At 44.0% G+C, this 115,343-nt stretch carries 105 protein-coding genes and 1 tRNA gene (2 of these 106 only partly in view); 25 read left to right on the plus strand and 81 right to left on the minus strand.

Features of this window, described 5'->3' with window-relative positions:
• The 3 genes from SWOO_RS22440 to SWOO_RS22450 form a co-directional block, all read left to right on the plus strand.
• Positions 1-993 carry the 3' portion of a glycoside hydrolase family 17 protein gene (locus tag SWOO_RS22440; RefSeq protein WP_229377263.1) on the plus strand. The gene continues 12 nt to the left of window position 1, outside the view, so the window shows 993 of its 1,005 coding nt (coding positions 13-1,005); its start codon lies beyond the left edge, outside the window; the stop codon is at positions 991-993.
• Between the two features lie 71 nt (positions 994-1,064).
• Positions 1,065-2,198 (plus strand): sensor histidine kinase, encoded by a 1,134-nt coding sequence (locus tag SWOO_RS22445; RefSeq protein WP_012326959.1) that lies wholly within the window; start codon positions 1,065-1,067, stop codon positions 2,196-2,198.
• Positions 2,199-2,225: 27 nt separating this feature from the next.
• Entirely contained in the window at positions 2,226-3,047 is an 822-nt protein-coding gene (locus SWOO_RS22450) for a LytR/AlgR family response regulator transcription factor (protein WP_012326960.1), read from the plus strand.
• A gap of 110 nt (positions 3,048-3,157) precedes the next feature.
• Here the strand turns inward: SWOO_RS22450 and SWOO_RS22455 are convergent, their stop codons facing one another.
• The 6 genes from SWOO_RS22455 to pmbA all read right to left on the minus strand — a co-directional run bounded on the left by SWOO_RS22455 (position 3,158) and on the right by pmbA (position 10,192).
• Positions 3,158-4,249, minus strand: a complete 1,092-nt coding sequence (locus SWOO_RS22455; RefSeq protein ID WP_012326961.1) for a hypothetical protein — start codon at positions 4,247-4,249, stop codon at positions 3,158-3,160.
• A 143-nt stretch (positions 4,250-4,392) separates the two neighbouring features.
• Entirely contained in the window at positions 4,393-5,649 is a 1,257-nt protein-coding gene (arsJ, locus tag SWOO_RS22460) for an organoarsenical effux MFS transporter ArsJ (protein WP_012326962.1), read from the minus strand.
• A 246-nt stretch (positions 5,650-5,895) separates the two neighbouring features.
• The gene (locus SWOO_RS22465) at positions 5,896-6,906 is read right to left on the minus strand and encodes an ArsJ-associated glyceraldehyde-3-phosphate dehydrogenase (RefSeq protein WP_012326963.1); all 1,011 of its coding nucleotides are present in this window, start codon (positions 6,904-6,906) and stop codon (positions 5,896-5,898) included.
• 96 nt (positions 6,907-7,002) lie between these two features.
• On the minus strand, positions 7,003-8,067 hold the full coding sequence (gene arsB, locus SWOO_RS22470) for an ACR3 family arsenite efflux transporter (RefSeq protein WP_012326964.1): 1,065 nt from the start codon (positions 8,065-8,067) through the stop codon (positions 7,003-7,005).
• Between the two features lie 79 nt (positions 8,068-8,146).
• Positions 8,147-8,494 (minus strand): metalloregulator ArsR/SmtB family transcription factor, encoded by a 348-nt coding sequence (locus SWOO_RS22475; RefSeq protein WP_012326965.1) that lies wholly within the window; start codon positions 8,492-8,494, stop codon positions 8,147-8,149.
• A 357-nt stretch (positions 8,495-8,851) separates the two neighbouring features.
• Complete coding sequence (gene pmbA, locus SWOO_RS22480) at positions 8,852-10,192, minus strand: metalloprotease PmbA (RefSeq protein ID WP_012326966.1); 1,341 nt, start codon at positions 10,190-10,192, stop codon at positions 8,852-8,854.
• Positions 10,193-10,443: 251 nt separating this feature from the next.
• Between pmbA and yjgA the strand changes: the two genes are divergently transcribed.
• Positions 10,444-10,983: a ribosome biogenesis factor YjgA gene (yjgA, locus tag SWOO_RS22485; RefSeq protein WP_012326967.1), complete on the plus strand. Its 540-nt coding sequence runs from the start codon at positions 10,444-10,446 to the stop codon at positions 10,981-10,983.
• A gap of 82 nt (positions 10,984-11,065) precedes the next feature.
• On the plus strand, positions 11,066-13,597 hold the full coding sequence (locus SWOO_RS22490) for an autotransporter outer membrane beta-barrel domain-containing protein (protein WP_012326968.1): 2,532 nt from the start codon (positions 11,066-11,068) through the stop codon (positions 13,595-13,597).
• Between the two features lie 106 nt (positions 13,598-13,703).
• Here the strand turns inward: SWOO_RS22490 and SWOO_RS22495 are convergent, their stop codons facing one another.
• From SWOO_RS22495 to SWOO_RS22665, 35 genes are all read right to left on the minus strand, one after another.
• Positions 13,704-14,840, minus strand: a complete 1,137-nt coding sequence (locus SWOO_RS22495; RefSeq protein ID WP_041418367.1) for an ABC transporter permease — start codon at positions 14,838-14,840, stop codon at positions 13,704-13,706.
• 14 nt (positions 14,841-14,854) lie between these two features.
• Positions 14,855-16,009, minus strand: coding sequence for an ABC transporter permease (locus SWOO_RS22500; protein ID WP_012326970.1), 1,155 nt, complete (start codon positions 16,007-16,009; stop codon positions 14,855-14,857).
• A gap of 14 nt (positions 16,010-16,023) precedes the next feature.
• Positions 16,024-16,995, minus strand: a complete 972-nt coding sequence (locus tag SWOO_RS22505; protein ID WP_012326971.1) for an HlyD family secretion protein — start codon at positions 16,993-16,995, stop codon at positions 16,024-16,026.
• The gene (locus tag SWOO_RS22510) at positions 16,995-18,392 is read right to left on the minus strand and encodes a TolC family protein (protein ID WP_012326972.1); all 1,398 of its coding nucleotides are present in this window, start codon (positions 18,390-18,392) and stop codon (positions 16,995-16,997) included. The genes SWOO_RS22505 and SWOO_RS22510 overlap by 1 nt, the downstream gene beginning before the upstream one ends.
• 219 nt (positions 18,393-18,611) lie before the next feature.
• Positions 18,612-20,060: a metalloprotease TldD gene (tldD, locus tag SWOO_RS22515; protein ID WP_012326973.1), complete on the minus strand. Its 1,449-nt coding sequence runs from the start codon at positions 20,058-20,060 to the stop codon at positions 18,612-18,614.
• Positions 20,061-20,143: 83 nt separating this feature from the next.
• Positions 20,144-20,989 carry a carbon-nitrogen hydrolase family protein gene (locus SWOO_RS22520; protein ID WP_041417834.1) on the minus strand — a complete coding sequence of 282 codons (846 nt, stop codon included), beginning with the start codon at positions 20,987-20,989 and terminating at the stop codon, positions 20,144-20,146.
• Entirely contained in the window at positions 20,913-25,091 is a 4,179-nt protein-coding gene (locus tag SWOO_RS22525) for a YhdP family protein (RefSeq protein WP_012326975.1), read from the minus strand. Before SWOO_RS22525 ends, SWOO_RS22520 begins: the two co-directional genes overlap by 77 nt.
• On the minus strand, positions 25,091-26,593 hold the full coding sequence (gene rng / locus SWOO_RS22530; protein ID WP_012326976.1) for a ribonuclease G: 1,503 nt from the start codon (positions 26,591-26,593) through the stop codon (positions 25,091-25,093). The genes SWOO_RS22525 and rng overlap by 1 nt, the downstream gene beginning before the upstream one ends.
• An 87-nt stretch (positions 26,594-26,680) precedes the next feature.
• On the minus strand, positions 26,681-27,298 hold the full coding sequence (locus SWOO_RS22535; protein WP_012326977.1) for a Maf family protein: 618 nt from the start codon (positions 27,296-27,298) through the stop codon (positions 26,681-26,683).
• A gap of 1 nt (position 27,299) precedes the next feature.
• The gene (mreD, locus tag SWOO_RS22540; protein WP_012326978.1) at positions 27,300-27,788 is read right to left on the minus strand and encodes a rod shape-determining protein MreD; all 489 of its coding nucleotides are present in this window, start codon (positions 27,786-27,788) and stop codon (positions 27,300-27,302) included.
• Positions 27,785-28,681 carry a rod shape-determining protein MreC gene (gene mreC, locus SWOO_RS22545; protein WP_012326979.1) on the minus strand — a complete coding sequence of 299 codons (897 nt, stop codon included), beginning with the start codon at positions 28,679-28,681 and terminating at the stop codon, positions 27,785-27,787. The genes mreD and mreC overlap by 4 nt, the downstream gene beginning before the upstream one ends.
• 91 nt (positions 28,682-28,772) lie before the next feature.
• Positions 28,773-29,822, minus strand: a complete 1,050-nt coding sequence (locus SWOO_RS22550; protein WP_012326980.1) for a rod shape-determining protein — start codon at positions 29,820-29,822, stop codon at positions 28,773-28,775.
• Between the two features lie 242 nt (positions 29,823-30,064).
• Complete coding sequence (locus SWOO_RS22555; RefSeq protein WP_012326981.1) at positions 30,065-34,456, minus strand: DUF6701 domain-containing protein; 4,392 nt, start codon at positions 34,454-34,456, stop codon at positions 30,065-30,067.
• On the minus strand, positions 34,449-34,952 hold the full coding sequence (locus tag SWOO_RS22560; protein WP_012326982.1) for a hypothetical protein: 504 nt from the start codon (positions 34,950-34,952) through the stop codon (positions 34,449-34,451). The genes SWOO_RS22555 and SWOO_RS22560 overlap by 8 nt, the downstream gene beginning before the upstream one ends.
• Entirely contained in the window at positions 34,942-35,775 is an 834-nt protein-coding gene (locus SWOO_RS22565; protein WP_012326983.1) for a PilW family protein, read from the minus strand. Before SWOO_RS22565 ends, SWOO_RS22560 begins: the two co-directional genes overlap by 11 nt.
• Positions 35,775-36,329: a type II secretion system protein gene (locus SWOO_RS22570; RefSeq protein WP_012326984.1), complete on the minus strand. Its 555-nt coding sequence runs from the start codon at positions 36,327-36,329 to the stop codon at positions 35,775-35,777. Before SWOO_RS22570 ends, SWOO_RS22565 begins: the two co-directional genes overlap by 1 nt.
• A complete protein-coding gene (locus tag SWOO_RS22575) occupies positions 36,319-36,783 on the minus strand; it encodes a pilus assembly FimT family protein (RefSeq protein ID WP_012326985.1) in 465 nt (154 codons plus the stop codon). The genes SWOO_RS22570 and SWOO_RS22575 overlap by 11 nt, the downstream gene beginning before the upstream one ends.
• A 189-nt stretch (positions 36,784-36,972) precedes the next feature.
• Entirely contained in the window at positions 36,973-37,485 is a 513-nt protein-coding gene (locus SWOO_RS22580) for a type II secretion system protein (protein WP_012326986.1), read from the minus strand.
• 263 nt (positions 37,486-37,748) lie between these two features.
• Positions 37,749-38,249: a type II secretion system protein gene (locus SWOO_RS22585; RefSeq protein WP_012326987.1), complete on the minus strand. Its 501-nt coding sequence runs from the start codon at positions 38,247-38,249 to the stop codon at positions 37,749-37,751.
• A 5-nt stretch (positions 38,250-38,254) separates the two neighbouring features.
• Complete coding sequence (locus SWOO_RS22590) at positions 38,255-38,782, minus strand: type II secretion system protein (RefSeq protein ID WP_012326988.1); 528 nt, start codon at positions 38,780-38,782, stop codon at positions 38,255-38,257.
• A 233-nt stretch (positions 38,783-39,015) separates the two neighbouring features.
• Entirely contained in the window at positions 39,016-39,675 is a 660-nt protein-coding gene (locus SWOO_RS22595) for a type IV pilin protein (protein WP_012326989.1), read from the minus strand.
• 70 nt (positions 39,676-39,745) lie between these two features.
• Positions 39,746-40,252 carry a hypothetical protein gene (locus SWOO_RS22600; protein ID WP_041417835.1) on the minus strand — a complete coding sequence of 169 codons (507 nt, stop codon included), beginning with the start codon at positions 40,250-40,252 and terminating at the stop codon, positions 39,746-39,748.
• A 35-nt stretch (positions 40,253-40,287) separates the two neighbouring features.
• Positions 40,288-41,508, minus strand: coding sequence for a type II secretion system F family protein (locus tag SWOO_RS22605; protein ID WP_012326991.1), 1,221 nt, complete (start codon positions 41,506-41,508; stop codon positions 40,288-40,290).
• Positions 41,509-41,574: 66 nt separating this feature from the next.
• Positions 41,575-43,332 (minus strand): GspE/PulE family protein, encoded by a 1,758-nt coding sequence (locus SWOO_RS22610; RefSeq protein WP_012326992.1) that lies wholly within the window; start codon positions 43,330-43,332, stop codon positions 41,575-41,577.
• Positions 43,329-44,522, minus strand: a complete 1,194-nt coding sequence (locus SWOO_RS22615) for a tetratricopeptide repeat protein (RefSeq protein ID WP_012326993.1) — start codon at positions 44,520-44,522, stop codon at positions 43,329-43,331. The genes SWOO_RS22610 and SWOO_RS22615 overlap by 4 nt, the downstream gene beginning before the upstream one ends.
• Entirely contained in the window at positions 44,519-45,427 is a 909-nt protein-coding gene (locus tag SWOO_RS22620) for an ExeA family protein (protein WP_012326994.1), read from the minus strand. Before SWOO_RS22620 ends, SWOO_RS22615 begins: the two co-directional genes overlap by 4 nt.
• Before the next feature lie 3 nt (positions 45,428-45,430).
• Entirely contained in the window at positions 45,431-47,119 is a 1,689-nt protein-coding gene (gene mshL, locus SWOO_RS22625; protein WP_012326995.1) for a pilus (MSHA type) biogenesis protein MshL, read from the minus strand.
• Entirely contained in the window at positions 47,106-47,456 is a 351-nt protein-coding gene (locus tag SWOO_RS22630; protein WP_012326996.1) for a hypothetical protein, read from the minus strand. The genes mshL and SWOO_RS22630 overlap by 14 nt, the downstream gene beginning before the upstream one ends.
• Positions 47,437-48,093, minus strand: a complete 657-nt coding sequence (locus SWOO_RS22635) for a hypothetical protein (RefSeq protein WP_012326997.1) — start codon at positions 48,091-48,093, stop codon at positions 47,437-47,439. Before SWOO_RS22635 ends, SWOO_RS22630 begins: the two co-directional genes overlap by 20 nt.
• Positions 48,090-48,692 (minus strand): PilN domain-containing protein, encoded by a 603-nt coding sequence (locus SWOO_RS22640; RefSeq protein ID WP_012326998.1) that lies wholly within the window; start codon positions 48,690-48,692, stop codon positions 48,090-48,092. The genes SWOO_RS22635 and SWOO_RS22640 overlap by 4 nt, the downstream gene beginning before the upstream one ends.
• A complete protein-coding gene (locus SWOO_RS22645; protein ID WP_041417836.1) occupies positions 48,689-49,606 on the minus strand; it encodes a hypothetical protein in 918 nt (305 codons plus the stop codon). The genes SWOO_RS22640 and SWOO_RS22645 overlap by 4 nt, the downstream gene beginning before the upstream one ends.
• Positions 49,607-49,951: 345 nt before the next feature.
• Positions 49,952-51,865 carry an RNase E specificity factor CsrD gene (csrD, locus tag SWOO_RS22650; RefSeq protein ID WP_012327000.1) on the minus strand — a complete coding sequence of 638 codons (1,914 nt, stop codon included), beginning with the start codon at positions 51,863-51,865 and terminating at the stop codon, positions 49,952-49,954.
• Between the two features lie 266 nt (positions 51,866-52,131).
• Positions 52,132-53,379 (minus strand): malic enzyme-like NAD(P)-binding protein, encoded by a 1,248-nt coding sequence (locus tag SWOO_RS22655; protein WP_012327001.1) that lies wholly within the window; start codon positions 53,377-53,379, stop codon positions 52,132-52,134.
• A gap of 496 nt (positions 53,380-53,875) precedes the next feature.
• On the minus strand, positions 53,876-54,088 hold the full coding sequence (gene rpmE / locus SWOO_RS22660; protein ID WP_012327002.1) for a 50S ribosomal protein L31: 213 nt from the start codon (positions 54,086-54,088) through the stop codon (positions 53,876-53,878).
• A gap of 189 nt (positions 54,089-54,277) precedes the next feature.
• A complete protein-coding gene (locus tag SWOO_RS22665) occupies positions 54,278-54,997 on the minus strand; it encodes a LysM peptidoglycan-binding domain-containing protein (protein ID WP_012327003.1) in 720 nt (239 codons plus the stop codon).
• Positions 54,998-55,155: 158 nt separating this feature from the next.
• On the opposite strand from SWOO_RS22665, the gene priA reads away from it, so the two are divergent.
• From priA to SWOO_RS22695, 6 genes are all read left to right on the plus strand, one after another.
• On the plus strand, positions 55,156-57,351 hold the full coding sequence (gene priA / locus SWOO_RS22670) for a primosomal protein N' (RefSeq protein ID WP_012327004.1): 2,196 nt from the start codon (positions 55,156-55,158) through the stop codon (positions 57,349-57,351).
• 182 nt (positions 57,352-57,533) lie between these two features.
• Positions 57,534-59,279, plus strand: coding sequence for an arginine--tRNA ligase (gene argS / locus SWOO_RS22675; protein ID WP_012327005.1), 1,746 nt, complete (start codon positions 57,534-57,536; stop codon positions 59,277-59,279).
• A 105-nt stretch (positions 59,280-59,384) separates the two neighbouring features.
• Entirely contained in the window at positions 59,385-59,957 is a 573-nt protein-coding gene (locus SWOO_RS22680) for an SPOR domain-containing protein (RefSeq protein ID WP_012327006.1), read from the plus strand.
• A gap of 188 nt (positions 59,958-60,145) precedes the next feature.
• Positions 60,146-60,670, plus strand: a complete 525-nt coding sequence (gene hslV / locus SWOO_RS22685) for an ATP-dependent protease subunit HslV (protein WP_012327007.1) — start codon at positions 60,146-60,148, stop codon at positions 60,668-60,670.
• Between the two features lie 57 nt (positions 60,671-60,727).
• Positions 60,728-62,053, plus strand: coding sequence for an ATP-dependent protease ATPase subunit HslU (gene hslU, locus SWOO_RS22690; protein WP_012327008.1), 1,326 nt, complete (start codon positions 60,728-60,730; stop codon positions 62,051-62,053).
• Positions 62,054-62,412: 359 nt separating this feature from the next.
• Positions 62,413-62,808 (plus strand): gamma-butyrobetaine hydroxylase-like domain-containing protein, encoded by a 396-nt coding sequence (locus SWOO_RS22695; RefSeq protein WP_012327009.1) that lies wholly within the window; start codon positions 62,413-62,415, stop codon positions 62,806-62,808.
• A 125-nt stretch (positions 62,809-62,933) separates the two neighbouring features.
• Here the strand turns inward: SWOO_RS22695 and SWOO_RS26155 are convergent, their stop codons facing one another.
• A complete protein-coding gene (locus SWOO_RS26155) occupies positions 62,934-63,104 on the minus strand; it encodes a hypothetical protein (RefSeq protein WP_012327010.1) in 171 nt (56 codons plus the stop codon).
• 80 nt (positions 63,105-63,184) lie between these two features.
• On the opposite strand from SWOO_RS26155, the gene SWOO_RS22700 reads away from it, so the two are divergent.
• On the plus strand, positions 63,185-63,655 hold the full coding sequence (locus SWOO_RS22700; protein ID WP_012327011.1) for a DUF3859 domain-containing protein: 471 nt from the start codon (positions 63,185-63,187) through the stop codon (positions 63,653-63,655).
• 84 nt (positions 63,656-63,739) lie between these two features.
• On the opposite strand, the gene SWOO_RS22705 is transcribed toward SWOO_RS22700, so the two are convergent.
• Together SWOO_RS22705 and tyrP are read right to left on the minus strand one after the other, a co-directional pair.
• Positions 63,740-63,830: transfer RNA gene (locus SWOO_RS22705), tRNA-Ser, on the minus strand.
• Between the two features lie 153 nt (positions 63,831-63,983).
• The gene (gene tyrP / locus SWOO_RS22710; protein ID WP_012327012.1) at positions 63,984-65,186 is read right to left on the minus strand and encodes a tyrosine transporter TyrP; all 1,203 of its coding nucleotides are present in this window, start codon (positions 65,184-65,186) and stop codon (positions 63,984-63,986) included.
• 407 nt (positions 65,187-65,593) lie between these two features.
• Between tyrP and SWOO_RS22715 the strand changes: the two genes are divergently transcribed.
• Together SWOO_RS22715 and SWOO_RS22720 are read left to right on the plus strand one after the other, a co-directional pair.
• Positions 65,594-66,103 carry a TlpA family protein disulfide reductase gene (locus SWOO_RS22715; RefSeq protein WP_012327013.1) on the plus strand — a complete coding sequence of 170 codons (510 nt, stop codon included), beginning with the start codon at positions 65,594-65,596 and terminating at the stop codon, positions 66,101-66,103.
• 85 nt (positions 66,104-66,188) lie between these two features.
• A complete protein-coding gene (locus tag SWOO_RS22720; RefSeq protein WP_012327014.1) occupies positions 66,189-66,617 on the plus strand; it encodes a hypothetical protein in 429 nt (142 codons plus the stop codon).
• Between the two features lie 6 nt (positions 66,618-66,623).
• Here SWOO_RS22720 and SWOO_RS22725 read toward each other — a convergent pair whose 3' ends face one another.
• Positions 66,624-66,848 (minus strand): hypothetical protein, encoded by a 225-nt coding sequence (locus SWOO_RS22725; protein ID WP_012327015.1) that lies wholly within the window; start codon positions 66,846-66,848, stop codon positions 66,624-66,626.
• A 95-nt stretch (positions 66,849-66,943) separates the two neighbouring features.
• Positions 66,944-68,410 (minus strand): aminotransferase-like domain-containing protein, encoded by a 1,467-nt coding sequence (locus tag SWOO_RS22730; protein WP_229377264.1) that lies wholly within the window; start codon positions 68,408-68,410, stop codon positions 66,944-66,946.
• A gap of 72 nt (positions 68,411-68,482) precedes the next feature.
• Between SWOO_RS22730 and SWOO_RS22735 the strand changes: the two genes are divergently transcribed.
• The 3 genes from SWOO_RS22735 to SWOO_RS22745 all read left to right on the plus strand — a co-directional run bounded on the left by SWOO_RS22735 (position 68,483) and on the right by SWOO_RS22745 (position 71,739).
• Positions 68,483-69,010, plus strand: coding sequence for a GNAT family N-acetyltransferase (locus SWOO_RS22735; protein ID WP_012327017.1), 528 nt, complete (start codon positions 68,483-68,485; stop codon positions 69,008-69,010).
• Complete coding sequence (locus tag SWOO_RS22740) at positions 69,007-69,600, plus strand: GNAT family N-acetyltransferase (RefSeq protein WP_012327018.1); 594 nt, start codon at positions 69,007-69,009, stop codon at positions 69,598-69,600. Before SWOO_RS22735 ends, SWOO_RS22740 begins: the two co-directional genes overlap by 4 nt.
• 174 nt (positions 69,601-69,774) lie before the next feature.
• On the plus strand, positions 69,775-71,739 hold the full coding sequence (locus SWOO_RS22745; RefSeq protein ID WP_012327019.1) for a methyl-accepting chemotaxis protein: 1,965 nt from the start codon (positions 69,775-69,777) through the stop codon (positions 71,737-71,739).
• Positions 71,740-71,927: 188 nt separating this feature from the next.
• Here SWOO_RS22745 and SWOO_RS22750 read toward each other — a convergent pair whose 3' ends face one another.
• The 3 genes from SWOO_RS22750 to SWOO_RS22760 form a co-directional block, all read right to left on the minus strand.
• The gene (locus SWOO_RS22750) at positions 71,928-72,149 is read right to left on the minus strand and encodes a hypothetical protein (RefSeq protein WP_195742829.1); all 222 of its coding nucleotides are present in this window, start codon (positions 72,147-72,149) and stop codon (positions 71,928-71,930) included.
• 68 nt (positions 72,150-72,217) lie between these two features.
• Entirely contained in the window at positions 72,218-73,192 is a 975-nt protein-coding gene (locus SWOO_RS22755; RefSeq protein WP_012327020.1) for a chemotaxis protein, read from the minus strand.
• Positions 73,193-73,393: 201 nt separating this feature from the next.
• On the minus strand, positions 73,394-73,897 hold the full coding sequence (locus SWOO_RS22760; protein WP_012327021.1) for a hypothetical protein: 504 nt from the start codon (positions 73,895-73,897) through the stop codon (positions 73,394-73,396).
• A 490-nt stretch (positions 73,898-74,387) separates the two neighbouring features.
• Here SWOO_RS22760 and ubiD point away from each other — a divergent pair, with 490 nt between their 5' ends.
• Both ubiD and fre read left to right on the plus strand, forming a co-directional pair.
• Complete coding sequence (gene ubiD / locus SWOO_RS22765; protein ID WP_012327022.1) at positions 74,388-75,869, plus strand: 4-hydroxy-3-polyprenylbenzoate decarboxylase; 1,482 nt, start codon at positions 74,388-74,390, stop codon at positions 75,867-75,869.
• A gap of 53 nt (positions 75,870-75,922) precedes the next feature.
• Positions 75,923-76,633: an NAD(P)H-flavin reductase gene (fre, locus tag SWOO_RS22770; protein WP_012327023.1), complete on the plus strand. Its 711-nt coding sequence runs from the start codon at positions 75,923-75,925 to the stop codon at positions 76,631-76,633.
• Positions 76,634-76,849: 216 nt separating this feature from the next.
• Here fre and SWOO_RS22775 read toward each other — a convergent pair whose 3' ends face one another.
• The 11 genes from SWOO_RS22775 to SWOO_RS22825 all read right to left on the minus strand — a co-directional run bounded on the left by SWOO_RS22775 (position 76,850) and on the right by SWOO_RS22825 (position 88,126).
• Positions 76,850-78,160, minus strand: a complete 1,311-nt coding sequence (locus SWOO_RS22775; RefSeq protein ID WP_012327024.1) for a winged helix-turn-helix domain-containing protein — start codon at positions 78,158-78,160, stop codon at positions 76,850-76,852.
• Between the two features lie 267 nt (positions 78,161-78,427).
• Positions 78,428-79,276 (minus strand): ABC transporter permease, encoded by an 849-nt coding sequence (locus SWOO_RS22780; protein ID WP_012327025.1) that lies wholly within the window; start codon positions 79,274-79,276, stop codon positions 78,428-78,430.
• Positions 79,269-80,252, minus strand: a complete 984-nt coding sequence (locus SWOO_RS22785; RefSeq protein WP_012327026.1) for an ABC transporter ATP-binding protein — start codon at positions 80,250-80,252, stop codon at positions 79,269-79,271. Before SWOO_RS22785 ends, SWOO_RS22780 begins: the two co-directional genes overlap by 8 nt.
• Positions 80,242-81,585: a nitrous oxide reductase family maturation protein NosD gene (gene nosD, locus SWOO_RS22790; protein ID WP_012327027.1), complete on the minus strand. Its 1,344-nt coding sequence runs from the start codon at positions 81,583-81,585 to the stop codon at positions 80,242-80,244. The genes SWOO_RS22785 and nosD (SWOO_RS22790) overlap by 11 nt, the downstream gene beginning before the upstream one ends.
• 2 nt (positions 81,586-81,587) lie before the next feature.
• A complete protein-coding gene (locus SWOO_RS22795; RefSeq protein WP_012327028.1) occupies positions 81,588-82,076 on the minus strand; it encodes a nitrous oxide reductase accessory protein NosL in 489 nt (162 codons plus the stop codon).
• A gap of 157 nt (positions 82,077-82,233) precedes the next feature.
• Positions 82,234-83,181, minus strand: coding sequence for an NrfD/PsrC family molybdoenzyme membrane anchor subunit (gene nrfD, locus SWOO_RS22800; RefSeq protein ID WP_012327029.1), 948 nt, complete (start codon positions 83,179-83,181; stop codon positions 82,234-82,236).
• Between the two features lie 2 nt (positions 83,182-83,183).
• On the minus strand, positions 83,184-83,894 hold the full coding sequence (locus SWOO_RS22805; protein ID WP_041418377.1) for a 4Fe-4S dicluster domain-containing protein: 711 nt from the start codon (positions 83,892-83,894) through the stop codon (positions 83,184-83,186).
• Between the two features lie 82 nt (positions 83,895-83,976).
• Entirely contained in the window at positions 83,977-84,681 is a 705-nt protein-coding gene (locus tag SWOO_RS22810) for a tetratricopeptide repeat protein (RefSeq protein ID WP_012327031.1), read from the minus strand.
• 41 nt (positions 84,682-84,722) lie between these two features.
• The gene (locus SWOO_RS22815) at positions 84,723-85,514 is read right to left on the minus strand and encodes an FKBP-type peptidyl-prolyl cis-trans isomerase (protein ID WP_012327032.1); all 792 of its coding nucleotides are present in this window, start codon (positions 85,512-85,514) and stop codon (positions 84,723-84,725) included.
• Between the two features lie 82 nt (positions 85,515-85,596).
• Positions 85,597-86,025: a rhodanese-like domain-containing protein gene (locus SWOO_RS22820; protein ID WP_041418378.1), complete on the minus strand. Its 429-nt coding sequence runs from the start codon at positions 86,023-86,025 to the stop codon at positions 85,597-85,599.
• A gap of 70 nt (positions 86,026-86,095) precedes the next feature.
• Positions 86,096-88,126, minus strand: coding sequence for a cytochrome c3 family protein (locus SWOO_RS22825; protein WP_012327034.1), 2,031 nt, complete (start codon positions 88,124-88,126; stop codon positions 86,096-86,098).
• A gap of 286 nt (positions 88,127-88,412) precedes the next feature.
• On the opposite strand from SWOO_RS22825, the gene SWOO_RS22830 reads away from it, so the two are divergent.
• Complete coding sequence (locus SWOO_RS22830; protein WP_012327035.1) at positions 88,413-88,625, plus strand: hypothetical protein; 213 nt, start codon at positions 88,413-88,415, stop codon at positions 88,623-88,625.
• Between the two features lie 169 nt (positions 88,626-88,794).
• Here the strand turns inward: SWOO_RS22830 and SWOO_RS22835 are convergent, their stop codons facing one another.
• Both SWOO_RS22835 and SWOO_RS22840 read right to left on the minus strand, forming a co-directional pair.
• Positions 88,795-89,823 (minus strand): methionine synthase, encoded by a 1,029-nt coding sequence (locus SWOO_RS22835; protein WP_012327036.1) that lies wholly within the window; start codon positions 89,821-89,823, stop codon positions 88,795-88,797.
• 28 nt (positions 89,824-89,851) lie between these two features.
• On the minus strand, positions 89,852-90,829 hold the full coding sequence (locus SWOO_RS22840; RefSeq protein WP_012327037.1) for a DUF1852 domain-containing protein: 978 nt from the start codon (positions 90,827-90,829) through the stop codon (positions 89,852-89,854).
• 306 nt (positions 90,830-91,135) lie between these two features.
• Between SWOO_RS22840 and SWOO_RS22845 the strand changes: the two genes are divergently transcribed.
• Positions 91,136-91,948: a sulfite exporter TauE/SafE family protein gene (locus SWOO_RS22845; protein WP_012327038.1), complete on the plus strand. Its 813-nt coding sequence runs from the start codon at positions 91,136-91,138 to the stop codon at positions 91,946-91,948.
• 135 nt (positions 91,949-92,083) lie between these two features.
• Here SWOO_RS22845 and SWOO_RS26160 read toward each other — a convergent pair whose 3' ends face one another.
• The 17 genes from SWOO_RS26160 to SWOO_RS22930 all read right to left on the minus strand — a co-directional run bounded on the left by SWOO_RS26160 (position 92,084) and on the right by SWOO_RS22930 (position 109,111).
• Positions 92,084-92,254: a DUF6435 family protein gene (locus tag SWOO_RS26160; protein ID WP_012327039.1), complete on the minus strand. Its 171-nt coding sequence runs from the start codon at positions 92,252-92,254 to the stop codon at positions 92,084-92,086.
• 463 nt (positions 92,255-92,717) lie between these two features.
• Entirely contained in the window at positions 92,718-93,143 is a 426-nt protein-coding gene (locus tag SWOO_RS22850; RefSeq protein ID WP_012327040.1) for a hypothetical protein, read from the minus strand.
• A 112-nt stretch (positions 93,144-93,255) separates the two neighbouring features.
• Positions 93,256-93,681: a GNAT family N-acetyltransferase gene (locus SWOO_RS22855; RefSeq protein ID WP_229377265.1), complete on the minus strand. Its 426-nt coding sequence runs from the start codon at positions 93,679-93,681 to the stop codon at positions 93,256-93,258.
• 519 nt (positions 93,682-94,200) lie between these two features.
• A complete protein-coding gene (locus SWOO_RS22860) occupies positions 94,201-94,953 on the minus strand; it encodes a transposase (protein ID WP_195742831.1) in 753 nt (250 codons plus the stop codon).
• A 225-nt stretch (positions 94,954-95,178) separates the two neighbouring features.
• A complete protein-coding gene (locus tag SWOO_RS22865) occupies positions 95,179-96,156 on the minus strand; it encodes a hypothetical protein (RefSeq protein WP_012327042.1) in 978 nt (325 codons plus the stop codon).
• A 508-nt stretch (positions 96,157-96,664) separates the two neighbouring features.
• Entirely contained in the window at positions 96,665-97,240 is a 576-nt protein-coding gene (locus tag SWOO_RS22875) for a hypothetical protein (RefSeq protein ID WP_012327043.1), read from the minus strand.
• A 598-nt stretch (positions 97,241-97,838) separates the two neighbouring features.
• Positions 97,839-99,122, minus strand: coding sequence for a winged helix-turn-helix domain-containing protein (locus SWOO_RS22880; RefSeq protein ID WP_012327044.1), 1,284 nt, complete (start codon positions 99,120-99,122; stop codon positions 97,839-97,841).
• Between the two features lie 221 nt (positions 99,123-99,343).
• Entirely contained in the window at positions 99,344-100,186 is an 843-nt protein-coding gene (locus SWOO_RS22885) for an ABC transporter permease (protein WP_049774420.1), read from the minus strand.
• A gap of 1 nt (position 100,187) precedes the next feature.
• The gene (locus SWOO_RS22890; RefSeq protein ID WP_012327046.1) at positions 100,188-101,096 is read right to left on the minus strand and encodes an ABC transporter ATP-binding protein; all 909 of its coding nucleotides are present in this window, start codon (positions 101,094-101,096) and stop codon (positions 100,188-100,190) included.
• Positions 101,097-101,148: 52 nt separating this feature from the next.
• Positions 101,149-102,477, minus strand: coding sequence for a nitrous oxide reductase family maturation protein NosD (gene nosD / locus SWOO_RS22895; RefSeq protein WP_229377266.1), 1,329 nt, complete (start codon positions 102,475-102,477; stop codon positions 101,149-101,151).
• 35 nt (positions 102,478-102,512) lie between these two features.
• Positions 102,513-103,001: a nitrous oxide reductase accessory protein NosL gene (locus tag SWOO_RS22900; protein WP_012327048.1), complete on the minus strand. Its 489-nt coding sequence runs from the start codon at positions 102,999-103,001 to the stop codon at positions 102,513-102,515.
• 232 nt (positions 103,002-103,233) lie between these two features.
• A complete protein-coding gene (gene nrfD / locus SWOO_RS22905; RefSeq protein WP_012327049.1) occupies positions 103,234-104,181 on the minus strand; it encodes an NrfD/PsrC family molybdoenzyme membrane anchor subunit in 948 nt (315 codons plus the stop codon).
• Positions 104,182-104,183: 2 nt separating this feature from the next.
• Complete coding sequence (locus SWOO_RS22910) at positions 104,184-104,894, minus strand: 4Fe-4S dicluster domain-containing protein (protein WP_012327050.1); 711 nt, start codon at positions 104,892-104,894, stop codon at positions 104,184-104,186.
• Positions 104,895-104,992: 98 nt separating this feature from the next.
• Positions 104,993-105,712: a tetratricopeptide repeat protein gene (locus SWOO_RS22915; protein WP_012327051.1), complete on the minus strand. Its 720-nt coding sequence runs from the start codon at positions 105,710-105,712 to the stop codon at positions 104,993-104,995.
• Between the two features lie 31 nt (positions 105,713-105,743).
• Positions 105,744-106,547, minus strand: coding sequence for an FKBP-type peptidyl-prolyl cis-trans isomerase (locus SWOO_RS22920; RefSeq protein ID WP_012327052.1), 804 nt, complete (start codon positions 106,545-106,547; stop codon positions 105,744-105,746).
• 38 nt (positions 106,548-106,585) lie between these two features.
• Entirely contained in the window at positions 106,586-107,014 is a 429-nt protein-coding gene (locus SWOO_RS22925) for a rhodanese-like domain-containing protein (RefSeq protein WP_012327053.1), read from the minus strand.
• A gap of 60 nt (positions 107,015-107,074) precedes the next feature.
• Complete coding sequence (locus SWOO_RS22930) at positions 107,075-109,111, minus strand: multiheme c-type cytochrome (protein WP_012327054.1); 2,037 nt, start codon at positions 109,109-109,111, stop codon at positions 107,075-107,077.
• A gap of 563 nt (positions 109,112-109,674) precedes the next feature.
• On the opposite strand from SWOO_RS22930, the gene SWOO_RS22935 reads away from it, so the two are divergent.
• From SWOO_RS22935 to SWOO_RS22945, 3 genes are read left to right on the plus strand one after another with little or no spacing between them, the layout of a single operon-like run.
• A complete protein-coding gene (locus SWOO_RS22935) occupies positions 109,675-111,651 on the plus strand; it encodes a heme lyase CcmF/NrfE family subunit (protein WP_012327055.1) in 1,977 nt (658 codons plus the stop codon).
• Positions 111,648-112,097, plus strand: coding sequence for a cytochrome c-type biogenesis protein (locus tag SWOO_RS22940; RefSeq protein WP_012327056.1), 450 nt, complete (start codon positions 111,648-111,650; stop codon positions 112,095-112,097). Before SWOO_RS22935 ends, SWOO_RS22940 begins: the two co-directional genes overlap by 4 nt.
• A complete protein-coding gene (locus tag SWOO_RS22945; RefSeq protein ID WP_012327057.1) occupies positions 112,090-112,674 on the plus strand; it encodes a TlpA family protein disulfide reductase in 585 nt (194 codons plus the stop codon). Before SWOO_RS22940 ends, SWOO_RS22945 begins: the two co-directional genes overlap by 8 nt.
• Positions 112,675-112,808: 134 nt before the next feature.
• Here SWOO_RS22945 and SWOO_RS22950 read toward each other — a convergent pair whose 3' ends face one another.
• Positions 112,809-113,018, minus strand: a complete 210-nt coding sequence (locus SWOO_RS22950; RefSeq protein WP_012327058.1) for a helix-turn-helix domain-containing protein — start codon at positions 113,016-113,018, stop codon at positions 112,809-112,811.
• 8 nt (positions 113,019-113,026) lie between these two features.
• Positions 113,027-113,542 carry a DUF2975 domain-containing protein gene (locus SWOO_RS22955; protein WP_012327059.1) on the minus strand — a complete coding sequence of 172 codons (516 nt, stop codon included), beginning with the start codon at positions 113,540-113,542 and terminating at the stop codon, positions 113,027-113,029.
• 191 nt (positions 113,543-113,733) lie between these two features.
• Between SWOO_RS22955 and SWOO_RS22960 the strand changes: the two genes are divergently transcribed.
• Positions 113,734-115,343 carry the 5' portion of a S9 family peptidase gene (locus SWOO_RS22960; protein ID WP_012327060.1) on the plus strand. 439 nt of this gene lie beyond the right edge of the window, so only the first 1,610 of its 2,049 coding nucleotides appear in the window; it begins with the start codon at positions 113,734-113,736; its stop codon lies beyond the right edge, outside the window.

Below are 115,343 nucleotides of genomic sequence, written 5' to 3' on the forward strand. Positions count from 1 at the left end.
GATAATCAAGCAGCAGGTAGTTTAAAAATGAATTTAACCCCAGGCAATGCCATATGTTACTCAGGTTACCGCGAAGGACAAAATCCAGGGACAGGCCACTACCCAAGCTTTGATGAGGTGAAAGAAGATCTCACCATCCTCTCACAAAATTGGACCTATCTTCGCCTTTACGATTGCGGCCCCCATGCTGAAATTGTGTTAGATGTAATCCAAAAAGAGGGCTTCGCCTTCAAGGTGATGCTTGGCGCAGATCTAGGTGCAGAGATGAGCAACCCTAACTGCCCTTGGGATGCCAATTTTGATGCAGAAACTCTACAAAAAAACCAAGCTAATAATTTAGCTCAAATAAACAAGCTAATTGCCTTATCAAAACAATATTCCGACACCATCTTCTCAGTATCGATAGGTAATGAAGCAAGCGTTGAGTGGACTGATCACCTAGTTTCAGTAGAGAGCCTTATCGGTTATGTGCGTATGATCAAAAAGGAGATATCACAGCCTGTCACTTTTTGCGAAAACTACGTCCCTTGGACCAATAAACTCGCCCCACTGGTTGCTGAACTCGATTTTTTGTCGATTCACACCTACCCAGTTTGGGAGTATCAAACCATAGAAACAGCCCTCGAATACACCAAACAGAACTACTATTCAGTAGCAAACATGTATCCAGACACTCCTGTGTGCATCACTGAAGCTGGCTGGGCTTGTGCTTCTAACGGTAGAGGAATCGAACCTTGGAATGCCTCACAAGAACTTCAAGCCATCTATTATGAACAGTTGATGGAATGGACAACTCAAGCTCAAATCTTAACCTTTGTTTTTGAAGCATTTGATGAGCAATGGAAAGGTTCTTCGCACCCTCTTGAACCGGAAAAGCATTGGGGACTGTTTAACTTAGACCGAACACCAAAACTGGTCATGAAATCTCTATATCAACAGCTTAATCAAGCTTCGCAGCAAGATGGATCTGTTATTATTCAGAATGTTAGTTAAATTTGATGTAAGGTAATTAATAGAGATATTAACTGCACTATTCAGTGCCACTTACCCAATAAGTGAAAACAATGATGATAGGCAAACTCAACACATCATCTTTAATGAGTAATAAGAATGCTCAACTTTGGTTGTTAGTACTTGGATACTGGTGCTTTGTCAGTGTTATAAGCCTGTTTACATTAACATTATGGTATGGCGCAATAAGTTGGCTTCATATTGGTCATACCATTATTCAATCTGCACTGGGCTTTATACTCTCCTTCCCCCTCTATTTTGCAGTGATGGCTATTTGGGAACAATCCCTGTTTATGAGGGTATTGAAGAGCATCTTACTCACCATATTCGTTGCCTTAATATGGACAGTCGCCAGACTTGCTATTTTTATTCATATGACCACTTTTGATGATCAATGGAATGATTTTGGTGGTTGGCTTTTCGGCAGTATCTTTATCTACTTAGGTTTAGTCGGCTTCTTTCACGGCATGAAATACTTCCAATTACTTCAGAATAAACATGATGTCATGCTCAAAACAGAAGCTGAAATCAAAGAGGAACAGATTAAAACCATGCGGGCACAAACTGTGGCAAGAGATGCACAGATCAAGATGCTGCGTTACCAACTCAACCCACACTTCTTATGTAACACCTTAAATGCAATTAACTCGCTAATCGAGATTGAAGAACCTAAAAAAGCACAGAGAATGGCCATTCAGCTGAGTAAATTTCTACGTTACTCCTTAGATAATAATCCCAACACTAAGATCACGTTAGAGAATGAGTTAAATGCTCTTAACCTCTATTTAGAGATAGAAAAAACACGATTTTCTGAACGTCTCAAACTCGATTTTAATATCGATAAACAAGCTTTACAGGCAAGTATTCCAAGCTTATTACTGCAACCCATTATCGAAAACTCGATGAAACATGTTATCGCCAAAAATGAAAACGGCGGCACAATTCGTTTATCTGCCAACATCACTGATCATCAATTGGTACTGGTGTTAAGCGATACAGGCTCAACAAATATAGACAGTAAGATGCTAAAAAGCTCCAAAGGACGAGGAATTGGTTTGCGCAACATAGATGAACGACTTAAGATCCTCTATGGAAATGATTTTCTTTTTGAACTGAATATTATGGCTTCAGGTGCACTTAAAACAACGATTAAAATCCCCTATGAGCCTCTCAATAATTCATCTTAAAACTGTCAGTCAAAATGAGTTAAGAATATGATCAAGCTAAGAACATTGATAATTGATGATGAACCATTAGCCCTAAAATTATTAGGTTCAAAATTAAAAAATATTCCTGAAATTGAGATTGTTGCCCAGTGCAATAATGGCAGAGAAGCGATTGCGGCGACCATAGAGTTTGAACCCGATCTTATCTTTCTCGATATTCAGATGCCCGGAATTGATGGGTTTGGTGTGATAAAAAAGCTGCAAACAGAGATCTTACCCTTAGTCATCTTCACCACTGCATTTGAACAGTATGCGTTAGATGCCTTTGATGTGCATGCTGTCGATTATATTTTGAAACCGATTGATGATGAGCATATCCAAAGAGCCGTCTCCCGTGCAATACAGCGATTTGAAACCGGTGAAACACGCGAAAATAAGCCTAAGATAATCGGGGCAATTAATGAGATTAATTTAAGGGAAAGACGTGCTGACGCTCATGAAAATAACCAAACAGATAAACCTACTAGCTTAGATAATATTGAGCGTAAAATTGTCATAAAGGACAGAGATAACATCACCATTCTCAAACAATCTGAGATTGAATGGATAGATGCTGCTGGTGACTATGTGTGCATACACACAGATGCTGAAACCCATATCAAACGCAGTACATTGAAGAATCTACTTCAAGATTTAGACCCCTCGATTTTTAAACGAGTACACAGGTCGACCATAGTAAACCTGAACTATATCCAGAAAGTGATCCCCCATACCAAGGGCGAGTTTTTCCTAAAGCTCGGAGAGTATGATCAAGTCAAAGTGAGCCGAAATTATCGAGATGTGATTAAATCTTTCCTATCGGAAAGCTAAACATATAGTTTGGTATTAAGCTCTTGCTTAATGATTCCATAAGTTATGGCCAATTAATCACAACTTTTCTCTTAAAAAATAGAATAATAAAATCAGCATTATATCTCTTTTTATTTTTCCAACTCTTCAATCATTTTATTAGCGTAACGCTTAATTTTAGTTGATGAAGTCTGTGCGGAAATATCATTAAGAAAACCTATGTAGTCTGAATTCTTACTTCTACCTATAACCCTTATTAACCAAGCTACAGCATCGGTATTCTGATCACTTAGGCGCTTCAACTCTTCTTCAATTTTTTGGCTAATAACGTCCAAAGCATTAGGGTATATATAGTCACTCTTATAGTATTTCTTTGCATATTCCCTTAACTCTTTTGGATCTGTAGAACTCATCTCTTTCTTTAACCGCTGAAGATTACTTTCACCTCCGCCAACAACAGGAATGATCTCAATAACTGTAGCAATTTTAATAAAATCAGGCCCTCCATTAAAAACAAACTGAGCTATATCTTCATAGAAGAAAACAGTCTTATCTCGAGTCCTTTTGAAGAAATTACCTTCAATAACAGAAACCTTAGTAGGCTCTCCTAACCTCACTTTTACTAGTTCCGAAGATTCACCTAAATTGATATTTGAAAGTTCATCTACGTTGACACTCTCAGTAAATACAGGGTCATACACCTTACTTTTCACTACCAATTCAGGAGCTTTATCACTCTTTTCTCCCTCTTCAAGCTTAGAGATGACTTTTCCATGAATATCTTCAATCCAGACTGCCGAGTATGTTTCACTCAACTCGCCTTTGACAAAATAAAACTCATCTTTATTTGGGGTAAACTCTATCTCCCCTTCAATCGCGTAGTTTTCATCTGCGTTAAACATATACAAGATAGGTGCAGCACGAAAAACTTCACCTGCGACTTTTAATGTTAATTTGGCCTTGGGCACTTTACGACTATAACCAACAGCAACAAGTTTCGCTCCTTGCCCAGATGAGGCTCCATTTGTACTCCGTACGGCATTATACATTGGCTTACCATTCATCTCTTTTACATAAAAAAAGTGCGCGGATGAAAGTGTCTTATTAGAGTATGTGTCAGATATAGTAACCGCTTCACCTGTATAGCCTTTAGGTATTGATGATTCATAGCTCACACAGGCAGTCAGAAAATTAAATAAAACAAATAAAAATAGCGCTCTCATTACTTTCCCCTAAAAAACTTTTATTCACTCAACATCTCATTACTAGCAGATAACTTCAACATTTTTGCAACAAGCATGTTTTTTAACTGCAGGGGTAACAAGTAGCTATAGGGTAGAAAGTTCTAACTCAAACAAAAGCTAAATCAAAAATGTAAATCACCTTCATTCAAAGGCGACTGATTTTTGGGCAAATAAAGACTAATCAAGGCCGTTATGGCTAGCATCCCTGAGGAGATCCATAAACAAGCTTCGAGTCCTGCTACTTGATACACATAGCCTGATAATACTGTGCCGAGTAATCTTCCCATGGCATTAGCCATGTAGTAGAAACCGACATCGAGAGAAACACCGTCATCACTGGCGTAGTGAACAATCAAGAAACTATGTAGTGAAGAGTTAAGCGCAAATACAGCGCCGAAAATCATCAAGCCTATAAGTAAGCTCAGTTCAGGGCTGACATTAAACATCAAAGCAAGGGCAATCAATCCAGGGATGGCTGCGAGTGCACACACCCAAAACAGCGCCTCTTTGCCACCAGGGGGATGACCATCAGCTCTTGAGGTTAACTTAGGTGCTTGAGTCTGTACAAAACCGTAGGCGATAACCCACAGAGCTAGAAAACCACCGACGTAATAGTGATCCCAGCCAAATTGACTACCAAGGTAGAGCGGAAGAGCAACAACAAACCAGACATCACGAGCCGCAAATAGGAACAATCTCGCTGCAGATAAGATATTGATACTACGACTCTTAGAAAAGATCTCACTGAACTTAGGTTTACTCTTGGCTTTACCTAAATCTTTTTTAAGGCTAACAATACTCATTATCCAGATGATAGCTAACCCAGCAGCCATAATGGCGATCGCAGACTTAAAACCAAACAAGCTCAACAGAGCACCACCTAGGAAAAAACCCGCTCCTTTAAGTGCATTTTTAGAACCTGTTAATTTGGCTATCCAGCCATAGAGTTTCTGTGAACTTTCCTGCGCAGAGTCACTGTTGACCAACATCTTAATCGAGCTTTTAGCACTCATCTTATTAAGATCTTTAGCTATCCCCGACAGACCTTGAGCAGCCATAACCCAAACAAGCGTTAACATGCTATTGGGTACCAGTAACATGCAGAGGGCTACAACCTGCAAGCCTAGCCCTATGTTCATAGTGCGATTTAAACCAAGTCGAGCCCCAAGGTAACCACCCACTAAGTTTGTCACCACACCGAAGATCTCATAGAAGAGAAACAGCATGGCGATAGCCAGCGGTGTATAGCCTAGCTGGTGAAAATGAAGCACCACCAACATGCGCAAGGCACCATCTGTCAGGGTAAATCCCCAATAGTTTCCCGTCACAATCAGGTACTGCTTCACCTGCTCCGGCAAGGCTTTGAGCTTAGTTAACATTTCATTCCCTAGTTTCGAGTTTCGAGTTTCGAGTTTCGAGTTTCGAGTTTCGAGTTTCGAGTTTCGAGTAGAAAGTGACCCACACACGATAACAAAACAAAGCTATTTTTGCTTTAACTCGTAACTCGCCACTTTCTTAACTTTGTCTTTAACTCGAAGCCTTGTCTAAACGCCCAACCATTCTAGCAAGCTCGGCTGTTCGGTTGACTTATATCGGCACACTCGTTGTCATACCAGACATTGCTGTTAAGCCTTGTCTAAACGCCCCACCATTCTGGCCAACTCGGCTGTTCGGTTTGCGTACCCCCACTCGTTGTCATACCAGACATAGAGCTTAACCTGTGTGCCGTTTACCACCATGGTCGATGGAGCGTCGATAATACTTGAGCGTGGATCTGTCTTATAATCCACCGATACTAGAGGGCGCTCTTCATAGCCTAAGATATCTTTTAGCTCGCCTTCTGCCGCCTCTTTCAGTAAAGCATTCACCTCAGCTTCTGTGGTCACTTTTTCAAGTTCAAACACACAATCTGTAATAGAGGCATTAGCCAAAGGGATGCGCACAGCGTGGCCATTGAGCTTTCCCTTAAGTTCAGGGAAGATATGGGTGATCGCGGTTGCCGAACCAGTCGTTGTCGGAATAAGGCTAAGTCCGCACGCACGGGCACGACGCAGATCTTTATGGGGAGCATCCAATATGGTTTGCGTATTCGTGATGTCATGAATTGTGGTCATTGAGCCATGCTTAATACCGATCTTTTCATGCAGCACTTTCACAACTGGCGCCAAACAGTTAGTGGTGCAGGAAGCTGCTGTAACAATTGGATGTAGCGCCTTATCGTAATATTGATGATTCACCCCCATCACAATATTCAATACCCCCTTCTCCTTAACAGGAGCAGTTACTACAACACGCTTAACTCCTTGTTCAAGATAGGCTTGCAATAACGCTTTGGTTTTCATCACACCAGAGGCTTCGATAACCAGATCGCAGCCAGACCAATCAGTATCTGCAATCGCCTTATTGGCTGTGGTGGCAATGCGCTTGTCACCGATAACAATATCACTGCCATCGTTAACCGCTTCATGCTGCCAGCGACCATGGACCGAGTCGAATGTCAGTAGGTGCGCTAACGTTTTTGCATCACCAGCGGGATCATTAATCTGTACAAATTCAACATCATCCCAATCCCATGCTGCTCTCAGTGCCAAACGTCCCATGCGGCCAAAGCCGTTTATTCCTATCTTGATACTCATATCAAACCCTTTGATTGTTATCTTTAAATACTATTTCTAAACTCTTTTTAAAGTACTCTTTTAAATACTATTTCTAGAAGCTTATATAACTAAACACTACTCAGTAGAGCTAAGCGGTGTAGACTGCTCATCACTGCTAATATCACTTTCAAACTTTGCTCGATTACGATTCACAAAGGCCACAAGCGATAACATCACAGGCACCTCGACTAACACACCCACAACCGTCGCCAACGCAGCACCGGAGTGCAGGCCAAACAGTGAGATGGCCACAGCAACAGCAAGCTCAAAGAAGTTTGAGGTAGCGATCATGCACGCAGGCGCGGCGATCTTATGACTCAGCTTTAGCCTCTTCGCGGCGTAATAGGCGATAAAAAAGATGCCATAGGTCTGGATGAGTAGCGGGATAGCAATGAGCAGTATATTTTGCGGTTCATTAAGGATTGTTTGCGCTTGAAAGCCGAATAGCAGAACGACTGTCATCAACAAGCCAACCATAGACCAAGGTTTCAGCTTAGCGATAAGCTGGGTCAGTGAATCAAGCTCCCCCTTTTTCTCTAAACGTCTACGAGTAAGCACTCCCGCCACTAATGGCAACACTACATAGAGGAAAACAGAGGAGAGTAAGGTTTCCCACGGCACCTCGATATCACTCACACCCAGCAGGAATGCACAGATAGGTGCGAAGGCGACCACCATGATGAGATCGTTAACTGACACTTGCACTAAGGTGTAATTAGGGTCGCCCTTGGTTAGTTGACTCCAGACAAACACCATGGCCGTACATGGAGCAACCCCCAGTAAGATCATGCCAGCGATATATTCAGTTGCCGTCTGTGGGTCAACCCAATCAATAAAGAGCACATTGAAAAACAACCAACCTAAAAAGGCCATGGTAAATGGCTTCACCAACCAGTTAATCACTAATGTTAGCCACAATCCCTTAGGGCTCTTTCTAACATCTTTAACAGCAGCAAAATCTATCTGTACCATCATGGGGTAGATCATGATCCAGATAAGCAGGGCTATCACCAAGTTCACATGGGCATATTCCAGCGACGCCACCGTGACGAATATAGTTGGAAAAAGGTTACCTAAGAGCACGCCAGCTACAATAGATAATCCCACCCAAATACTGAGATAACGTTCAAAAAGTCCCATCACTTAACCCTTACTACTTAAAGCTATTACTTGAAAATACTGCTAAATATTCATCGCAAATGAAAAAACGATACTGAAGCTAGTCGCAGCAGCTTTTTACGCGATCGGGTCTATCACCCATCTGTTTCAAACGAGTCAAATTCGACTCTATCAGCTCACCGTTGGCTAAAAAGGTTTCCTCAACCACCTTCAGCGCCCAAATAGGTAGGCTCGGATTAATTCGATAAAACACCCACTGCCCCTGACGTTTATCTAGCAGTAACCCAGCCTTGCGAAGCTGAGCTAAATGCCTAGAAACCTTTGGTTGACTCTCCTCCAATGCCTGCATCAATTCACACACACAGAGCTCCTGCTCCGCTTTAATCAATAACAAACTGCGTAAGCGAGTTTCATCGCTAAGCGCTTTAAACAGATCCAGAGCTGTCATGGTAAACCTCAATTAAAAATATCAACAACCAGATATATGGATAATCATATATATGATTATCCATATATGCAAATTTGAATTTAGAGGGAAATGAGAGTGAGCGGTGAGTATCGAGTTAAAGGCTATGCGGGGAAAGTTACGAGTGGCAAGCTAAAGATAGGACTAAGAAAGTGGCGAGTTAAAGATAAAGCAAAGAAAGCCCAAAAGGTCTTTCAATTACTCTGAATATATCTCGATGCAAAACTCGAAAGCATTAATCACGGGCTAAAGGCAGTCCGTAGAAAGTGGCGAGCTAAAGCAGAGACAACACCTCAATGCTTAACTCGCAACTCCTAGCTCGTAACTAGAATCCCTAGCTTAATTACCCGCTATCTTCATATCACTCAGGAGTATACCACCAGTGCGGATCGATGAGCGCAGATCACGATCGCTACTAACAGCGACGATATTTTGGAACATATCTTTAAGATTTCCAGCTATGGTGAACTCCTCAACCGGATAAAGAATAACGCCGTTTTCAACATAGAAACCCGCAGCGCCACGAGAGTAATCTCCAGTCACTGCATTCACGCCTTGACCCATCACCTCAGTCACAATAACCCCAGTTCCCATCTGCTTAACAAGCTCATCAAATGTCTGACCTGTATGGGAGAGAGTCCAGTTGTATATACCACCAGCATGCCCGGTATTTTTAAGACCCAACTTACGTGCCGAATAGCTAGTCAAAAGGTAAGTCGACAACACACCATCTTTGATAATACTGCGATCTTGAGTCGCTACCCCTTCACTGTCATATATCGCACTGGCAAGCGCCCCTTTCAGGTGTGGCTGCTCCTCAATAGAGAACCAATCAGGGAATATTTGTGTGTCGATAGAATCGAGTAGGAAACTAGATTTACGATATAGACTACTGCCGCTGATAGCACTAACCAAGTGACCCATTAATCCCGTTGCGATATCTGGAGCCAATAAAACAGGAAGTTCAGTGGTCGCAATTTTGCGGCTATCTAAACGGCCTAGTGTTTTCTCAGACGCCTTTTGACCAACCTCTTCAGCGGAAAGTAGCTCATTGAAATTACGTGAAATGGTATAGTCATAATCACGCTGCATATTGCCATTACTCTCACCTATGACAACGCAACTTAAGCTATAGCGTGAACTTGAAAAGCCATTCAAAAAGCCGTGGCTGTTACCGTAAACCTTTAAACCTGTATGTGCATTTGCACTGGCACCATCAGAGTTAGTGATTCGGCTATCCACATTCAGTGCCGCTTCTTCAGAACGCGCAGCCAGCTCTGTGAGTTGCTCAGCGGAGATATCTTGAGGATGGTACAGCTCAAGATCGGGAAACTCAGTTGCCATAAGCTCAGCTTCAGCCAAGCCATTATTTGGATCGCTAGAGGTAAACCTTGCAATATCGTCAGCTGCTTTGACAGCCAATTTAATCGCTTCAGGACTAAGATCTGATGTCGATGAACTGCCCTTGCAGCCATCACGAAATAGGGTAATACCTAAGGCACCATCTTTATTAAATTCAACGGTTTCAACCTCTTTTAGCCGAGTAGAAACGGATAAGCCTTGCTGCTTGCTTATCGCAACTTCAGCTGCGGTTGTACCAAGTTTATTTGCATAATCTAACGCCATAGATACAGCGTCTTTCAATAGATCCAGTTCAAGGTCAAGGCTAGGTGTCGTCACAAATCTGCTCTTTTATTATCAGGAATTTAGTAAGCATAACAAACCCGATCACCAATCACATTAAATAACTGCTAAAGCGAAGCTAGGATATCGATTAGAAAGCAAAACATAGGCCTACAATGAGTAACACAGAGAAAAGTATACCCAAGCTACCTCGACATACTCAACCCTGCACCTTGAGGTTGTTTGGGTATAGGTGATTCCCTCCTGAAATGTTATTATTACCTTAGTTTTTGTTAGAGAATTTTTTTATGAATATAGTCGGTGATTCAGAACATTTTAAACAGCCCTTTGACCATGATGAAGATTATGTCAGCAGAGCGGACGCAAAGCGTGAAATAGCGATTTACCAAGAGCTAGGTATGAAGCTAGTGGCACTCAGTAAAACTCAACTTAGCAAGTTAGAACTTGATGAACTTATATATGACAATGTGCTGAAAACTAAGACGATAAAAGTAAACACTGAGGCATATCGTCGCCATTTGCAGTATATAGGTAAGTTAATGCGTAACGTTGATGTCGAAGCACTACAGCAAGATATTAAAAACGTACTAAACCAAAATAGCAACGAGAGCGCAAAGCAGAACGTCGCTGAGAAACTAAAAGATCAACTTATCACTGAAGGTGATGACGCGGTTCAGGCCTTAGTTGAGAAACACCCTGGACTTGAAAGACAGAAGTTACGCCAACTTATTCGCCAAACAAAGAAAGAGTTGACGAAAAAGCCTGAGCAAACCTCCAAATCAGCAGTTGAGCTAGTAAAATATTTACGAACTGAGATCGCTGAATAATTTAGTTTTTATCACGAAGTAGTTATAATAAGTTCTATACTTTTTAACCCTTCCATGACTTTACGTCACAAGGATGTTGCTAATGCGACTGATAAAAACCGCTCTTGTTCTCCCTATTACCCTTATCGTCCTCGCTCTACTCGGGGGCTGTAATGGCTCCTCCGATGATAGTAGTGGCGGCGGTGGTGAAGAAAACAGTGGAGAGTATGCGCTATCACTAAGTTATAAAACTGTAGTCGATGGTCAATGTGCTGAAGCAACTAATGACTTAAGTTTTTCAAGCAACGCTAGTATCTGCGTGGTTGCCAACTTAACTCAAGGTGGCAAGGCTAGCAGTGGCGGTTTAGTCAGTTTCAGCGCCAGCTTAGGCACCCTTGCTCCAGCCACTAAACTGACCAACTCGAGTGGCTTAGCTGAAGTTATTCTAACCCCGGAAGCTGGAACCCAAGGTGCAGGTACTGTTACAGCTCAGTTCGATACAAAAGCGGCTGAAAATAACATTCTCACCATTGAGCGAAACTATGAGTTCACGTCAACAGCTGCTCCCTCAGAGCCTAAGTTCACTTTAAATAGCGCAATAATCAATGGGACGACTGTTGTCACTCAGTTTAAAGCTGACGAAACAGTACAACTACAAGCACAATTCTTAAATGAGCAGGGCCAAGGAGTTGCAGGCAAAAAAGCGACTTTTACGGCTGGTAACGCTAATTTAAATCCAAACTCTGCATTAACTAAAGAAAATGGTATTGCCCAAGTCAGTTATACACCAACAGAAAGTGAGCTCGGTGCAGCCAATTTTTCTGTAACTCTGGATGATGAAGGTAAAACTTACCAAAGCTCAGGCCTCTATGAAGTACTTGCAAAGGATGCTGTAAGCGATGACGGTATTATCGTCATTGGTTATTTCTCAGAAGATGGAAATACCTTTACAGAAAATGAATTAGCAACAACATTGCCCCTAGTAGCTGGTAGCCGAACTGTAAGCGCGGGTGGTACATTTGGTGTCACAGCTGATTTAGCGACGAAAAATAACGATGGCAGCTATACACGCCTACAAACGCCAACCAGCGTCAGTTTCAGTTCAAGTTGTATACTGAGCAACAGTGCAAGTATCGACTCACCAGTCACTACGCTTTCAGGTATAGCCAGATCTACTTTCCAAAATACTAATTGTAGTGGTAATAGTTCACGTGATGACCAGATCATCGCATCAGTAGTTGCAGGAAATCAAACTATCTCTGCAACACTTGATTTCGTCCTCGCCAGACAAACTCTAGCTAATATGAGCTTTATTTCTGCTGAGCCAACATCGATTCGAATTAAGGGCGCAGGTGGTACAGGAACAAGTGAATCTTCATTGATCACATTTAAAGTATCTGATGCTAACGGCCAAGCAATTGCACAACAAACTGTTGATTTTACACTCGATACAACCATTGGTGGAATCAGCTTTGCAGATGGTGGTAATAGCACAAGTAACACCAGCAACTCCTTTGGTCTAGTCAGCGCAACCGTACTATCAGGAACAGTCCCTACGCCTGTACGTGTATTAGCAACAGCCACTGCGAATAATGAATCAGTCTCTAGCCAGTCAGAGCAGCTTACGGTAAATACAGGCTTACCTCAGCAGCTAGGGTTTAGCCTATCAACGTCTGTAGCTAACCCTGAAGCTGGAGACTTTAATGGTGAAACCGCTTTAATTACCGCATATGCCTCCGATAGTTTCGGTAACCCAGCTCCCGATGACACTACCATTAACTTTACTACTGAAGGTGGTCAGATAGAACCTAAGTGTCTGACACAAAATGGTACATGTTCCGTCACTTGGACATCGGCTAGCCCACGTGTTCCAGATCATCGCATCACAGTACTTGCCTATGCCCTAGGTCATGAGACTTTCTTCGATACAAACGGTAATAATGTGTTTGATACGAATGATTATGAAACAGTTAAAGATAGCGAGGGAAATGATTCAATCAAAACTTATTTGGCTTGTCTTAATAATCAGGGAATGGCAAAAGCCTGTTCAGGTAACGGTATGGATATAGAAGCTTATCTTCCTAAAGGTTTAAGCGATTTACCTGATGCATTCCGTGACGATAATGAAAATGGTATCTATGAGCTAGGTGAAAAATATTTCAATACAAATAACACTCCTGAATACATGATACCAAATGGTAAATTTAATGGTCCTCAATGTGAGGGAGATTACTGTGGAGTAAGTACTTATATTCGCAAGGCACTGGTAATGACTATGTCTGGTTCAGATGCAGACTTTACTGTGTATCAAGATAATGTACAGGTATACAGCACAGCTACAGGGCTAGGAAACGTAACTTCAATACCTGTAAATGGTAGCTCTAATTTCACAGTTCGATTTTATGATAACGCGAATCAAATTATGCCTGCTGGAAGCAATGCAGCAATTTCAGCGACAAATGGTACCTTAGCCTTTAATGGTTACACTGTACCAAGTGGTAATTCTCATGGCGGTACTCAGACTAGTTTTGGTTTATCACATGATGGTGAAACTGCGCTTAGTCAAGTATCTATAAGCTTAACAACACCACTTGGGACAACAACAACACTAACAATACCAGTACAACTGCTCTAGTATCCTAGGTTATCATACAGGTAAGTGCTAAAAAGCCCATTTAGATACAGATCTAAATGGGCTTTTTGTTATCTCAACACACAGCTTAAAGCTTATAACTAAAGCCTTATCGACTCTCTTTCAATCTTCTCGAAACACCATAAAGAGCAAGTAAAAAGAACACTGCGAACAGGCCCCATAACTGCAGCCACTTAGGCATAATACTCGACCATGATGCTCCCATCTGATTAAGCTCCAACATCCCCATAATCGCGGGAACGGCGGGAATAGCCTGAGATATCCAGATCAAAGGTTCAGGGATCAATGCCAGAGGCCAAACAAAACCTGAAACAAACATAATGGGCATAGAGGCCAACAACAAAACTTGAGTTGGCAGATCGCGGCGTACAAATAAGCAACTGAGTGCGATTCCCGCTACGCTGGTCGCCAGTAAAAAGGGCAATAGGAATAGTGCGACCAAGCCCAAACTGGCCTGAATACTCACCTGGTACCAATAAAAGCAGAAGCCCACATAAAAGCTGCTAAAAAATAGATAGATCAGCATAAATGCTGAGATACGACCTGAAATAAGCTGCAGAGGAGATAACTCACTCCAATATCCTCTCGCTTTCCATTGGCCTGCCCCCAGTATTCCCGTACCAATCAGCAAAGTTTGATGCAAGATCAACAAAAAGAGTCCAGGGACGACATATGGGGTATAACCTAGGCTTGGGTTAAATGCGGGTACACTGTTCACCTTAACAGAGTTAAGACTCTGAGCCGCCTGCTCTGGAGCCTCACCTTTGGCTAACATACCGAGCAACTGTACCTGCTTGCCTGCATCCATACCAGCCGTCACTAAGCCCTCAGCCACTGCCGAATAGATCAAGAAATAACTGGCATCGCCGCCATAACTTAAGGTCACTCCCTTACCTAACAGTAGATCTCGTCTAAACCCTTCAGGAATAACTAAAAGCCCATGAGCGCGACCCGACTCAATCCAGGTTTTCGCTTCAGTGATACTCCCCACTTGGCCTATTACACTTATTTTAGGGCTTGCATCAGCGTGACGAATTAAACGACGACTCAATGAGGAGTGGTCGAGATCCACCACAACCAACTGCTGCTCAGTCGGTACCTGATGCAGATAAGGCAAAGGATAGAGAACCGAGTAAAACAGCACACCACCGAACAGGGTCACTGCGATAGCTTTATCCGACACAATCGCTTTTAACTCAGATAGCACAAGTTGCCAGAAGGTCATGGTTTGAACAGGTTTCATGCTATGTTCTCGCAACTTGGAGAAGCGCGTTCAAGACGTCGTGAAAGCAATACGAGTACAGGAATAATCAATAAAAAAACCCAATAGCTGGTCAGTTGCAATGCAATGGTCTGCCAAGGCGCACCATAACTAATAATGCTGACATGAGAGTCCACATAATGACTCGATGGCATAATTAAGCGCCACCACTGCGCAACAAGCGGCATCTCATGAACAGGAAAAGTGATCCCCATAAACGCAAATGCAGGTGCAAACATGGCTGTACCAAAACTCACAATACGCGCACTATCACGCATAATAAAAAACACCAGTAAGACCAGTAACCATACCGCTAATAACATCACAAATTGCGCTAACATGAGTAAAGCCAAACTTCCCGCGGCAGGCAGTCCTAAGTAAAGATATAACAAGGCCAAAATAAATCCGCCGTGCATCAGCAAAATGGGAGTAAATAGAACCACTTTGGCAAGAACTCGAGACCACACTCCAGTACCTGGCACTAACCCTCCCTCACAGGTCAATTCTCTGCTTAAACTATTGGAGAAAATCAACATCGCCAGTAGTTGCCACAACGCAACAAGTACGGGAGGAACAAGAAATCCCACATAGTTATTATTACGATTAAACAGAGCCGTAGTTTGACTCTTCACAGGGCTTAAATTGACGGAGACTTTAGATTCAGGCACGCCTTGAAGCAGTAGTTTCCCACCAGCGACCTCCAGTAAACCAGCACCCAGTGTCATCTGGATCTGACTCGATAGTAACTTGCCCACCAGCAAAAACTGACTGTTATAACGTATGTCTATGGTTGGGCTGTGGCCTGTGACTAAATCCCGTTTAAGCTCATAGGGGAAAACAATAATCCCATACACCTCTGCCTGCTTCATGGCTGTCACGGCAGAGGACAGGTCTACAAAGCTTTGAGGGGAGATAACTGGGTTAGCTTGTAATTTTCGGCCTAACATACGACTTAGCTGGCTATTATCATGATCAACAATAGCAACGGGCAGCTGCCTTGGTAGGCCAGCACTAAAGAGCCACCAGAGGCAAAGTATGCTTAAGATAGGGATATAGCTGACTAGGGCAAGCTGCCAAGGTGAACGCCATAAAGCATGCAGTTCACGTTTTATTAAGGCGATTAAACCAGTCATGATAGACCTAAACTTTAGTGAGTAAAGATAACAGACATACCGACACGTAAGTCGGGGATCTCAGTATCAGTACGCAGTTCAACCTCGAAGGTGCGCATATCAAAGTCATGACCGCTCTCAGTTGAGCGCCAAGTCGCAAACTCCCCCATCACGCTAACATGAGTCACGGTAAACTCTACATCGCGATCTAGGGCAGGCAAGGTCAGCATCATTTTACTGCCTTTACTAAACTGCTTAAGTTGATCCTCCCGCACCTGAAATACAGCCCAAGCATCTTTCATATCAATCAAGCTCACCACAGGAAACCCGCTAGGAGCAAGCTCGCCAGCTTGCAGTAAAACTTCACTTACCTCACCAGATTTTGGCGAGCGCATCTGGCTATCTTCTAAAATGGCACTGACCTCATTAACAGCCCCTTCCGCCATACGGGCATTACCAGCAGCAGCGGCCTTAGTTTCAACTCGCGCGCCCTCTTCAGCCATCTGGTACATGGCAAGTGCTGCTTGCTCTGTATATTTAGCAGCCTGCCACTGAGTAAAGGCCTCATCACGTTTCTGCCTAGCCACAACCCCTTCAACAAACAGGTTTTCAACTCTCTCATAGGTTGTTTTCCCTAAAGTAGCAGCAGCCTTAGCTTTTAACCACTGCTCTTTCGATGCCATAACCTGTTGCTTGCGAGCACCACTATCCGCTTCCTGTTGCAGCGCTTTAGCAGCATCGCGGCCACCTTCAGCCTGCATCAGTTTTGCATCTAACTCAGGACTGTGAATAGCAAATAGAAGATCGCCTTTCTCGACAAGATCACCACGGCGAACTAAAACCTGTTCAACCCGGCCCGGGACTTTTGAAGAGACGTTATACTCACGTGCTTCTATCTGCCCCTGCAAAATCTGGGGTTTAGGGCTATAAGCTAGCTTTAAGCCATAACCTAACAAGAGCACTAGAAGGATAAGCGCAATGATGGCGAGCAGACGGTTAGCACGCATTATTTATCTCCAAAATTGTTTAAGCCGTTAGTACGACCTATAAAGTCATCCAACTGCCCACTAATAGCCATCAGCCGCGCATAGGATTGAACATAACGGTATTTAGCGCCAAGTTGCTGTGTCTTCACTGCACTTAGCTTTAACTCGGCATCCACTCTGTCGATAGAGGTAGAGAGACCTTGATTGAACGCTATTTCACGCAGACGCAAATTCTCTTCGGCCAAACTCAAGGAGGTGTTAAGAGCCACAACCTCCTCTTGTGCCTGCTGAAGCTGACGGTAACTTTGATCTAGTAGTAAGCTTAAGTCTTGCTGAGTTTGTGCTTTAGTGTATCTCGCTTGCAGCAGTGCACTTTTAGCCGCTTCTACCTTTCCACTGCGGCCATCTCTGCTCAACAAAGGCACTTTAACCCCAAGCCCGACCATCCAATCTGGCTCCACTTTAGAGAACAGACTATCGTCCTCATACAAGGTGTAATTACCGTAGAGGAAAACGGTGGGTTTATAGCGACCTTTTTCAACCTCAATCAGACCACTGGCTTGCTCCTCTTTAGCTTCAAGTAATCTTAATGCCGGATGCTGGGTCATGGTTAGCTGGCTCAAACGCGGCAAAGAGGGCTGGCTTGACAACATAAACAGCTCTGATGCAGTCGTCACACTCTGCTGGTGCAACATACGTGACAGTGCGATCACAGCCATCTCATGTTGCCGCTTAGCACTACCAGCGCTAACCCGAGCATTTTCAAGCGCCACTTGAGCATTTAGCCGCTCCACTTTAGCGATTTGTCCTTGCTCCTCTAACTTAAGCGCGTGATCAACATGCTCAGTCAACGAAGCCACTAACTGCCCCTGAGTCTGCATTAGCATCTCAGTCACTGAAACTGCGTAATACCTATCAACTAAGAGATTAAAAAGATCACGTGTAACCAGCTGCAACTGCTGCTCTTTCTCTGCAACCTGCGCTTCGTGTATCCCTTGAGCAGCGGTGATCTTGCCACCGGTATAGATGGGCCACATCGCTTGCAGACTCGCTCTAAAGATATCTTGTTCAGTAAAAGGAGTGACGAAAAGAGAACTTGGAATGCTGGCCAATGCACCACCTAAAGCTGGCGGTAAGCTGCTAGGGTCGAGTGACGCTAAGGGGTTTAAATCGCGAAGATCCAGCTCAATAGGTTTTTCAAGGTGAGTGTAGCTACCGCTGATATCTAGGGAGGGCATGCCAAGATCTTCACCCGCTTGCTGCTCAGCTTGGGCTCGTATGACCTCTTGAGATTCGGCCTGTAGCTTATCGCTAACGGTCAATAGCTGCTGCCATGCCGCGTTAAAAGTCATTGGCTGAGCCAAAGTAGTGCCGCAGATCAAGCACAGAGATAAACAAGCCAAACGCGTTAGTTTCATCTATACCTCAAAATACTGAACATCAAATATAGAGTAATGACTCTAATTTTAAAACAATGATATCATCCAATCAGGTTATCAACCTAATGCTTTGCATTAGCGTTATTTTTTAGCCTAGATTCAAGCTCAATGATTAAACAAAAAGTTCAGCAAAGATAGCTACTAAAGACTTACCTTTGGCTGAACTTACCTGTTTTATAGCCTTACTATTCTTAAGGGTTAAGCTGTACCGCCAACCGTTAAGCTATCTAATTTCAGCGTTGGTTGACCAACTCCCACTGGGACACTCTGACCATCTTTACCGCAAACACCCACGCCATTATCCAGCGCAAGATCATTACCGACCATAGAGATCTCTCCCATGGCCTCAGGACCGTTACCGATTAAAGTCGCCCCCTTAATCGCCTGAGTCACTTCACCATTTTCAATCAGGTAAGCCTCTGAAGCTGAGAAAACAAACTTACCAGAGGTAATATCAACCTGCCCTCCACCGAAGTTAGGCGCATAGATACCATTTTTAACTGACTTAATGATCTCTGCTGGATCTGACTCACCCGCTTCCATATAGGTATTGGTCATACGCGGCATAGGTAAGTGTGCGTAGGATTCACGACGACCATTACCCGTTGACTGCTCACCCATTAGGCGGGCATTGAGTTTATCTTGCATATAGCCCTTTAAAATCCCATCTTGGATAAGCACGGTCTTCTGACTCACAACGCCTTCATCATCAATGCTCAAAGAGCCACGACGATTCGCTATCGTGCCATCATCAACCACTGTGACTAATTTAGACGCCACCTGTTGACCCACTAAACCGCTAAAGGCGCTGCTGCCCTTACGATTAAAATCTCCCTCTAATCCATGACCAACCGCTTCATGCAGCAAGACACCTGGCCAACCAGCGCCAAGTACCACTGGCATTTGACCTGCAGGAGCGTCAATAGCTGTCAGATTAACTTGAGCCTGTCGTACAGCTTCGCGAGCAGATGAGAAACATTTAGGTAAACCAGCATCATCGGTTTCCATCAATGCTTCATAGCCATGACGTCCGCCGCCACCGCTAGCACCTCGTTCACGCTTACCTTCATCTTCTAGAATAACGCTACAGTTAAAACGCACTAAAGGACGAATATCGGCTGCTAGGGTACCATCGCTTGCTGCCACTAATATCTCTTCATGAACACCAGAAAGACTAACAACCACCTGAATAATTCGACTATCGAGGCTACGGATATAAGCATCAGCCTCTTTAAGTAGGGCGATCTTCTTAACCTCTTCCATCGCAGCGATAGGATCGGCACTTTGATAAAGTGGTTTCACCTCTTGGCTTTTCCAAGCTTGAACACTGCCATTAGCGCCTGCCGAGGCGATACTACGAGCCGCTTCCGCTGAAGCGATAAGTGCCGATGGCGTGATCTCATCGGCATAGGCAAACCCCGTTTTTTCACCCGTGATTGCTCGTACACCTACACCGCGTTCAATATGAAAGCTGCCCTCTTTAACGATTCCATCCTCTAACACCCAAGACTCATGACGACTTCCTTGAAAGTAAAGATCGGAAAAGTCGACATCATGCTGATGAATAATATTCAGATAGCCCTGTAGATCACTCAGTGATTGTCCATCTTGCAATAAACTTTGCTCAACTTGGGTTAAAAATGGCATTAATGATTCTCTCTTTTGACTTAATTCTTTATAAAATATCAGGGCTCATAGCAATTGGTATAAGCTCCCAACACCTTTCTATTCTAATTGCTTTTTCGTAACTTGGGCTCTGAAAATCGATTATGACCAGCTACAGGGATATGCTTGCGGATCTTATCCTGCTCGCTCCTGTCCAGTGTAGCCTGAACCCAGCCACACTCCTCTCTTTTTTCAGCCTGAACTCGCCCCCAAGGATCGACAATCATACTCTGTCCCCAGGTCTCACGACTGCCTTGATTATGCTGTCCCCACTGGGCCGCTGCCAGAATAAAGCATTGGGTCTCTATCGCCCTTGCCTGAATCAGTGGTTGCCAATGTGCCTCACCTGTCACCTTAGTAAAAGCGGAAGGCAGAGCAATCAACTCAGCCCCAGCCAAACGCATGGCTCTAAACAGATCTGGGAATCTAAGATCATAGCAAATCGCTAAACCTAACTTTCCAAATGGCGTATCTATAACGGTGATCTTCTCGCCTGGACAAAAGGTATCACTCTCCCGGTACTGTTTGGTTCCATCGGCAACATCTACATCAAACAGGTGTAGCTTATCGTAGTCACCTAAGGTACTACCCGTATTATCAAAAAGGTAAGTTCGACTATAGACACGTCCATCCTCTGAACGTACAGGAATTGTTCCAGCCACTAGATAGATATCATACCTTGCAGCTAGCTCAGACAGGGCAGTTTTTAACTCAGTCGTTTCAGCGCTTGCCTCACCAGCATATTCGAGCTGGTGGCTCTCATGACCACCAAACAGCAAACAGCATTCAGGTAAAACCACCAGCTGTGGCTCTGCTGCCACTCTTGGTAAGCACTTAAGCTGCGACTCTATATATTCCAGATTCGCCGATACATCCCGGCTGCTTTGACATTGTAATAGGCTGATCTGCATCCTTAACTTCCTTTTTAGGTACTTCCTTAAAAGTGGGGATCTCTTGTACATTAGGCTCAAACAATTCTACGCCCGAGCTCGGATCTTCTTTATCTTGGCTCTGTGGCTCAGGTGTGTCCACCCTCTTTTGAGGATTTTCCTGCTCTATCTGCGAAGGGTCAGTCAGATCTGAGTTCAAAGGAGCCTCAAGTGAGCTTTCAATCTGCCCTTCAGTGGCATTATCAGTTTTTGGTAGCGCCGATTCAGGGATCTCTATCTCTTTACTCTTACGCTCAAGCTCCTCAATTTTTGGCTCCGACATAGTACCGGTTAACCTAAACCTAAGCTCAGTGATCACCTCAATAACAGGTTCAAGCACTTTAGTCAGGGCAAATGCTCCCAAACCAAAAGTCCAACCACCGGTCGTCAGCAGTACCACTGTCGGCACACTCGAAGCAAGCTGAGGAACGAAGCGAATATCGTAATTTAAACTTTCGGTGGTCAGATCCGTATAACCTCTCACCTTCATATTACCAGCAACGGCGTCCATCTCAGTATCTCGGGTTTTAATCACTCCGTTATCAATATTCAGTGTGCCGGTAAAGGAGTTGAAATAGAGACCCTTGCCAAATACATCGGAGAAATCCAACGAAAGCTTTCTCAGCAACGAGTCGAGGCTGAATAGGGAAAATATTCTCGCGCCTTTATCACTGACTTCAGTAAGATGCCCCTTACCCAAATCAAAATTAACTTGTCCATTGAGAGAATCTAATGCAAAAGCATAGGGAGCACCCTGCCATGATATCTTGGCATCAATATCAACAGGCGCATTCTTCAGCCCTGGATCTGTACCTAGAATCGTCGAGAGGTCATCAAATCGAGTGGCATTAAGCTTTACATTGAACTCAGTCAAATTCTCATCGGCGCTGTTATTCCAAGCTCCACTTCCACTGAGTGTCACCTCTGGCGTTGTCAAAGAAAGGGTCTGGATCTGATAGTTATTACCTTGTGGCGTCCCTTGCAACACTAAGTGACCTAAAGGTTTTCCGTAAAAACTAAACTCATCCACATCCACCGCTAAAGGCGGCAGATTTTTCAGCACAGTGTCCGATTTAAAGTGTGCGTTTTCGGGCTGCTTAATCACAGGTGCCATATGGAATTTAGAGGCAACAATTTTCAACCCTTGAGTCGACCAGTCTGGATAAAAATCTACTCGGCCATCAAACTCATCTGACTCAGCTTTAAAGCGCCATACATGCTCAACCGGCTGAGCATCTAAAGTTAGGTGAGTTAACGCTTGTCCCATTAGGTCTAGCTGTTTTATCTCGCCATCAATACTAACAAGAGGTGGAAAGAAGTTAACTTTCTCGCCCATATCTTCGGCTTCAATATTATCACTCACCTCAACCTGCACAGGATCTGTGAACTGATGAATGATTGGCAACCAAGGCGTTAGCTGAGTTTCAGCGATGGAGAGCTGCAGGTGGCCCTGATTCTTTTTCAGTTGATCACCAGGCCTAAATAGACGCCCTAACAGGAGATCGAAGTGAGCGAGTTGATCGCCAGATAACTGATCGAAGCCGCCCCAGAACTCCATCTCTTTACCCAGCTTAATCCCCAGTGAGGACTGCTTGTTATCCCCAATCAACTCTGCAGTTAATTTACGGCTCTCATCTTTACCTTTAGTAAAAGGCGCTGGCAGATCTAAACCGACACCTAGAAGCTCACTATTAACTTGCGCTTGGATACGATAGCCACTGGGATCGAAAATCAGCGTCATTCCACCATCCCACTCTAACTCTCCCGAGTAAAACGACTTAAGCGGGTTATCCAGATAATCGGGGAGCTCAGCAAGTTGCCAGGTGCCAGACAGATCCAGATTTAAGCCATAGTTATTACCTAAGCTCTCAGTGTCAAAGCTCAAAGAGACAGGCTGCTGAAACAACTTAGCTTCTATCCCCTCTCCCTTAACAACATCATTAAGAAAGCTGACCTGCCCTGTGACTTCATCCAGTGCGACACCAGGCTCAGTGATATACACAGGAGTATGGTCAAAATTAACCAATCCACGGATCTGCTCACTCTCGCCATCATAGAGTGGAATAGAGAGATCCAGCTCTGCTGTCACCTCACCCTTTATCTGTACTACATCGAGTGTTGAACCCACAGAGTCGGCCAAAGAGGAGCGATTAAGTACTTGAGTCGCAGCCTCACCTTGTGTGGTTAAATCAGCCTTTACCTGAAGCAGAGAGCGCTCGCCTAACTCAGGAATAACCACACTAGCACCATCAACAACCACATCAAGCAAGTTTCCTTTGTTAATCAAGAGATCCATTCGGGCATTTTCAAACAGAGCCGATAGATTTAATTCGGTCACCGAGGGCCAATCTGGCTGAAACTCAAACTCAGCATCTTGAATAGTAAAGTCAGCCTGAAAAACGCCTGAATGGTCAAAATAGGGGTAGTTTGCTAGCGGGCCATGCCATAGCACTTTAGCATCTTGAGTATTACCAGCAACCAACCCAGTATCCAAATATTCCACCAGATCTTCGCTCATTCCATGAAGAGGAAAATAGTTTGAAGCCCGTGAAACATCATGGAGTTTTACATCAGCTAATAAGGCTAGATGTGCAACATCTTCAAACCCTAACCTTACTGAGGCATCAACAGAGATATCTGGATTATTCAGTTCAAGTTGAGGAATGATTAATGCCTGAGAGCCAATATCATATTTAACATCGAAGGGCTCGCCATCGAAGGCAAGAGGGGTTGCAAAAGCCGAACCGAAATCCAGCAGATACTTCTGCTTAGGCAGAGATAGATAGAGGGCATCTTGCTGCCAACCTAACTGAATATCGAGTGGAGAGGAGCCTGGAATTTGACCTTGTTGTTGCCAGCTAAGCTGTTCAACATCAAGTTCTAGTTTAGGTTCACGCTCAGCATCGAGTGAAAACGCTATATTGCTGATGTAACCCTGAGGTTCCAGTGACTGCCAAGTATTTAACAGGGCTAAATCGACGCCTGGGAACAGAGGTAATAGAGGCAACAATGTGCTGGCATCCAGACGATTCACAGAGGCGATCAATGCTTCGCCACATTTCTGAGCTGAAAACTCCAGTTCGGGCCACAGCTGCTTACCTGTTTCAAAGGCAAGTTGTTGACTATTGAAGCTCCAGCCATGCTCACTGGGACGCCAGAGCATTCGTCCACCTTTGATCTCAAAGTGTTGCTCCTGCCCATTTAGATCCCACTCAAGCCAACTAGGCTCAAACTCAATCTGAGCCGACTTTATTCCACGCTGAGCAATATCAAACCACGCCTCAAGATTAACAACCCCCTCAAGTGCTAGCTTACTTGAACTATCATAGGGATCGGCTTGTCTTGAGGCCCACTCTCCAAGATCCAAAGAGCGCGCAGCCAAATAAACCTCTCCTTTTAAGCTTTCAGGCTCATCACCATTGCCTCTAATGTCCAGCTGTAAACTCAGCTGTTCAACCTCAGAAGCCGCTTTATCTAAGTAGAGCTTACCTTTACCTTGGTGCCTAAGATCATCATTTTTCCAACTCAGATCTTTGATATAGATGGGTCTATAATCGTAACGCTGACTTAATAATTGCAAGCTAGCATCACGTATCGAAAAGTGTTCTAGCTGCTCCAAGAGCAAGCGATAAAGCCAATCGGTATCGACCGCTTGTGAGGTAGAAGTCTGGCTGCTGGATGTGGAAGGTTTATTCAATTCGTCGATATCAAGTGCAACCTGAACTCCCTCAAATATCACGGTCTCAATCTGAGGACTTGTAGTGATCACGCTCTCCCAAAAATCGAGTTTCACATGAACATCATCGACAACTAAGGTGAAGGGAAGCTTATCTTGGGGCGGAAGCACCAATTTTTTAACGGTCAGAGCTGGACCAAATGCTTGCCATTCAGCGGTGAGTTCACCGACATCAACCTGAACTTGATACTCAGATTCTATATAGTTAGTGAGCTCCGCCCTCACCTGATCAAGTTTAGGCAAAAGTCCTCTAAATAGGCTAACAACTAGCGCAAACAGCACCAATATGATGGCTAAAACTTGCCAACAAATTCGACTGAACTTACGGGGGCAGAATTTGGGCGACACTACATTATCACCACATCAAACTTATTCTGGGCATACATGACCTCGTTTTGGAAACGAACTCTTTTCCCTATGTAGACTCCCAACTCAGCAACAAGATGGCTCTCTTCACCGGTAAGGCTGTTAAACACAGTAGGTGAACAGTAAACTAGGAACTCATCTGCGTCGTAACTGCGATCTAGCCTGATGATCTCTCTAAAGATCTCATACGAGACGGTTTCAACGGTTTTCAGGCTACCAGTTCCTAAACAAACTGGGCACTCACCACATAACACATGTTCTAGGCTCTCTCTGGTGCGCTTACGTGTCATCTCCACTAAACCTAACCCTGAAAAACCACTGATATTGGTTTTTACTGTGTCATGGGAAAGGGCAAGCTCTAGGCTGGCAAGTACGCGCTTTTGATGTTCAGACTTCAGCATATCGATAAAATCGATAATGATGATCCCACCTAAGTTACGTAGCCTTAGCTGACGCGCAATAGCATGGGTTGCCTCCATATTGGTGTTAAATATCGTCTCTTCTAAATTACGATGACCCACGAAAGCACCAGTGTTGATATCGACCGTGGTCATCGCCTCAGTCTGGTCTATGATGAGGTAACCACCAGACTTAAGCTCAACTTTACGCCCTAATGCGCGCTGAACTTCATTCTCAACATCATAAAGATCGAAAATAGGAACAGGACCATTATAGTGTTCGATTTTTTCAGCGATCTCAGGCATAAACTCATCGGCAAACGCCTGTAACTCCTCATAAGTTTGGCTAGAGTCGACCTGAATTTGATCTAGCTCTGTCCCGACAAAGTCACGCACGATTCGTACTGGCAGTGCCAAATCTTGATAAAGCAGAGACACACCTCTGCGCTTGCGTCGCTCGCTGACCTTAGACCAAACTCGACGTAAAAAAGCAGCGTCCTGAACCAGCTCCTTCTCACCAGCACTCTCAGCAGCTGTGCGGATAATAAAGCCGCCATCCTCATCGACAAAAGGCTCGGTTAATTTCTTTAGACGTGAGCGGATCTCTTCAGATTCAATGCGTTGAGACACACCAACATGGCTAGAGCCAGGCATAAAGACAAGGTAGCGAGAGGGAAGAGTAATATCTGTGGTTAAACGTGCTCCTTTGGTACCGAGTGGATCTTTCACCACCTGAACCATGATGTCCTGACCTTGGCGAACGAGTTCACCAATAGCACGAACCACAAAGTTGCCTTTCTCGCCCTCGGCAACACACTCAGTGTGGGGCACAATGTCGGATGCGTGTAAAAATGCAGCTTTATCTAATCCAATATCGACAAATGCAGCCTGCATACCAGGCAGGACGCGACTGACCTTACCTTTATAGATATTGCCAACTAGGCCACGCTTCATACGCCTTTCAATATGAACTTCTTGCAGAACACCATGTTCAACTAAAGCCACTCTGGCTTCTGTTGGCGTCACATTGATCAATAATTCAGAACCAATCTTTCGCTGTACTCTGTTTTTGACTATGCGACTCATAATTATCTACTCGTTATTATTTTTGTAGCCACTAAACAAATTTCAGATCCGAAGCCGACAACTCTCGGTAAGCCAAGAACAACTTCACTATAAAACGTTCATTTCTCGCAGCAACTCTCGGGTTTCAACCATAGGTAAGCCAACTACAGCTGAGTAGCTGCCCTCAATCCGCTCGACAAAGCTGCCACCTAGGGCCTGTATCCCATATGAACCGGCTTTATCCATGGGCTCACCCGTTGCTATATACGCTAAAATATCAGCCTCAGAGAGCTCACAAAACTGCACTTGAGTCTCAACTAGTCGTGTCAGGACTCTTTCGCCATCGGTAACGGCCACAGCGGTCATCACGCAATGCATATGACCGGACAGTTCAGATAATGTCTTCAGGGCATCGGTTTCATCTACAGGCTTACCTAATATTTTATCACCTAACACCACAATCGTGTCGGATCCCAAAACTAAGACTGTCGATAATTGGCTCTCTACACTAGCACTGGCGTTAAACAGTGCCAAACCCGCTTGGGCTTTCTCAACCGCAAGACGAACAACAAAGTCTTGAGGTGACTCACCGAATTGATGGCTCTCATCAATATCTGCAGCTAACGCTGTAAAGTTAAAACCTGACCGAGAGAAGCCCAACTGGGCCAGTAACTCTTTACGACGTGGAGAGGCTGAAGCCAGTATCAGTTGAGTGGAATTAGCCATGCTACCTCACCTTATATAAGCGCCGAACTCGACGTAAAATCCAAAACACCCAGGGCCAGATAATCAAGCTAGAGATAGCAGGAAGGAATAAACTGACATCAAAGGTTACCGTCCCCACCACAAACTGCACCCAAAATATCACGAGATGATGCAAACAGATTAAGCTCGCGACCATTAGCGCCTGTTGCCACATGGGGAAATTACGTAGTCGTTGAAAATGTAAAACCACCACGTAGACAACCAAAGACATAGAGAGTGCTCGGATCCCCAAGTGGGCACCCAACATGATGTCCAGCATCACCCCCAGTATCCATGCAGATAAAATGTTGTATCGATGAGGCAGGGCCATCGCCCAGTAGATCATCACAAGCAGCAGCCAATCAGGACGCCAAGCTTCAACCAGATCCGGGAGTGGCATGATTTGAAATAACATGGCCACTAAAAAACTCAGCCAAACGACCCAACGGCCATTGGCAATATGCATACTCATTCGCCCACCTCAGCTTTTTCTGCCGCCTTTTTTGCCGCAGATAAGATCATTGCCGTTTCATCTTCTAACGCCTCAGATGCGGGCTCATCTGGCCATATCAACAGAAGATAACGAATACGATCCAACGCAGCTAACGGCTGAGCGATCACATTTGCGTAATTCTGACCGTCATCTTTCACTAAGCTCATTACACGGGCTACGGGGTAACCTTCAGGGAATCGATTTCCAAGGCCTGAGGAGACCAGAAGATCGCCAACACGAATATCTGTACTCTTAGAGACATACTTGAGCTCAAGCTCATCGAGTACACCTGTTCCATTAGCCACAACTCTGACATCGTTACGTGTCACTCTGACAGGAATAGCATGGGTCACATCTGATATCAGCAGTACGCGACTACTGAGTTCACTCACCTGCACAACCTGTCCAACCACACCCTGAGCATCAACCACAGGTTGACCGACAAAAACACCACTTCTTGCACCATGGTTTAGCACCACATATTGGTGAAAAGGATCGCTGGCAACCTCCATCACCTCGGCAACAATCTTCTTAGCATCCATATGCACTGGCGATCCTAGTAAAGATCGTAGACGATCATTCTCCTGCCTTAGGTGTTCGAATCTTTGTAATCTTTCACTCATCAATAGTTGCTGTCTAAGCAGCTCTTTATTTTGCTGAGCAAGCATATTGCGGGTCGCTAAACTCTCTGCAGACCAATCTAAGAGTGCACCGGGAACGTTAGCAATATATTGCAGGGGGCTTAATACAGATGAGACAGATTTACGCACAGGATCGAGACGATTGTTCGCCACGATAAGGATCACCGACAAAATAATTGCCAGTGTCAGCCTGAATTGGTTTGAAATACCACGAGCAAAAATGGGTTTCATAAAAAACTATAAGTAATGGAAAAGCCGGTTTGGGATGTCTTACAACATGATAATTAAAAAAGGCGGTGAAGTACCGCCTTTTCTACATCGATTAGTTCTCTTCAGAGAAGAGGTCACCACCATGCATATCTATCATCTCTAAGGCTTTACCACCACCGCGAGCAACACAGGTAAGAGGATCATCGGCAACCATGACTGGAATACCCGTTTCCTGCATCAATAAGCGGTCCAGATCGCGGATCAAAGCACCGCCACCTGTCAGTACCATGCCACGCTCAGAGATATCTGATGCCAGCTCTGGCGGAGACTGCTCAAGAGCCACCATAACCGCACTGACGATACCTGATAATGGCTCCTGTAGTGCTTCAAGGATCTCATTACTGTTTAACGTAAAGCTGCGCGGTACACCTTCGGCTAAGTTACGACCGCGAACTTCAATCTCAAGCACTTCATCGCCTGGATATGCTGTACCAATCGTGTGCTTAATGCGTTCAGCTGTCGCTTCACCAATCAAGCTGCCGTAGTTACGGCGAACATAGTTGATAATCGCATCATCAAACTTATCACCACCGATACGGACTGATGAGGAGTAAACCACACCATTTAGCGAGATAATTGCCACTTCGGTAGTACCACCACCGATATCAACAACCATAGAACCCGTCGCTTCAGAGACAGGTAGACCGGCACCGATAGCAGCCGCCATAGGCTCTTCAATGAGATAAACCTCACGTGCACCTGCGCCCATTGCAGATTCTCTGATCGCACGGCGTTCAACCTGCGTGGCACCAACAGGCACACACACAAGTACGCGAGGGCTTGGGCGGAAGACGCTATTATTGTGCACCTGCTTAATAAAGTGCTGCAGCATCTTCTCCGTCACATAGAAATCAGCGATCACGCCGTCTTTCATTGGACGAATTGCTTGAATGTTGCCGGGTGTACGACCCAACATCTGTTTCGCTTCAGTACCGACAGCTGCTACAGATTTCTGTCCGCCACTTCCGCGTTCACCACGTATTGCAACAACAGAAGGTTCGTCCAATACGATCCCCTCTTCGCGAACGTAAATTAAGGTGTTAGCCGTACCCAAATCGATCGAAAGATCGTTAGAAAAAATGCCACGCAGCTTCTTGAACATGTAACCAGCCTGTCTTAGTGGAGTCTGAAAATAGAAAAAATCAGGTAACTCTATCAACGTCCCTGCAATGACACAAGAGTGTTGAGGTTAACATTTGCTAATGAAGCAATTTATTTCTGTTTATCATGAAAATGACCACTAAAAAGTGGCCATTTTCGATATTTTATCTATCTAGAATCTCTTTACAGATAAAACACAGAGCTAAATAGCGTTTAGCCTTACTTCAACTATTTTACTTCTCACTAGTTAACCTCACGCCAATAGATCACTTTGTCATGTCCGCGATAGGTGCCAAAAAACGCACTCGCTCTTGGATCGTACAGCCCATTGGGATTATTCCCATCATAATTCCAATACCACTTTAACCAAGGCTCAACATGCTGCTTAAGAGGTACCTCACCCGAAGCATTTGGGACAGAAAAATAGAGCTGATCGACACCAGATGCGACCACACCAGACTGCAGAGTTAAATCAATGTCGCTATAGGCATTAATCGTTGGGAATCCTGGCGGTAACGTCATGTTTAATCCCGTCGTCGCAGTCTCTGAGGTGTCTAAAGAGGTCAATGTGTTATAAACAGAACAGGAGTCATCGGTATTGATGGTCCAAATTGGCACACCCGCAGTCACTGCGCTAACATACTCAGTTCTCAGTGGTAAACGTAAGCTTTCAGATTCTGGCCCGTAGCCATTCTCAAGTACCATACGACCATAACGCAGATCTTGAGTCGATACCTTTTTCGCATCACACCCAGCTCCGCTACAGCTTCCAGCACTCGCTGCATTCATATCTGGGTCTTTAATAAAGGAGTAATGAGTCGTCCCCTCTCCATCATCCATTCTTACCCCTATATCGAGCAGTTGATATGGACCATCGGGCAGATTACCAAGGCGGCTAAATTGAATATTGTCGTTAACAACAGCAGTGCCTCTGCTATTACCTCCTGTATTTGAGGTCGGCCAACTCAGAGCAGATAGTCCTGATAAGCGAGCACCTAAATCGATACCATTAAGATTGTTTTCAGCGACTAATCCAGCCGTACCTTTTGCAAAGCCACCAAAGTAATTCTTTGTTATCGCATTTGCTGAATTTTTAGCACTAAGAGTCATCATCAAGGAGAATGGCTGCTCCATATAACTAAAGCTATTACTGCAAGCTGGCATAATGCTTTGACCTGAGAGCTCAAAATAAGCGGGGACAAAACGGCCAATAGGTTCACTTGTTCCCGGTTCAATGGGCCTAACCATGCCTAAATATGGATTAGGTGGCTTAGGAGCGCTAGGGTTAGGTTCAGCAGTAATACTGAATACCCCAACTTCAGATACTGCTCGGGTCAGAGAGTTTGCCCCATCGCTAGAGGCCGTATGATTATAATCAGCGATTTCAGCGGCATCAGAGCCTCCACTGGGAGCCACAAGGTTTAAACTAAGATCAATATTTTGATGGGTATAATTAGGAGTAGATAAGTTATCACACAAGTCTCCATCACTATCACTCTCCCAAGCCATCGCTTTTACGACAAATGGAAAACTCTCTCCCGCCATCTTATAAACATTACAACTAGCACCTGCTGTACAAATAGCTGCTGTCTCAGGCAACACACATAAACCTTTAGGGTAACGAACAAAGGTATCCGCTCCATCCATGATGAGTCCTGCTTCATCACCAGAGCCTGTATAACGCGCATTGAGTGTCATCTGTCCAGCATCGGCGTAATTAACATCTATGGTCGCTTGCCCTTGAGCATTAAACGATAGATTAAGCGGCACAGCACCGGCCAAGTTCAGCCCAGCATCAATTTCAGTTGCACCGGACTTTACTTTCACTTTCTTAGTGCCCGAATTTGGACTTGTATAACTACTCCAAAAAGCAACAGACTTTTGTTCATTGGCAAAACCCGCAATACACTGCTTAGTGATCTCATCTTTCTTCACTGCATTGACAAGAATATTTTGCGACGGCTTATTGGAGAACTCATCTGGAATACCGTTATTTGGTGATGCTGTTAGATCCCCAAATACAAAACCACTATCGGCATAAGTTAAAGTACAGTTTTGGGTTGTAGGAGTTGATGTACCAACACGGCAAAGAGTTTGACTAAAGGGTTTTGCACCAGGAGTCGAGCCAGTCATATCCATGGTCACACTACCAAGGGTTGTTCGACTCAGTTGGATTTGCGCCGAACCTCCTGTGAAGGTCACCTGATTACCCACAACGCCGGTACCACTCCACCCCCCTCCTCCAGTGACACTGGCAGGGCTTAGTGTCGCGGTTACTTGATCGGGTACGGTTTGGCTACAGTCTGCATTGGCACAGGCTTTAATGGTGATATTTTCTGGGCTACAAGTTAATGCACTCCCTGAATGGGTAAACTCAAAATGATCGATTACCACACCAACGGGTCTAGACTCTAATGCACACACCTCTACATTATCTATCTCATGAATGTTAGTTAGCCCGCCAGTAGAACCTGTGAGTGAAAGAATAAAATCATCAGGTACTGCAGCTTGTCCTGTTTCACTTGCAGCATCGAAAGGGGGAACGATTGAGACAAATCCACCGCTCGTTTTACGTTGAACCTCCACAATGGATTGCCCTGCAACTCTTGAGTCAACAGTAATACGATACCTGTGTGTAGGACTTCCATTGTTATTATCGACTCTAGGGTTTAAACAATCTCCATTGGTATTAGTGGTGCCGTTATTACACGCCCCTTTTAAATAACCGTAACCTGAAGTACCAGAACCTGAGCCTCTTACAGCCACACTTTGACGTCTGCGACCCACATTATCGGTATTACTCCCTTCACCTGAGAAGTTTCCATACTCATCGATACCAATACCTAACCAACCACCAGCAAATCCATCAACGTTACTTCTTGCACCATAGCCTAAGGGGCCACCAGCGGCGCCAGGTTGGGGAGTTACGCTTGCATCTGATAGAACAACTGCAATACCGTCAGCCCCGTTACCACCGTAAGCAAAGTGGTCAAACTCAATGGTAACTAAGTTATCTGCGGCAAGAAAAAGTCGTTGATAGGTCGCAGAGGTTGCTTGATAACCTGCACTTTCCGTCTGTCTTAACCGGCCGTTAACAATTGCAGGGGTAAAACTACCGCTACTTTTTGCTACCACCCAGTTATCGGTTAAACTACCCTGAGAAAAATCATCGTTAAAACAGGTTAACTGTCGCTCCTTTTTCTCCAGTGCAACAAAGCTGTAAAACTCATAAACATGCCGTCTTTCAGTGTTCTGGTAGGTATCCTCATCATTCACCATACTGACTCTATTATTGGTCAATTTACAACGCCTCAACCAACCACCGTCGCCACCACGTCTAGAGTTTTTTCCAGCAACCAGAGTTGGCGCGTTATTAAAACCCGTTAGCGTACTTTCGCTGCCACATTGATATGAGAGATCCCCGGTGCCTGGCGCTGTTTGATATTGGCGAGCAAATTGATAAATAATTTCATCACCATCAAAACTAAAAGTACCAGTACCTGACTCAATAGCCAGATAGCCAACTCTCTCGTTTTGTAATGAATTTCGATTCCCTGTTTGACATCGACTCCCTATACGCACTTCTGCGGCATCCAGCGCTAATCGAATACCAGAACCATAAAACTCAGATGTACTCGTTAACCAACAATTATTGACCGAAGTGAGCTTTTGATTCAAAACAACATCAAGATCGGAATCGAGAGGTATATTGGTATAGGGGCTATTATTGAGACCAAACGCCCTGTTTTGGTTGATGACTTTTGCTACCAACTCAGTGCCATCAGAGAGTGTATGCTCACCAGGGGTAACCGCAATCCAGTGAACCTCGGCCATGGTCTGTGATGCAATATAACGGTTACCTGCACTAGCAGGTTCCTCTTGCCTCCAGGTAAATCCTGAACTAGTGATGTTAACAGGAACAACGGAAGCTGGACCGTCATTAGTATCTGGGTTATTGGCTGAAATAGTGGGCATCAAGAAAACTATCGGAGTCACACCAGAATCAAACGCTTTATCGAAGGTAACAGTAGTCGATGACGCTTTACCAAATTGAATATTAAACGAAGATTGATTGTTATTACACATGCCACCAAAATCTGCATTCTCAATAGCCTCTTCATCAAAATCGATACTTCCATTGCCTCCAATCGTCATCCCACCACCAGAAGCGAGAGCACCATCGATAGTGGCATTACCAGCCAAATCAACGGCCCCCCCAGCATAAACAATACCGTTGATAAAATTCTGCCCAGCTATCGATAGTCCACCTTTAACAAAAATAATCAGATCTTCAGTCTCACCAGTTCGGTTAATACTGGCATTATTCAGCGTTAAGGTATCGAAATAGAGCCGGGTCGTTTTGCCATTAGTCGTAATAACAGAGCCGTTTTTTAAATTACCATTGTTAAAATTATAATTCCCGGGGGTAAAACTAGAGCTGTGACCAGTACACCCATTACGATCACAAGTTAAATTACCTAAACTCGGGCCAATATCAGCAGGTGGATTCAACCCATTAGGAAATAGATTGTCTGTTGGAGGGTCGGTAAAGATCTCATCACATTGAGGCACCGCCGCAACGATAACGGGAAATAACAGCAACAAGAAAATAAATAAGCGGATAATGTTAATCACGAGCTTCAACCTCCACACTTCGACTCACTCTTAAGCAGTTACCATCATTTGAGGCGCAATCTCCTGTTTGACATGTCGCAGTGCTAGTAATTAAATACTGAGTAACTGTATTAATGGTATTAGTATCATCGCAAGTGATCACGATACTGCAAGCATGGAAACCTACCAATGTGGGGTTATCATTACCTATGTTCCATGAACTTGTCACATTGGTGCAAGAGGTAGCCGTATTGTCGGTAGCAGTGAGGGGAAATAGCTGTGAAAGGGCTCTATCAGCCCCTGAATTTGCAGCAGCAAAAGCACGGGTTCCCCATACTTCCAAGTTTACCTGTTCATCTGCATCTTCCAATACATTAAGTAGCGCAGTTGCCATTAGAAACATCACTGTGATAACAAATATCCCAATAATAAGCGCACTACCACTCTGCCTAGATAATTCAGACCTTAAGTAAGTACCTCTAGAGCCAGTTAAGAGTGAGCTTAGACTATGGGACATTGATCACCTGTACCTGATGCTGATATTGGAACTTTTGGTTAACTACCTCAAACTTAGGCCTTAACTGAAGAATCGCATTATTCACCAGACTGGATGGCGCTAGCAAGATAGGTTTGTCTGTCGCTAAGTTATTAACAACATTTTCCGCCATTAATACGCCACTGCTGTTTGGAGTAAGCTGATTAGCATTAATCCCATAATTCGCATAACGCCTTAGCTCCCCACCCGATTGGAAACAGTAACTCACAGCGCCACTAATCATAAAGTAGCGCTTAATAGGGGAAGCTTCAGCAAACTGGATTGAATTATCAAATGTGATCTCACCCGTGCTCGCATCAAATGCATCGACATCAAATAAACGCCCAGTAGTTCCTGCGGGAGTTGCCGAATAGATATGTTTAGGTAATAACGGATACACCAGCATCTGATTTCCGACGTTTAATCCTTGAGAGGGAGGAAAAACGGTTCCCGTGTTATTAGCCGCTGCAGGTGAAATAGGAAGATCAACATAAGAAGCACTGGCCTGAATAGGCACAAACTCAACACACTGATAGGTCAATACGGTGTCAGGAGTCAAACGTATGCTGTTTGGCACCGCATTACGCAGCTCCCGCGTCATTCGCTCCATAGCAAAGCGACTCTGACTTAACACTTGTTCTACCGAGGTTGACTCAACAAAAATCCTTGTTCCTAATACAACAAAACTACTGACACCTAGCACTAAAACACCGAGCACAATGATCACTGTGACCATCTCGACCAAGGTGAATCCTTGCGCGCTTTTATGATGCTTATAACTCTTATTATTCTTGTGGCTAGCCATCAGTAATTACTCCTAATGGCGTTATAGGTTATCACCTCACCCCTTGGCGTTGTCACATCGATCGTGACTAACTTGCTATTTCTATCGGCATTCGGATAAGTCACAGCAACAGATAGCTGGTAGTTTATATACTGACTCAAATAAGTGTCACTAGAGTTCAGCATATTGCTCGTTTCGCTAAGACCATGGTAATCATCAACATCATTAAATGTGTTACGAACCTCACCAGTATCGGGGCCTAAATTAGCCGCGTCAGTACAATCTAATCCGGCAGGCAGACCTAGATCTGCTCTGGCAGCTGCACCACAAGCTGGCACTCCCCCATTAGCATTGGTATTTTGATCATAACGCTTTCCCCAGATCTCATTCAAAATAGAGTGTGCTAGCTCAGCAGATCTAACTCGGTGTAACGTATCTGCAGCACGATCTGCCTGAGGAAACAGCATGCTTGATAGCATAACCAGCGCGATACTTAGCACCACCATGCCAACAACCAGCTCAATCAAGGTAAAGCCTTTAATAGAGTTTGAAGAGTTAAGAGAGTTAGCGGCCATGAATATACCCCTGACTTTCAATACTAATAGTCAGCGTTTCATCGGCAATCACGTTTATGCAGGCACCAGAACACGCAAGGCTGCTCACGCCGTCGCTGTCTCCACTAAAATCAACGTTGAAACTACTACTGGCACTACTAATCAGTGTGAGGTTAGCCCCTCCTTCAAATTGACGTTTTGACTCAGTTGGCGCTGTAACTGTAGTGCAGGCTAAATTGCTAAATCTTTGGAGTTGATAACCTTGGGGATCGACGGCAACCCGATAACAGCGACCTTGATTATTCATCGCCAATAACTGGGCCTTTCGAAGCTCACTAATAAACTCATCACGAAGAGTAAAAGCACTGTAGCTCGAATTTGTTAACATGCGCGGTAGCACCACCACAGAGAGTATGGCTATCAAAATAATAGTGGTCACTAACTCTACCAAGGTAAAGCCTGTCTCTCTATGCATCAATTTTCCACCAGTCAATGCCATCAATTTTATGCTAGCTGTTATTTTCCAATAACTTATTGAGTATGGCAAATAAAGTTACGCACTTCAGCTGTTTTATCCCTTAAACACATATATAAACAGAGAAAAAGGCCCTAAGAAAGGCCTTTCGCAAATAAGATAACTATACAGTCTGCTACATAAAGATGTTTAACAGGCGAAGGGGTCTTGAGCTCCTACTGGGGTATAGAGTGTATAGGTTGGCTCGGTTGTAGATGTCGCTTCCACATAAACAAAATTACAGGTATCGGCTGGCGCACCTTGGGGACTAAACGCCAAGCCCCCTCCCGGAACCGCGGTGGCCACCCACTCACTAGAGTCCACATCCATTGCAGCTCCTATAACAGCTGCATCTTCAGGCAGGTAACCATATACAGTTTGTATCGGTGTGCCCGTACCAATATCGACGCCCGCGGTATTACCCGTATTAGCCGCCCACCCAGCAGCATCTGCAATACGCTCTTCACCAGCAACTGCCGCTTTTGAAAATACCAGAGTATTAGCCCCCTGTAACGCAGCTCTAAACCCTTCTAAAGTAGATGCTTTAGCATCGCTTTGAAGGTTGATAAATTTAGGCGCGGCAGTTACCGCCAAAAGACCTAAAATAATGATAACCACCACTAATTCAATCAAGGTAAAACCCAGCTGTTTTGCTCTTCTCATCTTTTTGCCTCTATTTAACACTAGCTATGACAGTAGCCAATAACCATCCGTATAAGCCAAACAAATTTATTAGCCTAAGCTTAGTCAAGCTTGAGAGTTTTGGATAATTATAGGGATAGCCTTGATAATGCATAGAGTTCAGGGAGCAAACAGAGGTAAATAAAAAAGCAGGTACACCATAGAGAAGAAAGCTCTCACTTGTATGGCAAGCTCTTCAGACACAAAAAAGGCCTGCATTGCAGGCCTTTTTATCACGTTAAAAATTAACAGTCGTCAGATAAAGTACCATAAACAGGTAAATCTGTAGCTGTAGCCCCCGTGTACTCAACAAAGCATTGCTTAGTTGCACTTGGAGTAATATCTGCTGGGTGAATAATGATTTCGACATCTGCAGTTGATGCAACCCCTGTTGCTGGTGCAACAATAGTCCACTCTGAACCATCACTTTCTAGTACTTTTGCAATCTCGGTAGCATCAGCTTTCACATAACCGTATACCGCTTTAATGTCTGCTGTACCGTCACCAGTTGTATCGACGTTATTGGCATCCGCCGTGTTTGCATCTTTCTCTTTACCCTGAATCGCTGCTTTTGAATAAAGTAGAGTATTTGCACCTTGCAGTGCTCCCTTCATACCATCAAGAGTCGATGCACGAGCATCGCTTTGTAAATTAATGAACTTAGGCGCAGCCGTTACAGCCAGAATACCCAAGATAATGATAACAACAACCAACTCAATGAGAGTGAAACCTTTTTGATTTTTCATAATTTTTAGCAATCCGTTGTTGTAGTAGAGATTTGAGCAGGCGTAATAACGCCTGTAGTGGTATTTTTTGTCGCGACCGTATAGTTAAGGCGACAAGCATCATCAGCTTTCTTTCCTTTAGGAACAATAACAAAACCAGTTGTAGCACTACTCCAAACTGCCCAGTCCTCAGTAGCAATATCAGCAGTTCCGTCGGATAATGCTTCAAAAGTCATATCCATAGCATTCTCTAAATTAGATTTCACAGTAGCTACAGTAACAGAACTATTAATGTTTCCATAATCGGTAGTGACTACAACTCCAGTAGCGACAGTAATACTTGCACCAGCATCTGCCTCTTTGCCTGCTATAGCAGCTTTAGAATAGATAAGTGTATTTGCGCCCTGAAGAGCCGCCTTAACACCATCTACGGTCGAAGCACGTGCATCTGACTGTAGATTGATAAATTTAGGTGCCGCTGTTACAGCAAGAATACCTAAAATAATGATAACGACCACTAACTCAATTAGGGTAAAACCATTTTGCTTGTTCATTTAAAAACCTCATATAAAAACTATATAACTCTTTATATAGCTAAATTTTCTACAAAAATATTCAGTCCTTTTGGCACTTACCATTTTAAATATTTACTTTAAATAGCTCTAGTTTATACAGTCTTACTTTAAAATAATTATCTTCAACGTTAGTATCAAAACTTTTATTATTAACTTTATAAAACCCTGTAACCTTATATCTTTACTCGCGTTATAACTCTCATCAGTACAAATTACAGATCGTTCGAGAAACTAACCACTTGGCCCGTTCCAGGGTTGTAAGTTACTCCCTTAGCCCCAGCTGTAGTCAGGTTTGGCTGAGGGTTAGCAACGCCTGTTGTTGGATCTAACCTAAGCGAAGCGACTAAGTGATAGACACACACATCTAAACCAGGAACCTGCACACCCGATATCGCGGTACCAGTGCCACCAATACTGTCAATAACACTTACGACATATCTCTGTTTACGCGCATCTTGATCTATCTGCACATTACGTGGTGCATTTTGTAATACAGCGCTAAATACCTCTTGGCATGTTGCATTGGTCATAGTTGTAGCATCGGTATTACCGGTCCCTGATGCAGGTGATCCCGTAGGAAAACCAAACCTTTCATCTAGGTATGCTGTAGTCCCGTCTAAGATAACAGAGTCATTTCGGCGTCCATCAACTTCCCATTGCGCCCGAACAAAGCCAACAGCCGTGGCTAAACCACCCGACACACCATCAACACTTGCATCTTCTGCATCATCAGTCACATTTAAAAAACGAGGGATCGCTGTGGCTGCCAATAAGCCTAAAATCACAATCACGATAACAAGTTCGATTAAAGAAAAACCTTGTTGCACTCTACCCATGTGGCTTTTCATATAACCCTTTCTCAGCTTAGTCATGATACCCCCCTTACTAGTTTCACAATTCTAACAGTTCATAGTATTTTGAAAACCTATGAAATAGCTTAATTTAATCTTTAGTCAAAAAAATAACTCGGCCAGAACTGAGCTGATAACTCAATCGATCCGAATTATTATCAAAATAGTCACAAACATCTCTCGAAGGGTCGAAACTAGTTACAATGTGTTGCTTTACGGTCTCCCTACCTAATAACTGACCCCAAAGCTGTTTACATCCCACTTTATCTCGCTGTTCAGGTAAAGGCCAGCCCCCTTTACTCATTTTGATCAAAACTAACTCATTCTCTTTAGTCATATTCTGTCCATAGACCTCAAATGAATTCCAATCTAAAGGCATCAAATTTGGCCTTCCCTGTGCGAACCATTGAGCTTTGACCATTCCTAACACATTGATCAGCTTAGTATGATCAGCCTTAAGGCTTTGAACACCAACTCTTTCCAATGAACTAAAATACTTAAAAGCCAATGTAGCGAGCAAAACTAAAATAAGCAGGAGGGAAACCACCTTTCCCAAAACCTGCAGCAGCTCTCCATCGGCTTTCTGCTGATTTAACATTATTGGCATTTTCTCTGAAATTTATAACTCATGCATTAGTTTCCACCTTTAACCACATTGAGCATATCCCACATCGGTAAGTAAATACCCAGAGCCAATATCAAAACTATGCCGGCAACGAAACCGATCAAAATGGGCTCTAACTTGGCCGTCAGGTTTTTCAAATCGTAATCCACTTCCCCTTCATAAAAATCCGCTGCGTCATTTAGCAGCTGATCTATCTGACCAGTCTCTTCGCCAACAGCCACCATTTGAAGCACTAATGGCGTAAAGAGGTGGCTCTGATTACACACTCTTAGCATTGAGTCACCCGACTCTATGCCCCGCCGCATTGCCACTATTCGATCGTGCATATAGGCGTTATCCACCGCATCAGCAACTAAGCTCAGAGCTTGTGTCATAGGCACCCCAGCACTCAACATCATGGAGAAACTACGACAATAGCGTGATAGGGTTGAGCGTTCGATAATACTTCCTACTGCAGGGATATGTAGCTTCCATTTATCCCACTGCTTCTCCCCCTTCTCGGTACTGTGCCAATAACGAATTCCGATAAACGTACCAACAGCAGCAACCAACATAACAGGCCAATAGTTCACAAATAGATTCGATGTACCTATCAATAGCTTAGTCGCCCAAGGTAGATCTGCACCAAAGCGAGAAAACATCTCTGCAAATTTAGGGATCACCATGATATTTAAGATCACCATCGCCAAGGTGATCGCCATCAAAACAAATATCGGATAGCGCATTGCAGCTTTAATTCTTCGTCTCGTCTCCTGCTCCCGTTCGATGTAACCAGACAGTTGAATAAAGGCATCTTCTAACTTACCTGTATTCTCCCCCACGTGAACCATAGAGACAAAAAGTGAATCAAATACATCTGGGTGATGGTTCATTGCCGAAGATAATGGACGACCGGAAGTTAGCTGCTCTGAAATATCATTTAACGCATCTTTCATTCTCTGAGAGTGAGTCGTCTCAGACAGACCCGCGATCGCCCGCAAAATGGGGATACCAGAGCGAGTCAGTGAGTACATCTGTCTAGAGAAAATCTGTAGCTCATCAAGGCTCACTTTTCCTTTAAACAAACTTGCCAGAGTAAATGAAGCTTTCTCTTTACTCTCATTAAGCTCTAAGGGGATAACAGATCGTGACATCAATTGATCGGCAGCCGCATTCTCAGTCGCAGCATCCACCACGCCTGTCACCTGTTGACCTTGTGCATCCCGCCCACGGTATTTATAGACTGGCATTCGCACATCCTACGGTCATCATACTGTTAGAGTTAATTTGATAAACATAAGCAGTAATCATCTCAATCAGGCCTCAGGTAGCTCTTCAGCCATATCTGTCGATAGGGCAACTTGAGACTCACTCACATCCTCAATCAATTTGGCGACCTCTTCGATGGTTGTCATTCCTTCAGCTAGATACTTCATCGCCGAAACAGCTAATGGAGTAAAGTTAGGGCTTTCATGTGCTGCCCGTGAAAAATCCTGTGGGTTTCCAGTTCGCATCGCATCGATCATGCCCTCATCTAGCTCTAATATCTCAAATACACCAATACGACCACGATAACCACTGCCATTACAGCTTTGGCAACCGGCCCCAATTTTAAAGTTCGCATGTGAGAAATCTTGCTTACTGACCGAGTTCATCCAGACTTTGTCTTGCGCAGTTAGGTGATATTCCCTAGAGCAGTTTTGACAAACACGCCTAACGAGTCGCTGGGCAATGATCACCCTTAATGCACTGGCAACCAGATAGCTAGCCGCTCCCATATCCAGCAGACGTAGCGCACTGGTTACTGCATCGTTAGTATGCAAGGTTGATAATACAAAGTGACCAGTGAGTGCGCCCCTAAGTCCTATCTCTACAGTCTCCTGATCACGCATCTCACCCACCATGATGATATCGGGATCTTGACGTAACGTAGTTCTTAATACATTGGAGAAATCTAAGCCGATCTTGTGATTAACTTGGACCTGATTGATTCTGGGTAACTGATACTCGACAGGATCTTCTACGGTAATTATCTTACGATCTGCAGTATTGAGCTCACTGAGTACGCCATAGAGTGTCGTTGTTTTACCGCTACCAGTAGGTCCGGTCACCAGCAACATACCATGGGGGCGTTTAATCTGTTTGCGAACACGAGCTAAGATTTCTGGCGGCATACCCGTTTCATTCAACGTAAGCAGACCTGCTGATTGATCCAATAAACGCATTACAACAGATTCGCCATGATAGATAGGCATGGTCGACATACGTACATCGATTTTGTGACCCTTTATCTCCATATGAAAGCGTCCATCTTGAGGCAGACGCTTTTCAGAGATATCAAGACCTGCCATCAATTTAAGTCTTAATACTAGCGCTGCCGCAATGCTGGCTTCAGGCAGGATATTCTCATGCAGCTGACCATCGATACGTTGGCGTATTCTTAATACTTTCTCACCAGGCTCAATATGAATATCCGAAGCTCTCATCTGCACCGCATCTTCGAAGATTGACTGCAGCAGTTTTACAACCGTGGTCTCATTGTCACTGTCACCATCGGTTAAGCTTGCCAGATCAAACTGATCGTCAGCAGCATACTCCTCCTCAAGTTTTCCAGCGATCGCGGCGATCTGATCGGTTCTACGATATAGGTTATCAAAAGCGTCCAGCAGCTGTTGCTCTGTAACAACGGCAATCTCCATCACTTTAGGAGTCAGTAATACCTCTAAGTTATCCATCGCCTGTAGATCGGCAGGATCGCTCATGGCAACCAATACACTTTCACCATTATCTTCGACAACTAAAGCTCTAAAACGGCGAGCCTGAACTTCAGGTAAGAGGTTAACAACTTCTGCTGCAATTGGCCTTCTGCTGATGTCGATAAATGGAATATTAAGCTGCTGAGAGAGAAACCTAAGTAACTGCTCCTCGGATAAACTGTTTAAGTCTATTAAGGTTCGGCCTAGCTTCTTACCTGTATTTCTCTGCTCACTCAGTGCTTGGGTTAGCTGAGACTCACTAATGATCTGCTCTTGTACCAGCAGATCACCCAAACGCATCTTTAACTTTGGTTTCACTGACTCTCTCCTAACTGCACTAATCTGTTTTCAATGTAGTCCACCGCTTGCACCGATAGCCCTTGCTGGGGAACAGCTCTGTAAAATAGAGCTTGCCGATAGGCTTCTATCGCAGTTTCATACTTCTGTTGAGCATCGAGCGCGTAAGCCAAGCCCATCCACCAACGGCTCATGGTCGCCTCTGTCTGTAAAAGCTTACGGTAGCTACTCTCCGCTAGGCCATAATTTTTAACTTTCTGGGCAATACTGCTCTCTTGTGTCCACTTCTGCTTATTCAAAGCAGTACCATCTGGAATACGGTTTAAACTTGTCAGTGCTTGCTCATAGCCACCAGCAGCCTGTTGAACTCGGGCCAATAGCATTAAGTATTCATACTGCTCAGGAAAAAGGCTGCTTCCCTCTTGTAAAGTGTCACTGGCTTGCGCCAAGTTCCCCTGCCCATAAAAAAGTGCAGCAAGCCGTTGCCTTGCTTTATGCAGCTGAGGGGAAAACGCTAAAGCTTCACGGTAATACTCAATAGCATCTCTCTGTTCACCACTATCTTCTGCATTTGTTGCCGCCTGAAATCTCTTTTCAGCTAGCTGAGCATTAGATAATCTCACCTCGGTAATCGCCATAGAGCTATTATCCACCTTAGGAGTAACAGGCTTTGAGCGCACAACCTCTATAGACTCAGGCTTTGCACTTACCTGCTCAGCGCCATCAGAAGGTTTACTCTCTATGGCAACAGTCTCAGCGGTAGGCTCGTCAATCACAGCTTTTTCAACGGGCTGTTTTTCAATCTTAATCTGCTCAACAACTTGGCTCTTAGAGATAACCTCAGATTTAGTACTCCCCTCTGAGGCGATAACAGGTTCAAGCTTATCTTCAGCTATTTCTTGAACATCTACGGTCGAGTGAGTGCTAGTAACTGTGCTTGGCGCCTTAGCTTCTAGCGCTTGGCGAATAACAAGCTCTTGAGCTTCACTACTGGTTCCCCCTCCAGCTTCACTCGCACTCTTTTGTGTCAATAACTCCCAGTTGTAGGCCACAGCTGTTAGAAAGATAAAGCAAACTAACGCCAATAGGATCCATGGCATCTTAGGTGCAGAGCTCCCCTGATATTGCACAGGAGCCGTACTCATGTTTTCAAGAGAGTGTGGCTGCTGACGCTTATCTAAATCCTTAAGCATGGTGTTTATCACACTCATGAAGCCGCTCCCCAAAAGAGGTGAATGCCTAAACCAGCTAGTAATGAGGTAACACCAAGACCCATAAACCAAAACCATCGATTCTGACCTGTAACATTCGCATCTTGAGTATCTGTGATGGCCGCTTTGACATGTTGGCGTTTTACACGCTCTGCCCCTTCACCAAAGCTTAATAGCAATGATTTGTGAGCTAATATATTAATCAATCTTGGGATCCCTCTGGCTGCCTGCGCCAATGCCCGAATATCTTTTTCAATAAACAGTGGCTCGCCGACACGGCCCGCTACCGATAATCTATGTTGCACATAAGCACAGGCCTCATCTACCGATAAGGCTCTTAGCTTGTAACTAAAGGTGATCCTCTGTCTTAACTGCCTAAAATTATGCAAATTAAGACGATCATCGAGCTCTGGCTGAGCAAACAAAACCACTTGTAGCAACTTACGACTCTCAGTCTCTAAATTGGTGAATAGTCGCAAAGCCTCAAGGCTTTCGTCAGGTAGTGCCTGCGCCTCATCGAGTACAAGCACAATAGAGTGTCCATGGGCTGATAGCGCTAATAACTGCTGCTGTATCAGTCCCGTAAGCTGCATCTGATCAATGCTGGCCGAATATTTAAGGCCTAACTCTAAAGCTACGGCCCACCTGAGCTCCGCAGGTGAAAGATAGGGGTTAGGCAGATATGCGCAATGAAATCGCTTAGGTAGCTCATTAATAAGTTTGCGGCAGATAAGGGTTTTACCGGTACCAACTTCACCAGTGACTTTAATAAACCCTTCACCGGTTTGTAATGCCATCTGCAACACTTGCAGCGCCTCAACATGAGGCGCAAGGCCAAAAAAGAACTGTGTATTAGGGGTCAGGGAGAAAGGAGTCTCCGCTAACCCAAAGTGCTGCTGGTACAAAATTTACTGCCCTTGCTCTTGTTCATCTTCTGGATACCAACGATCAAGTAGCTCTTTAGAGCGCTTTAACTCCTGCTTCCAGGTGTCTGCCTCTACCACTGTAGGCTTTAGTAGCAGTACAAGTTCGGTTTTCTGTAGTGACTTAGATCGGTTAGTAAATAGTTCTCCAACAAGAGGAATGTCACCGAGAAGCGGCACTTTCGAAACCAGATCAATATTCTCGCTCTTCATCAACCCACCGATGACAACCACTTCACCAGTTTTCGCTTTAATAACAGTATCTGACTCACGGATATCGCTCTGGGCTAAAGGCAGCTCTAATTCACTCCCTGAGATCTTAATGGTTTTCGTCTGCTCTTTTATATTGATAACTGAAGGGTGAATATGCAGTAAAATGTTCCCTTCACCATCAATTTGAGGTGTTACATCCAGCGCAATACCTGAGAAGAAAGGTGTCAACTCAACTTCAGGGGAGGTCACAGGTGTCGTACCAGCGACTGTAGTAGATGAAACATCGGTAACAAAATACTCATCTTTACCCACTTTAATCACTGCTTTTTGGTTATTTGTCGCTGTCACTCTCGGGCTAGAGAGCACATCCACATCACCTTGAGTATCGAGTAGATTGATCATCGTGGTGAAATCAGCGCCTGAGATTTTCATGGAGGTTACACCACCAATAGCGCTGGTAATTGAATCGCTTAAGCCACTACCTGAAGGTGAAGTCCCAAATGAGATATCGGTATCACCAACATGACCAAGCACATTTTGCCACTCAATTCCCTGTTGATAACCATCAGATAGAGTCACCTCTAAAATCTTTGCTTCCAATATCACTTGACGTTGCAGGTGTGACTCAGCTGTTTGCAAAAACGTTCGAACCTGACGCAACTCATTTGGAAACGCTCTAATGGTGACAAGCCCAGCTTGTGGAGTAATAACAACCTGACGCCCGTTACCTGTACTGCCAACAATCGAAACTAGTGTTTCTTCCAGCTCTCCCCAGAAGTCTGTCTTAGTCTTTGAGCGGATAAACGTGCCGTTTGTCGTGTCATTACTACTATTTGAGCTTGAGTTGTTACTCGATGAGTTAGACTGACTACTGCCATTATTGTTGTTGCTGTTACCACCTGAACTTGAGCTGCTATTGTTATTATCAGATATACGCCCAGAATTAACTGATGTCAGCGATAACCCTTGACGCTCCATCTGTAGATAATTTAACGGAAATGTTTCAGTGCGCATTCCAGCGGGATAAACACGTAAAATACGCTTCTCTCGGCTGACTTCATAACCGTAAATATCCTCAACAACCTGCAATGCTTCACTTAGAGTCACCCCCTTTAACGATAAAGAGATAGTTCCAGTAACATCTGGATGCACGGCGACACTCAGTGGAGTACCTTGAATTAAACTAGGAAAAAATACTTTAGCATCAACATCTTTTGCCGAAACATCAAAACGACGTTCAGTTCTTTGAGGTGGCGTTAATCCCGATAATAGGTCCTGTGACGACAACTCATTTTGAACTGATTCAGGCATCATAGGTGGTGGCGTGGCACTCTTACTCTTTTCAGCCTTTATCGAATCATTCAAGGCAGATTTCGACTCTACTGGCTTAGGCCTGTCGAAGGACTGACAGGCTACCAATAAAAACGCTAACAGAGGCGTAATTGTTTTAATCGCTGTCATTTGAATTGCTTCCCTTTGTCTCTGTTATTGTTTGATACATACTTAATTTTCGCCCATCGGCTAATGATACTGAATTGGCACCTATTCCGGTGATTTTGACACCTTGCACTCGATCGCCAACCACAAAAATTTGATTATTAATCACAGCGTGGGAGCTTGCTCCGGCACTAACTACACTATTGAGCGTTAAACCACGCTCCATATCTTGTGCAGAAACAGTAGAGGATCCGCCTCCACTACCTGGACGAGTGGGATCCCTTAATGTTTCTGCTTGAGTACTGGCCGTTAACGCCAGTAACAGCATAGCTAAGCTCAAATTAACCTTGACTTGAAACACTGATAAAGTCCTTATTAATACTTAAGGTATATAGCTCTAAAACGACATCTGCCATAGGGTATTCATCAACCTGATACTCCATACGCTTCCAATACAACTTGTTTGGCATCGCTTCAATGGCCTCTACAAACTTAAGAACAGCAAAATAATCCCCTTGAAAAGTCAAACGGAGACCATGGCTGTACAGGTTCATCTTCTTCTCTTCACCTACAGCCAGCAAAGGAGTTGGCGCAATAGATTGAAAGTTTTGTAACTTTATTCCTCTGACTTTCTCAAGCAGTTGACTCAATAAAGCGGGCATATGATCAGCAGGCACCATGTCTACCATCTGAAAAGAGAGCTGCTTATCCAACTCTGTGCTTTGCTGCTCTAATGTTGCAAAACGTGCGCTATATTCATCATTAGGATCTTGAGCTAACCGCTGGTTATAAAGCGCAATCTGCTGCATCGACACTTGGTTTTCTGCGGAAATGCCTTTATTTTGCTGAGTTAATTTACTCTGTTTGAGTAACAAAGATTCCAGCGGCATATAGCAAAGTAAACCGATCACAATTAACGCAGCACTAGCCACCATGACACGTTCACGTTGACTCAACAGGTCAAAACGTGCGGCAACCTCCTCTAGCTTTTGCTTCATTGACTCTCCTCCTCACCAGTACTTGCCAAAGTGAAAGAGAGAGGTTTATCCTCACCTCGATTCATCGTCATAGATGCAAATGCCTGCCCTTTTAATGTTTCTGTCATCTTAAGCCTGTCGACCCAGAGAGGAACGTTATGGGGAGCTGCGGTATAACCTTCAAAGATGAAATTATCACCCTCTACTTGAAACCGGTTTAGCCAGATACTCGAATTAGCAACCCGAGCAAGATCTTTCATTAACGGTGAGTACCCTTTACTGGTCAGCGCCTCCCTTTGACTCAGCTCTCCCAACAGCATACGTTTAAGCTCTATCTGTTGTGCAAGCAGATCAACTTTGGCTACAAGTTTTGCATCCGGTGAGCGTTGGGCAATCTTAGATTCAAGTTCTCGCTTCTTTGCCTCTAGGCTACTCTTTTGACTGGTTAGCTCTCGATTATCAGTTTCGAGATCTAAAATAAGCATATAAGTAAAGATAGAACCAAAGCTAAATAGCAACAGCATAGCCACTATACCTGTCACCATACGACGAAAAGAGAGCCGTAACTCTGCAGGTAAAAGAGATTCTGAGTAGAGGTTAACACGCATCTTCATGGTCATGTTTGCGCCTCCACTAACTCCACTTCATCTCGCTCTATCTCAGTCAAAGCTAGCTTTGCCATGATACTCTCAACACCTTCTGCGGCAATCGCGTTAACCTCTTGGTTAAAGTTAACACTCACCAATTCCGCTAACCTCTCTGTCTGACCATTAATAAGCAGTTCGATGGAGGAGACAGGGGCTTGACGCAATTGACTTTCAAAATAATCCATCGATCTTTGTAACTCTAAGCTCAGATTATCAGCCATGCCAAAACCCAACTCCTCAGCACTCGCTGTATCTATCTGATTAAACCCCCTGACTCGTCTCTGCATATAGAGATCGCCTTGCCTGATAACAGTCAGCAATATCTCCTGCCCCGGCTGATGACTAATCACTAATTTTGCCTGTGGTTCCTGCCAAAAAAGATTGCTAATGGCCATCTCTTCGATAGTGATACCAGCAAGTTGCATCTCTTGCTCTTTTGCCGCAAGGATCAAAGCAGTGAGCTTCTGCCTATCTACAATCACAACACTCAACTTGGCACTGTTTTGTTGGGGAGATTCGAAATAATCTAAATGTATATCGGTCACGGGCTGACTGATCATATCTTTCACCGACCATAGCAGTGCTTGAGTCATCTCCTCTGAATCCACATTAGGTTTATCCACTAATAGCAGCTGATAATAAGGTGAGCTTAATGTGATTTGTAGTTGAGCAGGGCCAAACTCTTTCCCCAGTTCAGCGAACAAACGGTTCCAATTTACACCATCAAATGCAAATTCTTTTGAGTTATTTGAGGCAACATCACTTTGTTGGTTCTCATCATTTAGATGGTATACGACCACTTTTTCAGGGCAAACATAGACACCAAGCCTACGCTTAACGCTAGACTTTCGCCAAAAGGCCAATCGACTAAACATACTTTTTTCCATCACAAAATGCCTATTATCACTTAATTGCAGCTAGCGCATATGATGCTATTGCTTCGCACATCCGTGATACAAAGAGTTGCAATTGTGAACCAATATCAACACGATTAACTAGACCTGAACTGAAGTATACAAGCTGATCGTAAAATTTGTTACGCTTATTGTATCGACTAATCTTATAATTTTGTAGAGAAAACCAGAAAGAGCGTTAATGTATATTGCTTAAGATAGGCTGGTTACTTCAATCACACAAGTTAAGGGCAAACTTTATACCTTACACCAACCTGTAACCAACATATTTAAAAATATCGCCCATTTTAATCTGACTATAATTCAATAAGTTAAAGCTTAAACTTCCTCTACCGGATCACTAAAGATACTTCCTTGACCTGCACTAACCCCTAATATTTTCAATGTGTGCCACTCTTCAAACGATTCTACACCTTCGGCAAAGACTTGAACTTCTGTCCGATATAGCCCACCGATCAAACTTCGAACAAACAACTGATTTTCTTGCCTTAAATGTATCTGTCGAACAATTGACCTATGTAATTTAATCAGATCAAAATGACACTCTTTAATATATTGAGTACTCACCACCTCTTGACCTACACGATCAACACACAGACTCGCCCCCATCTTTCTGATCATATCTAGGCGTGAGGCCAACTGTTCTCGATTGTGTACCACTATGTCTTCATTAATTTCAAATATCAATCTAGGGGTCAGATGACGATACTCAAGCAAGGTGGTTTTCAACCAACGAATAAATGCACGGCTCATCAAAGTATCTAAACTTAAATTAACACTGTATTTAGTCTTAGTATCATTACGATCACCTAATAAATCAAACAGCACAGTTTCAATCACCTGTCTCTCAAACTGGGGCGTTAACCCACACTTAATCGCCATGGGGATATAGAGAGTTGCTCGAATTAAATTCTCCTGATTGTCTCTAATACGACTGGAGATCTCCAGATGATGGGTCTCCATGTCACTATCAACAACCGGCTGAGAGAAAACCACCAAACGTCGATTAACCAGCGCATACTCAAGAAAGCTCCTCCAGCGTACAGAACCTTTGGCGAGCTCTTCATCCACAGCACCTTTGTCATACATAAACCAGCCGCTTGAACCTTGAAACTGAGCAGCCCTCAGCGCACGTTCAGCCTCTTCAATCAGTTGCTCTTTCGCTTCACCAACTTTGAAATATGCCGCTCCAATATGATAAAAATCATCACTGCTTATCCCATCGGGGAGTTGATGGTTTAAGCACACCTTAAGTAACTTAGCCGCAAGTTTTTCAACATCTTTTAGAGAGATTTGGGGCACGACAATCGCAAACTGGTTATAGGAGCGACGAGAGAAAATACTATTAGCTTGGCTATCCAAAATCTGATTAATATCGCTAATTGTCTGAAGTAATATTTCATCTATCAGCTCCTCCCCTATCTCCTGTAACAGAAGATCAAGATCTTCCATCTCCAGCAGAAACAGTACTCCAGGTGCCATCATGCCACGGTCATTACTAAGTGCGTCCAGACGATTTTTCAAAAAGAGTCTGTTGCCTATGCCCGTTTCAGGATCAAGAAAGGTATTTGAGCGAATAAATTGATCGAAGCGCGCTCGCTGTTTCTGTGCATCATCGAGCTCTAACAGCATATGAGTCAGCGCCCGGTTTATCATTCTAGGTTTACCATGTCCCTTCTCGGCTAATGCTTGCTCATAGTCATTATTAAGGATCAATTTACTTCTGGCTGCTAGGTCTTCAATCCCTTGCAACTGCGTAGATAACCAGAGGTAACCAGAGCGAACAAATAGGACAATAAAGCCGACCCCTGTCAGGAAAACAATCAAGGGGAGCCAGCTAAAGCTGTACATTTTAAAAGGCTGGGGCAGCTTCATCGACAAACTTAAGTTTGAAACATGATTCAACTGGCTTTCATAATAGACAAAGCCTGAACCATCCTCTTTAGCATGATGTTCGTATAGGGTATTTTCCCCATCTTTCAACACTAAACTTGTCACTTTATAAGCAGATAACACAGAGGGGAGCCAAGAGTCCAAAGGCGTTGAACTCTCACCTGAATCAAAATGATGAACTAACATAGTCTCAAGCTCTGTCACTTTCTGTTGCTGAAACTCAGATGTTAGCTGTAAAAAACTGATAAATGCTGTCAGTAAAAATAGCAAGGCTACCGCAGCCAATGAGAGAAACCAAAAACTGGTTAGTTTATTTGTTAAAAGTCGAGTGAGTTTCATTATCCGCTTCCTGCAGGATTTTATTATTCTTATCACCCAATCATACCAAGGAGTATAAAATATAGGTGACCCTTTAAAAGCGAGTCAATGCAAATTGGGTGAAATAATACCAACTGGTATTAACCCAAACATTAAAATTCAACCATACAAACAAATGGCTGCATCTACAATGAGAATTTAGTACTAGTACCAATTAGTAGCCAGTCACTATTAATGGTCAAATAAAAAGGGCCATAAGGCCCTTTTAGAGTAGAAGCGAAGTCTGTTTAGCCCAGGTAGTTCTCTGGTAAGCTCTGTATAGCAGCAACGCCTGAATCAATAGCAGCCTGTGCCACCGCCTTAGCGACATTTTGAAGTAATCTTGGATCCATAGGCTTAGGGATCACATACTGTGGTCCAAACTTCAATTCAGACACATCTGGGTAGGCAGCCAAAACAGAAGCAGGAACCTCTTCTTTAGCCAATTCTGCTATGGCATGTACTGCGGCAATCTTCATCTCATCATTAATTTGAGAAGCGCGAACATCGAGTGCGCCACGGAAAATAAACGGGAAGCAGAGTACATTATTCACTTGGTTAGGGTAATCGCTACGCCCAGTCCCCATAATCAAGTCTTTACGAGCCTCATGGGCCACTTCAGGCTTGATTTCAGGATCAGGATTTGAGCAAGCGAAGACAACTGGATTTTCCGCCATCAGTGCAATATCTTCAGCGCTCAACACATCAGGTCCAGATAGACCTAAGAATGCATCAGCCCCTTTAATCACATCCTGCAAGGTACGCTTATCGGTGTTATTAGCAAATAAGGCCTTGTACTCGTTGATATCATCGCGGCGTGTATGGATCACACCTTTTCTATCTAACATGTAAACATTTTCACGCTGTACACCACACTTAACCAGCATTGTCATGCATGCGATTGCAGCAGCACCTGCTCCCATACAAACGAAAATTGACTCCTCAATCTTCTTACCTTGGATCTCAAGTGCGTTGATCATGCCCGCAGCAGTAACAATGGCGGTACCATGTTGATCATCATGAAATACAGGAACATTACAGCGCTCAATCAATGCCTTCTCAATCTCAAAACACTCTGGCGCTTTGATATCTTCTAAATTAATACCACCAAATGTATCGGCAATCGCTTCTACGGTATTGATAAACTCTTCAGGTGTACGGTGTTTGACTTCAATATCAGTGGAGTCAATATTAGCGAAGCGTTTAAATAGCAGTGCTTTACCTTCCATAACAGGTTTAGATGCCAAAGGCCCCAGATTTCCCAGACCTAAAATTGCAGTACCGTTAGAGATAACCGCAACGGTATTTCCCTTAGCTGTGTAGCGATAGGCATTATCTGGGTTCGCAGCAATTTCACGTACAGGTTCAGCAACACCCGGGCTATAGGCTAATGCTAAATCCATACTGGTTTCAGCTGATTTAGTCAGGCAAACGGCTGTTTTTCCTGGCACTGGAAACTCATGGTAATCGAGGGCTTGTTGACGAAAATCTGACATTTTTTTAATCCTGAAAATGCGGCAAATAAACTTTTAGTGAGGTCTATGAACTTCCACTCTTTTCACTTTTTAAGCGCTTAAAGTAAGGGGGTTCAATTGTGGCTACGATACTCGAAATACCACAGCTTTTAAACTGTGATATTAGAAAAATTCAGCTAAAGTCAGGGATTAAATAGCAAAGGGGAATTTTGTAAACTTATCTTCGATTGCAGGATGCAAATTCAGGTTGCTTTTTGTAGGAATAATACAACGAACAAGGTGATTTTAGCGGGATAAAGCTAAGTTAACAGTAAAAATATTGCTAAACTTACCAAACTCACCTCAAGGGTTAACTAGATAAAACTTTTTAATCTAATTTAAGCTTATTTTGCTCAAGTTTATTTTTTATTGCTCAATATTCGCCTGCTAACAAAAAATAGACAAAGAGCCTGCCCCAGACAAACAAAAAGGCGCCCTAATAGGCGCCTTTTTTAAATTCAATATGTAAGAGTAATAATTACTTCTTACCAAGTGCACCGAAGCGCTTGTTGAACTTGTCGATACGTCCACCGGTATCAACAATTTTCTGTGTACCTGTGTAGAATGGGTGACATGCACCACATACGTCCAAGTGCAGAGACTTACCTGCAGTTGAGTTTACTTTAATTACGTTACCACAAGTACAAGTTGCAGTGATTTCTGCGTATTCAGGATGAATGCCTGGTTTCATTGGGATTACCTCTAGTTGAAGGCCATGTCGCTCTTCCAACCCGAAGTCGGACACCACATGATGTTAATAAAATATTTAGGCGCAAGATAGTACAGTAACTATTCAAGGGTTACAAGAGAAATATAACGCTTAATATTACAGCTATTTCCCTTCCAGCTATTTAGAATTTAAACCACTGTAAAATAAAAATTAATTAAGTAATGTTTTATATGTTCGCTGCGCGACATTAGGGTCTTTGTACTTATTTTTAATTAGATCAGACGGGCACATTAATTTGGAGTCAGCCCTTAAACTACTTATGCTCTCAGCACTAAATGCCTGAGGGTTTGCCTCATAAATAGCTACTGCACCACCTTGAGGTGACATCCCCCACTCTTTACTATATTGCGTTGCGATGCGCCAAAGGGTCTGCCCAGGTAAAGTGCTCAGTTGACAAGCACCATCATTCAGAGCCCCAGCACCTTGCAGTTCAACAAGACGGCTTTCCACCCTTTTAATCTCACTCTCTAGCACTTTTTTCTTTACCCTTGGTGTGACATGTTGCTCATCGCCACTGAAGAGTTCAAAACGCTTCACATCCCGCCACTTATTGACTCGATACTCTCTAATAACTAAACGTGCCGATGGGTCAACCACATCTTCAACACCTGTGAGCAAAAGTAGAAATTTATTGATAGGTTTAACCATCAACCTCTCTTCACTGCCACCTTGCTGGACCACAAACTGCATCTTACTGTAGTTGCCACTTTCAGAGACGATGTTAAGCCTAAACTTAGGATACTCACCTAAACTGAATAACTTCTGGTTAATACTGACATGGGTGATCTGGGCATGCGCATCTCGGTTTACAAATGTAAAACTGCCTAACACGAATATAAATAGCGTCATTACCTTAGCTATTTTTGCCATAAAACCTCCTGTAAATATTATTAATACTAATCGGTATATGCCCAAGCCAACTCAAGATACTGAATCCCGCACCTTGAAGTTATTTGGGCATAAATAGTAGCTCTCAATCAATAGGCTGAGTACACTAACGGTATTATTCGATAGAGCTTACCACCTATATGTCCCTGTTTGTCGAGGTTGCCCTTCCCGTACCTATGCGGCAAACCTTTAGCTATAAAATACCTGAGACCCTGACGACTCCACCCAAGAAAGGTGCTCGAGTCAAAGTCCCCTTTGGCCGCCAACAACTGATTGGGCTGGTGACAGGCACTACTGACACTTGTCATTTGGCACCGAACCAAATTAAACCGCTAATTGAACTCATTGATGAAGAGCCATTACTTCCTGATTCACTTTATAAACTAACAGCTTGGGCCGCAAGGTACTACTTCTGTAGTTTAGGTCAAATGATGTCTCAAGCGCTACCTGTTGCCCTACGAAAAGGGGCTGAGGTCCAAGCAGATACCAGCACATTTTGGCGCGTAACAGCTGCGGGAAGCGCTGCTTCACTTGACGCAATAAAACGTGCACCAGCCCAGAGAAAAGTACTAGAGCAATTACAAAAAGCTGAGCTATCCCAAGAGGAGATGGCAGCGCTTAACTTTAGTAAGTCGGCCATTAAAGCGCTTCAAGATAGAGACTGGATAACGAAAGATGAGCGCATTAATAAGATAGATCTTTCATGGCGTGACAACTTAGTGTTAGGCGAAGATCCACTAACATTAAATCCCGAACAGGCCATTGCTGTCGCCACCTTAAACCAGCAAAGCGGCTATCACTGCACCTTGCTTGAGGGGATAACTGGCTCAGGTAAAACTGAGGTTTACCTCTCTCTACTCGAATCCGTTTTAAAGCAAGGTAAACAGGCATTAATTTTAGTACCTGAAATAGGGTTAACCCCACAAACTATTAGCCGTTTCAAAAGCCGCTTTAATGTCACTGTCGCTGTTATCCACTCAGGACTCACCGATAACCAGAGACTCACCGCCTGGCGCCTGGCTAAAACCGGTGAGGCAGCCATCATTATCGGCACACGCTCTGCACTATTTACCCCGATGGCATTTCCCGGCACGATTATTCTCGATGAGGAGCATGATTCTAGCTTCAAGCAGCAAGAGGGAGTTGGCTACCACGCTCGCGATCTTGCGGTCATGCGAGGACACCTCGAAAAGATCCCAGTCCTTCTGGGCACGGCAACGCCCTCATTGGAGAGCCTACAAAACGCCCTTAGCGGCCGCTACAAACACCTAGAGTTAGGTCAAAGAGCGGGTAATGCAGAGAAAGTACGCCAAGGGATCATAGATATTAGTAATCAACCCCTAAAGACGGGTCTTTCCCATGCGCTGCTCAATGAGATGCGTATCCATCTCGATGCTGGCAATCAGGTTTTACTCTTTCTCAACCGAAGAGGATTTGCTCCAGCGCTACTATGTCATGATTGCGGCCATCTGCATGAGTGCGATAGATGCGATGCCTTTTTCACAGTGCATCAATCTTTAGGCGAGATACGCTGTCACCATTGCGGTAATCAATACGCAATCCCAAGACAGTGTCATAACTGCGGTAGCACCATGTTAATGGGACAAGGTGTGGGCACAGAGCAACTTGCTACTGTATTGGAAAAAGAGTTTCCTAAGTACCCTGTTGTTCGTATCGATCGTGACACAACGAGCCGAAAAGGATCACTGGAGAACCACCTTAATGCGATCCATAAGGGCGAATATAAGATATTAGTTGGCACACAGATGCTAGCAAAAGGCCATCACTTCCCCGATGTCACCTTAGTCGGCTTACTGGATGTAGACGGTGCGCTATTTAGTGCAGATTTTAGAGCCCCTGAGCGCTTTGGTCAGCTCTACACCCAAGTATCTGGCCGAGCAGGTCGTGCAAGAAAGCCCGGCACAGTGCTGATGCAAACCCATCAGGCAGATAATGCCGTTTTGCGTGAGCTGATGCATAAAGGGTACGGCGAATTTGCCAGAGGCCAGCTCAATGAGCGTAAACAAGCCTTGCTCCCACCTGCCTGGAATATGTTGCTGCTGCGAGCGGAAGCGAATCAAGCTATCGATGCCGATAATTTTCTCTCCAGCGTTGCCCAGTTGCTGCCACAGGATGAGGAGTGCGAAGTCATTGGCCCTATGCCTGCTCCAATGGATAAAAAGGCAGGTAAATATCGACGCCACCTGATATTCCAGACTAAGTCTCGCCAAGCTTTGCAACAAGCTTTCGAGTTCGCACTACCTCAAATAGAGGCGTTGCCATTAGCTAAACGTTGCCGCTGGAGCATAGATAGAGATCCTCAAGATCTCCTCTAAATTTAACTCGCAGATTAAAACAGTAATGCCCTATAGAGTGTTTATATCTAAGCTTTCATTAATTTTTCATTAAAAACTGCAATAAATGTGGTTTTGATGATAGCAATTAGCCATAACAAGCGGCTAAAATGTGCGGTTATCCTAAACTCTTTTTCATCATTAGTAAGTGTCAATAAACGCCAATGAAATCACATATAGAATCTTTGCTCGCCCAAGCCCTAGACGTCCTTAAACAACAAGAGGTTATCCCTACTGATTTTGAGGCTCGCATTCAGGTCGACCGAACAAAAGATAAAACCCATGGTGATTTCGCAACGAACTTGGCCATGATGCTGACTAAGATTGCACGCAAGAATCCGAGAGAGATAGCTCAGCTCATCATAGATAGCTTGCCTGAAGATGCACAAGTATCAAAAGTTGAGATCGCAGGGCCTGGATTTATCAACTTCTTCATCGATGACAGCGCACTGGCAAACCAGCTGATGACGGCGCTCAATGATGACCGTTTAGGTATCGCACTCCCCCAAGCGCAAACAGTCGTCGTTGATTACTCTTCACCTAACCTAGCCAAAGAGATGCACGTAGGCCACCTACGTTCAACGATTATCGGTGACAGCGTCGTTCGTGCCCTAGAATTTATGGGCCACAAGGTGATCCGCCAAAACCACGTAGGTGATTGGGGTACCCAATTCGGTATGCTACTGGCCTACATGGAGGAGCTTCGCGCACAAAGTGGTGAGCAAGCTCAGATGGAACTGTCGGACCTTGAAACCTTCTACCGCGCAGCAAAAGTTCGCTTCGATGAGTCTGAAGAGTTTGCAACCCGTGCCCGTAAGCTAGTCGTCGCACTTCAATCTGGCGATGAGTACTGCAACAAACTATGGCGTGAATTTAACGACATATCTCTTAGTCACTGCCATGAAGTTTACGAGCGTCTAGGTGTTAGCCTAACCCGCGCAGATGTACGTGGTGAGAGCGCTTATAATGACGATCTTGCCCAAGTGGTTCGCGATCTTGATTCACAAGGCCTGTTATCTGAGAGTAATGGCGCTAAAGTGGTGTTTCAGGATGAATTCAAAAACAAAGAAGGTGAGCCGCTTCCTGTCATTATTCAAAAAGCTGACGGCGGTTACCTATATGCAACCAGTGATATGGCTGCAATGCGCTACCGTGCCAATGTATTAAAAGCCGACCGTGCTCTCTACTTTGTTGATCTTCGCCAAGCGCTGCACTTCCAGCAAGTATTTAAACTTGCTCGTAAAGCAAACTTTGTTGACGACAATATCAGCCTAGAGCATATGGGCTTTGGTACCATGAATGGTGACGATGGCCGTCCATTTAAAACTCGCTCAGGTGGCGTAGTTAAACTGGTCGACCTTCTATCTGAAGCAGACACTCGTGCGCTAGAGCTTGTACGCAGCAAGAATCCAGATATGGATGAAGCTGAACTAGCTAAAATCGCGAAAGTGGTTGGCATAAGCTCAGTAAAATATGCAGATCTGTCTAAAAACCGTGCTAGCGACTATATCTTCAGTTTCGAGCAGATGCTCAGTTTCGAAGGCAATACAGCTCCTTACCTCCTTTATGCCTACACCCGTGTTGCAGGTATCTTTAAGCGTGCAACCGACGTTGACTTAAGCGATGCTAAAATTCAACTAGAGCATGAGAAAGAGAAGGAGCTCGGCACTAAGCTTGCTCAATTTAATGAAGTGCTCACACGTATGGTCTCTAAAGGTCAGCCCCATGCATTGTGTGGTTACCTTTTCGAGCTTGCAGGCGCATTCTCAAGCTTCTACGAGGCTTGCCCAGTGCTTGCCGCCGATACTGAGGAGCAAAAGAAGAGCCGCCTACTACTCGCGAAACTCACAGCTAAGACGCTTAAACAAGGTCTTGGACTTCTCGGAATCGAAACCTTAGAGCGTATGTAATTTAGCGAATAACCTTGTCGATACCTAGCGTGTTAAAAGTGCTAGGTATCTAAGTTCGCGTAACAAAGCTTTCAAGCATGGACCAAAAGACGGTATAACAATTTAATGAGTAATCGCGACTACGCCAATAGAAAACCAGCTAAAGGCAGAGCCAAGTCCACACGTAGAAAAGGCAAGGCACCTGCACCTAGGCGCTTTCCTCTGCTTTTACTGCTTGTCACACTATCTCTCTTAGGTGGATTCGGCTACTTTTTATGGAGTATCAACAACAGTGCTGATACTCCTCAAGCTGTCGTGGTTGAGCAACCTAAAAAGACGGTTGTCAAAAAAGATCCCAACGATCTCCCTCCTAAACCTAAAGAGGAGTGGACCTATCAGCAGGCTCTTGAAAACAAAAAAGTTGAAGTCGATATTCCAGATGCTGAAAAAGCCAAACCAGCTCGTCCTTATCAGATGCAGTGTGGTTCATTTAGAACTCAGTCTCAGGCAGAAGAGATGAAAGCTGTCATCGCTTTTCAGGGGTTAACGGCCAATATCAGAAAAGTAAAAGGCACCACAGGCGACTGGTATAAGGTGAGTCTCGGCCCATTCGATAGAAAACGTGAAGTAGAGAGAAAGCGTCATACTCTACAAAGAGCCGGCATAAATGGCTGCATCATCCTATTCTGGGAAGGTTAAAATAATTATCAATAGTAAATAATTTATCAGTGGTGGCTATCTAAACGACTTAGATAGCCATCCATTAATCCCATCTCCGATTTCCCTTTTCTACCTCTTTTATCCTTGATATTTCACATTCCTCCCCCATATATCTAATATCACCCACTGACGAGCTTTAATCGTCAGTTTGAGAAGAGGATTCATTCGTGACCACAATCGTATCAGTTCGCCGTAACAATCAGGTCGTTATCGCTGGAGATGGCCAAGTTTCACTTGGTAACACAGTGATGAAAGGTAACGCAAAAAAAGTTCGCCGCCTTTATCATAATAAAGTCTTAGCTGGTTTTGCCGGCGGCACCGCCGATGCCTTCACCCTGTTTGAACGCTTCGAAGCCAAATTAGAGATGCATCAAGGACACTTGATGAAAGCCGCTGTTGAGATGGCGAAAGATTGGCGTAGCGACAAGATGCTTCGCAAGTTAGAAGCACTACTGGCTGTTGCCGATGACACCTGCTCATTAATCATTACAGGTAACGGTGATGTTGTTCAGCCCGAAAACGACCTTATCGCTATCGGATCTGGTGGCAACTTTGCCCAATCTGCTGCAACGGCTCTACTTGAAAATACTGAACTAACGGCCTTAGAGATAGCTGAAAAATCGCTAACTATTGCTGGTGATATCTGCGTGTTCACCAACCAGTTCAAAACCATCGAAGAATTAAATTATTAAGCATAAGCCTAGACTAAGCTTAAGCTGAAAACTGATGCAAATGCATGAGGAAAGAATATGTCTGAAATGACCCCACGTGAGATTGTCCATGAGTTAGACAGTCACATTATTGGCCAGCACAATGCAAAACGCTCAGTTGCTATCGCCCTGCGAAATCGCTGGCGCCGTATGCAACTAGACGCAGATTTCCGTCAGGAAGTCACTCCAAAAAATATCCTCATGATTGGCCCAACTGGTGTTGGTAAAACTGAGATTGCCCGTCGCTTAGCTAAGCTTGCCAGAGCGCCTTTTATCAAGGTTGAAGCGACTAAATTCACCGAAGTGGGTTATGTCGGTAAAGAGGTTGAACAGATCATTCGTGATCTTACTGATTCGGCCATCAAACTGACTCGTGAAGAGCAGATGAAGAAATGCAAATTCAGAGCTGAAGAAGCTGCTGAAGAGCGCATTCTTGATGCTCTGCTTCCAAAAGCAAAAGAGGATTGGGATAATGAAAAGCCTGATGACTCTGCAACTCGCCAAGTCTTTCGCAAGAAGCTACGTGAAGGCCAGTTAGATGACAAAGAGATCGAAATAGATGTCTCTGCACCTCAGGTAGGTATTGAGATCATGTCTCCACCTGGCATGGAGGAGATGACCAATCAACTTCAAAGCATGTTCCAAAATATGGGGCTTGGTGCCAGCAAACGTCGCAAGATGCCAATCAAAGAAGCCTACAAGCTGATGGTTGAAGAGGAAGCGGCTAAGCTCGTCAATCAAGACGATCTAAAAGAGCAGGCTATCGAACTGGTTGAACAGCATGGTATTGTCTTCTTAGATGAGATCGATAAGATCTGTAAACGAGGCGAAGCTTCAGGTCCAGATGTATCACGTGAAGGCGTTCAACGAGATCTACTGCCACTGGTTGAAGGTTGTACCGTAAATACCAAACACGGCATGGTGAAAACAGACCATATCCTATTTATCGCTTCTGGTGCGTTCCAGATGTCAAAGCCTTCGGATCTGATCCCTGAGCTACAAGGTCGACTCCCTATTCGTGTGGAGCTCGATGCATTAAGTGCCGATGACTTTAAACGTATCTTAACTGAGCCACATGCATCACTTACCGAGCAACAGATCGCACTAATGGGCACTGAAGGTGTAAAGATTGAGTTCACCGAAGATGGTATCGAAAGTATCGCTCAAGCGGCATGGCAGGTGAATGAGCGCACTGAAAATATCGGTGCACGTCGTCTACACACGGTAATGGAAAAGCTAACTGAGGAGCTCTCTTACGAGGCATCAGATAAATCAGGTAGCACTATCGTTATCGATGCTAAATACGTTAGTGATCATTTAGATAACTTGGTACAAGATGAAGATCTAAGCCGCTTTATTCTATAATTTAGCGATAAAGATGGATCACTAAGACAATGCCGGGCTAATACCAATCGGTATAAAGATGTGATCGCTCAGCGAGAGTTTAGCGCTTCTGAGGCAAGGCAACGAGTGAGGAACATAGTTATTCTACGTTTAAGCTCGTTAACACTGCATCGGATGCGCTAAGACTCGCCTGTAAGGAGTGTTTTTGGCTGCCTACTTCTGCGTTGAATGAACTCACAAGGGAAAAACCATTGTGTCATTCATTCGCCTTGAATTAGCTTGCCAAAAAAATTCTGAGTAGATCACTTTCTTATACCGATTGGTATTGATTGATATAATAGAGCTCGGCATTTTATTTTTAGCGACTTTTGGTAACCACTATGACAACCGATCCGGCTTCACCTCTGGTGACAAACCTAAAACTCAAACGTAAATCCCGCATACTCGAGATCACCTTCGACAGTGGCGATACACATCAAATCAGCTGTGAAATGCTACGAGTCTACTCACCTTCCGCAGAAGTTCATGGCCATGGTAACCCTGTATTGGTGACCCATAAGAAAAACGTCAACATAAAAGCATTAACCCCAGTAGGTAATTATGCCGTTAAGATCGTTTTCGATGATGGTCACGATACAGGGCTATTTTCATGGAAAGTACTCTATGATCTCGCCACTAATCAAGCAGATCTATGGGAGAACTACCTTGCCAGACTACGCGCAGCTAAAGCTAGCCGCGAGCCTCTTATCGATATGGCAGTTAAGTACCACACATAAAGCAGAGCGCCGACTACGTAGGCTTCGAGAAAGCAGGAAGCTGAAACCTGTTAGCCTCATAGCCTCATAGCCTAACTTTTCTCGTTGCCACGCAGTGGCATTTAAATAGCGGATACAATCCGGTATTAATCCTTCTTCTCTAATGTCAGCTCCAACACCTTACTATCACCAGCAAACCACTTCTGAACATAAATTGTCCCCATAATTGGTGCCTGACCTGGCTCAGAGACCTCTTGATAACGAACACTATTTTTTGTCTCTTTTTCATATTCAAACTTTACCGTCTTTTTTGACATATCAGCTCTCTTCCAATAAAAATTACAGCCACAATCCTGCTAAAATAACACTTTCAACGCGCACAGACTTAAGAAAAATCATGTCTAAACTCAAATTCGACGTCAACATTATCTATAGCGGCATCTTCACGAAGTGGAATGAACAGAGTGATAGTTTGCCCCGCTTAACAAAAGCCACTGTGCACGTGCCAGCAGAGGTAGATATAGAGTTTGGTTTTATCGCGCAGATTAAAAAAGCAAAAAATCAAAAGCTCAGATACTGCATCTATCACCCCGACATTCCAGATGATGATGGAGAAATACGCCCTCCCTTCGATGGTGAACTCTACGTAGAGAGCAATGATTGGAAGTTTTATATCGGAGATACTATCTGGGCACCAATACAGAATAAAACTGGCAAGTGGCGCATGACTTTAGAGTTAAAAGGAAAGGTTATCGCCGAAAAAACCTTTAAGGTTCACCTTCCAGATGAGTTACCTCACTCAGATACTAACTTGCTCAAACATGAGAATGAGAAAATAGCCTCATTTTGGAAAAAACGCGGGCTTTAAACAATAGGAACCCTAGGGTTCAACTCCATTTATTTTCCATACGAAAAAGCCCCAAGTATTTCTACTTGGGGCTTCATCTGAATATGGCGGAGGGATAGGGATTTGAACCCTAGATGGGCTATAAACCCATGCCGGTTTTCAAGACCGGTGCATTCGACCACTCTGCCATCCCTCCGAACGCCGCTGATAATAGGGATTGTTGAGGTCAATGTAAAGCCCAACTTGATTCAAATGTCTAAAAAACAGTCCATTAATGCAATAAAATGCTTAAGGGAACGTTTTTTAGTCATATCATGCCTAAAAGCAGTACTTTCAATCGGGCAAATAATTAGCCTACGGCGGGTAACAGATTAACCATCTGCAGTAACTGGACTAACATGATCAACACGCCAGCCAAGGTGACAATAATCAACCCCGCTTTACCACCCTTTACTCTATAGCCTTCAAGCTCTTGCTGTTTACGCTGAGAAGCGACCATAGCAACAGGCAGAAAGATGGCTAACACCACCAAAGCAAATGCTGCATAGCCTAATGCAGTAATAAAGCCCTGAGGATAAAACAGTGCAAAACCCAGTGGTGGTAAAAAGGTAACCCCAGCAATCTGAACCCTATGAGTTGCCGTCTTACTGCGTTTTAGAAGATCAGACAGAAAATCATACAGCCCCAAACTTACCCCAAGAAATGAAGTTGCTAAGGCAAGGTCGGCAAAAATAGAGACCGCATTAGCTATCATAGGATCATGAAGTAAACTACTAAGCGAGCTAATAAATCCATTAAGGCTCTGGCTATTCATTAGTGTGCTCTGGGTTAACACGCCTTGACTCGCCACCAGCCATAACAAGTAAATAAGCAGTGGCAGAGCCGAGCCAACAACAATGATCCATCTCAACGCCTTAGTATCTTTACCTAAGTAACGCACTATTGAGGGGATGGAGCCGTGAAAACCAAAAGAGGTAAAGATAACAGGCAGTGAAGCCAAAACTAGCCCTTGGTGTACAGGCAGTTCAACTAAGTTATTGACCGATACATGGGGTAACAGGAGAAACAACATCACAACTAACGCGACAAGCTTTAAAGAGAACAAGCTCCGATTTATGAAATCAACCGAGTGTGTTCCAATTGCAACTACAGTACCTATCAGTAACGTAAAGAGTATTGCGCCAGCCTGCATAGGTAAGTCCAGCGCAAACCAACCGGTTAACTTACTATGAATCTGCTCTCCACCACCTGCGATATATGCAGCACAAAGAGCATAAAACAGAAACATCATGGAGAAACTAGCAACAAGCTGTCCCTTACGCCCCAACAGTTTATAGGCCAAGGTATGTAAGGTTGCATCAACCGGGGCAAACTGATGAACTTCAACCATCAATAACGCTGTGTAAGCCATCAAAGACCAGATAAGCAACATGATCACACTTGCGGTGCCAAAACCTAATCCTGACGAGGCTAAAGGGAGTGCTAACATGCCCGCACCAATTGTAGTGCCAGCAATAATAAGCATGCTGCCAAAAGTTTTACTTTTATTCATCTAAGGGTTCCAAAATTGGAGTGAGAATTCGAAGCCGACGATCTAGCTCTTGTTGAAAACAACATAGCCACAATGGTGTGATTTTAGGTATGACTTAAATTTACCTTTATCTACGCCACTGTGGCTGTAGATAACTTGTCATTAAATTAGTAAATAGCACGTAAACCGCCCTGTCAGATCGCATTAATGGCGCCCGGAAACATTGAAGCATGCAACGAAGTTCCCCAGACAATCGAAGTAATCGCCTAAGATAGAGTGTCCCCTAAAAGCTGTCAATCTAGATTGCCTTATATTGATATGGCTACGGTAAAATAGCTTTACACCCTTACTATTCATTATACATACAAGGTCTTCTTTGATAGTTTATATCCACTTTGTTTAGCGATTTTCAACACAATGGAACTCCAATGAAATGGATCTCGGCGCTCAATATATTACTCATCACTCTCCTTATGGTCGGTTGTACCAGCTCTCCCACAAAACTCACTCAACATAACTCAAGCGAATATCAAACCTTTGTCAAAGTCGGTGAACAGGTTCCCGTGACTCAATTTATCGATACACAAGGGGAGAAAATAGATTTAACTCAATCCCACAATGCCAAGCTACTGATACTGTTTGCGACCTGGTGTAGCGACTCCCAACGTGCAATGAAGGCATTAAAGAGTTCAGACCTTAACCTAGATCCAAACATAGATATTATTGGCATTGGCCGCGAAGAGAGTAACGAGACTTTAGATAAGTTTGCTGATGAGTATGAGCTCAATTTTCCCCTTATCGCAGATAATGACAGAAGTATCTACGCCAAATTTGCCAACGCTGGAATACCTAGGTTTATCTTGCTAGATAAAGAGAACCAGATAGTCAAAACCATCATAGCCGAAGATGATAACCCCTTAACCCAGCTTCAATGGTAAAAGCTAAACAGTAAAGCCTTATAGTTAGACAAGAATCAAACTCAAACATAAGTTCGCTAAAACATAGAATATTAAAGGATGATATATGAATGGTGCAGGTGGAACATCTGGCGGTATAGGTCAATTTTTTATCGGGCTAATCATGATGTGCGGCGGCTTCTATATGCTGCTCAATGCCATCAAGGTAACTAGCTCTTTTGGCATGGGAAGTCGCCTTTACCACGTCTCAAATTTCGGTGGATTTAATATCACTAGCGGCATGATCATGATCCCCTTTATTTTTGGCGTCGGAATCATGTTTTACAACTACAAAAACATTCTTGGCTGGATACTCACCTTTGGCTCTCTAGTGGCCTTAATCTTTGGCGTCATCAGCTCAATCCAGTTTCGCTTTACCCATATGAGTGCCTTCGATCTCATTGTGATCTTAGTGCTGAGCATAGGCGGTTTAGGACTTTTTCTACGCTCATTTAAAGCATTAGATCAAGCCTATCCAGACAGTTCAAAACAGTAACGGCTTTTAGTGGCCAACCTGTATCGAAACTGGACAGGTTTGATTGCTAAATAGCACTCTAAAGTGGGTCTCTTTAATCGTATGGTACTGACATATAAGCACAGTACCATCAACCTCAGACTTAACTAAATTGGCTGTCACTGCCGTTTGACTTGATGCGAATGCCACTGTGGTAGAAAAGATAAGTGAAAAAACTAAAACTACTGTCTTTTGCATCATATATTTTATCATCAATCACCCTTGTATCTTGAAAAGCTCAATGAAGTTCTGCATACGGTATATTCTACCAGTAATAGCTGAACCTCTACTTAACAAGAACTTATCTCTTACTTTTCCTCGGTATACTCATTAATAATCTCAGCAAGGCGTATCATAGCTAGCTCCATTTTATGGTTCCAAGGTAGAGCAAAGGTGATCCGAAAATAGCTATCAAATGCCCCAGAAAAAGAAAACATGGCACCGGGAGCTATCGACAACTTATCCTTAATCACTCTCTCCCATAACACCTCACTAGAATAGCCCTCAGGTAACTTAAACCAGATACAGGGGCCGCCTGTTGGCTCACTGATATAAATAGAGGGGTTTAACACTGGTAATATCAAACTTTTCGTCTTCTGATGATTCAACTTCATCTGGGCTCTGAGCTTACCCAGCAAGGTTTGATATTCGCCATTAGCGAGCAGATTCGCCACCATATGTTGTAGTGCAATGCTTGGCTCTTCAGCAACAGTTTGCTTAGCAAACTGACACTGGGAAAAGGTATTAACGCACAGCAGGTAACCTAAACTGATTGAAGGTGAGATGGTGTCATAAAAATCGGCAATGCTAATCACCCTACAATTGTCAGCATCAGCGGCTAAACTTGCAATCGTCACAGGACGAGATCGGCCAAAGTAGAGCTCACCACGATCATACTCAATCAAAGTCACATCATGCTCAATAGCCCACTTAATCAAGGCTTGTTTATCAGCAACACTTAATACTCGCCCAGTAGGATCGGCAAAATTAGGATTGACTAGATACGTATCAAACCTCTGCTGTTTATAGGCCTTGGTTAATAATGCCAATTCATCTGCATAGTCTTCCTGCATCGGCACTTCAATCACGTCGGCATTAAACTGCTTTAATATCGCCTGGAAAAAAAATGATGCCGGAGACTCAACGGCAAGAGGTTTGCCAACCGCTTTAGCGGCAGTTAATGCCAGCAATAATCCCTCTTGGCGTCCATTGGTTACCAGTAACTGATCTTGATAAAACACTTGTCCAGAACGAAGCAGATGGCGGCATATCTCATACCTCAGCTCAGAGAGTCCTTCGATGGGATCTTGCATCATGAGCTTATAGGGACGCAGTTTCAGTACTTGCTTATGCAAGCGGTTTAACAGAAGTTCTTGATCGATAACGGTACTTGGAGCAGTACAGGAGAGAGGAGTAATGTCTGGGTCATTAAAGGAGTATTGCACGGCATTCGCCAGCTCCAGTTGAGCATGTACTCGGTTGATACTGTGGCCATAGTCAGGCTGTTTAGCTGACTTTTTTGATACCACAAAATAGCCTCGCTTAGGTTCAGAGTAGATCCACCCCAACTTCTCAAGCTCCATATAAGCCTGAGTCACCGTCGAAACTCCTACGCCCTTCTCTTTAGCGTAACGCCTTACAGACTCAAGCTTATTACTGCCCGCTCTATCTGAAAAGATCCCCAGCTCAATAGCTCGAATAACTTCATCAACAATTTTTAGGTATTTAAACTCAGCCATAGCGTGACGATCTGTATTGGGTTTTATAGCTATCAACTGTATCTGTTTTGATTTTAACACTCAATATAAAGTAAAAAGCAATACAGATAGTAATAAGAGATCATATAGATGAGTAGAGTAATCACTGAAACAGACCGTCTTATCATACGAGAATTTAACCTCGATGATGCAAGCGCAGTTTATCATTTTAATGCACCTAAAGAGGTCAACCGCTTCACTGGTGATGCAGGAATGTGTGAGAACATTAAAGATGCAGAGCAGATCATCCGCAATATCTGGTTAGTGGAGTATCAGAAGTTTGGCTTTGGTCGTTGGGCGGTGGTGTTAAAAGAGAGCGATGAGGTCATCGGCTTTTGCGGCTTCAAAAATGAAACCCGTATTAACGCTGTTGATATCGGCTATCGCTTTCACCCTGACTACTGGGGCAAAGGCTTTGCCACGGAATCAAATTTAGCTTGTATCGATTATGCGAAAAAGCATATGAAGCTGGACCGAGTCCTCGGGGATGTGGTTGTTGAAAATCTAGACTCTATCAAGGTACTGAAAAAGTTAGGCATGAATTACATCGGTCAATACCAAGAGGAAGGATTTACCCTTAATCGGTATGAACTCCTATTAAAGGGGAAAACTGAATGAGACATATAGAGAAGACCATGGTGGCTAGCTTTCCGAGGATAGAAACCCCTAGACTGATATTAAATGAAACTACATTAGCAGATACAGGCTCTGTATTTTCTCTATTTAGTGATCCACAGGTACTGATTTATTACGATATAGAGCAGTTTAATGAACCTGAGCAAGCGATGGAATTAATTAACTCAGACGCTAAAAAGTATAAAGATGGTCAAATGCTCAGATGGGCCGTGCGTGAAAAGTTAAGTAGCAAATATATAGGTGGCTGTGGCATCAATCGATTTGAGTTAAGTCGCCACACTGCAGTTATCGGTTATGAGTTTATCCAAGACTCATGGGGAAAAGGTTTTGCGACAGAGTCCATTCAAGCCGTGGTCGACTTTTGTTTCAGCAATCACTCTCCGCACTTTGTTAACCGCATTGAAGCTTATGTCATGCAAGGTAACCTTGCATCTGAAGCTATTCTGACAAAATTAGGCTTCGATAAAGAGGGGATTTTAAAACAACACAGCTACTGGAAAGGTCAATATCATGATTTAGCGCTATTCTCTAAATTGAAGTGTAATCACCACAACAAACAAACCAGCCAATAAAACCCCGAATACCACCATAACCAGCCATATAAAAATATGTTTTCACAAAAATGTAGCATAATATATTAGTAAAGGCGCAACAACTGAGATAATCTTGTTTAAATTAAAGTCAACATTTCGCCAAGCAATAAAGTTTGCTATACCTAATTAAAGCCTCTAAAGAGTTTGACCATTATGCAACTTTTATCCAGCATCTCAGTCGCTAAAAAATTATCGATTGCGCCCATAGTATTGGGACTTATTCTCATTATTATAACTGTAATAGGAATTAGTGCTCTCAACGGTTTAGCTAGTCGTATGCACCAGATCACTTTCGATCTTGCACCGGATACTGAACTCGCTGCGGATATCACAAGCAGCCTTTATAGGCTCAGGCTAACGGTGAAAAACTACGTAAAAACAGGTGACGATAAATGGGTATCCCAGTTCCAGACTCAAAGTAAAAACTGGCAAGCGGCACTGGATAAAGCTTTTTTGGAGATCCAAAATCCGCAACGAGTCGCCATGTTGAATGAAATTAAAAGTAACAAAGACACCTACGTCAGCACTTTTAATAATATCGTCGTTAGTAATCAACAAAAGCGAAATAAAGCGGTCACGGAAACATTAAATGCCCGAGGCCCAGAGATTGAACGCGGATTAACTAAAATAATGCAATCGGCTAATGACGATGGTGATATCCACGCTGCATTTCTTGCAGGAACAGCCATTCGTAGCCTGCTGCTAGGTAGACTTTATGTATCTAAGTTTCTTGTTGAAAACCAGCCAAGTCAGGTCGACAGGTTTAATCAAGAGCTAACAGACACCACTAAGCAGATCGACACCTTATTAGAGAGTTTACAAAACCCGACTCGCCGAACCTACGCAACAGAGGCGAAAGCTGACATTATTAGTTATACAAACATTGCTAATAACGTCTCCACTTATATCAGTACACGTAATGCAGGTATCAAGACTTTAGATACTATTGGACCTCAAGTTGCCAATCAATTAGATGAACTAAGAGCATCAATCGCTGAATCCATGAGCGCCGCCTCAGACGCTGCTAATGAATCACAGCAAACTTCATCGACACTACTCTTAACAGTCGCCTTAATTGCCATCATATTCGGATTAACCATCGCCTATATTATCTCTAGAGCAATTATCTCTAGCTTAGATTCAATGAATAAAGTCTTTGCCGATATTGCACAAGGCGAAGGCGATCTCACAAAGCGTATTCCCGTAGCAGGACAAGATGAGCTCTCACAACTTGCATCTAGCTTTAACCTCTTTGCTGAGAAGATACAGAAAACAGTCATCGAAGTGAGTAACTCCACTGAGCAACTGCAATCAGCCTCAGATGCATTAACCACTAAAGCTAAAGAGACGCAAAATGAGGTCAGCCAGCAACAATCCCAAGCCCAGTTAGCCGCCGCAGCTATGACAGAGATGTCAGCCAGTGCCTCAGAAGTAAGTAGTAGCGCTAACCAAGCAAATGATCTCTCCAGTAGCGCCTTGAGTACCGCCAGTACTGGCCGAGAAGTCGTCATAAATGCAGTAAGTAGTATGAGTGCTCTTTCAACTCAGTTAACGGATTCATCGGGGATCATCGAGAACCTTCGTAAAGACAGTGAACAGATAGGTACTGTACTTGATGTTATACGCAGTATTGCAGAACAGACTAATCTACTGGCATTGAATGCTGCGATTGAGGCGGCCCGTGCTGGTGAACAGGGACGAGGTTTTGCGGTCGTTGCAGATGAGGTTCGATCATTAGCATCAAGAACCCAGGAATCAACAGAAGAGATTCAAACCATAATCCAGACTCTACAACAGAGATCTGAAAGTGCCTTTAAAGCCATGACAGAGAGTTGTGCTAGTGCAGAATCCACCGCTGAGCTTGTGCAATCTGCCGAGCAATCTCTTGGACAAATAGCTGAGTTTATGGATGAGATCAATAACTCGATTGCCCACATATCAGATGCAGCAGGACAACAAGCGACCGTGTCTGATGAGGTCAGTCAGAATGTCAACGCAGTCTCAGAGATCTCAGCGGCAACCTACGGTCAAACCGAAGAGACCTGCCTCAGCGCAGAGGAGTTATCTATTCTTGGCGACGATCTGGCGAAAAGCGTAAGCCAATTCAAGATCAGCTAGCATTTATAAGGATGAACAAGGGTGTAGAGCTTAAAGCTCTACACCCTTTTTCTATTCTGGAGCAATAATACCAATCAGTATAAGCAAATCTGTAGGCTTTACAAAGCAGATAACCACTCCATCATCACTGGCTTTCAATTCGTCAGTTAAAGAGAACCGAATAGGATAATTGCTTAGCTTAGGTATATTCATATCAGCAGTATCAGCAGTATCAGCAGTATCAGCAGTATCAGCAGTATCAGCAGTATCAGCAGTATCAGCAGTATCAGCAGTATCAGCAGTATCAGCAGTATCAGCAGTATCAGCAGTATCAGCAGTATCAGCAGTATCAGCAGTATCAGCAGTATCAGCAGTATCAGCAGTATCAGCAGGGTATAGAAATAGAAAAGCATGCCAATAGCATGCTTCAATGGATTAAGTTAGCTCTGTCATATTTGGTGTGAGGTTTAATTTATATGCTTACTTGAATACTCAAGAGCTAAAGAACAAAGCTATCGACCATAGTAACCATGCGGCCAATTTCCGGCTTAGTGATTGTGTCATTGGCTCCTAAGGCCAACGCTTTTCCTCGGTTATCTTCACTCATCAGTGATGAGAACATAACAATCGGCATAGTCTTATAGGACGGCTTGTCTCTGAGACGCTTAAGCAGATGTAATCCATCCATTCTTGGCATCTCCACATCCGAAATAATCCCACTCACCATCTCACTGACTGAGGCACCAGCTTCCTCTGCGAGTCGCTCAAACTCCTCCAACATCTCCAACGCATCACCACCATCTTTGGCGGTGATAATGTTATAGCCTGCTGTTCGAAGGGTATTTTCTATCATCTTACGAATAAAGGCTGAGTCATCGACGATCAGTATGGTTTTAGCCTCACGCTTAGCTAGCATCTCGTCATTAATCACCACAGTCTTATCAAGGGTCACATCATATTTATCCATGCTCAGTTCAGGATTGATATCAGCGATGATCTTTTCAAAATCCAGCACCATGATAAGGTGTCCTTCACGGCGAACCACTGCAACAACGCAGTCCTGCTCCCCCGCTTCCAAAAATTGGCTGGGAGACTCAACCTGCTCCCATGAAACACGATGAATACTGCGAACACTGTCAATTAAGAAACCATTAATCATTCGATTAAAATCGGTCACTATTACAACTTTGTGCTCTAAATCGTTTTGAGTCGGGATCCCAAGCCATCCAGCAAGATCCACTAAAGGAATAAGGTTATCCCGCAGAGAGAAGACCCCCACCATATGGGATTGCGCATTTGGATAATCTGACGTATCAGGCACTCTGATAACCTCACGAACCTTGGCCACATTGATCCCATAATGGCAGACTTTATGCCCACCTCCCGCTAATGTCTTATGTAGATGAAACTCAATAATTTCAAGTTCATTGGTTCCACTTTCAGTCAGAATTTCCGATTTCTTTAATTCACTCATACTCAGTACTCAAATATGCTCAAGGCTGCTTAAGCCGGAAGGAGAAATAAATAGCTATTACTAGTATAGGAAGGGAATCGCGCTTTATGTATTTTAGTTAGTCGATAAAAATAAGGGAGATACAGATATTCAGCCCATCAGCATTCACTTGAGGCTTAATCACAGATCTTTGGCATTATTCAACCACGGGGAGTAGCAGCGCTACTTTACCTCTCGGTAGGTCTCACTCTCCCAGTCAAACTGATACTCTACCCCTTGCCATTGATAAATGGTGTGACCATTTTTTTGTATAGCACGGGCATTAGCAGGTAAGCTTTTTAAACCTGAGGCGAACTGAACACTGGTGGTGACCTGCTCTGGAGCTGAAATAACTTTAGGCACTGCGGGCTTTGTATACGTGTTGCGATAGTTATCACGATAACGATATGGATAACCCCAGTTATTACGCCAATATGGCCGATACCAAGGTCTATTCCAATAATAACTGTGATTATTCCAATAAGGCGAGCCAGTTCCTACCCCCAAACCCCAGCGCCAACCGCTACTGTAATTTGGATAATGGTTACCCCAACTACTACTCCAGCTGGGTTGCACCCAAACATTGCTGCTCCAATTGAAACGGTCATTGGCCTGCACGCTTAGGCTAGGAAGAGTCAGTAAAGCAGAGAAAACAATAACTTGCCCTAATCCAGATAATCTACTCATCTCTATTCTCCTCACACAGCTCTATAGCAACTCAACATCCATATTACTCCTATTTTCAGCAAGAAGTTATATACCAATCGGTATAAAGATGTGATCGCTCAGCGAGAGTTTAGCGCTTCTGAGGCAAGGTCATTAAATGCTCCTGCATTAATGACATTCACCACATCCATGTGGTTTGCAACGAGTGAGGAACATAGTTGTTCTACGTTTAAGCTCGTTAACACCGCATCGGATGCGCTAAAACTCGCCTGTAAGGAGTGTTTTTGGCTGCCTACTTCTGCGTTGAATTAACTCATAAGGGAATCACCATTCTGTCATTCATTCGCCTTGAATTAGTTTGCCAAAAAAAACTCTGAGTAGATCACTTTCTTATACCGATTGGTATTACCTCTGACTTATCTATTTATCGACTATTTAAAGCAGTTAAACATGTGTACTAAAAATGCTATAGTGCGCGCAATATCACATTTATAAGCAGGGTTATTTCCACATGAGTTTTAAGGATTTACGCAGTTTTATAGACCACCTAGAAAGCCAAGGTGAACTAAAGCGTATTAGCCATCCGGTCGATCCTAATCTTGAAATGACAGAGATCGCCGATCGCGTGTTACGCGCTAAAGGGCCAGCCCTGTTATTTGAAAACCCTGTAGGCAATGATATGCCTGTTTTAGCTAACCTTTTTGGTACGCCAAAACGCGTTGCTATGGCATTGGGTAAAGAGGACCCCCTCGCACTAAGAGAGGTCGGTGAGCTATTGGCTTTTCTGAAAGAACCTGAGCCACCTAGAGGGTTTAAAGACGCGATCGCTAAGATCCCCATGTTTAAGCAAGCCCTAAACATGCCACCTAAGACAGTCCGCAATCCGCCCTGCCAGCAAGTAGTCAAAACGGGAGAGGAGGTCGATCTCACTAAACTCCCCATTCAGCACTGCTGGCCTGGTGATGTCGCCCCGCTAGTGACTTGGGGATTAACCATCACTAAGGGACCTCGCCAAAAGCGCCAAAACTTAGGGATCTACCGTCAGCAGCTTCTCGGGAGAGACAAACTGATAATGCGCTGGCTCGATCACCGTGGTGGTGCATTAGATTTTAAAGATTTTAAAGAGAAACACCCAGGTGAACGCTACCCAGTCGTCGTTGCCTTAGGTTCAGATCCTGTGACCATTTTAGGCGCGGTAACTCCAGTACCAGACTCCATGAGCGAGTATGCTTTTGCAGGCCTTCTGCGCGGTGAGCGCACCGATGTCTGCAAGGCGATAAGCTGCGATTTAGAGGTACCGGCCACTAGTGAGATCATTCTCGAAGGTTATATTGACCCTGATGAGATGGCAGAAGAGGGTCCCTATGGTGATCACACGGGTTACTATAATGAGACTGACTCATTCCCTGTCTTTACCGTGACCCATATTACCCACAGAAAAGATGCCATCTACCACAGTACCTACACAGGCCGTCCACCTGATGAGCCGGCTATGCTAGGTGTCGCACTTAATGAAGTGTTCGTGCCTATCTTACGTAAGCAGTATCCAGAAATTATCGACTTTTATCTGCCACCTGAAGGTTGCTCCTACAGAATGGCCGTGATCTCCATACGTAAACAGTACCCGGGTCATGCTAAACGGGTCATGATGGGTGCTTGGTCATTCCTGCGTCAGTTTATGTACACTAAATTTATCGTCGTAGTAGATGAGGATGTGAACTGCCGAGATTGGAACGATGTCATCTGGGCCATCACCACGCGCATGGATCCTAAACGTGATACTGTAATGATAGAGAACACACCTATCGATTACCTCGATTTCGCCTCTCCGGTTGCAGGACTCGGCTCTAAGATGGGCATGGATGCAACCAATAAGTGGGAAGGTGAAACCGATCGCGAATGGGGAACACCTATCGTCATGGATCAAGCGGTAAAAGATAAAGTTGACCAGATCTGGGCCGACTTGGGCATAGATGACGCCCCTACCCTATAATTTTACCAATATAGCTATTAAACCTCCAAAGAGGGGTAAATAAAGGAAGTTAGATGAACACCATTCGTTGTCAGATAGAGAAAGTGACCCCATTTAATGATGCGGTCTACCAAATCATTCTTAAGCCTGAAACCGCTTTCCAATTTAAAGCGGGCCAATATCTTTGTGTCGTTATGGGAGAAAAGGACAAGCGTCCATTCTCTATCGCATCCGCTCCAGACTCAGAACATATCGAATTACACATAGGTGCAGCGGTTAGCGAAAGCTACCCAATGCAGGTTGTAGAGCGTATGAAGGAGTGCATGCAAAATGGTGCTTATATCGATGTTGAAGTCCCAGGCGGAGAAGCGCACCTACGCCACGAGAGTGAACGACCACGTTTGATGATCGCCGGAGGCACAGGCTTCTCCTATATCAAGAGTATTATCGAACACCAGATAGCCTTAGATCAGAAAATTCCTACCACCCTCTATTGGGGATGCCGCAATCAAGATGCCATGTACTACGAAGAGATTGCAAGGCAGTGGCATGATGCGCACCCGTGGATGCAATTTGTCCCTGTAATTGAGCAAGCTGGTGATGATTGGAAAGGAAAAGAGGCCAACCTACTGGATCAGATCCGCGCTGATTTTGTCAGCTTAAATGGATACGACATCTATATCGCAGGTCGTTTCGATATGGTCGGCGCCGCACGTGAAGTGTTCCGCTCAATTGGTGTCGAAGAGGATCACCTCTATGGTGATGCCTTTGCATTTATCAAGTAGATAAACACCGTCTATAGGAGACCTCAAACTTGTGAGTTTGAGGTCTCTTTTTAATTAGTCTATTTGGCTTATTTTATATTTAATGATTAGTGGGTAACCATAGCCTCTCTTTAGTCTACAGCCTGCGGCTCACTGAATGTGTAGGTATTTCTGCGAACCGCCGCAAGCACCTCCATATAAACATCCCTTTTTTAAAAGCTCGCAGCCGTACCTACACTATAATTCAACCTTCTCATATTTGGTCCAGACGATGATATTTCCCATCAGAGGGACCACCCAAACAGAAGTTTGGTTGTCGCTGTGAATGCGGTAGTAAAATAGCTCTTCATCGCGAATATTGTGCTTTCTTATCTCACGGTAAAAGTGCATCGCCGATGCGCTGACAACATCTGGTTTAATCAAATCTTTCTGAGTAACCTTCACATAGAAGACATCTACATTTAGGTTATCTATCTTCTCTTGATACTGCTCAAACTCACCGCGTACCTGATATTTAATCGGCGTAGTTAAACAATCCTCATCTGTAATGCAGGTTGAGGAGTAAAACTTTCCGCGATTCTCCTCTCCATAAACCAGAGATATGCCCAGATCTGCGCGCACCAACAGCTCATTCGCCACAGGGAAGTAGATATCACCGTGATAATGATGCTCAATAAACTCAGGTTCAACGGACTTTATCTTCTCTTTCTCTTCAAATACCACATGTGCTGGCAGCAGTACTCGGTTATAACGGATCCGCTTCTCCATCGCTCGGCTTAACTTCATAAACTCCTTCATGTCTAAACCAGCGGGCGTTAATCCGATCGCCGCCAGATTGATCATCTGATCACTAATACAGTGACCATCTCTATCCGTCTCGCAACTGGCGAATGAGTAATGCTCTCCATCGGTAAATGCATAAGCACTAAAGTTATCAATGCTGGTGATCTGATTAGTTTCCGGCGCAATATGTTTCTGCCACATAGAGGGATGAAGCCTATCTTCCCCATCTGGGTAGATAAGCTGTGCATTCTCATTAGTACCGCCTAAGTTCAACGGGATCTGTTTATCTGAACGCCACTTGCCTGTCTCCTGCATCACGTTGTAGCTATCACTGCTAAGCCAAGCCCATGCGATCAGTGCCAGCAACACCACTATCCCACCAAGCTTAACGATTAACGACACATCAAACAGCGCCGTTTTTATCGACTCGGCATCATTAACCGCCAACATCTTCACATGGGATTTTATCGAGATATGTAACTGATACCCTCTTCTGGCAACGGTTTTAAGTTGCACCTCAGGGTAGGGCTCAAGCTTCTTTCTAAGGGTGCTGACACATTGGGTTAGGGAGGTAGCAGCAACGACACGGTCAGGCCAGCCCACTTGCAGCAACACATCTTTATCACATATTGCATCGGGTGTTGTGAGCAGATGAGAGAGAATGGCAGATTCGGAAAAAGTGAGCCCTATTGTCGTTCGAGTCACACGATCGACAAGTTGGTTAGCTTCACAGTCTAATTCCAAATAAGGAGTAACTTTTAACAACTTACACCTCTTTATCCCCCCTTGATTCCACAAGCCATGCTCAAGCATTGATACAGAAGGAGGGTTAAATACTTATTAATACGAATAATGTTATTTTCAAGCGAAAGATACTGTGATTACTAGCGCAAATCAAACTTATCTTCACACAAGATTATGCTTATTTTCACATACGTGAGCTCACTCTCGCAAAACCCCAACAGATGATCCTATTTGCCTACACAGATACCAGAAAATCAAATAGATCACTAGGTTAGCTAACATTCAATATTATAAGCTTTTGCGTCTAAACAGCTGATAAGATACTGCCATCAATATACAGATCCACACAAGCATAGAAGCATATAACCCCTCTAACGCCCAAGAGGTTCCATTAAGCAGTGATAACCCCTCTCTCGAATCGATCGCCATCTCATTCACTGCTCGGTATAGATCCGTAGGATTCAGAGCGATCAACAGATTTAACACACTTTGATTAATGACGCTAAGCTCGGCCACCAGCACAGCCAACAGAAGCAAGTCATAAAGCAGCACAAACAGAAACCAGATAAAGAGTAAACTGCCCACTGCTCTGGCCTTCTCTGTGGCGCGCAGGCTCACCGTATACCCTACCAAGATAAAAGTAAGTGCAAGTAGGAAACTACTTAAGATGAATTGCATAAATACCAGTAAGGTCTCCATGACTGAATAAGTCTCCCCCAACAGCAACAGCAATATGCCAGTGCCGCCAAAAGCAAAAGAGATACTCACGAACATGACAACACCGTGGCCTAGCAGCTTACCTAAGATGATCTGAAATCGTGTCAGCGGATAGGAGAGCAGCAACAGCAAAGTTCCCGCTTCATCCTCTCCCACAAAAGCGTCATAACTGAGCAAAATGGCCGCCAAGGGGATAATAAATACAGACACGGTCGACAGACTCGTCATTAGGTTTGGCAACGTGGGAAGTGCCAAGGTGCCAGTTATTGCGCTACCAGCAAATGTAATGCTTAAGGATAAGACAATAAAAATAAGTGAAATAAAGCTTATCCAGCGGTTTCGAAAGCTGTCCTTAATCTCCTTGGCAGCGATAATAAACACAGGTGAATTAAGTGAAGTCATAGCTAACATGTTATGCATTTCTCATTTTCAAAAACTGACTGGAAAGACGAGTCAATATTGACTCTTTTGGCGTTATTCTCGTGGTCAGCTCCGAGCCAATATGACTGTCCATATCATGACCTATAAAGTGACGATAGATCTGGGTAAGCCCAGGCTTGCTCAGCGAAAAATCAAACTTGCCATATTGAGAGGTTAAACATCGCACCACCTGCTCCTGCTGTTCAACGTCAAAATGCAGAGCATCATCTTGATACAGGCTAAGCAAGCTTGGCTCCTGCTTAACGACTTGAGCCAAGCCGTCACACTTGAGCTCAATCTTTAGCCCACTTTGCAACCTAAGTTGATTCAGATCCCCCAAGGCTAAACGCTCACCTTTGGCCATGATCATTGCCATATCGATATGGGGCTCAATGAGTGATAGCTCGTGGGTACAGACAATCACAGCGCAGCCTGTTTTTTTCAGTTCGGCAATCTTGCCATAGAGAAATTGTGATGCCTGGGGATCTAGACCTACCGTCGGTTCATCTAACATAAGAATATCGGGCTCAGATAAAATAGCCTGAGCAAAACCCAGGCGCTGCTTCATCCCTTTAGAGTAAGTTTTCAGCTGCCTATTTTTGGCGTAACCTAGGCCAAACTCCTCAATAAGAGTGGCCACTTTGGCTTTAGTAACCCCTTTAAGCGCTGCAAAATAGGTTAAGATCTCCTCGCCGGTTAACTTATCGTAAAAACTAACGTTCTCAGGCAGATAACCCAGCCGTACACGACTCTCTCTAGATGATAAGCATTGCCCAGCCCCCATCAGCGACACTTCACCCGACTCAGGAGTGATCAGGCCTAAAATTATCTTTATTAGGGTCGACTTACCCGCCCCATTGTGGCCCAGAAGGGCCATGGTTTGCCCCTGTTCAACGCTAAAGCTTACCTGTCTCAAGGCGCTAAAATCACCAAAGTGATGGCTCACCTCATTCACACTGACAGCACTATTTCCCATAAAAAATCCCACCGAAAGAGAGGGAGTCACTCTCCACAATAGTCATATCTGACTCATCAATAAACCCTGAGCTGGCGCTAGGAGTTGATAGCGGGAAGCTGTCGATAATGCCGGTGTCTTCGACAATATCGAACTCACGTTGCGCCCACTTAAGTAACATCACTATCGGACTTCCCATCAAAAAATTCGCTTCAGGGTAGAGCCAAAACAGACGGTCCAGATTATCATTAGGCCGATAAACATCTTGCCCCACCTGCAGACCAGCCCTAGGCCAAGACTGGTAACTACTCCAATAGTTGCCACGGCCGCCATAACTCCACTCCAGCAGAGCATCTCCTACATATTTAACTTGAGACTGGTTATCGATAAATCGATTCTCAAATACTCGGTTGCCCTCGCCCCCCATCGCCATATAGATGCCGATATCATTTTGGGAAAACTGGTTATTCCAAACTAAATTGTCTCTAGCACCATAGATAAAGACGCCTTTGCCCTCACGGCCCAGCTCCACCTTTTCACTGGGATTAGACACAAGCTCCGCCTCATTAGACTCTATCAAGCAAAGACTGGTCATATTGAGCAGTACCCCAAAATCCAATGCGTGGGAAACCCGGTTATGGTGAAGGTTAATAGACTTAGAGCTCATCAGCGCATAACCCCCCTCAACATGGCGACTGACATTGCCAAACGCCTCGTCTGAGTGGGTATACATATAGTGGATGCCATATTGAAGATCTGAAAACTGATTATCAAACACCCGACTAAAACTGCCCGTTTCGAGATATATCCCATCACGAACCTTGGAGATACGATTGCCTGAAACCGATGGAGAGATAACATTAAGCAGGTAGATCCCATCACCTCTATCTAAGAAGTAGAGTTCGCCATTGCCTGTGATCGTATTTCCAGCGATGGTGATATGGCTTAAGGAGTCAGCGCTGATCCCAAAGCCATCTCCCTGAAATCGATTGTGACTAATATCGGCTCTGTCTGCGCCTTCAAGTAGCCGAATACCTGAATCTTTCTCATAATGATCATTGCCCCAGTTGCGGATGCTCAACCCCGTCACCACAACATCAGGGGCTGTAATGGTGATCGCACTCCCCTCTCCACCAGCATCGATAATGACCTCCCCTTCCATATCATTGGAGATAGAGAGCGGCTTATCGATAACAAGAGCGCCTCGATATATGCCAGGGGCTAAGATCAGTTGATCATAAGGTTGTGCCCCTTGCAGTTGAGCATTGAGTGTTTGGGGATTATCAATATAAAGAATCTCAGCTTGAATAAAGCATGAGAGCAGCAATAGACAACATCCCCCCAAATACCTCATATTTACTCTCCAGCTAACAAGCCCAATGTTATCTGCTCATATTGAAGCACTGCGCCACCAAACTCTTCAGCAAAAGCTTCTGCGCTCTCTTTTGTACTAAAGGAAGCAACTGCAGATCCCATCACAGCTTTTCGGCTCGTGCCGTATACATACCAAGCCTTAGTGGCATCAATAAAGCTCGTGTCCTGTGGATCTTCCCACTCAGTAACGCTCATATCGTGCACCATCAGGTGACTGATTTGACGTTTGTTCTCTGGCTGTAGGGCAAAATTGAACATATCCCGCGTTGAGCAGAACTTAGGTGAGAGCTCAGCACTCTTAAGCTGCAACGCCCCTTTAGGTCCTGGGTATTTAGTGATCATCATGCCACACAGATGACAGCGGCCATGCTCGCTAATTGATTGAGCAACCAACTGTTCAGGTACGCTATTTCCTTGACTGCAAGCGATAAGAGAGGGGATGAGTAAGATAAGACAGATAAGCTTTTTCATACTGGACTCAAATTAGACATTAATTAACGAAAAAGTTGATAACTCAACACCCTACCGGCACCTTGCAGGGACTAACCGATAGGAGTGTGAGTCATAATTTCAAAAGTAGCTTCTATTACTCTCCTTGCAGGGACGGCGTAATAAAACCTAGCTTCAGCTATATCGCGTACAGTTGACCCGCATAGAGGATAAACATACGCAGACACATCATGCCGGCAACGGCGCAAACACCCGACAAGTAAAAGGCTTTAGCGCTATGACTAAAGGTCTTACCCGTGGCAAAGTTCAGCAGTAGTGGACCACCGAAACCTAGGCCAACGACACCAAACCAGAACACAGCTGCCCACTGACCAGTATGGAAAGCATTAAAAGCACTTTGTGCTCCCGCATTACCTGTCATAAGCGATGTCACAATCATAAAAATAAACAGCATTTCAGCGATCATGATTGGCCACTCTGCACCATGAAGGATCTTCATATCTTGGCTATGTAGGTCTTCCTTAAACACCGATACAGCAAGCATTTTTGCCGCTGCAGCACCCGCTGAAATACCAGAGGCAATAAATAGCGCCGGCAGAACAGAGGTGTTGATGATAGGAAAACGAACCAGCGCCGAAATAAGGAAACCGGTATAAGCACAAACCGCAAGCGCCAATACTAATACGCTCACTTCACATGGGCGGCGAATACCTTTTAGCTTTTCAATCACAGGCACTAATGCCTTAAGCGCAGGTATTGAGCGGATCTCCTCTTCAAGGGCAAATAGTGCGATCACCGCCACTAACGGGATATAAACCGACAGCGCGATAACACCAATCGACATCACTGAATTTAGGTTGTAATAAACCAAAATTCGCCAGAAGAACAGCGGGTTGGTCAAATCTAATACCAGACACAACATACCTAAGCTGATGGTCACAAATGAGATTAATGCCGCCGCTTTATAAAATGGTGTGTTGGTTGTCTGCTTTTTGTAGAAGCGCAAAAACAGCGCAGTGGCTAGCGCACCACCGGAAATACCTGCAAAAAACAGATAAACAGCAATAGGCCAAGGCCAAGCGAGGCCATCAGATAGCCCCATAGTAAACTCAATATTGCCGTCCATATCTATACTCCCAGCTTAACAATTGGTATGTAACGTAAGCTCGGCTCAGTACCAAATCCAGGCTTAATACGCACAGAATCTTTTACTCGCAGTAGCTTACTGATATAGGATGTCGGATCGTTAATATCACCAAAAATCAGTGCATCGTAACGACATTTCTGCACACAAGCAGGAAGCTCGCCGATGGCAAGTTTACTGTTTAAACAGAAATCACAGTTGTCGGCGACATCGGTTTCTTTATTGATAAAACGCGCATCATATGGACAAGCCGCAATACAGTACTTACAACCTGCACACTTAGCCGCGTCCATGGTCACAATGCCTGTCTTCTCATCTCTGTGGGCCGCGCCTGTTGGGCAAACGGTGACACAAGGAGCATTCTTACACTGCTGACATGACACGCGAACAAACTTACGCTCACAACCACACTCAGTGGTTTTGCCGCAATGTGGACAAGACTGACCTTCCAATCCGCCAGAGTGCTGCTCCATCAAGAGTCTCGACTTACCCTCAGGCAAGTTATTGGCAAGGTTACAGGCCTCCTTACACTCACCACAGCCAGTACATTTATTTTGGTCAAACACCATAGCGTAATGGGGCTTGTTTGCATCTGACTCCCCCTCTTTGACCGAGCTACACCCTAAGGGGGCTAGTATCAAAGAGCTGGCTCCTAAGCACTTAAGGAACCTCCGTCTCTCTATATTTTCACTCACAGCATCCTCCATCTATCAGCTACCTTGCTGATATATTTTATTATTTAGCTTTCATCTCTTTAGGACTATGCTCAGTTTCAGCCTATGAACGATCAGCTATTTTTTGCTCTGCTTTAAAAATCGCATTATTAATTGAAGCTCGGTTAAAGCTCTGACTTTCGCTCTGTAGCAAGAGCTGCCACTGCTCAATGGCTTGCTCATATTGACCATTAAGATAGGCATGGGTCGCCTTTAATAGCCGAGATTGAAACTCAAACTTGTCCAGTGCCAAGGCCCTCGCCAGAACTAGTTCGGTATCCAGACTCATGGTTCTGTTATCCCGGTAATACATGGCGCTCGCTTTCATTCCCAACAGATCGGCAGCCTCACCACTCAAGGCAATAAGCTCATCGAGTGAGTTAATCGCCTCGGGATACATGCCACCTGCAATATAGGATTGAGCTAAATTTAATAATGCAATCTCACTCTTAGGTTGCTCGCTAACTTTGCGAGCATTTTTATTGATATCTGCTGCGATCAGATAATCGATATGTTCATCAACAACGCCTTTGTCCCACTCACCAAAACGCCCAATCTGGGCGTACAGGCTCAAACAACAAATCAAAAAAGTAATAGTCACTGCTGCCGGTATCTTGATCTCACTGAACGAGAACTTAGCTGGATGATGGGGCTCATCACCCAAAGCAGTTTCGTTAAGCAGAAGGTGAGCAGATTGGAGATGGTGTCGCCAAATGAGTGCAACAGATACACTCAAAGAGATCACAATACCGACAGCTAGACTATTCATAACAACTCTCAAAAATGACTTAACGGATAAGTGAATATGGCTTAATGAGGATTACCCTGTCCCATCATGCCGCCCATTCCCATACCACTTAGTCCCATGCCATGTGCGCCTTCACCTGGGGCTTCAACTTTTACTAGCTCCACTTCAAACACCAATGTTGAGCTCGGCGGGATAATGCCAACTTGCTTCTCGCCATAGGCAAGTGCTGCTGGGATAGCAAACTTGTACTTAGAGCCCTCATTCATCAAGGGGATCCCCTCTTGCCAACCCTCAATCACACTCATTAAAGCAAAGCGGTTTGGCTCGTTACGCTCATAAGAGTCATCAAATGGTGTACCGTCGACTAAGAAACCTTTGTAGTGCACGGTAACCACATCCTGTGGATTTGGCTTACGCCCTTCACCTTCAGAGATAACCTCATACTGCAGACCTGAAGCTGTCTCGTTAACACCATCTTTTGCTTTGTTTTCGGTAAGGTACTTATTACCAGCGGTAAGGTTTTCCAACGCAATCTTGGCCTCCGCAGCTTCTCTTGCCGTATTGAGCTGCTCGGCACGCTGGTTAAGGAAAGTTAAGATCTCTTCATCTGAAAACTGAGGTTTGTTTTTAAGGGCATCGACAACGCCTTCAATCACCAGCTCAACATCAACCTCAGCGCCGAGTTCGGTCTGGCTATAGATCTGGCCAGAGATATATTTACCCAGTGAGGCACCTATGCTGTAAGACTCTTTTTGAACATCTGAGCTGATCTCTGTGTTCGCCATAGCATTTGCAGAGATAAGCAGTGATACGCTGGTCATAACGGCTAAGGTATTTCTCTTAAATGTTTTCATTAATCTATTCTCTGAGTTATTGCTTAAATTTTTAGTCTTTGATCTGTTTATTGTTTTTATTTTGTTTTCGCTAACTTCTTACTTAGGGTTTTTCAGTCGGACGATTGGCTAAACGCCAGCCGTAGATCCCATCAGGCATCTGTCTCACGCCTGTGTAGCCAAGCTTCATCACAGCATGTGCTGCTATCTCACTGGCATTACAGAGGCGGTTGGCGCAATAAAACACCATGACTGCATCTTTGTTTGCTGGGAGCAGCTTTTTCCAATCTTTAACGTTGAAGTAGACAGCACCTGGAATAAAGCCTTCAGCCCATAACTCCAGCGTATTCACATCAAAGAAATAGACGCCTTCCTTACCCACTAAGGTCTGAGCCTCCATCATGCTGATAGTGTTGAGCTGATGCTCATAGCGATGAGCTGGTGCCATCTCAGAGCCGCCACCAGCTAAACAGCTAGCAGAGCTTGCGATTAATGTTAGGGTTACTAAGATTTGACCCAGTGCTTTTTTCATCATCTTTTCTCTCTATTGCCTCGGCACTTATTGCGGTGCAATGCATGCCGAGGCGGTTGAGTTATTCAGCTTACTTAGCTGCGTAACCTGTTCCATCTAGAATGTTTTGTGCTTGCGTAACATACGTTAGTGCAGCATCTAGACGCTTCTGGCTGTAACGGAAGCCATGCACACCCCAAGAACCATCTTTCTTAATAAGATCAACAGTCTCTTTCGCTTTCTCAGCTAGCATTAGCACCTGAGTCTTGTCTTCAGTAGACAGCTTGGTCACCTCTAATAGCTGGTCGATGCGTACAAGAGCTTGCTCAACTTGCGAGAAAACTTCTTTAACAGGAGTTTGCATCTTCATTACTTCACCGTAGATCTCTAACTGGTCTTCGTAATGTAGGCCTTTCTCTAGCTCAGACTGGAACTGGCTGTGACAACCTTTGTTCTCAACCACATCGTGATCAGAGATTGAGGTACGAGCACAAGACCACATCAAGTCAAGATAGTTACGACCCTCTTCGTTCTTCGCAACAGTCCAGCCTTTACCAGCCGCAGGACCTTGAGTACGTGGCTCACCTTCTGGTGGGTTTAGTGTCTTCAGAGTTGGGTCGACCTGAATCTTCCACATATGAGACTTACGTACTGCGTCGAAACCAGCTTGATCAGGGAACTGCAGTGCCTTGAAGTTTTCACAGCTACCCATGTTAGGCATGTGACAGCTTTGACAAGTTTGCTGATTGTGAGTATCAGAGTTTTCAGCAATCAAGGTTTGCGCTTCGTGACAGTCTTTACAGTCTTTCTTCAGCTTTGGCGTAGTGAAACCAGACTGCCAATCGCCATCTGTCACTTCGTGTGGATCGTGACATGTAGTACAACGCATGCCCTTCTCGTAGTGCACAGAGTTATACATCTGCGAACCTTCAGTACCACATGATGGACACAGTGACTTCATCTTCACACCGAAGGCGTATTCACGTTTTTCCTGTGCTTGAGGCGTGTCAGCAAGTGTTGGATCATACTGGAAGCGTTGGTGACAACGTTCACAGTTAGACTGCATGCCGCCAGTACCGCCATCTAAGTGACCACCTGCGCCATGACACTCTTCACAAGCGATACCACGAGAGATCGTGTGCTCTTGAAGCTTCTTAGGATCGCCTAATGCATCGAAGAACTCTTGCTTGTTTTGGAAGTCAAACTTGAAGGTATGGCACACTTCACAGTAAGAGCTTGCTGGTTGGAACAGCATCTCTTTTTCATACTTAGCGCCGTAAGAGCTCATTCCTTGCTGGTGAGAACCAGAACCACCGAAACCAGCTAGTGTGATTGGAAACTCAGGGATAACATCGTTAATCTTCTTAGACATCTCAGGGGTTAGCCACTCAGCCCAACCACGGGAGAACTGGTTAGCACCCGCAACCATTTTACCGGTGCCGTCGCGCAGTAGACCGTCTCTGATGTGGTAAGTACCACGTACTAGCCAGGCATCGATGAAACCGTATTTAGTACGTGGTGTACCTACGGTTGCATAGATCATGTCAGGGGTAATACCGTCTGGCAAAATAGAGGTATCTTTAGTGTTGTACATGGTCTTTTCAATGTCGTTATCCACCTCTGGGTGTTCACCAGGGAAACGAATTGTTTTAGCATGACGCGAACGCTGCCACTTCTCATATTGAGTCGCATGACATTCGGCACACTTTTCAGGACCAACAAAATTGTTTGGATAATCTAGAATTGATTTAGCACCTAAACGGTACTGAACCGCGCGAGGCGCACCAACACGCTCACTATAATTTGGGCTGTGGCCGGTATCTAAGTACTCCTCGCCACGGTCACTGATATGGTAATCACCAATCAAATTACCTGATTGCTGATACTTAAATACAGGGTGGTTTTCGAATAGATAATCAAACAACTCCTCTTCCTGAACAATATAGTCTTGCAGCGTTTTTACGCCGTTAACTTGTTGCATACCGTCGTATTCAGCCATCGCCGCTTTAGCGGTTTTTCCCATCTGAGGGATGCTGTCATATTTTCCAGCAGCGTTCGCATTGGCAATGGCACCAAAACAAAACAGCACGCTTAATGCTACCTTGTGTTTCCACCGTCTCATCATTCACTCCTACTTATATTATTTTATTTTTTCATTGTTTTTTTGCAGGCTTTTTTAAGCCCACATTTTTAAAACTAACCGTTCACCGATTGAACTAAATAACTGAGCAGGGAGTATTTTCCATATAAAAAACAGTAAAAATCTGCGCTAAAGCACACTTGAAAATTAATTAGAATCCATTAGATATAAAAACAATCTTTATCATAAAAAACAGAAACTTGAATTGCTCAACAGAGGATTTTTTAGATCTAAAAACTGTGATTTCACTTTCTTTAAAACAGCAAAAATGCACAAAAGCGGCTATGGCAGCCACTCTCAAGTTCAGCGCTATAAGGTACAAAGTAAGGTGCCAGAAGGGTTTGCTCACCATAATCACAAAGAGGTAGTGCGATTACGGCTTATAAAATGGGGGTTACTGTTTTTAGTGGTTATATGGGAAATAGTAGGAAACATTGAGATGCTAGGGGTGGAAGATAGAAAGATAGGTAAAGAGAAATAGCCTGGACATCTAGGGTAAATTGAGTTGCAGGTGATCTTAAATATTATGCATCCCCCCTCTCCAGCCTTAACTAAAGCCTAAAGAGAGGGAATCTGCTCCAACAACTATCGGTGTCTTAATTATTGGTGTCTTGATTATTTATTTTCGGTTAATGCTTTTTTGGTTAACACTAAGCCAAAAGTTCTTTGCGGACGATTGCAGCCCCAGCGCTTAGGGCATTTAGCTTATCTCTTGCCACTCGACGAGATAAAGGTGCCATACCACAGTTAGTGCAAGGGTAAAGCTTATCGGCATCGACAAACTCAAGTGCTTTTCGCAGGGTATTAGCGACCTCCTCTGGCGTTTCAATGGTATCGCTTGCCACATCAATAGCACCTACCATCACTTTTTTACCACGAATTAACTCAAGTAGCTCAATAGGCACATGGGAGTTATGACACTCTAACGAGATAATATCGATACTAGACTGTTGCAGTTTAGGAAAAACCTCTTCATATTGGCGCCACTCTGTGCCCAAGGTCTTTTTCCAATCGGTATTGGCTTTAATGCCATAGCCATAACAGATGTGTACCGCGGTTTCGCATTTAAGCCCCTCTATTGCTCGCTCTAAACAGGCAATTCCCCAGTCGTTAACCTCATCAAAAAATACATTAAACGCAGGCTCATCAAACTGGATGATATCCACCCCAGCTGCTTCTAACTCTTTGGCTTCTTGATTAAGAATTTTGGCGAACTCCCAAGCGAGTTGCTCACGGCTTTGATAATGATCGTCATACAGCGTATCAATCATGGTCATTGGACCTGGCAAAGCCCATTTAATCGGTTGCTTGGTTTGCTGACGTAAAAACTTAGCATCTTCAACAAAGACAGGCTTTTGACGAGAGATAGGCCCGACAATCGTCGGTACGCTGGCGTCATAGCGATCACGGATCCTAACGGTTTTACGATTCTCAAAGTCGACACCACTTAAATGTTCAATAAAGGTTGTGACAAAGTGCTGCCGTGTTTGCTCGCCATCACTGACAATATCAACGCCAGATTGCTGCTGCTCTTGCAGCGACACACGCAGCGCATCGTGTTTGCCATCAATCAATGCCTCACCCTCTAATTTCCAAGGTGACCAAAGTGTTTCAGGTTGTGCCAGCCAAGAGGGCTTAGGCAAACTGCCTGCTGTAGAGGTAGGTAATAATGTTTTCATAATCAATGCTGCTATATATTGGAGTTAATTAAAGAGCGCAATTAGCAGACCAATGCTCAAGCACGCTCTGATATGGCTTAATAAAGTGCTCTTCAGCAAATTTGCCCTGCTCAATCGCCAACTGACCACGTTCAGCACGGTCATAAACAATTTGAGTGATTGAATGATCTTGGTTGTTCAAATTTGGTTGGTAACACTTACCCGCAACCGCATTGGCATTATAGATCTCAGGTCGGTAGACCTTCTGGAACGTCTCCATCGTACTAATGGTGCTTATCAGCTCAAGATTACTGTAGTCATTAAGCAGATCACCAAAGAAATAGAAAGCCAAAGGCGCAACACTATTTGGTGGCATAAAGTAGCGCACCTGCAAGCCCATCTTTTTAAAGTATTGCTCTGTCAACGAAGATTCATTTGGTTGGTATTCGACACCCAAAACAGGGTGTTGATTTTCGGTGCGATAATAGGTTTTATTATCTGACACGCTTAAGCATATAACCGGTAACTTTTTAAAGTGTTTTTTATAAGCATTCGAATTAACGAAATATTTAAAGAGCTTGCCATGTAGATCGCCAAAATCAGCTGGGATACTGAATTGTTGTTGGTCTTTATTATGATCCAACAACAAGATGCTAAAATCATAATCTCGAACATAAGAGGAGAAATTATTACCAACAATACCCTCAATACGTTCGTTGGTTTTATTATCAATAATATTAGTTTTCAATATTTCAATTGACGGAAAAGCCTCGCCATCACCTTCAACATCCATATCAACTGAGACGATTTCAAGCTCGACCGAGTAACGGTCAGCAGCAGGGTTATCCCAATGGGCTAAGGCGTTAAAACTGTTATCTATCATCTTCAAAGCATTGCGCAAGTTCGCTTGACGGCTCTCGCCTCTAGCTAAGTTAGCAAAGTTGGTTGTGATACGTGTACTGTCTGAAGGGTGGTAATTTTCATCGAGACAAATGCTCTTAATTGTAAAAGTAAAATCGTTATTCATCGTGATCGGGTATCCCTATATCCTTTACTATTTCTCAGTCAGTTGTCTCACTGGCATTACTGATGTGCGCCTATCATTTCATCTAGCGCCAACATCTGAGTGTTAGTTATACCGAGTCCCTACCAAGATTAATAACGCTTTAAATTCACCTGCAACATGAGGGATATTCATGTTGTATTACTTTGAAAATCAAAGCCGGAGTCAGTTATATTAGCTGGCCTGATGCGTTCACAATTTAATTTAGCTTAATACCTATTTGATTCATATCGCGTCATCATCCGCAAGTTATATTAAGAGATAAATTAAATGAGTGAATTGCTGTTATTGATTTTATACTGCGCACTGCTAGGCAGCATCGTAGGTTTTTTGGCTGGCCTGTTAGGCATTGGCGGCGGACTCATTATTGTCCCAGTGCTAAGTGCTATTTTACTTCACTTTGAGGTGTTACCACCTGAACAAGTCGTCGTTGCAGCCATTGCCACCTCATTAGCGTCGATACTTTTTACCTCTACATCTTCGGCAATAGCACATCATAAAAATGGCAATGTACCATGGGAAATCGCCCCTTGGATCATGACCGGAGTCGGCCTAGGCGCGCTTATTAGTGGTTTTATGGCGGCACTTTTACCCGAGCAGATTGTTCGCTTAGTGTTTGCGGTATGCGTGCTACTGATTGCGCTAAAGATGTTTTACAGCAGTACTAAAACTGACACCGCAACAACACGTAAAATGCCCAATAAAGGCCTGCTCACCCTTTTCACCACGATTACAGGCGGCTTATCTGCCATGATAGGCATTGGTGGCGGCGCACTCTTGGTGCCCTTGTTAACGTATTTCTCAATCGATATGAAAAAAGCCATTGGCTGCGCGTCAGCCTGCGGCATTGTTATCGCACTCTTTGGTTCAATTGGTTATATCAGCTCTGGCAGCGCGCATTTCTCACTAGCAGATGGCTTTGCAGGATTTGTCTATTTACCGGCGTTATTAGGCATAGTGTGCACCTCTTGGTTTACCGCGCCATTAGGTGCTAAAGCCACCGCGCATTTACCCGTGCCATTAATCAAAAAGATCTTCGCTGGATTATTACTAGCCATCGCCGTCAACATGTATTTTGGCTAAGGCTTTCTTAGGTGATAATCAGACAAGCTTGCCTGATAACCCTGTGCTACCAGTGAACACCTCTCGCTAGCAGCCTGCTTTGCAAGCTTCGTATAATCTTTAACATCGTAAGCATTATGTAAGGTGCTTTTTGCCTTATGACTCCATTAGGTTCGATATTGGCTTATCAATTTCGCCAGCTTCTGCCGTCAGTAGGGAATAAGTTCTGATATCCCCTTTCCGCTGAGCAAGCATTGCTTGCTCAAGCTTGGCAAAATACTGCTTTTTAAGTTTCTTAGCGGGATCTCGTTTAAATATTGAAAACACAGGCTATCTCCATTCACTCTGTCGTTTGGTATATTGCTTAGACTATCGCTTAGGTTGTCCGATTAGACTGGCGATTGCTAAAACACTTACCGGACGATTGACTTTATGGATAGCTATACGTTGAAAAGACAGAAAAGGATTTACTGAATAATTAATTAGTCAAATTTGTTAAACCAGCCATGATTAATCAACACACATAAGGCACATCGAACTACTCTACTACAACAGTGGTAATACGACTTTTGCTAAATAGAGTTCCAAATTCATGAGTGTAATTATGGAATTAGATTACAAGGAGCGGCATAACCACCTCCTACTTCTACCAATAACTAAAGCTTAGTAGGAGGAGCCACGTTCAACCTATAAATGCACCATTTATTGTAGGTGGCCTGATTTATTTTGTTGGGGGATAGCGTGGGAAGCGCCAAAAGCTAAAATTAACTATTGACGCCATAGCCTCTTGTTATACGTTTTTGTACCAGTTCAACAATTTAATTGCTGACAAAGCCTCACTACTTACCTTCAAATGTTTAAATGATGCTTCGTTTTCAGCAGCATTGCCAGACATTCGAAATCGCTCGTTTAGCAGCAGTACTAGCTCCTCAGACATTGCTCTCAACTCGTTTTCAGATGCATTTTCTAGACGCAATTTGTTCTTTAGCACTAGCGCCTGTAGGAAAGAACCACATGTTGCTCTTTTGTTTTGAAATGACGCTTTTTGCCATTCAAGTCCATTCGTCAACTGCAAGGTCCCGCCAACCTGCCAATTTCCTGCATCTAGGTTTACTGCTTTTTCATTAGAGATGGTGAGAGCTAACTCTTCAAATTGAACGCTTTCTTTTGAGCAGCTAGCTATCAACAGTGTGAGAAATAATATTCTAAAATTCATAGTCAATCCTTTGAAAATGTATAACGCTCCACTCAGCGGGAGCAACTTGGTTAGCTAAAGTTCGCGAGGTTCGAGCGCAGCCAACTGTTTTTTGTGCGCGTTTACAGCCTTGTTAGGAATTGTATACCATTTCGTACTCACAGTTAGTTGAACTTGTAACACTAAAACCTAACCTCTCATAAAGGCTTTTTGCAGGATTACTCTTTAAAACACTTAAGCCTACAGATAAATCATTGGTTAGAGCTTGCTGACACAAATCGAGTATGATTTTACTCCCAATACCCAAACCTTGGTAATTAGGATGTATCTGAACTTGATAGATATACCACTGCGAATTACTGGCGGTATAACTCGCCTTAAACAAACCTGCTTTAACTCCATTTACAAGTATAATCTTGGCATCAGAAAAATTAAACTTGATACGAAAGAGGTGCTCTTTATCACTAATATCAACACCGTTCTGCGATAAATAATCATCCATAGTTAGACGGCGTAATTGCAATAAATATTCTAAATCGCTTTCTTTTGCTTTGCGCAAAGTGTAACCCATAAGGAACCAATGCCTCCGTGCTAGTTTAGATGCCTAATGAATTTATAAAATTTATAAAGCCAGCCACAATAAATCAATAACATATCGCTACCTTAGCAAGCTTTCAACTTAGACTGTCATTGAAGCGGTCAACTTGCTGACACCACTGCAACTTAACCTGCTTACGAATGATAAATAGGGCTATTTCATACGAAAATACTGAACGATGGACAGAGCTGGTTAACTCATGTTATCCAAGAGGATTGAGCAGAGTGAAAGTAGTTTTCAATAAAGCAAGCCTGAAATAAAGCAAGCCAGTCATAATTAATCAATAACATAGGGGCTCTACTGTAGATGTCAATGTTCTAGCGACCATGAAAACTTGTCATATCTTCTGAAGCAGGCTTTGAGGCTGATATTTGATTGAAAGTAGCGACTTTCAGTGGTGAAATGATGAAATCTGAATGTGAAGAACTAACCCACGCTATTTGTCATGGGTTATTTAATGGGTGAGGTTATTTTTAAGCGTTAATCAGCTTGAAAGTGCAGACAACTTTTTGAGAAATGCCGTCGACGTTTTTGAAGATGCTCACAATAGCGAGTTAACGATTGTGTTTCCCCTACTGGGCCGTGAAACAGTTCGCCAAACTCTGAGGTCAGTTTTATCCAGTTGTCTGATGAAATATTCAACTTCATCAGTATCTTTGTGCTCTTAGCAGAGATAGAACCTCTCTTGTCATCACGGATAATTCTACCGGTTTCATCAACTAACTCTAGGTAATCCTTCAGTGCGAAGTTTATTCCCTTGGGCTGATTGAGCCGCTCATCTCCAATAAAAGGGAGTAGCTTACTGGGTTGCTCTCCTTTCAACGCAGCATTAACTCTAAGTTGTATACTGGTGTGGTCTGAATTCTCAAGTGTATCAACCATTTTGGCTCGAATAGGGTTGAGTTCAACATAGGCCATACAGGCCAGCACCGCCGCTTCATCAAGCAAGGCTTGACTCTTAAATCGTCCTTCCCAGAAATGGCCTGTGCAATTATCTTCGATATTAGCTTTTCTTGCTATCGGCTCATTAAGGCACCGCATAAACCAACTGATATCACACAATCTTGAGCGGTAAGTGGCAATAAGGTGTTTTAATTTAGCCACTTGATACTCTTCTATCACTTCACCTTTTACAAACTTTTGGCCCAACCCTGTGCCGTTAAAGCATCGGTGCCACTGCTCAACAACCTCTCTGTCACTCCAATTGTTCGCTGACTCAATATCAATCCTCAAAGTAAATCAAGCCAGCCATTATTAATCAATAACATAACTGCTCTACTGTAGATATTCAATGCTCTAGATAGCATGAAAGCTTATCGAATCTTCTGAAGCAGGCTTTGAGGCTGATATATGATTGAAAGTAGAACTTTCAGTGGTGAAATGATGAAATTTGAATGTGAAGAACCACCTCACGCTATTTGTCATGGGTTATTGAATGGGTGAGGTTATTTTTAAGCGTTAATCTGCTTGAAAGTGCTGGCAGCTTTTTGAGAAGTGCCGTCGACGTTTTTGAAGATGCTCACAATAGCGAGTTAACGATTGTGTTTCCCCTACTGGGCCGTGAAACAGTTCGCCAAACTCTGAGGTCAGTTTTATCCAGTTGTCTGATGAAATATTCAACTTCATCAGTATCTTTGTGCTCTTAGCAGAGATAGAACCTCTCTTGTCATCACGGATAATTCTACCGGTTTCATCAACTAACTCTAGGTAATCCTTCAGTGCGAAGTTTATTCCCTTGGGCTGATTGAGCCGCTCATCTCCAATAAAAGGGAGTAGCTTACTGGGTTGCTCTCCTTTCAACGCAGCATTAACTCTAAGTTGTATACTGGTGTGGTCTGAATTCTCAAGTGTATCAACCATTTTGGCTCGAATAGGGTTGAGTTCAACATAGGCCATACAGGCCAGCACCGCCGCTTCATCAAGCAAGGCTTGACTCTTAAATCGTCCTTCCCAGAAATGGCCTGTGCAATTATCTTCGATATTGGCTTTTCTTGCTATCGGCTCATTAAGGCACCGCATAAACCAACTGATATCACACAATCTTGAGCGGTAAGTGGCAATAAGGTGTTTTAATTTAGCCACTTGATACTCTTCTATCACTTCACCTTTTACAAACTTTTGGCTCAACCCTGTGCCGTTAAAGCATCGGTGCCACTGCTCAACAACCTCTCTGTCACTCCAATTGTTCGCTGACTCAATATCAATCCTCAATACCAGATGCAAATGGTTACTCATCACCGCGTAGGCTGCTACATCTATTGCAAAAATATCAGCAAGACTGAGTATCTGTTCTTCTATCCATTCACGCCTATGTTCGTAAGATTTCCCAGTATAATCATCAACTCCCGTTAGGAAGGCGCGACGAACTGTTCTACTCCATGCATGGTAATAGGGAGTGTCTTCAATACTGATCTGGGTTCTTCTGGGACGAGGCATGGTTAACTCCTACTGATTACCGATAACTAAAGCTTAGTAGGAGGGGTGGCATTTACGCAATTAACTATGCCTGTCCATAATTATTTTTCCTACCAATAACCAAATTTTAGTAAAAGGATGAAAAATGCATCATTTATTGTGGGTGGCCTGATTTATTTTCCTGGGACGAGGCATGGTTAACTCCTACTTTTTACCGATAACTAAAGCTTAGTAGGAGGTGTGGAATTTACGCAATTAACTATGCCTGTCCATAATTATTAGGATTCGTGATTGCAGCCAAAAGCCTACTACACATTGCAGAGCAGCAAAAAGTAGCGCAAAAAAGCCAAGATCTGACCAGCCCAACAACGTGCCAATCGTATTTACACCATTTTCCATTTAATTTCTCACAATTTAATAATATGGATAACGCCTGCAATAAGGTGTGCCTAACCGAAACAGCAAAGCGCACTGAACTTCGAACCAAAACCGCCGAGTGTAACGCATCACCTTGATTGCTTTGTTACATTTATGACTCACTTTGTAACGCTGCATACAACGCCACAATTATACGTCGAAGTATAACGGTAAGAGGTGCAAGTAAATCCACCTGCACTTGAGCAAACTGCTTATTTCCATGAAACATATTACATCGAACAGAATAAATTAAATCTAAGACTGCTCCAACTTTTACTACGTGATCTGTAGAATTAAGCCTTGTCACTAATTCATTGTCCTCTTCAATCTGACGTTCTCCATAAGGCATACTCAGCTTGATATAAAACTCATGATTACTGATACGTTCGATTAGGTTCTGTAGGCACACTCTACAACCTTGTTCAGTAGTTATAATCTGATAAAGACTTTCATAACCAATAAACTGAGGTGCATATTCTGTTGCCCCTCTTCGATCTGGGAAGTGGTTATTCAGAACAACTTCTTCTCTTCTAGCCAGCTCGAAAGTAGCCTCTGCGTATAATTTGTTATATAACGTAAACAGTGAAAATGCTTTATTAAAATAATCTGACAATTGTTGACCATTGTAATTATCCGCTTTTTCTATCCATTCATTGTAAAAGTCATGTACATGTGGATGTAATGCCATTTTTCCTACCTTATTATGATTATCTAAATAAATGTAACAGCTTATTAAACAGCAGCACCGATAACCTTGTTATCACTGCTGCATTTTTAAAAATTATTGATGCAGCTTGATAATGTTCTGCGACAAACTGTAAATCATTGTTTTAAAACAATATTAGAACAGCCAGAACATTAACCATACAGCATTATGTGCTTTTTATAGCCACTAAATTGGTGATGACCTCGGTGTAATACTGCACTCGTAGATAACACCACTTCCCCATCGGAGTTGCCGAAATACGGAAATGAAAATGCCGTGGAACCATCATGGATGATGCTTCAGGCTTGGGGGGACATGGATGTCCCATCTGAGCCGTTAGGTGATTTTTATTGAAGTATGAGGCTTGTATCTAATGCATGTAACTCCGCTGGGGCGTCATGGTGGATGCAAGGAGGATGAGGACGAGCAGTCCTCCTTGCCCGGGTGTGGGATGGAATCCCACGACTTTAGTCAGGCGCAGCCTGATACATCCAAATTGTGGGACGCAGTCCCATGATGCTGGCCGTTAGACGCAGTCTAACCATCCGACCTCATCACCAAAATTTAAATCGATATCAAATCAGATATCAAACCTCTCATAGTGGTACCAAGCCGTAACTTGCCCAAACAGCGGAATAGTCCACACCGCTGTCTTATGATCTTGATGAACGCGGATGAAATAGAGTTCTTTATCCTTAAAGTCGCGCTTTCTCAAATCACGATAAAAACGCACCGCTGAGTCATTGAGTTTATCGGGCTTGATCAGGTCTTTCTGCTCAACCTTAACCTGAAAAATGTCCACCTTAAGGTCATCTATCATGCCGGAATACTGCTTAAACTTACCGCGAACCTTGTACTTAATCGGCGTGGTTAAACAGTCTTGATCGGTGATGCAGGTTGAGGAGTAAAACTCACCGGTATCGGCAGAGTCATAGATCAACGACATATTGATATCGGCGCGGATCAGCAGCTCATCTTTAACGGGAAAATACACATCTGCTTGGTAGTTATGCTCTAAGTAAGCGCCGCTGGTGTTGCTGCTTTCAGGCAGCATGACACGGTTATAGCGAATGCGTTGCTCCATGGCACTCGATAGCTCAACAAACTTCTTTAAGTTGAGTTCAGCAGGCTCTGAGTCAACCGAGGTCAGATTGATTAAGCCCTTACCCGCGCACTGCTCTTTGTTATCACCAGGGCACAGTGCCATGGAGTAGTTGGCACCATCGGTTGCTGCAAAGGCGCTGAAGTCTTCATAACAGGTCAAAAAGTCATTGTCTGGCTGTAGGTGTTTTTCCCACATAAATGGGTGCAGGTGCGGCGCATCATCTTTATAGAGCAGCTTACCACTGCCCTTTAAACTGCCCACTTGTAGCTCAAAATTGTCTTGGGCGCTCCAGCGAGATAGGTTTTGCTTTATCTTATGGTAGTCACTGAAATACCAAGCCAAAACCAGTAGCAATAAGGCGATCACAATGCCTGAGATTTTAACCAGCAGTGATACATCGAAAAAAGCGGCGCGCATGGACTCGGCGTCATTCACCGCCAAGAGTTTTACGTGAGATTGGGTCGAAATATGCAACTGATAGCCACGGCGCGCGATGGTTTTTAGTTGCACCTCACGGTAAGGGTCGAGCTTTTTACGCAGGGTACTAATACATTGGGTTAACGAGGTAACAGCAACGACGCGATCGGGCCAGCCAGCACTGAGCAGCTCCTCTTTGGAGCAGACAGGATTTGAAGAGAGTAGAAGGCGATGCAGCACCGCAGACTCAGAGAAGGTTAAAATAACCCGCTTACCACTTACGTGGTCAACTAACTGATTCGCTTCAGTATCGAACTCCAAATAAGGAGTGATTTTTAACACAATTAACCTCTACTTGTATTCTTTGGCATCATCGATGTATTTAGGTTTCAGGCTGGCGAATTCTACAGCTAAGTACTTAAACAGAATGTGATTATTGACGCAAAATGGCCGCTATTGTGCGACCAATCATCGCCACTGTTCACAGATTGAAAATTAAATAACATTACCTATTTGGTAGTAGATATCTTATAGCTCAATCGCCATGCTCAGCTTGAGTAGACTTAAAGTGGCTTGCCCTTAAAAATTCGGTGTGAAATAAACGTCAAAACAACAATCCACAGCAGAAACAGCAGGTACATTGCCGATAATCCCCAATCGGTGCTGACTATCATGGCTAAGCTGTTTGCCCCCTCGCCCTCAATGGCGACTAAATTAATCGCGCGGTAGAGATCCGTTGGGCTCATGGCGATCAACACGTTGATCAATAGTTGATTAGCAAAAGAGAAGTCCGATACCAGCAGGGTCAAAAGTAACAGGTCGTAAATAAGCACAAACAGAAACCAGAGCAGCAGTAAGCAGCCAATCGCCTTAGCTTTTTCGGTGCACTTTAAACTCACTATGTAGCTCAGCAGAATAAAGGTCAGCGCCAGCAAATTGCTGCTTAATAAAAACTGAGCAAACGCCATCACAAGCTCACCACTATGGTACTGCTCACCGACCAGTAACAGCAGTGCGGCAGTTAGGCCAAATGCAAAGCCTGTGGCGACTAACATCACAGTGATATGACCGAGTAGTTTTCCGAAAATAATCTGTGACCGCGTCAGTGGGTAAGATAGAAGCAGCAGCAAGGTCCCCGACTCCTCTTCGCCGACAAAACTGTCGTAACAGAGTAAAATCGCCGCCAGTGGAATGATAAATACCGAAATGGTCGACAGGCTACTCATCAGGCTATCAAGCTCAGGCAGATATAGACTCCCAGTGACGGCACTGCCAGCAAAACTGACACTTAACGACAGCAGTAGAAACATACAGCCCATAAAGGCTAGCCAGCGATTTCGAGAACTATCACAGATCTCTTTATAGGCAATAATAAAAATTGGGGATCTTGGTCTATATATATTCATTCTATAACTGCTCTGCATGGGAGTGGTTCTCTTGTCCCATTAATTCATGGTAAATATCTTCGAGTCTTGGCTCTTTGATCTCGAAATCAAAAATTTGGCACTGTGAAACTAGATGTTGGATCAGCTCGGCTTTTTGCTCGCCGCGAAAATGCAGCAAACCGTCTCGATAAAACTGCTGCAGATATGCATTGCCACTGACTTGTTTTGTGAGGCCGCTAAAATTGATTGTGGTGTGCAGTGGGCTGGCACTTCTCAACTCATAACAGGAGCCCAGCGCAAGACGCCTGCCTTTAGACATGATCAAGGCGCGATCCAGTTGGGACTCGACCAAAGAGAGTTCATGGGTGGAGATCACCACGGCGCAGCCCGCGTATTTAAGTTGATTAATCTTGCCATAGAGAAACTGTGATGCTTGAGGATCCAGCCCAACAGTGGGTTCATCGAGTAGCAAGATATTAGGCTCAGACAGAATAGCCTGCGCCACTCCAAGGCGTTGCTTCATCCCTTTCGAGTAGGTCTTTAACTGCCGATGCTGGGCGTATTCGAGGCCAAACTCTTCGATAAGCGATGTAACACGCGAGCGGCTGACTCCTTTTAATGCGGCGAAATAGCTCAGCACCTCAAGGCCAGTCAGCTTGTTATAGAAACTGACATCTTCAGGCAGGTAGCCCAAATTGACCTTACGCTTACCCTTGGCAGATGCGGCGTTCTGCCCCATCACTTTCACTGTGCCAGATGTGGGCGAAATCAGGCCTAAGATGATCTTTATCAGGCTAGACTTGCCTGCACCATTATGGCCAAGTAACGCCATAGTTTGGCCTGCAGCGACCTCAAAACTGACGCCATCAAGCGCGGGAAAATCGCGATATTTAAGGCTAACATCGGTGAGCTTTATCGGAGTATCTAGCATTTAGTTCTCAACCCTACAGCTATGGTTAACCCCATATTTTTAATGATATTCATCAGTTTTGTACTCTGTCGGAACTGACATTGTTAAGTAGAGGAAAACTATCGACGATGCCCGTTGGCTCACCGATATCAAATTGGCTTTGCACCCAGCGCAGCAGGGCTACAACGGGGCTATTCATTAAGAAGCGCGCCTCAGGATAGAGCCAAAACAACTTGTCTAAACTGTCATTAGGTCGATATGGTTTGTCGGCGATACCATCATGATTGCTATCCCAGCCCATATAGCCACTCCAGAAGTTTCCCTTGCCTTGATGGCTCCACTCCAACAGCGCATCACCGACGTATTTGACTTGAATTTGGTTATTAACAAACTGATTGCCGTAGACCTTATTTCCCTCTCCGCCCATGGCCATATAGATGCCGATATCACTGGTGGAAAACAGGTTATGGGTCACTTCGTTATCGCGAGCGCCGTAGATAAAGATCCCTTTACCTTCGTTACCTAGCTCGGCGGCCCCTTGTGGATTATGGGCCAAGGATACTTGGTTATTGTTGACGATAGAGTGCTTGCTAATGTTGAGTAGCACACCAAAATCAATCGCATTAGAGACCTGATTATGGTGCAGGTTAACAAACTCTGAACTCATGATGGCATAACCGCCATCGACACTGTCGACCTCGTTGCCATAGGCTTCATCATGCTTGGTGTACATGTAGTGAATCCCATATTGGGCCGAGTGAAAGCGGTTATCGAATACTTGGCTGTTGGTGCTGGTTTCTAGGTAAACCCCATCTCTCACATCTGAAATTTGGTTGTCATGGATGACTGAAACATCAACCCCTTTAAGGTAAACCCCATCGCCTCTATCGAGCTTATAAAGGGCATTATTGCCAGCGATAATATTGTTGTTCACGATTATATGCTTGCTGTTTTCGGCGTAGATGCCAAAGCCATCACCTTGCAGACGACTCGATTCGATATGCACTCGCTCAGCCTGCTCATGGATGAATACGCCAGCATCAAGCTCATACAGATCGCCTCCCCAGTTTTGGATAGTGAGGTTTTTAAGGCTAACACCTGAGCTAAAAACAGCGATGGCGCGACCACGGCCTTGGGCATCAATAATGGCACTGCCCTCACCAGTTAGCGTGATAGGCTGATGGATCTCAAAGTGGCCAAGGTATTCACCATCGAGCAAAAGAACAGTATCTCCCGCCTTCACTGTTTCCAGTTGCAACTTAAGGCTTTCGGTGTCCGAGACTGAGTAGGTCGCCGCCATGGTCAGCGGATTGATAAAGAGCGTCAGCCAAGCGCTAAGACAGAGCCCTTTGGTCGCCGTTTTCAAACCATTAGCGACCTGCTTTAATGCAAAATTATTCATGGACTTCTTCATGCTCGGTCAATCAACTTGCAAAACTACTCACCAGCCAACAGCGCAATATCAATCTGTTCATAGGAGAAAACAGCGCCACCAAACTCTGTGGCAAACTTGACCGCATCATCTTGGCGCTTAAAGCTGGCCACCGCAGGTCCCATGACCGCCTTTTTGCTCGTGCCGTAGACATACCAAGCTTGAGTTGCATCGATAAAGGCATTGTCTGTTGGGGCTGCCCAATCCGTGACAGCAAGATCATGGACAAATAGGGCTTCAATTTGGCGCTTGTTTTCAGCTTGCAGGGCAAAGTTAAACATGTCGCGAGTCGAACAGAACTTAGGTACTATCGACTGTCCCTTGAGATGGACTTGCCCTTTGGGGCCAGGGTATTTGGTGATCATCATGCCGCACAGGTGGCAACGGTCATGTTCATGAATGGCCTCGGCCGACAGCGGCTTTGCATCTATGGCGCTGTCGCTGCAGGCAGCGAGCAAAGGTAGTAGGAATAACAAACAGAACAGCTTTTTCATTTTCTCTCCGAAATGCTTTCAGACTAGCCCTTTAATTGCCTTGCAGGGGCGGTGTATTAAAGGGCTAGCTTACTCACTGTGTATTGAGCCTTTGGTCACTCACTCCTAGCTGCTAAGCTTGCACTTGAACAAGCTTGGAAGTGGGCGACCGCATACTCGCTACTCTCTTTGGTAAAATGACTCGAGATACTTATTAGGTGGGGAGTGCTAATAAGTTCACGAAACCATTTCACTAGATAGCGTTTAACTGGCCTGCGTAAATCACAAACATACGCAAGCACATCATGCCAACTACTGCACACATACCAGACATGTAGAAGGCTTTAGCTGAATGGCTAAAGGCTTTACCTGTGGCAAAGTTAAGCAGTAATGGACCAACAAAACCGATACCCACAACACCAATCCAGAACACGTTCGCCCATACGCCGGTATGGAAACCAGCGAATGCAGCTTGTGCACCTGCATTACCTGTAGCCAAAGACATGATAATCATGAACAGGAACAGAGCTTCAGCTGCCATTACTGGCCATTCAATGGCGTGTAATGTGTGCATGTCTTTGCTGTGTAGGTCTTCTTTGAATACTGATACTGCAATCATTTTTGCAGCAGCGGCACCAGCAGAAAGACCAGACGCAACAAATAGCGCTGGCAATACCGAGGTATTGATAATTGGGAAGCGGATTAAGGCTGAGATCAAGAAGCCGGTATAAGCACACACTGACATAGCAAGTACCAGTACTAGCTTTTCAGATGGCGCGCGAATAACGCGTAACTTGTCGATAATTGGCAGTAAAAAGTGCAGTGGTTTGAATGCCTTAATCTCTTCTTCAAACGCGAACAGTGTTACTAAGGCAACCAAAGGAATGTATGCATTTAGGACAAGAACACCCACTGACATGACGGAGTTTAGGTTGTAGAACACCAGAATTCGCCAGAAGAACAGAGGGTTCGTCAAGTCGATAACTAGACACAACATACCCAGTGCAATCGTTACCAGTGAAACCAAAGACGCCGCCTTTAAAAAAGGCGTATTTTCAGTTTGTTTTTTGTAGAAACGAATAAACAGGGCAACCGATAGCGCGCCACCTGAGATACCAGCAAAGAAGAGGTAAACCGCAATTGGCCAAGGCCAAGCGATGCCCTGTGACAGGCCCATGGTAAATTCAATATTACCGTCCATGACTATACTCCTAACTTCACAATAGGGATGTAACGCAAGCTTGGCTCAGTACCGAAGCCCGGCTTAATACGTACTGAATCCTTAACTGCCAATAACTTACTCACATATGAAGTTGGATCGTTTGCATCGCCAAAGATTAGTGCATCGTAACGGCACTGCTGCACACAAGCAGGTAGCTCACCAATGGCAAGTTTGCTGTTTAAGCAGAAGTCGCAGTTATCAGCCACATCAGTCTCTTTGTTGATGAAACGTGCATCGTATGGGCAAGCACCGATACAATACTTACAGCCCGCACATTTAGCTGCGTCCATGGTCACAATGCCAGTCTTCTCATCGCGATGTGCAGCGCCTGTTGGGCAAACTGTGACGCATGGTGCGTTCTTACATTGCTGACATGAAACCCGTACAAACTTACGCTGACAGCCACAATCACCGGTTTTACCACAGTGTGGACATGGTTGACCTTCAACGGCGCTTGATTGCTCCTCCATTAGCAGTCGAGATTTACCTTCTGGCAAGTGATTCGCCTTATTACAGGCTTCCTTACACTCACCACACCCGACGCACTTGTTCTGGTCGAAAACCATCACATAATGCGGCTTGTTGGTATCTTCCTTTTCTTTGACCGAGCTACACCCAACAAGCGGTGTTAATATCAAAGAGCTGGCTCCTAGACCTTTAAGGAACCTCCGTCTCTCTAGATTTTCACTCACAGCATCCTCCGATTATCGGTGTTAAACCGACACGTTATTTTTTTAATTTTATATTTTTGACTAGTAGTTAATTAAGGTATGAATTAGCAACTACAGATTTAACTTGGGATTAGTTTTTTCTTAGACTTATCAATTGCAAAATAGATAGCGTCACGATTAAAGGATTGGACTTTATTGGTTAAAACAATATTCCAGTTATTAATCGCCTTTTGATAATTACCTTTAAGGTAAGCATCATTAGCAATTAATAATCGAGTATTAAGTTCTTCATGATGTAGAGTTAGCGCCCTCGCAATCACTAAAGAGGTGTCCATGGTGATAACACGATCATCACGGTAATACATGGATGTTGCTTTAAGCCCCAAGGCTTGTGCGTTTTCGCTGTCGATTGTAAGCAGTTGTTCTAAGATTCCGAGCGCATCCTTATACATGCCGCCATCGATATATGACTGGGCAAGCCCTAATAACACTAGTGGATCACCAGGGTTTTCTTCGGCTAGCTTTTGACCTTTATTAATGTCTGCGACCAAAAGATAATCAATGTTGTAATCAACTTTAGCTGAATCTAAATATTGATAACTCCCAATGAGTAAATAAAGTGAGACAGAAGCACAGATAAAAAATAAGCCAATTACTCCAAGGTGGTAACTGTTATTTTTTTCAACGTTTTTAGATTCGATATTAATATTAGAGCCAAAGAAATGCCCAACCTCCTTTTCGAGCTCAGCTAGATCATCGCCATACATAAGGTGATGACAAAGGATCCAGCCTAACGAAAGCAATAGGATAATTGAGATACTAATAAGCAATGTATTCATCTTGGCTCTATATCAATAATTAATATCAAATTTACTTGTGTGGATTGGCGCCCATAGAGCCGCCCATCATGCCACCCATGCCCATTCCCGACAGTCCCATGCCGTGAGCGCCCTCGCCTGGTTCCTCAACCTTGACCAGTTCCACTTCGAAAACCAAAGTAGAATGAGGCTGAATCATGCCAACGACACGTTCACCGTAAGCAAGTGCAGGTGGAATGGTTAACTTAAACTTTGACCCTTGAGGCATTAAAGCAAGTGCTTCTTGCCAGCCTTCAATAACGGTAATTAGAGAGAAGCGGTTAGGTTCGTTACGCTCATAAGTGCTGTCAAACTCAGTGCCATCAATCAAGGTGCCTTTGTAGTGCACGGTTACGACATCATTGCCAGCTGGCATGGCGCCCTTACCCATGGTGATCACTTCATATTGCAGACCTGATTCAGTCTGTTTTACATCACTGTTTTTAGCGTTTTCAGCCATGAAAGCTTCACCTGCAGCTATGTTCTTAGCCGTCAGTGCATCTAACTTGACCTGTTTAGCCGCATTGAGCGTTTCAGCGCGTTGATTAAGGTAGGTAACAACCTCCTCTTTAGACATTTTTGTTTCATCTTTTAATGCATCGAGTAGACCGTTTACCACTTGCTCCATATCAACTTCAGCGCCTAACTGAGATTGGCCATATACCTGACTAGAGATATGGTGACCAAATGATGCGCCTATACTGTACGACTCCTTTTCAACGTCAGTGGTCAAATCGCTATTAGCAAAACACGACACAGATACTGATAGGGTTAGACAAGACACAACGGCCAAGACACTTTTTTTAAGCTTTTTCATACAATCAATCTCACTAAAAAATAAATTTACATAATCCGTTATGGCTTTTCTGTTACTCGATTAGCTAAACGCCAGCCATATATTCCATCTGGCATCTGACGAACACCGGTATACCCCAGCTTCATCACATGTCGAGCAGCAATTTCACTGGCATTACAAAGACGGTTTGCACAGTAGAAGATCATCTGTGCATCTTTGTTTTTTGGCAGTAAGTCTTTCCAATTTTTTACGTTGAAATAAACAGCGCCTGGAATGAATCCTTCAGCCCATAACTCCAATGTATTGACGTCGAAGAAGTAGACTCCCTCTTTGCCCACTAAGGTTTGTGCTTCCATCATGGTGATCGTATTCAGCGGCTCATCATAATATTTAGCAGGGCCCATCTCTTGGCCACCACCGGCATAACTGACCGCCGATAGCATGGATAACAAGATGGTGAAAACGACACTTCCCAGTACTCTATTCATAGTTTCTCTCTTAATTACCTCAACCTAGGCGCACCTAAGTTGAGGTCGGTATTAACTCAATTACATTTTTGCTGCGCTGTAACCAACACCGTCTAGAATGTTTTGAGCTTGGGTAACATAAGTTAGGGCTGCGTCTAGACGCTTCTGGCTGTAACGGAAGCCATGAACACCCCATGAACCATCTTTCTTAATTAGTTCGATAGTCTCTTGCGCTTTCTCAGCTAGCATTAGGACTTCTGTCTTGTTTGCAGTAGACAGCTTAGTCACTTCTAGTAGCTTATCGATGCGTACAAGTGCTTGTTCAACTTGGCTGTAAACCTCTTTAACAGGGGTTTGCATCTTCATCACTTCGCCGTAGATCTCCATCTGGTCGTCGTAATGTAGACCAGCTTCTAACTCAGACTGGAATGGGCTGTGACAACCTTTGTTATCCACTACGTCTTTGTCTGAAATCGCTGTACGAGCACATGACCACATTAAGTCTAAGTAGTTGTGACCCTCTTCGTTCTTAGCAACTGTCCAACCTTTAACGCCAGAATCACGTGGCTGACCAGCAGGTGGGTTTAGTGTCTTACGCTCAGGGTCGATATCAATCTTCCACATGTGTGAACGACGCACCGCATCGAAACCTGCGCTATCTGGGAACTGAATCGCAGCGAAGTTTTCACAACTACCCATGTTAGGCATGTGACAGCTTTGACAAGTTTGCTTGCTGTGAGTATCTGTATTGTCAGCAATCGTTGCTTGCGCTTCGTGACAGTCAACACAATCTTTCTTCAGCATTGGCTTAGAGAAACCAGATAGGAAATCGCCATCAGTTACTTCATGTGGATCGTGACAAGTTGTACAACGCATGCCTTTCTCGTAGTGAGATGAAGCAAACATTTGCGAGCCTTCAGTACCACAAGATGGACAAGCAGACTTCATATATACACCGAATGCATATTCCATCTTCTCTTGTGCTTGCTCTGTATCGGCTAGCTCATCAACGAAGAAGAAACGCTGGTGACAACGTTCACAGTTTGACTGCATGCCGCCAGTACCACCGTCTAAGTGACCACCCGCGCCATGACACTCTTCACAAGCGATACCTTTAGAGATAGTGTGCTCTTGTAGCTTCTTAGCATCACCAAGTGCATCGAAGAACTCTTGCTGGTTTTGGAAGTCGAACTTGTAGGTATGGCACATCTCACAGTAAGAGCTACCAGGTTGGAATAGCATCTCTTTTTCATACTTAGCGCCGTATGAAGTCATGCCCCACTGGTGTGAACCTGTGTCGCCAAACTCTTCAAGTGTGACTGGGAACTCTGGAATTGCTTTATTAATCTTCTTCGCCATCTCTGGCGTTAACCATTCTGCCCAACCACGTGAGAACTGGTTACCACCAGCTACCATTTTACCGGTGCCTTCTGATAGTAAACCGTCACGAACGTGGTAAGTACCGCGTACTAACCATGAATCTAGGAAGCCGTACTTAGTACGTGGGGTACCGATAATGGCGTAAACATCGTTTGCACGAACACCGTCTGGAAGCATAGACGCTTCACTGCCGTATAGTGGTGCATTTAAGTCACCGTTTGGTACTTCTTTATCGGTAATTTCACTTGGGAAACGCACTACGTTAGCGTGACGCGAACGTTGCCACTTCTCATATTGAGTCGCATGACACTCGGCACACTTTTCAGGACCGACGAAGTTGTTTGGGAAATCTAATGTAGATTTAGCACCTAGGCGGTACTGAACTGCACTTGGACGACCTACACGCTTACTGTATGCCTGACTTCCACCAGTATCTAGGTACTCTTCACCACGGTCACTAATATGATAGTCACCGATTAAGTTACCCTCTTCTTGATATTTGAACATTGGATGGTTTTGAAATAAGAAATCAAATAACTCATCTTCTTGAACAATATAATCATGCAGCGATTTAACACCAGTCGCTTTTTCTGTACCTGCGTAGTTTGCAATTGCATTCTTAGCAGATGCACCCATTTCTGGAATGCTATTGTATTTATCACCAGCAGCACTAGCGTTACCTATTGCGCCGAAACAAAGCAGCACACTTGCGGCCGCTTTAAGTTTCCAACTTTTCATCATCACTCCTAGTTATAACCTAGTTATAGTATTTTTTTCATCATTCAACTAAGGCACTCTCTTGTTTAGCTGAACAACTTAACAATTGAGTTGCAGCTATTTTCCACATCTTTTTTTACGAAAAACATGCGTCACAGCAAGAAATGAGACCTAGAAAAACACAGAGAGTAAAAAATTACTAAAAACAGATTAAATACAATAGGATATAGAGAGTTTTAAGCCATGTTTTTCACTTGTGACTCGGTTTTTTGATATCTAAAAGGTTATAAAAAAGAGCCGTTAACATCTGAAAAGATATCAGGAGGAGGGGGAAGTTTGATAAAGGATAGAGAGGTCACAAAACACTTTACTAATATAACCTACCCTAGGCCACAGCAAGGTTAATGCAGTTTATCTTGAATAAAGTTAAATAGATTAAAAGCTGTTTAATATTATCAATCAATAATATTAAATAGCTATTATCAAAATAAATAGAACAGTACTTACATTAATTAATAGCAACCTAATTAATACAGAATGATATTTGCACAAGCACTTTTTTAAAGCATAGAGATTTTAATAAAATGATCCCAGAACTAGGACTTATTTTCCTCATTATTAGCACTGTGTCTGCCTTGCTACTGTCATTTATTCCGCTCTATGCTGCTTATACTAAAAATAGTTACCTGTTTAGCTATGTAAAAACCCTGACCGCATTAATGACTATCACCATTTGTGCCTCTATTTTATGTCTATTAGCATCCTTTCTAATGGATGACTTCTCGGTGGCTTATGTTGCCAACCACTCAAATACTCAATTAGCCACTCTCTATAAGGTCGCCGCAGTATGGGGAAGCCATGAAGGTTCGATGCTATTTTGGATGGTCTCAATCGCTATTTGGGGTTGCATCATAGTATTCTCTCCTCGCTACCAAGACAGGCTTTTTATTGGCCGTATGATCGCCATTTTGGCCTTTGTAATAGCTGGCTTTAATCTGTTTATGCTGTTCACCTCTAATCCATTTGCTCGCTTACTGCCAAACTTTCCGATAGAGGGGCGCGACCTTAACCCAATTTTGCAAGACATAGGACTCATCTTTCATCCCCCTATGTTGTTCTTAGGCTATGTGGGACTCACCATCACCTTTGCGGCTGCAATTGCGGCACTACTTGGGGGCAAGTTTACTCAGCAACATGCAAGCTACCTTCGCCCTTGGGTGTTAATGGCCTGGGTATTTCTAACGGGTGGTAATGCTTTTGGTTCTTGGTGGGCTTATAACGAGCTAGGCTGGGGCGGTTGGTGGTTCTGGGATCCTGTTGAAAACGCTTCATTCATTCCTTGGTTGGTTGCAACGGCGCTGCTTCACAGCGTGGTATTAAGTCAGCAACGAAGTAGCTTTAGGGTGACAACATTACTCTTGTGTCTGCTCGCTTTCTCGTTAAGTTTGCTGGGTACCTTCTTAGTGCGATCTGGCATTGTGCAATCAGTACACGCCTTTGCTTCAGACCCAACCCGTGGTATGTCCATTCTGTTCCTACTTGGGGTATTTGTATGCGGCGCGTTAACCCTGTTTGCTCTCAAGGCTAACCTGATTAAATCTAAATCAGAGTTTGCGCTACTGTCGCGCGATACTGTGATACTGCTTGGTAATATCGTATTGGTGGTGGCCGCTATCTCGGTATTACTTGGCACCTTCTACCCACTGCTATTTGAACTGCTTAATTTAGGCACCTTGTCGGTGGGCGCGCCCTATTTCAATAGCATTTTTGTGCCACTCACCTTTGTAGCGGTATTACTGATGGGCGCCGCACCACTGATAAAATGGCAACAACAATCACTTAATTGTTTATACCCACTTGCAGCCTTATTCGCACTCGCAGCCACTATTGGTGTATTGGTGGCAATGCAAACCCGTGACGGCTTTAACCCTTGGGTATGGCTTGGCGCAACGGCGGCGAGCTGGGTGTTCTTCACCTTAGGCTACTTGGTATTTAGCTTACGCTCACAAGGCGCTGCTGCCATCACTAAAAAAGTAGCCATGATGATTGCTCACTTTGGTGTGGCCATTACCATTATTGGTGCAACGGCGGTGTCTAACTTTGAAACCCAGGAGCTGCTTAGAATGGGGCCAGGGCAAGGCAAGGTAGTCGCTGGCTACACCTTTGTTTATGAAGATACTGCCGATGTCGACACTAAGAGCTATACCGCGATTCAGGCCAATATCCGCGTGACTGATGTTGATGACAACTTCGTGGGTTATATCACCCCGCAAAGGCAAACCTTTAAGACCAATGCGATGGAGGTCTCTAAGGCTGGCATTATGCGCAACTTAGTGCGTGACCTGTATGTATCGAGCGGCCAGCAACTTAGTGACACTGAATATCTAGTACGTATTAGCCATAAACCTTTGGCATGCTGGATCTGGATTGGTGGGTTGATGATGATGCTAGGCGGCACAATTGCTGCTTTTTCAGCCCTATACAACCTAGGTCGCCAACCAGTCACAGCGAAGTCATGCTCCTCACAGGCTATACCTAAATTTACCGAGGAGTTAGCGTGAACAGAGCCATCCTAAATATGAGCAAACTAAGCGTTTGGTTAACAGTCATTTTACTGTTTAGTACCAGCCTAACGGCGAGTGCTGTGACAGATAAAATCGATTACACCCATGATCAGATCCGTGACCTAGGTTTTGAAATAGCTCATGAGCTGCGCTGTCCCATGTCGGTAAATCAAAACCTGTTTGACTCAGGTGCCCCAATTGCCAGCGAGCTTAAGGGGCAGATTTTTCTGATGTTGGAACAGGGCGAATCTAAGCAGGCTATCATTGACTTTTTGGTACAGCGTTACGGCGAAAAAATCAGATATCAACCTAGCTTATCTATGGCAACTGCTGCGCTTTGGTTTGGCCCAATTCTTTTGCTTTTCGGCATTATCGGTTTTGCAGCCCTATTGATCCGAGAACAGCGTAAACATCAAGACACTAATGGTAATACCTATGAATAAAACACATCTACTAAGCTGGCTATTTGTTGTCTCATCTCTGCTGATGCCAGCCCAAGCTCAAGTCGCCTCCAACAAGGTTTACAACACAGGAAAGGCCATTGAGAAGCCCTTGATAATGTCTCGCTTTATTGAGATGAGCTCAGCCAGAGAGGTTCCAGATGTGAACTTCAAGGACACACAAGGGGGCTCGATACAGCTAAAGGAGTTCAAAGGTAAGCTCGTAATGGTCAATCTGTGGGCCACTTGGTGCGCTCCCTGTATTAAAGAGATCCCACAGATGGAGAATATCCGTCAAGTAAACAAAGACAACAAACTAGTGGTGGTGCCTATCTCGATTGATGAAGAGAGCGATAAGGTACAGGCTTTCTTAGAACGGCATAACTTTGGCCACTACAAGACTTGGTTAGATCCTAATAAAGATATTGACCGTGTTATGCCTGCTGATGTTGTTCCAGCCACCTATTTCTTCGATGGTTCGGGGAACTTAGTCGGCTTCTTGCGGGGTTATCTGGACTGGGGTGATAAAGAGGTACAGCCCTATCTGGAAAAACTTATCGCAAAATATGCCCATAGATAACCATAAGCACCAATACGTGACATCCTTCCGGATGTCACAAATTTTATAGCAACAATCATTGTTGTAGATAGAGCGTTATGCACCTTTTAAATTGCTCCCGTCCGGCTCGTTCCCCCTTTTGTCGGACGGTTTTTTTACTCTACTTCACGATACTCTAAAATATCTCCAGGCTGACACTTAAGGTAACCGCAGATACTCGCCAGTGTTTCAAAACGCACCCCTTTCACCTTGCCCCGCTTTAACAAAGAGAGGTTCGCCTCGGTAATGCCTATGGCCTTAGCCAGCTCTTTAGAGCTCACCTTACGCACGGCCATCATGACATCTAAATTAACGATTATTTCCATAACATCACCTAGATAAACTCTCTGTTTTCTTCTTCAATCTCTTTCGCCGCTTTGAGTAGATAGGCAATAACCAACATCAATAGGATGGTAGTGATATCACCAAAGTCGATAGGAAGCTCAATACTGGTGTGCTCAAAAATGGATCTATGGTAATAGCCTGTCACCAATATCTGCGCGATATCGAGTACAAGATCAAACACCTTTAGCCAGATTAACCAGAGGTAACAGGTCATAGATTCACGACCAAAAAACTGACCCTGCTGATAATAACCAAGCAACTTCTGTAGCCAATACACGCCAATAAATAGGGTGATAAACAGTGGTGTTTGAATCGCTAACAATACGCCTCTGCTCGCTCTTTCATCGTGCCAGAGCTCAAGAAAAAGATGGCTAGTTGAGAAGCGAAGCTCCCCCTCCACTAAGTAGCTATAACCTAAGTAGATCACCACCACGGCAGTGGCAATTAAGACCAGCACTCTAAACAAGCCGCTTATCTTCATCAATTTTTGCATATTAGGGTTCATCGTTTTCCATTCCTGACCTTTAACAGAGCTTGATTATATCAGACAGAAACATTTAGTCGTAACTTAATATTTAATTATCGTTTTACAATAATTATTTTATGTAATAGGCTAATAAACAACTTCAGCCTAAGCCCCGTTTATCGAAACAAGATTAGGTTTACGCTATCAATTGCAACTCAAAGGATGTAAGCATGCTAACGAAAAAGATATTACCGACCCTGCTATGGACTGCGATTGCAGGCAGTTTAGTACTCACAGGTTGCTCTCAGACCCAAGCACCCACAACACTTGCCAAGCAGGTTCAACAAGCTCAGCTGATCCCTCTCGAATCCTTCTTTGATGAGCAAGATATCAGCAAGCTGTCCGCTTCAAGAGATGGCAAGTGGTTAGCTTTTTTTAAGGAGTATCAGGGTGCTAGCAATATCTACCTCATGCCAGCAGGAGGGGAGCTCAGTGAGGCTTTTGCCATCACCACATCAAAAGATCCCATTAATAGTTTTCGCTGGTCAACCGAAGCTAATGAGATCTTCTTCCTCAGAGATACAGCGGGTAATGAAAATACTCAGGTATACAGGCTCACCCTTGATACCACTCAAGCTAAACCTGTCCCAAGCGTGACAGCACTGACTCACAATAGTGGGGTGGTCTACAACATACTCAAACAGCCTAAAGAGAATCCCAACACTCTGGTGTTAATGTCTAATCAGGATAATCCACAGCAACGAGATATCTATCGTCTTGAGCTCGATTCCGGCAAGATCACCAATATTTTTGCTAACACCTACGGCTTTTCGCAAGTTGAGGTAAATAAGCAGGGGCGGCCTATGTTGGGAACCAGTAGTAATCCCGACAATACTAGCGATCTTTATGCCAATATTGATGGGAAATGGACCAGCCTAATTAAGACCCAGTTCGGTGAAAGCATCAATATTTTGAGTTTTGATGAGACAAGTAAACAGGCCTATATCAGTGCAGATATCGATGGTCGAGACAAGCAGGAACTGCTGCGCCTGAATATGACCAGTGGCAAACTGACCACTGTGCATAAAGATCCTAACAATGAATCTGATGTCTATGAGGTAATTTTTAATGATAAAGGTGAGCCGTTAGCTGTCTCCTATTACGGTGGACGCCTGCGTACTTACCCACTGGACAGCACCTTCGCCCAGCGGTGGCAACAGATTAACGATCAGTTTAAACAAGATGTCGAGATCACCATCACCGACAGAAACGAGAAAACTGGCCTATGGCAACTCCATGTCGCCAGCGATGTGGATATGGGCAGTGACTACCGATACACAGTAGAGACTGGTGAAGTCAGCTTACTGTTAAAGCAGGAGCCTATTATCAAACCTGAGCTATTATCAAAGCGTCAATCTATCTCCTATCAAGCGAGAGATGGCGTCACGATTCAAGCTTACCTCACGCTGCCTAAGGGACAAACTGGCGATCTCCCCACTATTATTCTGCCCCACGGTGGCCCTTGGGCTAGAGACTATTGGACCTTAAGCTCTGGCTATTTCAACCCCATTGCCCAACTGCTGGCAAATCGCGGCTATGCCGTGCTGCAACCAAACTTTCGTGCATCTACAGGCTTTGGTAAGCGTTTCCTTAACTTAGGTAACAAAAACTGGGGAACTGGTAGCATGCAGAACGATCTCACCGACGGGGCTCACTACCTAATCGAACAGGGGATCGCCGATAAACAGCGTCTTGGGATCATGGGAGCCTCTTATGGCGGTTATGCAGCACTGGCTGGAGCGACATTCACACCGGATCTATACCAAGCGGTGATCTCCTA

The sequence above is a fragment of the Shewanella woodyi ATCC 51908 genome (assembly GCF_000019525.1).
Classification (GTDB): Bacteria; Pseudomonadota; Gammaproteobacteria; order Enterobacterales; family Shewanellaceae; genus Shewanella; species Shewanella woodyi.

Excerpts from the sequence above, each read along its gene's own strand:
- mreC (WP_012326979.1), bottom strand. The coding sequence starts at position 28,681 with ATGAAACCCATTTTTGCTCGTGGTATTTCAAACCAATTCAGGCTGACA.
- SWOO_RS22885 (WP_049774420.1), bottom strand. The coding sequence starts at position 100,186 with ATGAATATATATAGACCAAGATCCCCAATTTTTATTATTGCCTATAAA.
- SWOO_RS22740 (WP_012327018.1), top strand. The coding sequence starts at position 69,007 with ATGAGACATATAGAGAAGACCATGGTGGCTAGCTTTCCGAGGATAGAA.
- SWOO_RS22535 (WP_012326977.1), bottom strand. The coding sequence starts at position 27,298 with ATGGCTAATTCCACTCAACTGATACTGGCTTCAGCCTCTCCACGTCGT.
- SWOO_RS22580 (WP_012326986.1), bottom strand. The coding sequence starts at position 37,485 with ATGAGAAGAGCAAAACAGCTGGGTTTTACCTTGATTGAATTAGTGGTG.
- SWOO_RS22825 (WP_012327034.1), bottom strand. The coding sequence starts at position 88,126 with ATGAGACGGTGGAAACACAAGGTAGCATTAAGCGTGCTGTTTTGTTTT.
- SWOO_RS22600 (WP_041417835.1), bottom strand. The coding sequence starts at position 40,252 with ATGTTAAATCAGCAGAAAGCCGATGGAGAGCTGCTGCAGGTTTTGGGA.
- priA (WP_012327004.1), top strand. The coding sequence starts at position 55,156 with ATGTCCCTGTTTGTCGAGGTTGCCCTTCCCGTACCTATGCGGCAAACC.
- SWOO_RS22735 (WP_012327017.1), top strand. The coding sequence starts at position 68,483 with ATGAGTAGAGTAATCACTGAAACAGACCGTCTTATCATACGAGAATTT.
- tldD (WP_012326973.1), bottom strand. The coding sequence starts at position 20,060 with ATGCCATTTTTAACCCAAGTTGAGCAAAGTTTATTGCAAGATGGACAA.
- SWOO_RS22900 (WP_012327048.1), bottom strand. The coding sequence starts at position 103,001 with ATGAAAAAGCTGTTCTGTTTGTTATTCCTACTACCTTTGCTCGCTGCC.
- SWOO_RS22655 (WP_012327001.1), bottom strand. The coding sequence starts at position 53,379 with ATGTCAGATTTTCGTCAACAAGCCCTCGATTACCATGAGTTTCCAGTG.
- SWOO_RS22680 (WP_012327006.1), top strand. The coding sequence starts at position 59,385 with ATGAGTAATCGCGACTACGCCAATAGAAAACCAGCTAAAGGCAGAGCC.
- SWOO_RS22455 (WP_012326961.1), bottom strand. The coding sequence starts at position 4,249 with ATGAGAGCGCTATTTTTATTTGTTTTATTTAATTTTCTGACTGCCTGT.
- SWOO_RS22925 (WP_012327053.1), bottom strand. The coding sequence starts at position 107,014 with ATGAATAGAGTACTGGGAAGTGTCGTTTTCACCATCTTGTTATCCATG.
- SWOO_RS22665 (WP_012327003.1), bottom strand. The coding sequence starts at position 54,997 with ATGGCAAAAATAGCTAAGGTAATGACGCTATTTATATTCGTGTTAGGC.
- nosD (WP_012327027.1), bottom strand. The coding sequence starts at position 81,585 with ATGAGGTATTTGGGGGGATGTTGTCTATTGCTGCTCTCATGCTTTATT.
- SWOO_RS22495 (WP_041418367.1), bottom strand. The coding sequence starts at position 14,840 with ATGACCTTCTGGCAACTTGTGCTATCTGAGTTAAAAGCGATTGTGTCG.
- SWOO_RS22835 (WP_012327036.1), bottom strand. The coding sequence starts at position 89,823 with ATGAAAACATTATTACCTACCTCTACAGCAGGCAGTTTGCCTAAGCCC.
- SWOO_RS22920 (WP_012327052.1), bottom strand. The coding sequence starts at position 106,547 with ATGAAAAAGCTTAAAAAAAGTGTCTTGGCCGTTGTGTCTTGTCTAACC.
- SWOO_RS22950 (WP_012327058.1), bottom strand. The coding sequence starts at position 113,018 with ATGGAAATAATCGTTAATTTAGATGTCATGATGGCCGTGCGTAAGGTG.
- SWOO_RS22565 (WP_012326983.1), bottom strand. The coding sequence starts at position 35,775 with ATGGCTAGCCACAAGAATAATAAGAGTTATAAGCATCATAAAAGCGCG.
- SWOO_RS22820 (WP_041418378.1), bottom strand. The coding sequence starts at position 86,025 with ATGAAAAAAGCACTGGGTCAAATCTTAGTAACCCTAACATTAATCGCA.
- SWOO_RS22585 (WP_012326987.1), bottom strand. The coding sequence starts at position 38,249 with ATGAAAAATCAAAAAGGTTTCACTCTCATTGAGTTGGTTGTTGTTATC.
- SWOO_RS22935 (WP_012327055.1), top strand. The coding sequence starts at position 109,675 with ATGATCCCAGAACTAGGACTTATTTTCCTCATTATTAGCACTGTGTCT.
- SWOO_RS22850 (WP_012327040.1), bottom strand. The coding sequence starts at position 93,143 with ATGAATTTTAGAATATTATTTCTCACACTGTTGATAGCTAGCTGCTCA.
- SWOO_RS22745 (WP_012327019.1), top strand. The coding sequence starts at position 69,775 with ATGCAACTTTTATCCAGCATCTCAGTCGCTAAAAAATTATCGATTGCG.
- SWOO_RS22615 (WP_012326993.1), bottom strand. The coding sequence starts at position 44,522 with ATGAGTGTGATAAACACCATGCTTAAGGATTTAGATAAGCGTCAGCAG.
- SWOO_RS22465 (WP_012326963.1), bottom strand. The coding sequence starts at position 6,906 with ATGAGTATCAAGATAGGAATAAACGGCTTTGGCCGCATGGGACGTTTG.
- nrfD (WP_012327029.1), bottom strand. The coding sequence starts at position 83,181 with ATGGACGGCAATATTGAGTTTACTATGGGGCTATCTGATGGCCTCGCT.
- SWOO_RS22725 (WP_012327015.1), bottom strand. The coding sequence starts at position 66,848 with ATGATAAAATATATGATGCAAAAGACAGTAGTTTTAGTTTTTTCACTT.
- mshL (WP_012326995.1), bottom strand. The coding sequence starts at position 47,119 with ATGACAGCGATTAAAACAATTACGCCTCTGTTAGCGTTTTTATTGGTA.
- SWOO_RS22755 (WP_012327020.1), bottom strand. The coding sequence starts at position 73,192 with ATGAGTGAATTAAAGAAATCGGAAATTCTGACTGAAAGTGGAACCAAT.
- SWOO_RS22595 (WP_012326989.1), bottom strand. The coding sequence starts at position 39,675 with ATGACTAAGCTGAGAAAGGGTTATATGAAAAGCCACATGGGTAGAGTG.
- SWOO_RS22635 (WP_012326997.1), bottom strand. The coding sequence starts at position 48,093 with ATGAAGCAAAAGCTAGAGGAGGTTGCCGCACGTTTTGACCTGTTGAGT.
- SWOO_RS26155 (WP_012327010.1), bottom strand. The coding sequence starts at position 63,104 with ATGTCAAAAAAGACGGTAAAGTTTGAATATGAAAAAGAGACAAAAAAT.
- SWOO_RS22945 (WP_012327057.1), top strand. The coding sequence starts at position 112,090 with ATGAATAAAACACATCTACTAAGCTGGCTATTTGTTGTCTCATCTCTG.
- csrD (WP_012327000.1), bottom strand. The coding sequence starts at position 51,865 with ATGAAACTCACTCGACTTTTAACAAATAAACTAACCAGTTTTTGGTTT.
- hslU (WP_012327008.1), top strand. The coding sequence starts at position 60,728 with ATGTCTGAAATGACCCCACGTGAGATTGTCCATGAGTTAGACAGTCAC.
- SWOO_RS22720 (WP_012327014.1), top strand. The coding sequence starts at position 66,189 with ATGAATGGTGCAGGTGGAACATCTGGCGGTATAGGTCAATTTTTTATC.
- SWOO_RS22780 (WP_012327025.1), bottom strand. The coding sequence starts at position 79,276 with ATGCATAACATGTTAGCTATGACTTCACTTAATTCACCTGTGTTTATT.
- SWOO_RS22520 (WP_041417834.1), bottom strand. The coding sequence starts at position 20,989 with ATGCAGATCAGCCTATTACAATGTCAAAGCAGCCGGGATGTATCGGCG.
- nrfD (WP_012327049.1), bottom strand. The coding sequence starts at position 104,181 with ATGGACGGTAATATTGAATTTACCATGGGCCTGTCACAGGGCATCGCT.
- SWOO_RS22715 (WP_012327013.1), top strand. The coding sequence starts at position 65,594 with ATGAAATGGATCTCGGCGCTCAATATATTACTCATCACTCTCCTTATG.
- SWOO_RS22475 (WP_012326965.1), bottom strand. The coding sequence starts at position 8,494 with ATGACAGCTCTGGATCTGTTTAAAGCGCTTAGCGATGAAACTCGCTTA.
- SWOO_RS22840 (WP_012327037.1), bottom strand. The coding sequence starts at position 90,829 with ATGAATAACGATTTTACTTTTACAATTAAGAGCATTTGTCTCGATGAA.
- SWOO_RS22915 (WP_012327051.1), bottom strand. The coding sequence starts at position 105,712 with ATGAATACATTGCTTATTAGTATCTCAATTATCCTATTGCTTTCGTTA.
- SWOO_RS22795 (WP_012327028.1), bottom strand. The coding sequence starts at position 82,076 with ATGAAAAAGCTTATCTGTCTTATCTTACTCATCCCCTCTCTTATCGCT.
- SWOO_RS22845 (WP_012327038.1), top strand. The coding sequence starts at position 91,136 with ATGAGTGAATTGCTGTTATTGATTTTATACTGCGCACTGCTAGGCAGC.
- argS (WP_012327005.1), top strand. The coding sequence starts at position 57,534 with ATGAAATCACATATAGAATCTTTGCTCGCCCAAGCCCTAGACGTCCTT.
- SWOO_RS22605 (WP_012326991.1), bottom strand. The coding sequence starts at position 41,508 with ATGCCAGTCTATAAATACCGTGGGCGGGATGCACAAGGTCAACAGGTG.
- SWOO_RS22570 (WP_012326984.1), bottom strand. The coding sequence starts at position 36,329 with ATGGCCGCTAACTCTCTTAACTCTTCAAACTCTATTAAAGGCTTTACC.
- SWOO_RS22450 (WP_012326960.1), top strand. The coding sequence starts at position 2,226 with ATGATCAAGCTAAGAACATTGATAATTGATGATGAACCATTAGCCCTA.
- SWOO_RS22575 (WP_012326985.1), bottom strand. The coding sequence starts at position 36,783 with ATGCATAGAGAGACAGGCTTTACCTTGGTAGAGTTAGTGACCACTATT.
- SWOO_RS22695 (WP_012327009.1), top strand. The coding sequence starts at position 62,413 with ATGACAACCGATCCGGCTTCACCTCTGGTGACAAACCTAAAACTCAAA.
- SWOO_RS22890 (WP_012327046.1), bottom strand. The coding sequence starts at position 101,096 with ATGCTAGATACTCCGATAAAGCTCACCGATGTTAGCCTTAAATATCGC.
- SWOO_RS22645 (WP_041417836.1), bottom strand. The coding sequence starts at position 49,606 with ATGGAAAAAAGTATGTTTAGTCGATTGGCCTTTTGGCGAAAGTCTAGC.
- SWOO_RS22785 (WP_012327026.1), bottom strand. The coding sequence starts at position 80,252 with ATGGGAAATAGTGCTGTCAGTGTGAATGAGGTGAGCCATCACTTTGGT.
- SWOO_RS22590 (WP_012326988.1), bottom strand. The coding sequence starts at position 38,782 with ATGAACAAGCAAAATGGTTTTACCCTAATTGAGTTAGTGGTCGTTATC.
- fre (WP_012327023.1), top strand. The coding sequence starts at position 75,923 with ATGAACACCATTCGTTGTCAGATAGAGAAAGTGACCCCATTTAATGAT.
- SWOO_RS22505 (WP_012326971.1), bottom strand. The coding sequence starts at position 16,995 with ATGCGTGCTAACCGTCTGCTCGCCATCATTGCGCTTATCCTTCTAGTG.
- SWOO_RS22810 (WP_012327031.1), bottom strand. The coding sequence starts at position 84,681 with ATGAATAGTCTAGCTGTCGGTATTGTGATCTCTTTGAGTGTATCTGTT.
- SWOO_RS22875 (WP_012327043.1), bottom strand. The coding sequence starts at position 97,240 with ATGGCATTACATCCACATGTACATGACTTTTACAATGAATGGATAGAA.
- SWOO_RS22700 (WP_012327011.1), top strand. The coding sequence starts at position 63,185 with ATGTCTAAACTCAAATTCGACGTCAACATTATCTATAGCGGCATCTTC.
- rng (WP_012326976.1), bottom strand. The coding sequence starts at position 26,593 with ATGAGTCGCATAGTCAAAAACAGAGTACAGCGAAAGATTGGTTCTGAA.
- SWOO_RS22445 (WP_012326959.1), top strand. The coding sequence starts at position 1,065 with ATGATGATAGGCAAACTCAACACATCATCTTTAATGAGTAATAAGAAT.
- SWOO_RS22930 (WP_012327054.1), bottom strand. The coding sequence starts at position 109,111 with ATGAAAAGTTGGAAACTTAAAGCGGCCGCAAGTGTGCTGCTTTGTTTC.
- yjgA (WP_012326967.1), top strand. The coding sequence starts at position 10,444 with ATGAATATAGTCGGTGATTCAGAACATTTTAAACAGCCCTTTGACCAT.
- SWOO_RS22955 (WP_012327059.1), bottom strand. The coding sequence starts at position 113,542 with ATGAACCCTAATATGCAAAAATTGATGAAGATAAGCGGCTTGTTTAGA.
- SWOO_RS22560 (WP_012326982.1), bottom strand. The coding sequence starts at position 34,952 with ATGTCCCATAGTCTAAGCTCACTCTTAACTGGCTCTAGAGGTACTTAC.
- nosD (WP_229377266.1), bottom strand. The coding sequence starts at position 102,477 with ATGAATAATTTTGCATTAAAGCAGGTCGCTAATGGTTTGAAAACGGCG.
- SWOO_RS22865 (WP_012327042.1), bottom strand. The coding sequence starts at position 96,156 with ATGCCTCGTCCCAGAAGAACCCAGATCAGTATTGAAGACACTCCCTAT.
- arsJ (WP_012326962.1), bottom strand. The coding sequence starts at position 5,649 with ATGTTAACTAAGCTCAAAGCCTTGCCGGAGCAGGTGAAGCAGTACCTG.
- tyrP (WP_012327012.1), bottom strand. The coding sequence starts at position 65,186 with ATGAATAAAAGTAAAACTTTTGGCAGCATGCTTATTATTGCTGGCACT.
- arsB (WP_012326964.1), bottom strand. The coding sequence starts at position 8,067 with ATGGGACTTTTTGAACGTTATCTCAGTATTTGGGTGGGATTATCTATT.
- mreD (WP_012326978.1), bottom strand. The coding sequence starts at position 27,788 with ATGAGTATGCATATTGCCAATGGCCGTTGGGTCGTTTGGCTGAGTTTT.
- SWOO_RS22500 (WP_012326970.1), bottom strand. The coding sequence starts at position 16,009 with ATGACTGGTTTAATCGCCTTAATAAAACGTGAACTGCATGCTTTATGG.
- SWOO_RS22760 (WP_012327021.1), bottom strand. The coding sequence starts at position 73,897 with ATGAGTAGATTATCTGGATTAGGGCAAGTTATTGTTTTCTCTGCTTTA.
- ubiD (WP_012327022.1), top strand. The coding sequence starts at position 74,388 with ATGAGTTTTAAGGATTTACGCAGTTTTATAGACCACCTAGAAAGCCAA.
- SWOO_RS22490 (WP_012326968.1), top strand. The coding sequence starts at position 11,066 with ATGCGACTGATAAAAACCGCTCTTGTTCTCCCTATTACCCTTATCGTC.
- SWOO_RS22510 (WP_012326972.1), bottom strand. The coding sequence starts at position 18,392 with ATGAAACTAACGCGTTTGGCTTGTTTATCTCTGTGCTTGATCTGCGGC.
- SWOO_RS22815 (WP_012327032.1), bottom strand. The coding sequence starts at position 85,514 with ATGAAAACATTTAAGAGAAATACCTTAGCCGTTATGACCAGCGTATCA.
- SWOO_RS22550 (WP_012326980.1), bottom strand. The coding sequence starts at position 29,822 with ATGTTCAAGAAGCTGCGTGGCATTTTTTCTAACGATCTTTCGATCGAT.
- SWOO_RS22640 (WP_012326998.1), bottom strand. The coding sequence starts at position 48,692 with ATGACCATGAAGATGCGTGTTAACCTCTACTCAGAATCTCTTTTACCT.
- SWOO_RS22830 (WP_012327035.1), top strand. The coding sequence starts at position 88,413 with ATGCACAAAAGCGGCTATGGCAGCCACTCTCAAGTTCAGCGCTATAAG.
- rpmE (WP_012327002.1), bottom strand. The coding sequence starts at position 54,088 with ATGAAACCAGGCATTCATCCTGAATACGCAGAAATCACTGCAACTTGT.